This is a genomic window from Kitasatospora sp. NPDC023118 (assembly GCF_055560875.1).
This window is the reverse complement of record NZ_JBVHHW010000016.1, coordinates 1-109,894: the sequence shown is the minus strand read 5'-3', so window position 1 is coordinate 109,894 and position 109,894 is coordinate 1. Positions and strand designations below refer to the sequence as shown.

113 protein-coding genes, 1 tRNA gene and 2 pseudogenes (1 of these 116 cut by a window edge) are annotated in these 109,894 nt (G+C 72.6%); 52 read left to right on the top strand and 64 right to left on the bottom strand.

Going from position 1 to position 109,894, the window contains the following annotated elements:
• The 13 genes from ACZ3UD_RS21985 to ACZ3UD_RS21925 form a co-directional block, all read right to left on the bottom strand.
• On the bottom strand, positions 1–630 hold the 5' end (the start) of the coding sequence (locus tag ACZ3UD_RS21985) for an ATP-binding protein (protein WP_465590107.1). Its footprint begins 846 nt before the window's first position; only the first 630 of its 1,476 coding nucleotides appear in the window; the start codon lies at positions 628–630; its stop codon lies beyond the left edge, outside the window.
• 2 nt (positions 631–632) lie between these two features.
• Entirely contained in the window at positions 633–1,487 is an 855-nt protein-coding gene (locus ACZ3UD_RS21980) for a bifunctional DNA primase/polymerase (RefSeq protein WP_465590101.1), read from the bottom strand.
• Between the two features lie 84 nt (positions 1,488–1,571).
• Entirely contained in the window at positions 1,572–1,853 is a 282-nt protein-coding gene (locus tag ACZ3UD_RS21975; RefSeq protein ID WP_465590098.1) for a hypothetical protein, read from the bottom strand.
• Complete coding sequence (locus ACZ3UD_RS21970) at positions 1,850–2,062, bottom strand: hypothetical protein (protein WP_465590095.1); 213 nt, start codon at positions 2,060–2,062, stop codon at positions 1,850–1,852. The genes ACZ3UD_RS21975 and ACZ3UD_RS21970 overlap by 4 nt, the downstream gene beginning before the upstream one ends.
• Positions 2,063–2,075: 13 nt before the next feature.
• On the bottom strand, positions 2,076–2,261 hold the full coding sequence (locus tag ACZ3UD_RS21965) for a hypothetical protein (RefSeq protein ID WP_465590092.1): 186 nt from the start codon (positions 2,259–2,261) through the stop codon (positions 2,076–2,078).
• 246 nt (positions 2,262–2,507) lie between these two features.
• Positions 2,508–4,721: a hypothetical protein gene (locus tag ACZ3UD_RS21960; RefSeq protein WP_465590090.1), complete on the bottom strand. Its 2,214-nt coding sequence runs from the start codon at positions 4,719–4,721 to the stop codon at positions 2,508–2,510.
• A gap of 94 nt (positions 4,722–4,815) precedes the next feature.
• A complete protein-coding gene (locus ACZ3UD_RS21955) occupies positions 4,816–6,537 on the bottom strand; it encodes a hypothetical protein (RefSeq protein ID WP_465590087.1) in 1,722 nt (573 codons plus the stop codon).
• Positions 6,538–6,635: 98 nt separating this feature from the next.
• Positions 6,636–6,899 carry a hypothetical protein gene (locus ACZ3UD_RS21950; RefSeq protein ID WP_465590085.1) on the bottom strand — a complete coding sequence of 88 codons (264 nt, stop codon included), beginning with the start codon at positions 6,897–6,899 and terminating at the stop codon, positions 6,636–6,638.
• Between the two features lie 22 nt (positions 6,900–6,921).
• Complete coding sequence (locus tag ACZ3UD_RS21945; protein ID WP_465590083.1) at positions 6,922–7,353, bottom strand: hypothetical protein; 432 nt, start codon at positions 7,351–7,353, stop codon at positions 6,922–6,924.
• 48 nt (positions 7,354–7,401) lie between these two features.
• Positions 7,402–7,776, bottom strand: coding sequence for an RRQRL motif-containing zinc-binding protein (locus ACZ3UD_RS21940; protein ID WP_465590081.1), 375 nt, complete (start codon positions 7,774–7,776; stop codon positions 7,402–7,404).
• On the bottom strand, positions 7,773–8,135 hold the full coding sequence (locus ACZ3UD_RS21935) for a hypothetical protein (RefSeq protein WP_465590078.1): 363 nt from the start codon (positions 8,133–8,135) through the stop codon (positions 7,773–7,775). The genes ACZ3UD_RS21940 and ACZ3UD_RS21935 overlap by 4 nt, the downstream gene beginning before the upstream one ends.
• Positions 8,132–9,148, bottom strand: coding sequence for a DUF2637 domain-containing protein (locus ACZ3UD_RS21930; protein WP_465590075.1), 1,017 nt, complete (start codon positions 9,146–9,148; stop codon positions 8,132–8,134). Before ACZ3UD_RS21930 ends, ACZ3UD_RS21935 begins: the two co-directional genes overlap by 4 nt.
• Before the next feature lie 94 nt (positions 9,149–9,242).
• On the bottom strand, positions 9,243–9,521 hold the full coding sequence (locus ACZ3UD_RS21925; protein WP_465590073.1) for a hypothetical protein: 279 nt from the start codon (positions 9,519–9,521) through the stop codon (positions 9,243–9,245).
• A gap of 467 nt (positions 9,522–9,988) precedes the next feature.
• Between ACZ3UD_RS21925 and ACZ3UD_RS21920 the strand changes: the two genes are divergently transcribed.
• The 3 genes from ACZ3UD_RS21920 (at position 9,989) to ACZ3UD_RS21910 (ending at position 12,170) form a co-directional block, all read left to right on the top strand.
• Positions 9,989–10,339, top strand: coding sequence for a winged helix-turn-helix domain-containing protein (locus ACZ3UD_RS21920; protein WP_465590070.1), 351 nt, complete (start codon positions 9,989–9,991; stop codon positions 10,337–10,339).
• A 260-nt stretch (positions 10,340–10,599) separates the two neighbouring features.
• The gene (locus ACZ3UD_RS21915) at positions 10,600–11,607 is read left to right on the top strand and encodes a P-loop nucleotide/nucleoside kinase family protein (RefSeq protein ID WP_465590067.1); all 1,008 of its coding nucleotides are present in this window, start codon (positions 10,600–10,602) and stop codon (positions 11,605–11,607) included.
• On the top strand, positions 11,604–12,170 hold the full coding sequence (locus ACZ3UD_RS21910; protein WP_465590065.1) for a phosphotransferase-like protein: 567 nt from the start codon (positions 11,604–11,606) through the stop codon (positions 12,168–12,170). The genes ACZ3UD_RS21915 and ACZ3UD_RS21910 overlap by 4 nt, the downstream gene beginning before the upstream one ends.
• A 10-nt stretch (positions 12,171–12,180) precedes the next feature.
• Here ACZ3UD_RS21910 and ACZ3UD_RS21905 read toward each other — a convergent pair whose 3' ends face one another.
• The 12 genes and pseudogenes from ACZ3UD_RS21905 to ACZ3UD_RS21850 form a co-directional block, all read right to left on the bottom strand.
• Positions 12,181–13,038, bottom strand: a complete 858-nt coding sequence (locus tag ACZ3UD_RS21905; protein ID WP_465590062.1) for an NAD(P)-dependent oxidoreductase — start codon at positions 13,036–13,038, stop codon at positions 12,181–12,183.
• 347 nt (positions 13,039–13,385) lie between these two features.
• The gene (locus ACZ3UD_RS21900; RefSeq protein WP_465590060.1) at positions 13,386–14,237 is read right to left on the bottom strand and encodes an IS5 family transposase; all 852 of its coding nucleotides are present in this window, start codon (positions 14,235–14,237) and stop codon (positions 13,386–13,388) included.
• Between the two features lie 111 nt (positions 14,238–14,348).
• Positions 14,349–17,498 (bottom strand): type I restriction endonuclease subunit R, encoded by a 3,150-nt coding sequence (locus tag ACZ3UD_RS21895; protein WP_465590057.1) that lies wholly within the window; start codon positions 17,496–17,498, stop codon positions 14,349–14,351.
• A complete protein-coding gene (locus tag ACZ3UD_RS21890) occupies positions 17,498–18,676 on the bottom strand; it encodes a restriction endonuclease subunit S (protein WP_465590054.1) in 1,179 nt (392 codons plus the stop codon). The genes ACZ3UD_RS21895 and ACZ3UD_RS21890 overlap by 1 nt, the downstream gene beginning before the upstream one ends.
• Before the next feature lie 17 nt (positions 18,677–18,693).
• A complete protein-coding gene (locus ACZ3UD_RS21885; RefSeq protein WP_465590051.1) occupies positions 18,694–20,439 on the bottom strand; it encodes an N-6 DNA methylase in 1,746 nt (581 codons plus the stop codon).
• 348 nt (positions 20,440–20,787) lie between these two features.
• A pseudogene (locus tag ACZ3UD_RS21880) lies at positions 20,788–20,889 on the bottom strand (DNA-binding response regulator); the annotation flags it as partial.
• 18 nt (positions 20,890–20,907) lie between these two features.
• Positions 20,908–21,459: a hypothetical protein gene (locus tag ACZ3UD_RS21875; RefSeq protein ID WP_465590048.1), complete on the bottom strand. Its 552-nt coding sequence runs from the start codon at positions 21,457–21,459 to the stop codon at positions 20,908–20,910.
• Positions 21,460–21,598: 139 nt separating this feature from the next.
• Positions 21,599–23,170, bottom strand: coding sequence for an ABC transporter permease (locus ACZ3UD_RS21870; RefSeq protein ID WP_465590045.1), 1,572 nt, complete (start codon positions 23,168–23,170; stop codon positions 21,599–21,601).
• A complete protein-coding gene (locus tag ACZ3UD_RS21865) occupies positions 23,164–24,051 on the bottom strand; it encodes an ABC transporter ATP-binding protein (RefSeq protein WP_465590042.1) in 888 nt (295 codons plus the stop codon). The genes ACZ3UD_RS21870 and ACZ3UD_RS21865 overlap by 7 nt, the downstream gene beginning before the upstream one ends.
• A 172-nt stretch (positions 24,052–24,223) precedes the next feature.
• Positions 24,224–24,802: a TrmH family RNA methyltransferase gene (locus ACZ3UD_RS21860; protein ID WP_380608578.1), complete on the bottom strand. Its 579-nt coding sequence runs from the start codon at positions 24,800–24,802 to the stop codon at positions 24,224–24,226.
• Positions 24,799–25,443 (bottom strand): class I SAM-dependent methyltransferase, encoded by a 645-nt coding sequence (locus tag ACZ3UD_RS21855; protein ID WP_465590039.1) that lies wholly within the window; start codon positions 25,441–25,443, stop codon positions 24,799–24,801. Before ACZ3UD_RS21855 ends, ACZ3UD_RS21860 begins: the two co-directional genes overlap by 4 nt.
• A 195-nt stretch (positions 25,444–25,638) precedes the next feature.
• A complete protein-coding gene (locus tag ACZ3UD_RS21850) occupies positions 25,639–26,106 on the bottom strand; it encodes a carboxymuconolactone decarboxylase family protein (RefSeq protein WP_465590037.1) in 468 nt (155 codons plus the stop codon).
• Positions 26,107–26,287: 181 nt separating this feature from the next.
• On the opposite strand from ACZ3UD_RS21850, the gene ACZ3UD_RS21845 reads away from it, so the two are divergent.
• Positions 26,288–26,485, top strand: a complete 198-nt coding sequence (locus tag ACZ3UD_RS21845) for a hypothetical protein (protein ID WP_465590034.1) — start codon at positions 26,288–26,290, stop codon at positions 26,483–26,485.
• 11 nt (positions 26,486–26,496) lie between these two features.
• On the opposite strand, the gene ACZ3UD_RS21840 is transcribed toward ACZ3UD_RS21845, so the two are convergent.
• A complete protein-coding gene (locus ACZ3UD_RS21840) occupies positions 26,497–29,406 on the bottom strand; it encodes a lysylphosphatidylglycerol synthase transmembrane domain-containing protein (protein ID WP_465590032.1) in 2,910 nt (969 codons plus the stop codon).
• Between the two features lie 250 nt (positions 29,407–29,656).
• On the opposite strand from ACZ3UD_RS21840, the gene ACZ3UD_RS21835 reads away from it, so the two are divergent.
• From ACZ3UD_RS21835 to ACZ3UD_RS21820, 4 genes are all read left to right on the top strand, one after another.
• Positions 29,657–29,923 (top strand): UBP-type zinc finger domain-containing protein, encoded by a 267-nt coding sequence (locus ACZ3UD_RS21835; RefSeq protein WP_465590029.1) that lies wholly within the window; start codon positions 29,657–29,659, stop codon positions 29,921–29,923.
• A gap of 119 nt (positions 29,924–30,042) precedes the next feature.
• Positions 30,043–30,315 (top strand): hypothetical protein, encoded by a 273-nt coding sequence (locus ACZ3UD_RS21830; protein WP_465590026.1) that lies wholly within the window; start codon positions 30,043–30,045, stop codon positions 30,313–30,315.
• Between the two features lie 211 nt (positions 30,316–30,526).
• A complete protein-coding gene (locus tag ACZ3UD_RS21825; protein WP_465590024.1) occupies positions 30,527–31,774 on the top strand; it encodes a serine hydrolase domain-containing protein in 1,248 nt (415 codons plus the stop codon).
• A 73-nt stretch (positions 31,775–31,847) separates the two neighbouring features.
• Entirely contained in the window at positions 31,848–32,825 is a 978-nt protein-coding gene (locus ACZ3UD_RS21820; protein ID WP_465590021.1) for a sigma-70 family RNA polymerase sigma factor, read from the top strand.
• Here ACZ3UD_RS21820 and ACZ3UD_RS21815 read toward each other — a convergent pair.
• A complete protein-coding gene (locus ACZ3UD_RS21815; RefSeq protein ID WP_465590018.1) occupies positions 32,733–33,140 on the bottom strand; it encodes a hypothetical protein in 408 nt (135 codons plus the stop codon). The two genes, ACZ3UD_RS21820 and ACZ3UD_RS21815, sit on opposite strands and share 93 nt — an antisense overlap.
• A gap of 115 nt (positions 33,141–33,255) precedes the next feature.
• Between ACZ3UD_RS21815 and ACZ3UD_RS21810 the strand changes: the two genes are divergently transcribed.
• Entirely contained in the window at positions 33,256–33,747 is a 492-nt protein-coding gene (locus ACZ3UD_RS21810) for an NUDIX domain-containing protein (protein WP_465590015.1), read from the top strand.
• 75 nt (positions 33,748–33,822) lie between these two features.
• Here the strand turns inward: ACZ3UD_RS21810 and ACZ3UD_RS21805 are convergent, their stop codons facing one another.
• From ACZ3UD_RS21805 to ACZ3UD_RS21795, 3 genes are all read right to left on the bottom strand, one after another.
• The gene (locus ACZ3UD_RS21805) at positions 33,823–34,584 is read right to left on the bottom strand and encodes a Clp protease N-terminal domain-containing protein (protein ID WP_465590012.1); all 762 of its coding nucleotides are present in this window, start codon (positions 34,582–34,584) and stop codon (positions 33,823–33,825) included.
• A 144-nt stretch (positions 34,585–34,728) separates the two neighbouring features.
• Positions 34,729–35,466: a tyrosine-protein phosphatase gene (locus tag ACZ3UD_RS21800; protein ID WP_465590009.1), complete on the bottom strand. Its 738-nt coding sequence runs from the start codon at positions 35,464–35,466 to the stop codon at positions 34,729–34,731.
• Positions 35,467–35,651: 185 nt separating this feature from the next.
• Positions 35,652–36,389 (bottom strand): VC0807 family protein, encoded by a 738-nt coding sequence (locus ACZ3UD_RS21795; RefSeq protein ID WP_465590006.1) that lies wholly within the window; start codon positions 36,387–36,389, stop codon positions 35,652–35,654.
• A 301-nt stretch (positions 36,390–36,690) separates the two neighbouring features.
• Between ACZ3UD_RS21795 and ACZ3UD_RS21790 the strand changes: the two genes are divergently transcribed.
• The 3 genes from ACZ3UD_RS21790 to ACZ3UD_RS21780 all read left to right on the top strand — a co-directional run bounded on the left by ACZ3UD_RS21790 (position 36,691) and on the right by ACZ3UD_RS21780 (position 40,710).
• Entirely contained in the window at positions 36,691–37,536 is an 846-nt protein-coding gene (locus ACZ3UD_RS21790) for an RNA polymerase sigma factor (RefSeq protein ID WP_465590317.1), read from the top strand.
• Positions 37,533–38,612, top strand: a complete 1,080-nt coding sequence (locus ACZ3UD_RS21785; protein WP_465590003.1) for a hypothetical protein — start codon at positions 37,533–37,535, stop codon at positions 38,610–38,612. The genes ACZ3UD_RS21790 and ACZ3UD_RS21785 overlap by 4 nt, the downstream gene beginning before the upstream one ends.
• A 499-nt stretch (positions 38,613–39,111) precedes the next feature.
• Positions 39,112–40,710, top strand: a complete 1,599-nt coding sequence (locus ACZ3UD_RS21780) for a protein kinase domain-containing protein (RefSeq protein ID WP_465590000.1) — start codon at positions 39,112–39,114, stop codon at positions 40,708–40,710.
• A gap of 194 nt (positions 40,711–40,904) precedes the next feature.
• Here the strand turns inward: ACZ3UD_RS21780 and tatA are convergent, their stop codons facing one another.
• The 3 genes from tatA to ACZ3UD_RS21765 all read right to left on the bottom strand — a co-directional run bounded on the left by tatA (position 40,905) and on the right by ACZ3UD_RS21765 (position 42,715).
• The gene (gene tatA / locus ACZ3UD_RS21775; RefSeq protein WP_380608557.1) at positions 40,905–41,186 is read right to left on the bottom strand and encodes a Sec-independent protein translocase subunit TatA; all 282 of its coding nucleotides are present in this window, start codon (positions 41,184–41,186) and stop codon (positions 40,905–40,907) included.
• A gap of 208 nt (positions 41,187–41,394) precedes the next feature.
• Positions 41,395–41,964 carry a methyltransferase family protein gene (locus tag ACZ3UD_RS21770; protein WP_465589998.1) on the bottom strand — a complete coding sequence of 190 codons (570 nt, stop codon included), beginning with the start codon at positions 41,962–41,964 and terminating at the stop codon, positions 41,395–41,397.
• 115 nt (positions 41,965–42,079) lie between these two features.
• Positions 42,080–42,715 carry a class I SAM-dependent DNA methyltransferase gene (locus tag ACZ3UD_RS21765; RefSeq protein ID WP_465589995.1) on the bottom strand — a complete coding sequence of 212 codons (636 nt, stop codon included), beginning with the start codon at positions 42,713–42,715 and terminating at the stop codon, positions 42,080–42,082.
• A 222-nt stretch (positions 42,716–42,937) separates the two neighbouring features.
• On the opposite strand from ACZ3UD_RS21765, the gene ACZ3UD_RS21760 reads away from it, so the two are divergent.
• Both ACZ3UD_RS21760 and ACZ3UD_RS21755 read left to right on the top strand, forming a co-directional pair.
• The gene (locus tag ACZ3UD_RS21760; RefSeq protein ID WP_465589992.1) at positions 42,938–43,219 is read left to right on the top strand and encodes a type II toxin-antitoxin system Phd/YefM family antitoxin; all 282 of its coding nucleotides are present in this window, start codon (positions 42,938–42,940) and stop codon (positions 43,217–43,219) included.
• A gap of 5 nt (positions 43,220–43,224) precedes the next feature.
• Positions 43,225–43,503 carry a type II toxin-antitoxin system RelE family toxin gene (locus tag ACZ3UD_RS21755; RefSeq protein ID WP_465589989.1) on the top strand — a complete coding sequence of 93 codons (279 nt, stop codon included), beginning with the start codon at positions 43,225–43,227 and terminating at the stop codon, positions 43,501–43,503.
• 82 nt (positions 43,504–43,585) lie between these two features.
• Here the strand turns inward: ACZ3UD_RS21755 and ACZ3UD_RS21750 are convergent, their stop codons facing one another.
• Positions 43,586–45,136, bottom strand: a complete 1,551-nt coding sequence (locus ACZ3UD_RS21750; protein ID WP_465589986.1) for an MFS transporter — start codon at positions 45,134–45,136, stop codon at positions 43,586–43,588.
• A gap of 110 nt (positions 45,137–45,246) precedes the next feature.
• Between ACZ3UD_RS21750 and ACZ3UD_RS21745 the strand changes: the two genes are divergently transcribed.
• On the top strand, positions 45,247–45,837 hold the full coding sequence (locus ACZ3UD_RS21745) for a TetR/AcrR family transcriptional regulator (protein ID WP_465589983.1): 591 nt from the start codon (positions 45,247–45,249) through the stop codon (positions 45,835–45,837).
• A gap of 12 nt (positions 45,838–45,849) precedes the next feature.
• Here ACZ3UD_RS21745 and ACZ3UD_RS21740 read toward each other — a convergent pair whose 3' ends face one another.
• The gene (locus ACZ3UD_RS21740) at positions 45,850–46,167 is read right to left on the bottom strand and encodes a cupin domain-containing protein (protein WP_465589980.1); all 318 of its coding nucleotides are present in this window, start codon (positions 46,165–46,167) and stop codon (positions 45,850–45,852) included.
• A 115-nt stretch (positions 46,168–46,282) separates the two neighbouring features.
• Here ACZ3UD_RS21740 and ACZ3UD_RS21735 point away from each other — a divergent pair, with 115 nt between their 5' ends.
• Positions 46,283–46,549: a hypothetical protein gene (locus ACZ3UD_RS21735; protein ID WP_465589978.1), complete on the top strand. Its 267-nt coding sequence runs from the start codon at positions 46,283–46,285 to the stop codon at positions 46,547–46,549.
• A 132-nt stretch (positions 46,550–46,681) separates the two neighbouring features.
• Here ACZ3UD_RS21735 and ACZ3UD_RS21730 read toward each other — a convergent pair whose 3' ends face one another.
• Positions 46,682–47,839: an acyl-CoA dehydrogenase family protein gene (locus ACZ3UD_RS21730; RefSeq protein ID WP_465589975.1), complete on the bottom strand. Its 1,158-nt coding sequence runs from the start codon at positions 47,837–47,839 to the stop codon at positions 46,682–46,684.
• A gap of 198 nt (positions 47,840–48,037) precedes the next feature.
• Here ACZ3UD_RS21730 and ACZ3UD_RS21725 point away from each other — a divergent pair, with 198 nt between their 5' ends.
• Positions 48,038–49,246 (top strand): TetR/AcrR family transcriptional regulator, encoded by a 1,209-nt coding sequence (locus ACZ3UD_RS21725; protein WP_465589972.1) that lies wholly within the window; start codon positions 48,038–48,040, stop codon positions 49,244–49,246.
• 109 nt (positions 49,247–49,355) lie between these two features.
• Here ACZ3UD_RS21725 and ACZ3UD_RS21720 read toward each other — a convergent pair whose 3' ends face one another.
• Positions 49,356–49,679, bottom strand: coding sequence for a hypothetical protein (locus ACZ3UD_RS21720; RefSeq protein ID WP_465589969.1), 324 nt, complete (start codon positions 49,677–49,679; stop codon positions 49,356–49,358).
• Positions 49,680–49,934: 255 nt separating this feature from the next.
• Between ACZ3UD_RS21720 and ACZ3UD_RS21715 the strand changes: the two genes are divergently transcribed.
• The 6 genes from ACZ3UD_RS21715 (at position 49,935) to ACZ3UD_RS21690 (ending at position 59,207) form a co-directional block, all read left to right on the top strand.
• Complete coding sequence (locus ACZ3UD_RS21715; RefSeq protein WP_465589966.1) at positions 49,935–51,908, top strand: ATP-binding protein; 1,974 nt, start codon at positions 49,935–49,937, stop codon at positions 51,906–51,908.
• Between the two features lie 69 nt (positions 51,909–51,977).
• The gene (locus ACZ3UD_RS21710) at positions 51,978–54,341 is read left to right on the top strand and encodes a hypothetical protein (protein ID WP_465589963.1); all 2,364 of its coding nucleotides are present in this window, start codon (positions 51,978–51,980) and stop codon (positions 54,339–54,341) included.
• A 17-nt stretch (positions 54,342–54,358) separates the two neighbouring features.
• The gene (locus tag ACZ3UD_RS21705) at positions 54,359–54,553 is read left to right on the top strand and encodes a hypothetical protein (protein ID WP_465589960.1); all 195 of its coding nucleotides are present in this window, start codon (positions 54,359–54,361) and stop codon (positions 54,551–54,553) included.
• 206 nt (positions 54,554–54,759) lie between these two features.
• Positions 54,760–56,520, top strand: a complete 1,761-nt coding sequence (locus tag ACZ3UD_RS21700; RefSeq protein WP_465589957.1) for a threonine/serine exporter family protein — start codon at positions 54,760–54,762, stop codon at positions 56,518–56,520.
• Between the two features lie 88 nt (positions 56,521–56,608).
• A complete protein-coding gene (locus ACZ3UD_RS21695; RefSeq protein WP_465589954.1) occupies positions 56,609–57,694 on the top strand; it encodes a hypothetical protein in 1,086 nt (361 codons plus the stop codon).
• A gap of 235 nt (positions 57,695–57,929) precedes the next feature.
• On the top strand, positions 57,930–59,207 hold the full coding sequence (locus ACZ3UD_RS21690) for a C40 family peptidase (RefSeq protein WP_465589951.1): 1,278 nt from the start codon (positions 57,930–57,932) through the stop codon (positions 59,205–59,207).
• Between the two features lie 82 nt (positions 59,208–59,289).
• Here ACZ3UD_RS21690 and ACZ3UD_RS21685 read toward each other — a convergent pair whose 3' ends face one another.
• On the bottom strand, positions 59,290–59,442 hold the full coding sequence (locus ACZ3UD_RS21685) for a hypothetical protein (protein ID WP_465589948.1): 153 nt from the start codon (positions 59,440–59,442) through the stop codon (positions 59,290–59,292).
• A gap of 22 nt (positions 59,443–59,464) precedes the next feature.
• On the opposite strand from ACZ3UD_RS21685, the gene ACZ3UD_RS21680 reads away from it, so the two are divergent.
• Together ACZ3UD_RS21680 and ACZ3UD_RS21675 are read left to right on the top strand one after the other, a co-directional pair.
• Positions 59,465–59,986: a GNAT family N-acetyltransferase gene (locus ACZ3UD_RS21680; RefSeq protein WP_465589945.1), complete on the top strand. Its 522-nt coding sequence runs from the start codon at positions 59,465–59,467 to the stop codon at positions 59,984–59,986.
• A 41-nt stretch (positions 59,987–60,027) separates the two neighbouring features.
• Positions 60,028–61,308, top strand: a complete 1,281-nt coding sequence (locus tag ACZ3UD_RS21675; RefSeq protein ID WP_465589942.1) for a GNAT family N-acetyltransferase — start codon at positions 60,028–60,030, stop codon at positions 61,306–61,308.
• A gap of 76 nt (positions 61,309–61,384) precedes the next feature.
• Here the strand turns inward: ACZ3UD_RS21675 and ACZ3UD_RS21670 are convergent, their stop codons facing one another.
• Together ACZ3UD_RS21670 and ACZ3UD_RS21665 are read right to left on the bottom strand one after the other, a co-directional pair.
• A complete protein-coding gene (locus tag ACZ3UD_RS21670) occupies positions 61,385–62,185 on the bottom strand; it encodes a TetR/AcrR family transcriptional regulator (RefSeq protein WP_465589939.1) in 801 nt (266 codons plus the stop codon).
• A 10-nt stretch (positions 62,186–62,195) separates the two neighbouring features.
• The gene (locus ACZ3UD_RS21665) at positions 62,196–62,345 is read right to left on the bottom strand and encodes a hypothetical protein (protein WP_387619729.1); all 150 of its coding nucleotides are present in this window, start codon (positions 62,343–62,345) and stop codon (positions 62,196–62,198) included.
• A 32-nt stretch (positions 62,346–62,377) separates the two neighbouring features.
• On the opposite strand from ACZ3UD_RS21665, the gene ACZ3UD_RS21660 reads away from it, so the two are divergent.
• The gene (locus ACZ3UD_RS21660; RefSeq protein WP_465589935.1) at positions 62,378–62,956 is read left to right on the top strand and encodes a GNAT family N-acetyltransferase; all 579 of its coding nucleotides are present in this window, start codon (positions 62,378–62,380) and stop codon (positions 62,954–62,956) included.
• Here the strand turns inward: ACZ3UD_RS21660 and ACZ3UD_RS21655 are convergent.
• Complete coding sequence (locus ACZ3UD_RS21655) at positions 62,941–63,420, bottom strand: macro domain-containing protein (protein ID WP_465589932.1); 480 nt, start codon at positions 63,418–63,420, stop codon at positions 62,941–62,943. The two genes, ACZ3UD_RS21660 and ACZ3UD_RS21655, sit on opposite strands and share 16 nt — an antisense overlap.
• Before the next feature lie 9 nt (positions 63,421–63,429).
• On the bottom strand, positions 63,430–64,713 hold the full coding sequence (locus ACZ3UD_RS21650; RefSeq protein ID WP_465589929.1) for an MFS transporter: 1,284 nt from the start codon (positions 64,711–64,713) through the stop codon (positions 63,430–63,432).
• 117 nt (positions 64,714–64,830) lie between these two features.
• Between ACZ3UD_RS21650 and ACZ3UD_RS21645 the strand changes: the two genes are divergently transcribed.
• On the top strand, positions 64,831–65,808 hold the full coding sequence (locus ACZ3UD_RS21645) for a LysR family transcriptional regulator (RefSeq protein ID WP_465589926.1): 978 nt from the start codon (positions 64,831–64,833) through the stop codon (positions 65,806–65,808).
• A gap of 108 nt (positions 65,809–65,916) precedes the next feature.
• Here the strand turns inward: ACZ3UD_RS21645 and ACZ3UD_RS21640 are convergent, their stop codons facing one another.
• Positions 65,917–66,537, bottom strand: a complete 621-nt coding sequence (locus tag ACZ3UD_RS21640; RefSeq protein WP_465589923.1) for a YceI family protein — start codon at positions 66,535–66,537, stop codon at positions 65,917–65,919.
• 202 nt (positions 66,538–66,739) lie between these two features.
• Here ACZ3UD_RS21640 and ACZ3UD_RS21635 point away from each other — a divergent pair, with 202 nt between their 5' ends.
• From ACZ3UD_RS21635 to ACZ3UD_RS21600, 8 genes are all read left to right on the top strand, one after another.
• Complete coding sequence (locus ACZ3UD_RS21635; protein ID WP_465589920.1) at positions 66,740–69,886, top strand: DEAD/DEAH box helicase; 3,147 nt, start codon at positions 66,740–66,742, stop codon at positions 69,884–69,886.
• Positions 69,883–70,095, top strand: a complete 213-nt coding sequence (locus ACZ3UD_RS21630) for a hypothetical protein (RefSeq protein ID WP_465589917.1) — start codon at positions 69,883–69,885, stop codon at positions 70,093–70,095. The genes ACZ3UD_RS21635 and ACZ3UD_RS21630 overlap by 4 nt, the downstream gene beginning before the upstream one ends.
• A 34-nt stretch (positions 70,096–70,129) precedes the next feature.
• Positions 70,130–71,011: an RNA polymerase sigma-70 factor gene (locus tag ACZ3UD_RS21625; RefSeq protein WP_465589914.1), complete on the top strand. Its 882-nt coding sequence runs from the start codon at positions 70,130–70,132 to the stop codon at positions 71,009–71,011.
• 34 nt (positions 71,012–71,045) lie between these two features.
• On the top strand, positions 71,046–72,167 hold the full coding sequence (locus tag ACZ3UD_RS21620; protein ID WP_465589911.1) for a DNA polymerase III subunit beta family protein: 1,122 nt from the start codon (positions 71,046–71,048) through the stop codon (positions 72,165–72,167).
• 139 nt (positions 72,168–72,306) lie between these two features.
• On the top strand, positions 72,307–73,089 hold the full coding sequence (locus tag ACZ3UD_RS21615; protein ID WP_465589909.1) for an alpha/beta fold hydrolase: 783 nt from the start codon (positions 72,307–72,309) through the stop codon (positions 73,087–73,089).
• 169 nt (positions 73,090–73,258) lie between these two features.
• Positions 73,259–73,666, top strand: coding sequence for a helix-turn-helix domain-containing protein (locus ACZ3UD_RS21610; protein ID WP_465589906.1), 408 nt, complete (start codon positions 73,259–73,261; stop codon positions 73,664–73,666).
• Positions 73,667–73,668: 2 nt separating this feature from the next.
• Positions 73,669–74,187, top strand: coding sequence for a hypothetical protein (locus tag ACZ3UD_RS21605; RefSeq protein ID WP_465589903.1), 519 nt, complete (start codon positions 73,669–73,671; stop codon positions 74,185–74,187).
• 122 nt (positions 74,188–74,309) lie between these two features.
• Entirely contained in the window at positions 74,310–74,660 is a 351-nt protein-coding gene (locus ACZ3UD_RS21600) for a DUF2516 family protein (RefSeq protein ID WP_465589900.1), read from the top strand.
• Positions 74,661–74,777: 117 nt separating this feature from the next.
• Here ACZ3UD_RS21600 and ACZ3UD_RS21595 read toward each other — a convergent pair whose 3' ends face one another.
• Positions 74,778–76,172: a PP2C family protein-serine/threonine phosphatase gene (locus ACZ3UD_RS21595; protein ID WP_465589897.1), complete on the bottom strand. Its 1,395-nt coding sequence runs from the start codon at positions 76,170–76,172 to the stop codon at positions 74,778–74,780.
• A 359-nt stretch (positions 76,173–76,531) separates the two neighbouring features.
• Between ACZ3UD_RS21595 and ACZ3UD_RS21590 the strand changes: the two genes are divergently transcribed.
• Entirely contained in the window at positions 76,532–77,098 is a 567-nt protein-coding gene (locus ACZ3UD_RS21590) for an O-acetyl-ADP-ribose deacetylase (RefSeq protein WP_465589894.1), read from the top strand.
• Positions 77,099–77,328: 230 nt separating this feature from the next.
• On the opposite strand, the gene ACZ3UD_RS21585 is transcribed toward ACZ3UD_RS21590, so the two are convergent.
• Positions 77,329–78,162 (bottom strand): methyltransferase domain-containing protein, encoded by an 834-nt coding sequence (locus tag ACZ3UD_RS21585; protein ID WP_465589891.1) that lies wholly within the window; start codon positions 78,160–78,162, stop codon positions 77,329–77,331.
• A 230-nt stretch (positions 78,163–78,392) separates the two neighbouring features.
• Here ACZ3UD_RS21585 and mshA point away from each other — a divergent pair, with 230 nt between their 5' ends.
• Positions 78,393–79,766: a D-inositol-3-phosphate glycosyltransferase gene (gene mshA, locus ACZ3UD_RS21580; protein WP_465589889.1), complete on the top strand. Its 1,374-nt coding sequence runs from the start codon at positions 78,393–78,395 to the stop codon at positions 79,764–79,766.
• Between the two features lie 94 nt (positions 79,767–79,860).
• Positions 79,861–80,373 (top strand): type III secretion system chaperone family protein, encoded by a 513-nt coding sequence (locus tag ACZ3UD_RS21575; protein WP_465589885.1) that lies wholly within the window; start codon positions 79,861–79,863, stop codon positions 80,371–80,373.
• Between the two features lie 70 nt (positions 80,374–80,443).
• On the opposite strand, the gene ACZ3UD_RS21570 is transcribed toward ACZ3UD_RS21575, so the two are convergent.
• On the bottom strand, positions 80,444–81,745 hold the full coding sequence (locus ACZ3UD_RS21570; protein WP_465589882.1) for an MDR family MFS transporter: 1,302 nt from the start codon (positions 81,743–81,745) through the stop codon (positions 80,444–80,446).
• A gap of 149 nt (positions 81,746–81,894) precedes the next feature.
• Between ACZ3UD_RS21570 and ACZ3UD_RS21565 the strand changes: the two genes are divergently transcribed.
• Entirely contained in the window at positions 81,895–82,653 is a 759-nt protein-coding gene (locus ACZ3UD_RS21565; protein WP_387631476.1) for a phosphoglyceromutase, read from the top strand.
• Positions 82,654–82,782: 129 nt separating this feature from the next.
• Positions 82,783–82,959, top strand: a pseudogene (locus ACZ3UD_RS21560) (lytic polysaccharide monooxygenase); the annotation flags it as partial.
• Positions 82,960–83,044: 85 nt separating this feature from the next.
• Here ACZ3UD_RS21560 and ACZ3UD_RS21555 read toward each other — a convergent pair.
• Both ACZ3UD_RS21555 and phoU read right to left on the bottom strand, forming a co-directional pair.
• On the bottom strand, positions 83,045–83,224 hold the full coding sequence (locus ACZ3UD_RS21555; RefSeq protein ID WP_380608515.1) for a hypothetical protein: 180 nt from the start codon (positions 83,222–83,224) through the stop codon (positions 83,045–83,047).
• A gap of 170 nt (positions 83,225–83,394) precedes the next feature.
• Entirely contained in the window at positions 83,395–84,084 is a 690-nt protein-coding gene (gene phoU / locus ACZ3UD_RS21550; RefSeq protein ID WP_465589878.1) for a phosphate signaling complex protein PhoU, read from the bottom strand.
• Between the two features lie 306 nt (positions 84,085–84,390).
• On the opposite strand from phoU, the gene ACZ3UD_RS21545 reads away from it, so the two are divergent.
• Both ACZ3UD_RS21545 and phoP read left to right on the top strand, forming a co-directional pair.
• The gene (locus ACZ3UD_RS21545; protein ID WP_465589875.1) at positions 84,391–85,854 is read left to right on the top strand and encodes a sensor histidine kinase; all 1,464 of its coding nucleotides are present in this window, start codon (positions 84,391–84,393) and stop codon (positions 85,852–85,854) included.
• Positions 85,851–86,546 carry a two-component system response regulator PhoP gene (phoP, locus tag ACZ3UD_RS21540; protein WP_030061050.1) on the top strand — a complete coding sequence of 232 codons (696 nt, stop codon included), beginning with the start codon at positions 85,851–85,853 and terminating at the stop codon, positions 86,544–86,546. Before ACZ3UD_RS21545 ends, phoP begins: the two co-directional genes overlap by 4 nt.
• Positions 86,547–86,672: 126 nt before the next feature.
• Here phoP and ACZ3UD_RS21535 read toward each other — a convergent pair whose 3' ends face one another.
• The gene (locus ACZ3UD_RS21535) at positions 86,673–87,332 is read right to left on the bottom strand and encodes a DUF461 domain-containing protein (protein WP_465589872.1); all 660 of its coding nucleotides are present in this window, start codon (positions 87,330–87,332) and stop codon (positions 86,673–86,675) included.
• 438 nt (positions 87,333–87,770) lie between these two features.
• Between ACZ3UD_RS21535 and ACZ3UD_RS21530 the strand changes: the two genes are divergently transcribed.
• From ACZ3UD_RS21530 to ACZ3UD_RS21500, 7 genes are all read left to right on the top strand, one after another.
• Entirely contained in the window at positions 87,771–88,253 is a 483-nt protein-coding gene (locus ACZ3UD_RS21530) for a CarD family transcriptional regulator (protein WP_030244332.1), read from the top strand.
• A 258-nt stretch (positions 88,254–88,511) separates the two neighbouring features.
• The gene (ispD, locus tag ACZ3UD_RS21525; protein WP_465590313.1) at positions 88,512–89,267 is read left to right on the top strand and encodes a 2-C-methyl-D-erythritol 4-phosphate cytidylyltransferase; all 756 of its coding nucleotides are present in this window, start codon (positions 88,512–88,514) and stop codon (positions 89,265–89,267) included.
• The gene (ispF, locus tag ACZ3UD_RS21520) at positions 89,257–89,748 is read left to right on the top strand and encodes a 2-C-methyl-D-erythritol 2,4-cyclodiphosphate synthase (RefSeq protein WP_465589868.1); all 492 of its coding nucleotides are present in this window, start codon (positions 89,257–89,259) and stop codon (positions 89,746–89,748) included. The genes ispD and ispF overlap by 11 nt, the downstream gene beginning before the upstream one ends.
• A 147-nt stretch (positions 89,749–89,895) precedes the next feature.
• The gene (locus ACZ3UD_RS21515; RefSeq protein WP_465589865.1) at positions 89,896–90,291 is read left to right on the top strand and encodes a PPOX class F420-dependent oxidoreductase; all 396 of its coding nucleotides are present in this window, start codon (positions 89,896–89,898) and stop codon (positions 90,289–90,291) included.
• A gap of 94 nt (positions 90,292–90,385) precedes the next feature.
• Positions 90,386–91,780 carry a cysteine--tRNA ligase gene (gene cysS, locus ACZ3UD_RS21510; protein WP_465589862.1) on the top strand — a complete coding sequence of 465 codons (1,395 nt, stop codon included), beginning with the start codon at positions 90,386–90,388 and terminating at the stop codon, positions 91,778–91,780.
• Positions 91,781–91,916: 136 nt separating this feature from the next.
• On the top strand, positions 91,917–92,909 hold the full coding sequence (gene rlmB, locus ACZ3UD_RS21505) for a 23S rRNA (guanosine(2251)-2'-O)-methyltransferase RlmB (RefSeq protein WP_465589859.1): 993 nt from the start codon (positions 91,917–91,919) through the stop codon (positions 92,907–92,909).
• Positions 92,910–93,161: 252 nt separating this feature from the next.
• The gene (locus ACZ3UD_RS21500) at positions 93,162–94,742 is read left to right on the top strand and encodes a DoxX family membrane protein (RefSeq protein WP_465589856.1); all 1,581 of its coding nucleotides are present in this window, start codon (positions 93,162–93,164) and stop codon (positions 94,740–94,742) included.
• A gap of 169 nt (positions 94,743–94,911) precedes the next feature.
• Here ACZ3UD_RS21500 and ACZ3UD_RS21495 read toward each other — a convergent pair whose 3' ends face one another.
• The 3 genes from ACZ3UD_RS21495 to ACZ3UD_RS21485 all read right to left on the bottom strand — a co-directional run bounded on the left by ACZ3UD_RS21495 (position 94,912) and on the right by ACZ3UD_RS21485 (position 97,554).
• Entirely contained in the window at positions 94,912–95,742 is an 831-nt protein-coding gene (locus tag ACZ3UD_RS21495; protein ID WP_465589854.1) for a nucleotidyltransferase family protein, read from the bottom strand.
• A gap of 54 nt (positions 95,743–95,796) precedes the next feature.
• Positions 95,797–96,237 (bottom strand): hypothetical protein, encoded by a 441-nt coding sequence (locus tag ACZ3UD_RS21490; protein ID WP_465589852.1) that lies wholly within the window; start codon positions 96,235–96,237, stop codon positions 95,797–95,799.
• A 219-nt stretch (positions 96,238–96,456) separates the two neighbouring features.
• Positions 96,457–97,554 (bottom strand): ABC transporter ATP-binding protein, encoded by a 1,098-nt coding sequence (locus ACZ3UD_RS21485; protein ID WP_465589849.1) that lies wholly within the window; start codon positions 97,552–97,554, stop codon positions 96,457–96,459.
• Between the two features lie 279 nt (positions 97,555–97,833).
• Between ACZ3UD_RS21485 and ACZ3UD_RS21480 the strand changes: the two genes are divergently transcribed.
• Positions 97,834–97,907: transfer RNA gene (locus ACZ3UD_RS21480), tRNA-Thr, on the top strand.
• An 88-nt stretch (positions 97,908–97,995) separates the two neighbouring features.
• Here the strand turns inward: ACZ3UD_RS21480 and ACZ3UD_RS21475 are convergent.
• From ACZ3UD_RS21475 to ACZ3UD_RS21420, 12 genes are all read right to left on the bottom strand, one after another.
• The gene (locus ACZ3UD_RS21475) at positions 97,996–99,150 is read right to left on the bottom strand and encodes a site-specific integrase (RefSeq protein ID WP_465589846.1); all 1,155 of its coding nucleotides are present in this window, start codon (positions 99,148–99,150) and stop codon (positions 97,996–97,998) included.
• The gene (locus tag ACZ3UD_RS21470) at positions 99,150–99,338 is read right to left on the bottom strand and encodes a helix-turn-helix domain-containing protein (RefSeq protein WP_465589843.1); all 189 of its coding nucleotides are present in this window, start codon (positions 99,336–99,338) and stop codon (positions 99,150–99,152) included. Before ACZ3UD_RS21470 ends, ACZ3UD_RS21475 begins: the two co-directional genes overlap by 1 nt.
• Positions 99,339–99,777: 439 nt before the next feature.
• Positions 99,778–101,253, bottom strand: coding sequence for an ATP-binding protein (locus ACZ3UD_RS21465; protein ID WP_465589840.1), 1,476 nt, complete (start codon positions 101,251–101,253; stop codon positions 99,778–99,780).
• Between the two features lie 2 nt (positions 101,254–101,255).
• Positions 101,256–102,110, bottom strand: a complete 855-nt coding sequence (locus ACZ3UD_RS21460; RefSeq protein WP_465589837.1) for a bifunctional DNA primase/polymerase — start codon at positions 102,108–102,110, stop codon at positions 101,256–101,258.
• Positions 102,111–102,193: 83 nt separating this feature from the next.
• The gene (locus tag ACZ3UD_RS21455) at positions 102,194–102,628 is read right to left on the bottom strand and encodes a hypothetical protein (RefSeq protein ID WP_465589834.1); all 435 of its coding nucleotides are present in this window, start codon (positions 102,626–102,628) and stop codon (positions 102,194–102,196) included.
• A 127-nt stretch (positions 102,629–102,755) separates the two neighbouring features.
• Positions 102,756–104,807, bottom strand: a complete 2,052-nt coding sequence (traB, locus tag ACZ3UD_RS21450; RefSeq protein WP_465589832.1) for a plasmid transfer protein TraB — start codon at positions 104,805–104,807, stop codon at positions 102,756–102,758.
• Between the two features lie 14 nt (positions 104,808–104,821).
• Positions 104,822–105,361, bottom strand: a complete 540-nt coding sequence (gene traA / locus ACZ3UD_RS21445; RefSeq protein WP_465589829.1) for a plasmid transfer protein TraA — start codon at positions 105,359–105,361, stop codon at positions 104,822–104,824.
• 93 nt (positions 105,362–105,454) lie between these two features.
• Positions 105,455–105,886: a hypothetical protein gene (locus ACZ3UD_RS21440; protein WP_465589826.1), complete on the bottom strand. Its 432-nt coding sequence runs from the start codon at positions 105,884–105,886 to the stop codon at positions 105,455–105,457.
• A gap of 48 nt (positions 105,887–105,934) precedes the next feature.
• Positions 105,935–106,309 carry an RRQRL motif-containing zinc-binding protein gene (locus ACZ3UD_RS21435; protein WP_465589823.1) on the bottom strand — a complete coding sequence of 125 codons (375 nt, stop codon included), beginning with the start codon at positions 106,307–106,309 and terminating at the stop codon, positions 105,935–105,937.
• On the bottom strand, positions 106,306–106,668 hold the full coding sequence (locus tag ACZ3UD_RS21430) for a hypothetical protein (RefSeq protein WP_465589820.1): 363 nt from the start codon (positions 106,666–106,668) through the stop codon (positions 106,306–106,308). The genes ACZ3UD_RS21435 and ACZ3UD_RS21430 overlap by 4 nt, the downstream gene beginning before the upstream one ends.
• On the bottom strand, positions 106,665–107,678 hold the full coding sequence (locus ACZ3UD_RS21425; protein WP_465589817.1) for a DUF2637 domain-containing protein: 1,014 nt from the start codon (positions 107,676–107,678) through the stop codon (positions 106,665–106,667). Before ACZ3UD_RS21425 ends, ACZ3UD_RS21430 begins: the two co-directional genes overlap by 4 nt.
• Before the next feature lie 94 nt (positions 107,679–107,772).
• Positions 107,773–108,021 (bottom strand): hypothetical protein, encoded by a 249-nt coding sequence (locus ACZ3UD_RS21420; protein WP_465589814.1) that lies wholly within the window; start codon positions 108,019–108,021, stop codon positions 107,773–107,775.
• A 457-nt stretch (positions 108,022–108,478) separates the two neighbouring features.
• Here ACZ3UD_RS21420 and ACZ3UD_RS21415 point away from each other — a divergent pair, with 457 nt between their 5' ends.
• Positions 108,479–109,234, top strand: a complete 756-nt coding sequence (locus tag ACZ3UD_RS21415; RefSeq protein WP_465589811.1) for a GntR family transcriptional regulator — start codon at positions 108,479–108,481, stop codon at positions 109,232–109,234.
• Complete coding sequence (locus ACZ3UD_RS21410; RefSeq protein WP_465589808.1) at positions 109,231–109,770, top strand: GNAT family N-acetyltransferase; 540 nt, start codon at positions 109,231–109,233, stop codon at positions 109,768–109,770. The genes ACZ3UD_RS21415 and ACZ3UD_RS21410 overlap by 4 nt, the downstream gene beginning before the upstream one ends.
• Positions 109,771–109,894: the final 124 nt, after the last annotated feature.

Below are 109,894 nucleotides of genomic sequence, written 5' to 3'. Positions count from 1 at the left end.
CACCAGCATCCGCCCGCCGGTGGACTTACCCGCGCCCTGCGGGCCGGTGAGGAACGGCGCGGGCACGGGCACGCCCGGCGAGAGGCAGCCGATGAGCCAGGCGAGGGCCAGGCATTCGGTCTGGGCGTTGGCGAAGTTCGTCAGCCTCAGTAGCAGGTCGATGCCCTTGCCGTCGGTGTCCTTGGCCGGCAGCGGGAGTTCACCGGTGAGCTGGGTGCGCCGCCAGCAGACCTCACGCGGGTCCGGGGTGAGGATGTCCCAGCCGGTGGGGTGGATGCGCACGGACAGGCCGTCGGCGCGGCCGAGGTCGAGCCAGGTGGCCCCGTCGAACCCGGGGGCCACCCGGATATGGACGGCCTGCACGTCCTCGGACAGGGCGAGCGCTTCGATCAGGTCCAGCGCCTCCTTGAGAGCGCTGCCGTTGAAGACGCCGACTTCGTCCCGGTACAGGCCGACCATGAGTTCCTGGCGGTGGCTGCCGGTCGTGCCCTGCGAGCGGATCGGCCGGGCCACCGGGTGGCCCACCTTCTGGGCGTATACGGTGCCGTCGGCGGTGCGGAAGTACCGGAAGTGCGCTTGCGCGTAGTCGGCGATGACCTCGCGTGCGGGGGTCTTCTCGTCCTCGGCCACGGCTACATCCCCAGCCGGGTCAGGGCGTTGGTCCACGCGTCGGCGCAGTGCCGCGCGGATTCGCCCTTGGCCTGCGCGGCGGCGAACAGCCGCGCCGTGTGTGCCTCGGTCAGGCACCCGCACCGGCCATGCGTCGAGAGCACGGCGAGGAACGTCGCGAACACCGTGTTGTGCACGGCGCCGGCCGCCTCGGTGATGCGCTGCTCTGCCATGGCGATGCCACGGGCCAGGTACCTCGGCGTGCGGTGGGGGCACGTGCCGCCCCGGACCGGCGTGGGCACGGCGACGGTGGCGGGCCGGATCGGGGCGGGCGCCTTGGCGACCAGGGCGCGGACGGCGTCCGGCAGGGGCGCGAGGGTGCCGGTGCCGGGGCCGAGCCAGCGGGCGTAGGCCATGGTGGACTTGATGTCCACGTCGGGCCGCACCTTGTTGGCGGAGGGCATGATGCCCTCGTAGAGCCAGTGCTCGCCCCGTGTGGTGCGCACGATCCTGGTGACGGGGAGGTTGGCGCGCGCCCAGGCGATGGCTTCGGCGTTGTCGAGGTCGACGACGGTCACCCCGGCGCCGCCGGGGTGGTAGGCCACCGCTGCCGCCTGGCGCCACGCGTACGCCCAGTGCGGCGAGGTGATGACGTCGGGGTCGGTGGTTGCGGCGGCCCAGCCGTGGCAGGGGGCCGGGCAGTCGCAGGGGCCCGGCGTCTTCATGTTCGGCCGGCCGCCGCACGCGTTGCCGGTGCAGCGGCGGCAGTTGCCGAACGGCACCTTCCCGGCCCGCAACGGCAGCACGGGCACGTCGCAGGCCGCCAGGGAGAGAGCGGTGGGCAGGTGCTCTCCCCGAATCCTGGTCGGTTGGGTCATGCTGGATGTCTCCAGTTCTCTAGACGGTGCTGGATTGGCGGCGGCCCCGGTTCCTGGCGGGAGGGGGCCGCCGTTGTCGTTCGCTCAGGCGGCCCGGCGCGCGTTGGCGCCGGGGAACTGCAGGACGGTGGCGAGGCGGGTGGGCTGATTGGTGGCGGGGGTGGGGGCGCCCTCGCCACCGTCGGGCGGGGCGATGTCCGTGGCAGCGGCGCGGGCGGCGCGTTCGGCGGCGGAGGCGGCCAGGACCTGTCGGACGGCGGCGCTGTCGGTGTGGGCGCCGCGCTGGGAGAGGACGACGGGGACGCTGAGGATCACGCCGGGGGCCATGAGGACGGCGGCGGTGATGAGGTCGCTGGTGGTGCTCACGGGTTACCTCCGGTGCGGGCAGCATGGGCGAGCAGGTCAACCAGGTCCGCGCCGAGCAACGCGGCGCGCTGCTCGATCGCGGTCCAGGACTCGGGGTCGATGTGCATGAGGGCCGCGAGGGCGGCGGCCGGGCGCTGGTCGGCAGCGGCGGTGAGGGCCTCGCGCAGGTGGACGGCGGCGAGCGGGCGGATCGCGGCGGGGGCGGTCATCGCGGGCGCCGGGTCAGTGGTGGAAGAGGTGGGCGACGGCGGCGAGGAAGGTGTTGACCGGGTCGGCGAGGCCGGTACTGGCGGCGGTGAAGCCGGACAGCCAGACGATGACGGCGGTGCCGAGCGTGGTGCGGCGGGCCCGGATGAGGAGGATGGCGATGATGGCGAGCAGGACGGTGACGCTGATCGTGACGGCCATGGCGACCGGTCCTTTCCGTGCATCGTGGTGACGGACAGTCATGGGCGCGTGTGGGGCACACACGGCGACAGGCGTGTGGGCCGGACCCCGATTTCGGGGTCCGGAAGCGGTGCCGTGTGGGGCGCTCTGTGTGCCCCATACGGGCCACACGGGCAGGTCAGGGGCCCACACATGCCCGTGTGCCCCACACGGGCATGTGTGGGGCTGTGTGACCCTTCGCGTGTGGCCCTGTGTGGGCCTGCCGGGTCACTGCCGGTAGCGCTTGATGGCGTCTTCGAGGGTGTGCGCGTAGAAGCCGGCCTTGCTGGCACCGTCGATGCGGACGGTGCCGGCGCCGGGCCGCTCGACGCCGACGGCGCGCAGGAGGGCGTTGAGTTCGGCGCCGAGGGTCTGGGCGTCGGCGCCGAGCGCGGTGGCGAGGTCGGCGATGAACATGCGGTCCCCGCCCTTGGCGGTGATGGCTGCGTGGGCGGCCACGAGCAGCCGCGGCGCGGGGTCGACGGGCGGGGCGTCCTTGCGCAGGGAGGCGAGGTTCAGGCCCTGCGGGCGGGCGCCCGGGAAGGCGATGACCACCGCCGTCCCGTCCCCGTCGTCCCTGTCCCCGGCCGCGTTGTCGCCGGTCTGGTCGCGGAAGGCGGAGAGGTTCAGCCCGCTTCCGGATGGTGCGGGCGCCGGGGCGGTCTGGGCGGCCGGGGCCGGGGCGGTGGTGGTGCCAGTGGTGCCCGCCCAGAGCCATCCGGCGCGCTCCGGGTCCCAGCGGCGGGCGTAGTCGTCGCCGGCGGCCTGAGCGGAGACAGGGTCGAGGCGAGGGCGCCGGGCGTTGGTGGCCAGGACCGCGTCCCGGGCCATACTGGGGCTGGTCTTCCAGCCCTTGAAGCCGGTGGGGGCGAATCCGTCGGCGCCGGCGTCGCCGATGACGCCGCAGCCCTTGGCGCGGAGCTGGCGGGTGTCGACCTTCGCGCCGGGGAACAGCTTGTTCACGTTGTTCCCGGCGGACTCTCCGGAGGTCAGGGCGACGCCGACCGGGGAGAACTTGCGGATCGCGGTGTCGCCGATCGCGCTCACGTTGCCGTCCACGGCGGTGAGGACGAAGCGGATTCCCATGGCGCGGGTGGTCCGCATCGCCTTCTTGACCGCCTCCTGCAGGGCCTTCATCGTGCGGTCGGTGAAGGAGGCGGCGGACAGCAGTTCGGCGCCCTCGTCCACTACGACCTCGATTTGCGGCAGGTTGGCCGAGACGGGCAGCAGCGTCGTGTCCTGCGCGTCCATCAGGTCCTGGTAGCCCTGCTGGCGGGCCGCATTGATCCGCAGCACCGCGTTCATCATCCTCAGGGCCTCCTCCGGGGTGGAGGCCAGCCAGTCCACGCCCGGCCGCGTGTCCGCCGGGGGCTTCTCCGCTCCGGCCTTCGGGGCCTTGAGGCCCTGGGCCTCCAGCCAGGGACGAACCCACGGAATCCCGGCGGCACCAGCCTTCAGGTCGATGACGAAGGTCAGCACGTCCACGCAGCGGGCAAACCCGGCCAGGACCACGTCCACGAAGGTGGACTTGCCGCTCCCGGGCGGGCCCAGGATCAGCGCGCACGCCTCGCGCAGCAGCACCTGGGCCTGGTCGGAGTTGGGCAGCAGGCCCCACGGGATGCCGGTGAGGATCGACAGGGCCGAGTAGTCGTCCGGGTAGGGGTACTCGGCGGCCATGACGTTGACGGTGGCGATGTCGAGGACGACGCGGCCCTGCCGGTCTCCCTCCTCGACCCACACGGTGCAGCCGAGCGGCAGCCGGGCGTCGGTGGCCAGGCCCCGGGCGGCAGCGGCGATCCGGTCCCACGTGGCGGGCCCGGCGGGCAGTTCGGCGGCGAGGGAGAACCCGGCGCCGGTCTTCCAGAACTCGACCGCGAACACCGCGACCTGGACGCCGGTGACACGGTGGATCCGCTCGGCCCACTCCTTCGCGAGGGCCTCGCGCTTCCCGTTCAGGCCCCGGGCGGCGGTGCGGGCTTCGTCGCTCATGCGCTCCAGCTCCACGGCTTCCTCGCGGATCGCGGAGTTGGCGGCCATGGCGCCGATGCCGACGCCGAGCCCGGCCAGGGTGCCGGCCGCCGCCCAGGTGAGCGGGCCGGTGGTGATGGCCCAGGTGGTCCAGCCTCCGGCGAGCAGCCAGGACGCGGCCCGCCCGGCCATGGTGCGGCCGGTCAGACGGCGCCGGATGCTCGCGCCGATGCCGTGGCCGAGGGCTCCGGCCGCGCCGACGGCGAGTGGGATGCCGGGCGGCATGTGGGTGGCCGCACCGAGCAGGGCCATGGCGCCTGCGCCGGTCGCGGCCGAGATAGCGCCGGAGACGGGGCCGTGGGTGGCGGCCCAGTCCAGCGGCGGCACCCACGTGGTCTTCGGGTTGGGGGTCTTGCGGGTCTTCGGCTTGGGGACGTTGGTCAGATTCAGGGTGTGCTCGGGCGGCTGGTTCACGGCAACTCCAGGCAGCAACGCGGGTGGGTGAGGGATGAGGCGGGCCGCCCTGCTCGGGTGGCGGGGCGGCCCGGGGGTGGTGTGGTGCCAGGGGTTACTGGTTGTTGACGATGTCCCACTTCTCCTCGCCGTTGCGGGGGTTCTCGTGGCGGGAGATGTCCTCCTCGTGGGCGCCGCGGAAGGCCTTGCCGACCTCCTCGGAGGCACTGACGGCCGTCATCAGCAGCGTGTAGACCTCGTTCAGGGCCTCGCCCACGACCTTGTCGAGGGGGAACTCCTCGTCGGAGCGCTCCGCGAGGACGCGGAAGGTGTTGGCGATGGACTCCAGGCCCTCCGGCATGGCCTCGAACGCGGCCAGGACGTGCATCATCCCGTCGGGGTTGTAGTTCATCGCCGAGCCGTACATCTCGGATGCGACCTCGGAGAAGTCGAAGCCGGAACTCTTGGCCATGTCGCCTCCCAGGGCGGTAGGGCTGGTGTGTGCGGGCTGGTGGTGCTTGGGGGCACGCGGCACGGTGTCGGCCACCGCCTGCTCGCCGGTCGGGTCTTCGTTGTCGATGGCCTCGTCCACGGCCTGCTCGGCGTCGGCGAGTTCCTGGCGGATCGCGGCGTCGCGCTCGGCACGCTGCTGGGCGGCCTTGCCGGCCAGGCGGCGGTAGAGGCGGCGGCCGGGGTACATCAGCCAGGACCAGCCGAGCTTGCGGCCGATCGGCGTGGTCACCATGCCGATCAGACCGACCGGCAGGGCCAGCAGCGCGGCCAGCACGCGCCGGCCGTGGAAGCGGGCGGCGGAGCGGCGAAGCCGGTTACGGGCCTCGCGACGGGCCGGGGCCTTGCGGGCCTCCCGGCGGGCGTCGGTCACCTTGCGCTCGGCGCTCTGGTCGGCGGCGGTGCGGGCCTTCGTACGGGCCCTGTCCAGAGTGGCCCGCACGGCGGCGGCAGGCTTGGCCAGCGTCCGGCCGACCGGGCCGCGCTGGCCGGCCGTGCGCTCGCGCTCGGCGGCCTTGGCGGCACGGCGATCATCGGCGACCTGCCGCCGGGCCGCGTTCTGCTGGGTGCGGCGCTCGGACCTGGTCGGCGCCGCCTGCCGGTCGGCGGCCCGGACCGCCTTCACCTCACCGGCCCGTGTGGCCAGACGGCCCAGCGCCGCCTTGCCCGCGCCCGGCGACTTCCTCAGCACCGACCCGGCGCCCCCGCTCCGACCCGTGTCGGAGCTGCGGGGCCCGGACGACACCGACCCGACACCGTTTCGCCCAGCCGTGCTGCCCGGCGACCGCAGCGAGGCCGACCCGGCGCGGGCGGGCGAACCCGAGGCGGCGGTGGACTGGCGCGGCACCGCCACCGGACCGGCGCCTGTGCGGCTGGCAGTCCCGGCGGCGGTGCGGGACCGCCCGGGGCTGGTGGCCAGGGCCGAACCGCGCTGCGAGGTGGGCGTTTTGACGAGAGACAGGTGCGGGGCCCGCTGGTTGGCGGCGGCGCCCCGGGTGGTTGCGGCGGCGCGCTGGGCGGCCTTCGCGGCAGCCCGGCGGGCCACCCGGGTGGCGATCGCGCTGGTCGCGACCGTCCCGGCGGTGGCCGCGAGGGCGACCATCGGGCCGGAGGTCAGCGCGGCGGCCGAGGCCAGACCGACCACGCTGTTCGCCGTGGTCACCGCGAGCGGAACGGCCGGCAGACCGCCCCGGGTGTGCTCCAACCGAGGCTCCGTACGCCGCTTGCTGGCGCCCGGCGCGGGGGCCGGGGCAACCGGCGCGGCGGGCGGCTGGATCTGGGCGTCGACAGCCGCACTGGCCTGCGCCGACGCGAGGGTGTCGGACATGATGGGCTTCCTTCCTCACTTCGATGTGGTGTGGAAAGGGCCCGGGACGGTCGAACTCGTCGGCAAGCTGTGCGGCAGTCCCGGAACCGAGAAGCGGGTCAGACCAGGTCGGCCTGCGGCCACGGGATCGCCCGGCACTCGGCGGCGTGGTCGTTGGCCTCGATGCGGCTGGCGCCCAGCTCCTTGGCGATGTAGCCGCGCTTGCCGCAGCCCAGGCAGAGCCAGCTGGCCTTGGGGCTGCCGTACTGGTCGGTGCCGTCGGTGTAGAGGGCGACCAGGGCGGAGCTGAGGTTGAGGAACGCGGCGACGGTGCCGACCGGCAGGCCGGTGGCGCGGTCCTTGTGGATGATGTGCTCGGACATGGCGGGTGCTCCCGGGTGTGAGTCAGGCGGAGGCGATGAGGGCGGCGCAGGTCTCGAAGGCGTGGTGCCACGCCTGATCGAGCAGGTAGCCGCCGTTCATGCCGTGGTCGGCGAGCCGCACGAAGTTGCCCTTGCCGGTGGCGTTGGCCAAGCGGCGCAGGGGCTCACGCCGGTCGGCGACGTAGTGGCTGGCCGCGCTGAGCACGAGGGCGGCGGCCACCGGGACGGGCCGCAGCCGCATGCCCAGCAGGCGGGCGCCGCCGAGCAGGACGGCGGCCTGGACGGCGGTGTAGGAGGCGACGTGCGCGGCGCAGGCCCGGCGGCCCGGGGCTCCGGGCCCGCCCTTGGTCGTGGCCTGGTGGTCGGACTGGATCCAGTGGTCGGCGACGTCCGCCGCCGACCGCAGCAGGGCGTACGAGGCGGCGAAGCGGGCCGCCCGAACGTTCATGGTCATGACAGGGATCTCCTTGCTCGCATGGCGGAGAGCAGGTCAGGGGTGGGGCTAGGCCGCGAGGGCGGTGCTGTCGGCGCAGGTCAGGCAGGTGCCGAGGTGCGCGGGGAGCACGTAGCCGGCGTCCTGCCCGCAGGCGGGGCAGGTGCGGCGGGCGGCGTTGGCCTTTGCGAGGGCGGCGGTCTTCGCGGGGGTCAGCGGCCGTACGGGCTTGGCCCGGTCGAGCCGGTAGAGGTAGGCGGGGCGGGTGCCGCCGTAGCGGGAGCGCCACATGATCTGCGCGGCGACGTCCTGTCCGCCGGGCCGCAGCCCCTTGGCGCGCAGCTGGCGGCGGGTGAAGAGGCCGCGCGGCGCCATGCGCCACGGGTAGGTGGGGGTGCCGCCGTGGCCGGAGCCGTCGGGGTCCCAGTGGCGGGGGCGGCTCACGGCATCTCCGGCGGCGCGACGTCGAAACGGGGGGCGTAGAAGCCGACCAGCTTCAGCGGAACCCCGCAGTAGGGGCCGGTGAAGGACAGCCAGGCGAGGGTGCCGGACTCGTTGGTGTGGTGGTCGATGGCGGCCGGGTCGATGCCGAGGGCCTGCCGCCACTGCTCGAACTGGTTGAGACCGTTGTGCAGGGCGATGTTCAGCCCCCACCCGAAGTCGTACGTGCCGGGCACCTGCACCTGCTCCAGTTGGACGGCCGGGGCGGGCAGGGTGGCGTGGGCGCTCAGGAGGGAGAGCAGCACGCCGGCGGCCTTGATCTGGGCGTCGGCGCTCGGGCGGGTGTCGGTGCTGGTGGTCACGATGCCTGCTCCTCGGCGGGGTGCGTGGTGGTCTCGTCGGTCGTGGGGACGGCGTGCAGCGCGGGACGCTCCGGGCCGGCCGCGCTGAACTCGCGGTAGCGGTTGGCGACCCACCCGGCCGACCAGCCGGTCAGCTCGGCCGCCCGGCGCTGCGGGATGGTGGCCACAACGCAGGTCTGGATCTTCAGGCGGGCTTGGTCCTCGGGCAGCCGCTCGGTGACGGCGGGCGCGGTGAGGAGTTCCTGCCGCAGCCGCTCGATCTCGCGCTCGGCGTCCTGCTCACGCTCGCGCTCACGGCGCTCACGCTCGCTCACCTCGCGCTCACGGCGCTCACCCTCCCGCCGCTCGGCCTCCTCCTTGCGCTGCCGTTCCTCGCGCTCGGAAGCCTCCCGGCGGGCCCGCTCCTCCCGCTCCTCGCGGGCCATGCGCTCCTCGTGCTCACGCTGCTTGTCGGCCATCCGCTCGTCGTGCTCACGGCGCTCACGCTCGCGCTGCTCGGCCCGCTCGTACTCGGCGATCCGGTCCTCGCGCTCCTGCCGCCGGCGCTCCTCCTGACGGCGGTCGCGCTCGGCCCGCTCATCGCGCTCACGGGCCTCACGAGCAGCCAGCGCAGCGGCGATCGCCCGCCGGTACGCGAGGGAGGTTTCCGCCGTGACGATCAGCAGCAGCGGCGCCACCGCGTGGACCGCCACCCCGACCGCATCCCGGTCCAGGGCGGACAAACCCACGTTGAGCAGCACCGTCATGGCGCCGGTCATCCAGCGCAGCACGACCGGCCACCGGCCGCCGTCGCCCCCGAGGCGGGCGAGCGTGCTGTCCATGCGGATGACGATCACCACCGCTGCGTCCACGACCAGCGGCAGGATCGGGGCCGTCCACTGCCACCCCTTCGGGGTGTGTCCGGACATCAGCGGGGTCACCGTGAGCACGCTGTAGAGGACCGCGCCCAGCGTGATCGTCCACGTGCCAACGGCCAATGCCCGCTCCGCCGAACGGATCTGTTCCTCGCTCATGGGTGCCTTCACCGCGACCACCACCCGGAGAGCGGAGAGCGCTGCGTGAGCGGGGGGTGAGCGGGCGTGAGCGCCGTGAGCGTACGGTTCGTCGTCACGCGGCCACCCGCTTGGTGCTAGCCGTGTGGCGGATGCCAGCCGGGCGCCGCAGCGGCACCGGCGCCATGCTCAGCAGACGCTGGGCGTAGGCGGCCAACTCCGGGTCCTCCCGGCGCAGGTCCGCCAGGACGTCGCTCGCGGCGTCCATCCGGGCCTCGCGCTCGACCTCGCTCTCACCGGGCACCCCGGCGAACAGCTCCTCGTCCACGCCCAACGCCAGCTCCGCGAACTCCTCGGAGCCCACGGCGTACTGGCCTGCAACAATCGACTTCACGGGTCTACCTCTTCCAGTAGGTGAGTAGACCCGTGAGGGGCTGGCGCGCTCCGGCCAAGGTATGCGCGCCAGCCTCGCCCCACGGGCCCAGACCACTCGTCACGTCACGAGCAGCCATGACCCCCGACCCGCCACGGGCGGCGCGGATCGGGGACCAAAGACACTCGTTCTTGATCAGCACACTGTTGAGTTCTCAAGGGACTGTGCTCTGTATGGACAGAGCCCCGGTTCCGCAGACGCCGGGCCTGTCGCGACAGCGGTGCGCGACGGTTCCCGGCCCCGTAACGGCCTTTGACGTGCAGGAATAGCTAGGCCTGAGAGAGCTTTGTTCTCTCTGCCACACAGAACACTGTGGGGCAGAGAAGCAGAGTTGGCAAGTCCATCGGCCGGGCGACATGCGGAAGCATTGGTTCCGGCCGGAGGGTGCGGCACTATGAGGCAGAGACGCAGAGGGATGTGGAGTGGTAATGGTCGAGTGGACCGGCGAGAAGTCCGCCTACCGGCAGGTAGCCGATGACCTTTGCGCACGGATCGCGAAGGGCGAGTTCGCCGCCGACGGGAAGATCCCGTCACTGGCGAAGCTTCAGGCGTACTACGACGTGAGCCCAACCGTTGCGCGCGCCGCCGTCGGGCACCTGCGGGAGACCGGGCTCGTCGTGAGCCACCAGGGCAAGGCGGCCTTCCTGACCGAGGGTGCGGAGTCGAGGGCTGCTGCCGTCGCCGGCAGCGAGGCCGGACAGCTCCGGCGTGAGCTTGCGGAGGTCCGCGGGGAACTTCGCGACCTGCAAGCGCGGGTCGCGGAGCTTGAGGCCCGGTGACGGGCGGATGGGGGGATCAGGGGATCGCGGCTGTGCTGCGGTCCCCTGACTGCATATCGGGGCGGGTGACGCTTCACTGATGCCTCCTGGGGTGGACAGGAATCAGTTCACACCCATCGGCGCGGCATCTGTATCACGGAGCCTTACCGGTATTCGGCACCAGGTCTTTACACGACTACTATCACGACTTCTATCACGATTTTCGGGTGACTCAACGAGCCGCTACACTCGCGGCACGAGCAGTTTCCTAGGAGGGGAATATGGCTCGGCAACGCCCAGGATGGAATCCGGCAATTCTCAAGCAGGTCAGGGAATCCCACGACCTGACCCTTGAGGAAGTCGGCGAGAAGCTTCGGGAAATCGGCGACCGGCACAAGTTCAGCCTTGCTGCCAACTTTCAGACGGTCTGGGCACACGAGGCGGGCTCCTCGTACCCGCGCCCCGACTACCGCCGGGCCTACTGCCTTCTCTACCGCATGAACGAGGCGGAACTGGGCTTTCGCCGACCGCTCCCCGGAGAGGTCAGCACGGTGCCCGACCAGCGTCCAGCAGCAGTAGAAACTGTCCCCAACCTGGACCAGGCGATCCGCGAGGCTCTCGGCAGCATCCGCGAGGGCGCGGACAACGTCGACGTCGAGGCATTCCGCAGCCGGGTTATCGACGAGTGGAAGCGCCGGAATGGCGGCGATAATTCCGGACCGATGGTTCTTCTCATTGGCGGATATGCCGGTTCCGGGAAGAGCGAGTTCGCCAAATTCATCGGCCGTCTCACCGGATGGCCAGTGCTCGACAAGGATTCCTTGACGCGCCCGTTGGTCGATCAGCTCTTGGCGGCGCTCGGCGGAGAGGTGAACGACCGGAGTTCTGTGCTCTACCGCGAGAAGGTCCGGCCGCTCGAATACCGCTGCCTCATGGAGGCCGCGTGGGACAACGTCGACTGCGGCACGTCCGTGATCCTTGACGCGCCGTTCCTGGCGGAGTTCTCGCAGGCCGACTGGATGCAGCGCTTCTACAACCGCTGCAAGGCGAAGCGGGCCACCGTGGCCGCTATCTGGGTCGAGTGCGACCCTGACTCGATGAGGGAGTACATCGAGTTCCGAGGTGCGGCCCGGGACCTCTGGAAGATGGAGTCGTGGGAGGAGTACTTGGCCACGATCGACCTGAAGCTCCGACCCCAAGGCCCGCACTTCGTGGTGGACAACCGCCTCGGAGCGGCAATCGCCGCCGCCGACCAGGCTCGCGACGTGCTGAGTGGAGGCGGGCTGTGACGTCGCGCGGCCTCATCCTGTACGGCCCGCCAGCCGCCGGGAAGGACACCGTCACCCGGGCCCTCCGGGGCATCAGTCCGGAATACCGGCTCTTCTCTCGACTCAAGGTCGGCTCCGGGAAGTCCACCGGCTACCGGATGGGCACTGCTGAGCAACTGGCCGAACTGGAGGCCGCCGGTGATGTTATCTACCTGAACCGCCGTTACGGCAACACGTATGTGATCGACCGTCCGGGGATGGACGAGGCGTTCATGACGGGCATCCCGGTCGTCCACCTGGGCCAGGTCGAGGGCATCAACGCGCTCACCAGGGGCTACCCGGCCGACTGGTCCGTCGTCCTGCTTTGGTGCTCGCGTGAGTCGACGGCGTCCCGATCGGCCGGGCGGGGTGACGCCGACACCGTAGATCGGCTGTCCGCATGGGATGCCACTCAGGCCGATGTCGACGCGCACCCCGGGCAGGTATGGGACCTCACGGTGGATACGGGCAACGTCGAACCGGCCGAAGCAGCACGGCTGATCAACGACCTCTTGTCGCGCGACCATGCCGGCGGAAACCGGTAGCGGCCTGCGCTCACTGCGGCAGGGACAGACGGTCAAGGGCCTCGTCGGGCGTCAGCTCGGCGAGGTCTTTGCTGTTCTCCCACCGAGCGAGGGTTTGCGACACGGCCCGCAGCACCTCGTCGGGCAACCCGACGGCGGACAGCATGTCGGCGGCCTCGTCCATCTCGGGGCCCCAACGCCACGCTCGGGCGGCAGTCTTGGCGATGTACCCGGTCTCCACCAGGTAGCTGCTTTGCCGCTTTCCGGCGACGTCGATCAGCGCATCGTCCACGCCGTGCGCGCGTGCCGCGCCGAAGGCAACCGCCGCGAGCACACGGGACGCCTTCTGATACGAGCTGTACGCCAACTTCAGAGCCGATGCCTGCCCGATCTCCTTTCCTAGCATGGGAGTGGTCACCGCACTGTCGATGAACAGCTGTTCCACCAGCGAGACGGCACTCTCAGCCCCGGACAGGTACAAGCGGGTCCGCTTGGCCCCGACCGGCGGCGAGCCGATGACAGAGCCGTCCACGACACCGCGGGCATCGGAACCCACGAGGTCGGCGATACGCCGCACCCGCTCCGGGTTGATGGCGTTGGCCTCCACGTAGATGCCGCCGAAGTGATGCTCGGCTACGGCGCGGGCCACGTCCTCAGCAGCAGCCGGCGGGCAGAGGCTGAGAACGACATCGGCTTGCGCGAGCAGGTCTCCGAGCGTGCCGACGGGCTCCAAGCCCGCCTCCTCGGCTCGCCCGACCGTGGCCGGGCTCCGGCCCGCCGGACACCAGAGAACGCGCTCGACATTCGGTCGAGTGCAGGCCGCCACGGCGGCGCCCATGCTTCCGGGGTGGAGGATGCCGACGATCGGCTTGGTGCTCATCGTGCCCATGCTGGCGACCCTACCGGCGCAACAATCGGCCGGGCCTTCGGTCTCAGTTCTGGTCTCAGTCCATCCTGTCCGTGGTGGTCCACGGCCGTCCCGTGCCGTCCGCTGACCTGCGATGCGGACGAGCATGGACGGTTACGGACGGTGATTGGGCAAACTCGTAATGCGTAGGTCGCGGGTTCGAATCCCGCAGGCGGCTCAGTGAAGGCCCAGGTCGCATAGCCCGTGACCTGGGCCTTTTGTCGTTCCTTAGTGTGTGGGCAGGCGTCGGCGCCGCGCTACAAGATCGCTTGCGTGAGCGATGCGTGAGCGCGGGTGTTGATCTTGGTTTAGACCGACCGGCAAATGGATCACTTGAGGCGTCGGGTGGTGGGTCGGCTGTCCCAGCGGTAGCGGCTCGTTGCTCGGCGGATCAGCATACGGAGGGTGACGAGGGCGGCGGCGAGGTAGAGATAGAAGTCCACAATGCTGCCACTCCTCTCCGTGCAGCGCCGCAGCTTGCCGTAGTCGTTCATCCACGAGTGGGTGCGCTCGATCACCCAGCGCTTGCCGGCCTGGATTGGGGCGGGCACTCCTTTGCGCGCGATCTCCGCAGTGAATCCCAACTCGGCTATCAGGGCACGGGACTTGGCGCTGTCGTAGCCACGGTCGAGGTTGACGTTGACCGTCTCCGGCATCTCGCCGACCTGCGCTTTCGCCGCGTCCAGGGTGGGGCCGAGCAGGGGTGAGTCGTGCCGGTTGGCCCCGTCGGAGACGATCCCGAGCGGGACACCGCAGCCATCGGACGCGACCGAGCGTTTCAGTCCCTGCTTGCCCCGGTCCACCGGCGATCGCCCGGCCTTGTCGCCGCCGGACGGGGCCTTGGTGATGCAGCCGTCGACCGAGATCTCGCTCAGCCCGAGGCCGATCATGCGGTCGTACGCTTCGAGCGCCAAGGCGTGGACCTTCTCGGATATCCCCAGTTCAGCCCATTGTCTGACACGGCGTCGGATGGTCCGGTCGGAGCATCCGGGGCCGGCGATCCGTTCGTAGCCGGAGCCGTGGACCAGGGCGAGCACGATGTACTCGAAGACGGTGCGGTCCGGCACCCGTCGCCGGTGACAGCCCAGCGGATGGCTCTCGGCGTATCCGCTCCGTACGGGCAGGAGGGCGGCGAATTGGTCCCACAAGGGTTCCAGAAGGCATGATGGGACCGCAGGCATGAGCCCTCCGGGCGATCACTGAGCGTCAAGAACTCCATGATCACTCAAGGCTTGTGCCTGCCTTGCGTTCGGGCCCGTCTCGGCAGCCCCGCCCACCATTTGCCGGTCGGTCTAAGAATCGACCTGCTGATCAACCGCTGCTTCGTAGAAGGCATCCGCGAGGGCGACGATGATCGAGTTGATAGCCGGCCCGTCGGTGAAGAAGTAGTCAGCCATCGTGTTGTGGGCGTCCTGGTTGTCTGCGACCGCCTCCGTAACGGCTGCTTGGAAGTCTTGTGACTCCATGAACTGCTTCTTGGAGTTCACCTTGGTCTGGTCGACCAGGTTCCGGTCGGCGAGCAACCGCTGGATGAGCCCCTGCACGAACTCCCGGACCTGGGACTCGGCGAACGATTCGGCGCCGAAGAGGTCGTTCATCTTGTTTATGACGACCTGGAGTGCGACGTACTTCGGATCCTTCTTCGTGCCCGTGCCGGCGGCGCTGATGCCCTTCAGCTGCCCATCGCCCACGAGCGATATGTCGACCGGGATCGCCTTGTTGTGCTTGACCCCGACCAACACCACGTCGGAGAGGTCGACGTCGGCGGCCCAGGCGGACTCGGCGATGACCTTCTCCAGGAGACGCAGGAAGATTGAGAGCATCTCCATGTAGGGGTCGCCATAGTCGACGATCTGGGACATGAAGTCATAGAGGCGTACGTAGCTGGAGACATCCTTGCGGAACAGGTCGAGCGTGTTGAGCGTGACCTTGTCTTCTTCCTCGATCGCCCTCGTGTAGCGGCGCCGGAAGTCGTGCTGCGCCGGGCTGATCGCTGCCGAGAGTGCGTTGTTGCCCTTCCGGGTAACCCACAGCTCGGCGACCTTGCGGACTTCGTCCTCGGTGTAGATCCCGGCCTGGGCGAGCTTGTTAGCCAGGTGAACGACGACGTACGGATCGGTTTCGGTCTCCAGGGTCGCGTTCTTGAAGTACGGCTCGAAGGCCGCCTTGATGTCCTCGGGCTTGTTGGCGAAGTCGATGACGAACGTCTTGCGCTTCTGTTCCCCACCGGGGGTGCGGTAAGTGCGGTTGAGCCGCGAGAGCGTCTGCACCGCGGTGACCCCCGACAGCTTCTTGTCGATGTACATCGCCGAGAGTAAGGGCTGATCGAAGCCGGTCTGGAACTTGTTGGCGACCAGCATGATCTTGTACGTATCGCCCTTGAACCCGGCTGCCAGATCAGCCCCGGCACCGGGGTTCATGTTGGCCTCGGTGAACTCGTCGTCCTTCGACGGCTGTGGGCCCCAGTCGCTGTGCCAGGTCTCGTCCTCTGGCATCGTCACCCCGCCAGAGAAGGCGACCAGGGTGCGGTAGTTGTATGAGGCGTCCTCGGCGCGACGCTTGGCGATGTAGGCGTCTATGGCCAGCTTGTACTTCACCGCGGACTTGCGCGAGTCGGTCACTACCATCGCCTTCGCCTTGCCTTCGAGGAGGTAGGCGACGTTGGTGTGGAAGTGCTCGACGATGATCTGCACCTTCTGGCTGATGTTCGTCGGGTGGAGCTGCACCCACCGCATCAGACCCTTGCGGGCGGTGGCCTCCTCGACCTCGTCCCCGTCTCCATCGCTGCTCCCAGCCTTGCCCGCGATTTTCAGCGCGGTGTCGTAGTGCTGATAGCCCTTGAGCACGTCGAGGATGTAGCCCTCTTCGATCGCCTGCTTCATCGAGTACAGGTGGAACTCGTGTGGCTTCCCGTCAGCGCCCTTGCGGCCGAACAGGTCAAGGGTCTTGTTCTTCGGCGTCGCGGTGAAGGCGAAGTAGGAGACGTTCTCCGACTCGGCTCGCTCCGTCATCTCCGACGCGAGGATCGACTCCACATCGACCTCGCCGCCGTCCTCGATCTCCTTGACTTCCTCAGCGGTCAGCACCTGCTTCAGCTTCGCGGAGATCTGACCCGACTGGGAGGAGTGCGCCTCATCGGCGATGACGGCGAACCGCTTGCCCTTCAGGCCGGCGTCAGTGCGGATCTCGTCCAGCGCGTGCGGGAACGTCTGCAGCGTTACCACGATGATCAGCTCACCGTTCTTCAGCGCCTGCGCCAGCAGACCCGACTTCGATTTCGCGCCGGCCTTGCGGACGTCCTCGGGGCTGATAGTGGCGACGATCTTGCCGGTGCCGTCGATCTGCCGGATCGCATCCTGCAACTGGGAGTCGAGCACGGTGCGGTCCACCACCACGATGACCGAGTCGAAGACCTTCCGATCATCGACATGCAGCCGCGCCAGCCTGTGGGCCGTCCAGGCAATGGTGTTCGTCTTCCCCGACCCGGCCGAGTGCTCAATCAGATACCGCTGCCCGACACCCTCCTCCTTCACCGCGTCGACAATGTTCGTGACGGCCTCCCACTGGTGGAACCGCGGGAAGAGCATGCTCGTACGCCGCACCGAGGTGCCGGTAGTGACGTCCCATTCCTCCTTGGTCTGCACGATCATCAGCCGCCCGATGATGTTCAGCCAAGCGTGTTTCTCCCAGACGCGTTCCCATAGGTACGCCGTCGACGACCGTCCGTCCGCGCCTGGAGGGTTGCCGGCGCCGCTGTCGAAGCCGATGTTGAATGGCAAAAAGTGGGTCTTTTCCCCCTCCAGCCTCGTGGCCATCGCCGCCAGGTCGTTCGAAACCGCGAAGTGCACCAGCGCCCGGTGACCGAACGACAGCAACGGCTCCGGCCGCCCGTTCGTCAACGGGTTGCGCTTCTGCTTGTACTGGTTGACTGCTTCGTCCAGCGACTGGGTGAAGTCGGTCTTCAGCTCCACCGTGGCCACCGGGAGCCCGTTGACGAAAAACACCAGATCGATGCTGCGCTGGTCGGCAGTCGAGAAGTGCACCTGCCGCATCACCCGCACCCGCATCGCCTCGTAGCGAGTCGCCGTGGTCTCGTTGAGCGACGTATCCGGGCGGAACTGCGCCATCTTCAGCCGACCACCGCCGATGTACTGCACCCCGTTACGCAGGACGTTCAGTGTCCCGCCGCCGTGCTCCAGCGGCCGGTCGAGCGCTGCGGTCAGCACGTCGAGGAACTTCGCCTGCGACCCCGCCGCCTTCAACGCTTTCTTGAACGCGGCCTTCTGCGTCCCCTCCAGCCATGCGAACAGATCAGCCGGGAACAGCGCTCGCTCCCGGTCGTACTCACCACCGTCACGGTCGTTCTCCGAGTACAGCCAACCATGAGCCCCGAGGTGCTCACAGATCTCCGTCTCGAAGACCACCTCGTTATGGTCGGCCATCACGCCACCACTCGTACGTTGATCTGCCCCGTTACCGCCGCCGTGATCAATGCCAGCCTCCGCTCCCTGGAGAGCTCAATGAACCGCTCAGTCTCGGCGATCAGAGAGTCAATCTTGGCTGTCCGCTCATCAAGATCCGCAACGATCCGACGCTGCTCGTCCAACGGTGGCAACTGCATAATGAGATCCCTGATGTCTCGCTGTGAGATCTTCTGCATCGATGGACTGGTCCCCTTGGAAGCAAGGCTGATTTGGTATCTGACGTGACCAGATCGGAGAGCATAGGAAACGAACTCAGGATCCACTCCTCTGGCAACCGTCAGCCCGTAGTTGAGATCGCTGAGCATCAAGCGTGGGTAGGAGCGGTCCACTACAGCAGATGCCCCAACCAATTCCTTGGAGTTCGCCCTAGACATGACGATCTCTCCAGGCTCGACCACAAACTCTGGCCTCGGCGTCATCTCATCTGGTAGCCGCTTGCTCTCCATCGGGTTGAACTTCCCACTGTTTGAGCATCCGACCTTCAGTACCCCCCACTCCATCACCCCATTCGGGGGCCAGGGCTCGCAGTTGGGACTCCACCCTTGGCGGATCCGGGTGACGAGACGCCTAAGCGCGACGGGTTCCCCGCTGGCAGTGGCCGTTGCCATCACAGCAGCCTTCCGCTCGCTGAGCATCTCGATCAGCCGCTGCTGCTCCTCGATGAGTGTGTCGATTCTGGCCGTCTCGCGGTCGAGGTAGTCGGCGATGGCCCGCTGCTCGGCGTGATCGGGAATGTAGGCGTCGATCGTCTTCAGGACTGAGAACGGCACCTCCGTGGTCCGAACGTTGGCTTGGTCGCCTGCACCAATTCCCCGCTCGCGCTTGATGAGCTCCTTGGTGAACCACGAAGATTTCATCAGGTACGCGACAAAGTGGGGATCAGTCCCCTCGCAGGGGCGCATGACCTCGTAGTGGTAGGTGACCAACCCGTCCTCTGCTGCGACGCCCATAGCGCCGGAGCGGATGCTCATCTTGTTGAAGACGATGTCGTTGGCTCGGCACACCTTGTAGTTGTCGAGGGATTCAGCCCGCTGGGGGGCGTCCGTCAACTCGCTTCGCCGGATGACACCTCGTGTCTGGGACACCGACATGAGTGGAAGATCAACACCTGGGATCCGCTCGTCGATCTTCTCCATCGCGTGGCCGAAGCGCGTCACTGCTCTACCTCCCGCAGCAGCTCGAGGATTTTGCCAACCTGCTTATCCAGATCGGCGTCGATCTCGGCAAGCGGACGGGGCGGAATGTACTTGTAGAAGTGGCGGGTGAAGGGGATCTCGTAGCCGGTCTTGGTTTTGGTCCAGTCGATCCAGGCGTCAGGAACGTGTGGCTTTACCTCCTCGTCGAAATACGTCTGGATGACTTCGCGCTCCCCTGCCGCGCCGATGGTTGAGCCGCCGTAGGTGAAGGGCACGTTTTCGGTGTCACGCTTTTTCGAGTCGGGCTTCGGATTACCCTTGCGGTCCACGACAGGGTTCCCGTCCTCATCGAACAGGGGGCGTTCGACGGTGATGGTCCAGTAGCCGAACTCGTCGTTGCGCAGGACCTTGGAGAGGTCGGGGTCAGCGTCCTCGAAGTCGGCGTACAGCCGCACGACCTTGGCGCGGTCATCGTCGCTGATCTCGCGTCCCTTGGACCCGAGGTTCTTGCGCATCTTGGTCCAGAACGATGTGCCATCGATGAGCTGGACCTTGCCCTGGCGGTCGGGGTGCTTGGTGTTGTCGAGGATCCAGACGTAGGTAGCGATGCCGGTGTTGAAGAACATGTTGGTCGGCATGGCGATGATCGCCTCGACGAGGTCGTTCTCCAGCAGCCATCTGCGGATGTTGGAGGGGCCGGATTCGGCGGCGCCGCTGAAGAGCGGCGAGCCGTTCATGACGATGCCGACGCGGCCGCCGCCGTCCTCGGGTGCGCGCATCTTGTGGGCCAGGTGGAGCAGGAAGAGCATCTGGCCGTCCGAGGTCGCGGGGAGTCCCGGCGCGAAGCGGCCGTAGGGGCCGGCGGAGTCGCGCTCCTTCGTGACTGCCTTGGCGTACTGCTTCCAGTCCACCCCGTATGGCGGGTTGGACATGCAGTAGTCGAACTGGCGGCCCTTGAAGGCGTCATCCGTAAGCGTGTTGCCGAACGCGATGTTGGTCGCGTCGTGGCCCTTTGCGAGCAGGTCGGACTTGCAGATGGCGTACGACTGCGGGTTGTACTCCTGGCCGTACAGGCTCAGCTTGGCGTCGGGGTTCTGGTCGAGCAGGTGCTCCTCTGCCAGGGAAAGCATGCCGCCGGTGCCGGCGGTGGGGTCGTACAGCGAGCGGATGATGCTGCCTTCAGTGAGGTCGACGTCCTTCTCTGCGAAGAGCAGGTCGACCAGCAGCCGGATCGCATCGCGCGGCGTGTAGTGGTCTCCGGAGGTCTCGTTCGCGGCCTCGTTGAACCTGCGGATGATGTACTCAAACGCATCCCCCATGTCCGCATTGGACACCACGTCGGGATGCAGGTCGACAGCGCCGAAGGACTTGACGATCTCGCGCAGGAGCCCGGCCTTCTCCAGGGCCAGGATCTCCTTCTTGAAGTCGAAGTACTCGAACACGTCCACGTCGGCGGAGAACCGGTCGATGTAGTCAGCGAGGTTGTCCGCCAGCCCGTCCGCATCGGCCAGCAGGTTCGCGAACTCGTAGTTGGAGGTGTTGTAGAACGTCCGCCCCGTGACCTTCTTGACCTCGACCTTGAGCCGGTTCGGGTTCTCATACCTCGCAGCCAGCTCCCGTACCACCGCGCGGTCCGGCTCGAGTACGCAGTCGAGCCGTCTCAGGATCGTGAACGGGAGGATCACTGTCCCGTACTGGTTGGGACGGTAGGGGCCTCGAAGCTGGTCAGCGATTGACCAGATGAAGCTACCGAGCGCGCTCACAAGGTTCCTCACGAGAATCGTCTAGCAGAGACGACCACTCTGCCAGAGGCAGCCACCAGCGTCCCAGGGTTCATCTTTTGGTGACCTCGGCCAGGGCTGATCTGCGTGAGCGATGCGTGAGCGGACGGGGCAACATGTGCCGGTTCGGGCGGGATCGTGGATCACAGCGCAACGCTCTGACCTGCGGGTTCATCACTAGGTGATCGATGCTGGCAGCAGCCAGCATGATCACTTTCGGGCTCGTAATGCGTAGGTCGCGGGTTCGAATCCCGCAGGCGGCTCAGGGAAGGCCCGGTCAGATGTTCTGACCGGGCCTCTTGTGTTGGGCGGGGCGGGGCGGTTGGGCGGGTCGAGGTAGGCGAGGACGCCGAGGACGCGGCGGTTGTCGGCGTCGGTGGGGAGGAGGTTGAGCTTGGTGAAGATGTCGCTGATGTGCTTGGCGACGGCTCGACCGTCTCCGGGGCGCTGCTACCGGTGCAGGACGGTCCCGCCTTCGATGACCCAGAGGCCGGCCGGGACCGGGGTGCACTTGGTTACTTTGGCTGGTGCGTTCGGGTTCCGGTAGTCGGAGGCGGCCCAGCCGACCCGGCGTTCGCCGTGTTCGTCGGCCGGGTAGTAGGTCAGCCCGGCCTCGGGGTGCCAGCCGGGCCGTGAGGTGGTCGGCCGGCCGCCGACCGGGGTGACGGTGACGAGATCGATCGGCCCGGTGACGGTGACCGCACCGCTGCCGTCGACCGTCAGGCAGTCGATGTCGAACTCGACCCGGACGGTGCCGTCCTTGGTGAAGACGTGCTGGGCCACGGCGTGCCCCCGGGCGCGGCCGTCGACCGTCCGGGCGTCGACGCGGGCGGTGAGCCGCTCGCCCGGGTTGGGGCCCGGGCCGTGCTCGTTGAGCAGGGTCCAGCTGTGCAGGGCGAGGTGCCCGGCCGGTACGGGCGCGGCCGCGGCGGTGCCCGCCGTTCCGGCGGCGAGGGCCGTGACGGCGGTGGCGAGCGCGACGGCGGCGGTGGTCTTGCGCATGATCGATCCTCTACGGGAAGAAGGGAGTCGGGCTGCTGCCCGGCTGCCTCCAAGCTCCCAGCCGACCCCCGGCCGCGGCCTCCACCGTACGAACGGACCGGCTCCCCCCGGTGGGGGAACCGGTCCTCCTCCGGGGGGCTCAGCGGGTGGCGTGCCGCACCGCGTCCAGCGCGAGCGCGGCCGCCGCCAGCGCCGCGGCGACACCCGCGACCGCCGCCGGGGCCGGGGCCCGCTCCCCGGAGACGCCGAGGAAGTCCAGCCCGGCGACGTGGTTGACCATTCCGTACCAGAGCAGCGGGTAGACGGTCTGGAACAGCCGGGGGCCACGGGTGAGGCCGCCGAGCAGCAGCGCCAGCGCCGGGACCAGCAGCGCCCCCGCCAGCGCCCCCGCCGCGGCCCGGGACTGCCCGGCGCCGAGCAGGCGCGCGGCCGGCACGGCCGTCACCGCCAGCGCGGGGAGGATCCCGGCGAGCAGCCCGGCCAGCCCCCGGCGCAGCGGGGACGGGCAGGCGCCGAGCAACTCGCCGACGCTGCCGCCGCCCGCCCGGTGGCCCAGCCGGGACCAGAGCGGCACCGGCCAGAGCATCGCGAACGGCAGCACCTGGTGGCTCGGCCTGTCCGGGGCGACGCCCGCCGCGGCCACGGCCAGCACGCCCGCCCCGGCCCACCACCACAGCCGTCGGCCCGGCTCCAGGATCCGCAGCTCCCCGAGCACGGCGGCGAGGCCGCTGCGGCCCTCCCGGGCCGGGGTCAGCCGGGCCGGGTCGGGGGCGAAGCCGGCCGGGGCGGTCTCGGCCCCGGCCGCGGGTGCCTGCGCCTCCGAGGCCGTGGCGGGGCGGGCGCTTCGACCGGCCCCGGCACCGTCGAAGCGGCCGAACCAGAGCGCCCCGACCAGCGCGATCCCCACCGCCATGCCGACCAGCAGCAACCCCGTGGCTGCCGGTCCGACCGCCTCGCCCGGCCCGAGGCCGGGCCAGTCGAAGCTGCCGGTCACCCGGTTGTCCGCGGTCAGGCCGACCGCGAACTCCACCCCGTCCACCGGCCGCCCGCCCGCCGCGAGCACCTCCCGGATCGACGCGGTGATCCGCCGCATGCCCAGCAGGTCCGGCCCGCCGCCGGCCTGCGCGCCCAGCACCAGGACAAGCCAGACCGCGAACCAGACCATCGCCCCCAGCCCGCCGCGCAGCCCGCGTACGGTGTCGAAGAGCACCGCGCACCCGGCCACCGCCGCCAGCAGCGGCAGCGCGATCAGGACGTACGGCAGCAGCAGCCGCACCACGTCCACCCGGTCCGAGTCCCCCTTGACCAGCTGCACCCCGAGCGCCGTCCCGGCCAGCGCGAGCAGCATCGAGCCGAACAGCAGCAGGTTGCTGCCGAACTTGCCCGCCAGATAGCCGATCCGGCTCAGCGGGGTGGCGGCGAGCAGCTGGCCGACGCCGCTCTCCTCGTCCCGGACGACCGTGCCCCGGGCGATCCCGAAGCCCGCCAGCGACAGCCAGACCGCCCCGCCGAGCGCCGTGACCGTCCCCACGTAGCCGCTGGTGTAGCGGCCGTGCAGGTCGGTCACTTGGAACACCTCCCAGCGGGAGTCGCCCACCGGTGCGGCCAGCAGCCCCAGCGCGAGCGTGCCGAGCAGCACCACCGGATAGCCCGGCCGCCGCCGGCGCTCCCGGAAGTCGGCCAGCGCGAGCGCCCCGATCCTGGTCAGCACGCCGGCACCCGCTCGGGCCCGGCGGTGAGCAGCAGGTACGCGTCCTCCAGCCGGGGCGGTACGGGCTGCGCCCCGGGTGCCGGCGGGTGTCCGGACAGCACCCGGGCCCGGACCCCCTGTGGGGTGCGGGTGGTGCCGCCGAGCAGGAACCGCGAACGCAGCGGCGGGAGTTGATCGGCCGTCACGGTCAGTTCCCAGACCGAGCCCTCGGCGCCGCGCAGCAGCTCCTCCGGGCTGCCGTGGTGCAGCAGCCGGCCGTCGCCCATCACGGCGATCCGGTCGGCGGCGGCGGCCACGTCCGGGACGATGTGGGTGGACAGTACGACGATCCGCTCGGCGCCGAGCCCGCTCAGCAGGCTGCTGAAACGCAGCCGCTCCTCCGGGTCCAGCCCGACCGTGGGCTCGTCCACGATCAGCAGCGCCGGGTCGTTGAGCAGCGCCTGGGCGATGCCGACCCGCTGGCGCATCCCGCCGGACATCGCGCCCAGCCGCTGCCCGGCCGCCCCGGACAGGTTCACCAGCTGGAGCAGCTCCTCGATCCGGGCCCTGGCCGAGCGCCGCCGCAGCCCCTTGGCGGCGGCCAGGTAGCCGAGGAACTCGCGGGCGGTGAGCTGCGGGTAGACGCCGAAGTCCTGCGGCAGGTAGCCGACGGTGCGGCGCAACGGTCCGGGCCGGCGGGCGATGTCGACGCCCTCCCACAGCACCCGGCCCGAGGTGGGCCGGGTGACCGTGGCCAGGATGCGCATCAGGCTCGACTTGCCGGCGCCGTTGGCCCCCAGCAGGCCGAGCACCCCGGGCCGGAGCGTCAGTGAGAAGGAGTCCACCGCGCGCCGGCCGCCGCGGTACTCCTTGGTCAGGTCGAGGATCTGCAGTTCGGTCACCCCCGGAATGCTTCCGGTCGGGGCGGCTGCCGACATCTGCCATATGGCAGAGATCCGCGGTGTGCGGAATACGGCGGCGGGGCGTGCGGAAAACAGCGGCGGGGTGTGCGGAAAACGGCGGCGGGGCGGGCCGTGGGGCCCACCCCGCCACCGTTGTCGCCGTCGTACGGACCTACTCCTCGTCGCCGCCGAGGTCGCCGCCGAGGTCGCTGCCGTCCGGGGTGCCGCTGATCGCGTACCCCTGGCGGCGCGCCTCGTAGCAGGCCACCGTCGCGGCCGCCGAGACGTTCAGCGAGCCGACCCGGCCCAGCTGCGGCACGAACACCACCTGGTCGCAGAGCGCCAGCGCCTCGGGGGTGATCCCGCGGTCCTCGTGCCCGAGCACGAAGGCCACCGCCGGAGTCAGCTCGGCGGCGAACATCGGCACCGCCTCGTCCGCCAGCTCCAGCCCGACCACCTTGAAGCCGTCCGCCTTCGCGGCCGCCACCGCCTCGGCGACGGTCGGGAAGTGCTCGACCTTCAGGTACTTGTCGGTGCCCATCGCGGCCTTCTGCGCGCCGGACGAGCGCACCGACGGGGTGTCCCCGGTCAGGTACAGCTTCTCGGCGCCCATCGCCGCCCCGGTCCTGACCACCGAGCCGACGTTGAACGGCGACTGCAGGTTCTCCAGGATCATCGCGAGTCGGAACTCGTTGCTGCGCCGCCACGAGCGGTGCAGACGCTTCAGTTCGGTCCCGCGCAACTGCTTCACGACGTGGTACCCCGTCCACTCTCGGAGCCCTCGCCCGTATCCGGGCGGGGGCGCGCTTCCAGAATCCGGAACCCGTTGACCGACGTGACCCGGGAGGTCGGGTAGCCCTGCTCGTTGAGCCACTTCTGCAGCGAGTCCGAGCCCAGGTGCTTCTGCACCACGAGGAACGCCGAGCCGTCCGGGGTCAGCCGGCCGAGCCAGTGCGTCAGCAGCCCGCGCAGCGCGGCCTTGCCGATCCGGATCGGCGGGTTGGAGTAGATGGTGGCGAAGCGGACGTCCTCCGGGACGTCGTCCGGCAGCGCGGCCTGGACGTTGCCCAGCCGCAGTGCCTCGGCGTTCAGCCGCACCAGTTCGAGCGCCCGCTCGTTGACGTCCACCGCCCACACCGGCAGCCGTCGGCGCCGGGTCGCCCAGGTCAGCGCGATCGGGCCGTAGCCGCAGCCGACGTCCAGGATCGGGCCGCGCACCCGCGGCTGCGGGGCGTGCTCCAGCAGGATCCGGGTGCCCGGGTCGAGTCGGCTGCGGGAGAACACCCCGGCGTCGGTTGTCAGTTCCAGGGTGACGTCCGGGAGGGAGACCGTGATCGGCCGGCGCTCGCTGGCGACCTCGGGTGCACCGGTGAAGTAGTGCGAGCCGGACATGGACTTCCCGTCGTTCGTTGCGGCCGTCGTTCGCGGGGGCCGTCGTTCGTAAGGGCCTCGGGGCCACCGGGTGGGTGCGGGTAAGCCCTGGGTACGGCACCGATCGTACCCCCGGTGGCCTGCGGCGCGTTCCGCGCGGCCGCGGGGCCCGTCCTCGGACTCCCGCCCGCGGGGCGACGCCGGTGCGGGCGGCCGCTACAGCGTGCCGGGGGTCTTGCGGGTGGCCACGTTGATCCGGTTCCAGGCGTTGATGGTGAAGCAGACCGAGATCAGCTGCGCCAGCTCCGCCTCCCCGAAGTGCTCGGCGGCCCGGGCGTACACCGGGTCCGAGACCCCGCCGTCGATCCGCGCGACCTCCTCGGCCAGTGCCAGCGCGGCCCGCTCGCGCTCGCTGTACACCCCGGCCGGGGCCTCGCGCCAGACCGGCAGCAGGTAGATCCGCTCGTCGGTCTCGCCGGCCTTTCGGGCGTCCTTGGCGTGCATGTCCAGGCAGTACGCGCAGCCGTTCAGCTGCGAGGTGCGCATCTGCACCAGCTCGACCAGCGCCGGGTCCAGGCCCTCACGGGCGGCGGCGTCCAGGGCGATCATCGCGCGGAACACCTTCGGGGCGGTGCGGGCGTAGTCGAGGCGGGCGGGGGCGGCGGTGGTGTCGTTCGTCGTCATGGCTACGACCCTAGGCACGGAATGAACCTGTTCCTTGGGTCATTGGGACACCTGTTTCGTGGGTCAATTCCGCTCCGGGCAACACGCCGGAGCGGCCCCGGCGCATCGCGTCCGGCCGCCCGGCGGCGGATACTGCCAGTACCGCCACCCGTGAAGCCTCCGAACAGCGAGGACGGACGCCATGCCGCAGAATCACGAGGACTACCTGATCGACGAGGCCGTCGAAACCGTCGAACCCGACGACGAGGAAACCGCCGGCGGCGAGTACGACGAGGTCGCCGAACGCCGGGCCCTCGGTGCGGACCCGGCCACCGACGTCGCGGACGCCGCCGAACAGAGCCGGGTGGTCCAGCTCGACGAGGACGACTACCGGGAGTAGGACCCGCCGTCCTACAGCGCCTTGCGGCGCTGCAGCCAGGTCATCGCCGCCCAACCCGGCAGCACCGGCAGGATCAGCGTCAGCAGCCGGAACAGCGCCACCGCCGCCAGCGCCCCGCCCTTCTCCATCGACGCGCTCTGCTGCAGCCCCAGCGTCAGCGCCGTGTCCACCGCGCCGGCCCCGCCCGGGGTCGGCGCGGCATTGCCCGCCGCATTGCCCACCAGGAACACCACCGCCACCGAGGCGAAGGACGGCTCGCGGCCGATCGCCCGCACGCAGCAGTACAGACAGGCGATCAGGCAGATCGACACCAGCAGCTGCCCGGCCACCCCCACCGCCAGCCGCCCCGGATTGCGCAGCAGATCCAGCAGCCGCGGCAGCACCTCGGCCGTCAACGGCCGCAGCCGCGCCGCCAGCCAGCGCCGCGCCGACGGGATCGCCCACACCAGCGCCAGCAGCACCGCCGCCACCGCCAGCCCGCCCACCACCGCGGGCAGTGCGTCCAGCTCCGAACCGCCGGGCTGCAGGTCCAGGAGGTAGACGAAGGCCCCCAGCTGCAACAGGTGCAGCACCAGCCCGATCAACTGCCCCACCCCGACGCTGGACAGCGCCTGCGCGGTCGGGATGTTCGCCTGCTGCAACAACCGGGTGTTCAAGGCGATCCCGCCGACGCCCCCGGGCGACACCAGCTTCACGAACGCCCCGGCCAACTGCGCCAGCACCGCGTTGCGGAAGTCCAGCCTCTCCGGCACGAACCCGACGAACCCCATCGCCGACGCCACGTGGCTCGACCCCGCCGCCACCAGCGCCAACACCAGCCACCACGGATCGGCGTCGGCCAACGCCGCGACCGGATTGTCCTCCGCCGCGAAGAACTGCGGAATCAGCAGCCACCCGGCCACCACGGCGAGCAAGGTCCGCGGCCGCAACCGCTCCAGCCGCACCGGCCGCCCGACCACCTCCGGCCGTCCCCGCACCACCTCCGCCCGGATCTCCTCCAACAACCCCCCGGACGGAACCTCGGCGCTGCGGGGGCCCCGGGGCTGCCCGTCGACGGCTGTGGCGGACCCGTTCCTGGAGGCGGTCACCAGCGCCGGAGCCGACAGGTCGGTTCCGGCGCCCGGCTGCGCCTCGTGCGCGCTCTCGGCCGGCGCCGCGGCTCGGGGCGCGGGTACGGGGGCGTGTTCGCCGCCGCCGTGACTCCGCTGCGGCTCGGAGCCTGCCGCGCCGACTTCGGCGCCCGGCTGGATCGCAGGTCGCAGATCGGCACACCTTTCGGTCTCCTCGCCCCGCCGTCCCGGCGCCGCAGCGGTCGCGCCCCTGCTCAGCCCTTCTTCCGACTCCACGGCGGCCGGGGGCGTGCTCGGCCCGTTGTCCTGCGCGGTGGCGGCATTCGGCTTCGCGTGCTGTTTGAGGGCCTGGCGGGTGGTGCGGGCGAGGGCGATGGGTTGGAGGAGGGGGAGGGCGGCGGCGACCGGGTCGGGGCCGAGGACGGTGGTGGCGGTGTGGACGGAGCGGGCGGCGCCGGCGCGCAGGGCGAGGGTGGTGAGGAGCTGGGCGATGTCGCAGCGGAGCACGAGTTCGCTGGCCGCGATGTCGCCGTCGGCGAAGTCGACCAGGTGGACGGCGCCGGTGTCGTCGATCAGCACGGAGGTGGGGACCAGGGCGCGGTGGGCGATCTCGCGGCGCTGGAGGAGGGCGAGTTGGCGCCAGGTGTCGGCGAGGAGGCCGTCGGTGATCTCCTCGTCGGCGAGCTGGTCCAGGGTGCGGCCGGCCAGGTGCTCGTACGCGATGAGGGCGGTGTCGTGGCCGAGGCCGGCCGTGGCGGCGATGCGGCGGGTGCGGACGCCGGCGGCGAGGGCCGCGTAGGTGACCAGGGCCTCGTGTTCCAGCCCGGTGCGCGGGGAGCGCAGTGCGCGAGGGTGCGGGGCGGTGCGCAGCCGCAGTCGGCGCCAGGCACGCCGGACGGCGGCGGCGGTGACGGCCTGCCGGTCGAGCAGCTGGACGTCGAGTTCGGGCCACCCGTCGGCCTGCCGGACCCGGTAGCGGTCCGGCCCGACGGGGAGGGCCTCGACCGGCCGCTGCCCGCTGTCCCGCAGGGCCCGCAGCACCTCGCCGGGCCGTGGCCGGGGGTCCGGGGTGCCGACGGCGTACAGGGCGCCGTGGGCGCCGGTCCAGCCGATGAGCAGGCCGAGCAGCAGTGCGGTGGGGGTGGCGTAGCCGCCGGCCAGTCCGGCGAGGCCGGAGAGGGCGAGGACGGCCCAGGGCAGGCGCCGTTCACGGCTGCCGGAGGCGGTCATGAAGGCGAGGACGGGCGCGAGGTAGCCGTAGACGGGTTCGGTGTGCGCGAGTACGTCGGCGGGCAGCCGCTGGGTGAGCGCGGCGACCAGCGAGGTCGGGGCGAGGTCGTCCGCCCACAGGCCGAGGGCGAGGGTGGCGCCGTACGCGAGGACGGCGGCGAGCAGCCCGTCGGAGACCTGTTGGAGGGCGCGCCGCCGGTCCGGGCCGAGCAGCCGGCGGACGGCGAGTCCGAACGGCAGCAGCAGGACGGCGGCCGTGGTGAGCCCGCCGGCGAGGCCGGCCAGGGGGCGCGGCACCAGTGCGGCGGCTTCGGCGACGTCGGCGGCGAAGCCCCCGGTGGTGGCGCGGGCGTAGCCGGCGAGCAGCAGGGTGATCGCGATCGCGAGCAGGCCGGTGAGCAGCCTGATCAGGGCGACGGGCTGCCGGATCCGGCCGGTGTCGGTGAGCGGCCGCATCCGGGGCGGCCGGGCCCCGGGCTGGCCGTCTCCGGGCTGCCCGGCCCCGGGCGCCCGGGGCCCAGGCTGCCGGGGTATGCCCCCGCCGGTATCCGCCCGCCCGGTGGAGGAGGCGCCGCCGCCCCCGCCGGTGCCCCCGTTCGTTCTCCCCGTCACGATCGCCACGGGTGGCATGCTCCCATGCCACCCGTGACCCCGGAGCGGGGATCCCGCGCGGCCGCTACACCTGCCGGGTCGCCAGCACCCGCCGGTCGGCGACCTCGGCTTCGGCCACGAGGCCCTGGACGTCGACGGCTCACCGGCCCAGGTGCGTGGACGGCCGCCGACACCAGACCCGGTACGACCCCTGGTACAACCCCCGGAGCCCGGGGCGTGTCCTGAGGCGGCCCGGCCCGGGCCGTCATAGCCTTCGACCATGAGTGCCTGCGAAGACCTCGCTATGGCCCCCCGGGACATCAAGCCCCTCCCGCCCACCGACGGCTGCGCCGACTGCCTGGCCCAGGGCCGCCGGGACTGGGTGCACCTGCGGGTCTGCCTGGACTGCGGCCACATCGGCTGCTGCGACTTCTCGCCGCAGCGGCACGCCACCGCGCACTTCCACGACACCTCCCACCCGGTGATCCGCTCCTACGAGCCGGGGGAGGACTGGCGCTGGTGCTTCGTCCACGAGGTCATGGGCTGACCGGGGCAGGGGCCGCCCCGGTGGCACCGGCCCGCAACCCGGATAAAATCCGGACATAACGCCCGTGCGGCCCTCCGGTCGGCATCCGTCCGGCCGTGGCCGCCGAAGGGAGGCCGACGATGACCAAGCGAACTCCGGGCAGCACCGCCAAGCTCCGCCAGGGCGCCCAGGACCTGCTGGAACGCCGGGGCATGGCGAGCACGCCCAGCAGCCTCGGGCCGAAGCCGCGCACCGCGGCCATATCCTCCTACGGCGCCGGGTACCTCTCCGGCGACGCCTTCCGCCACGGCGGGCGCGACGCGGCGACCTCGGCGATGCACGCCGCACCGTCGATGCACGCGGAGCTCAAGGGGCACCGGCACCGCGGCGCGGAGAAGCACTCCGCCCACTGACCGGCGGCGCCCGACGCCGCCCGACGGCCCCGCGGGGGCGGATGCCGCGACCCAGGCGTCCGCCCCTGACGCATGATCAGGGGCGGTGTCCGGGGCGTCTCCGGGGCGTCTCCGGGCGTTCCCCGATGTCGCGAGCGGCCGCTCTCCCGAAGACTCGGTCCCGTCCGAGCCGCCGCCCCCTCCGGGCGCACCGCCGTTGGAGAGTCCCCGCATGAACGCCCCCATCCCCAGCCGCAGTTGGACTACCCTTGTGGCGGCTGGCGCGCTGCTCACCACCGTCACGGTCGGCGCCGCGTCCCCCGCCCTGGCCGCCGACGCCCCGCCGGCCGCCACCACCACCGCCATCGCCACCGCCACCGCGACGTCCCGACCCGGCCCGCTCGACCGGGACGCCCTCGACGCCGCCGTCCACGCCCTCCCCGGCGACATCACCGGCGCCCTGGTGCGCACCGCCGGCCCGGACGCCCGCTGGCACGGCACCTCCGGGGATGACGTCCCGGCCGACGCGAGGTTCCGGATCGGCAGCATCACCAAGGTGTTCACCGCGACGGTGATGCTCCAACTCGTCGCCGAGGGCAAGGTCGACCTGAACGGCACCGTCCAGCAGTACCTGCCCGGTCTGCTCCCGGCCGACTACCCGCCGGTCACCGTCGGCCAGTTGCTCGACCACACCAGCGGCCTGCCCGGGGGCGGCGGCATGACCTCCGGCGACGGCAGCACGGGGTGGTTCGCCGCGCACAAGGCGGACGGGTTCACCCCCGAGCAGGTGGTGGCCGACATGCTCACCCAGCCGATGAGCTTCCCGCCCGGCACCGCCCAGCAGTACAACGGCAACAACTACTTCATCGCCGGCATGGTGATCGAGAAGGTCACCGGCGACAGCTACGCGGATCAGGTGCGGCAGCGGATCACCCGCCCGCTCGGCCTGCACGCCACCTACGTCCCGGACGCCGGCGACCTCGACATCCGCGGCCCGCGCGCCACCGGCTACCTGGACGTCAAGGCCGCCGACGGCAGCGCCGACCGGGTGGACGTCACCGAGCAGAGCCCGTACCCGTGGGCCGAGGGCGGCATGATCTCCTCCGCCGCCGACCTGGAGCACTTCCTCGGTGCCCTCTTCCGCGGCCGGCTGCTGCCGCCCGCCCAGCAGACCGAGCTGTTCGACGTCCCGGACCTGCCGAACCACCACAACAAGAACTGCGACATCGGCCCGACCGCCGGGCACGCCTGCTTCAGCACGGGCGGCCTGCTGCGCGCCGTCCTGCCCAACGGCGTCGAGGTCTGGGGCAAGACCGGCTCCCGCCCCGGCTACACCAGTGCGGTCTTCGCCACCCGCGACCTCTCCCGCACCGTGGTGGTCAGCCTCAACCCGACCGGCATCGACGGCCAGGAGGCCCCCACCCAGTGGAAGTTGCTGACCACCGGCTTCGGTTCCGGTCAGGCGTACGGCAAGAAGTGACCCGACTGATGTCAGTGCCGTGCGCTAGGTTCCTGTCGGCACATCAGAACGCGGCAGGACGACGGGGGCGACCATGGCCGAGGTGATCACGGAGGAGCCGGTCGAGCTCCAGTTGGAGAGATACCGCACGGAGTTGACGGGCTACTGCTACCGCATGCTCGGCTCGGTCTTCGAGGCCGAGGACGCGGTGCAGGAGACCATGGTCCGGGCCTGGCGCGGGCACAAGGGTTTCGAGGGCCGGGCCGCGCTGCGCTCCTGGCTGTACCGAATAGCCACCAACGTCTGCCTGGACGCGCTGAACGGCCGGGGCGCCCGGGCCCGTCCGATGGACCTGGCCGGGCCGGTGACGGTGGCCACCGCGAGCGGCACCCAGCTGCCCGAGGTGACCTGGATCGGCCCCGCGCCGGACGGCCGGGTGCTCCCGGAGACGGGGGACCCGGCCGAGGTGGCCGCCCAGCGCGAGTCGGTGAAGCTGGCCTTCGTCGCCGTGCTGCAGCGCCTCGCGCCCCGGCAGCGGGCGGTGCTGATCCTGCGCGAGGTGCTCGGCTGGAAGGCCGCCGAGGTGGCCGAACTGCTCGGCGTCACGGTCGCCTCGGTCAACAGCGCGCTGCAGCGAGCCCGCGCGGTGCTCGCCGCGGACGCCTCGGCCGTCCGCCCGGCCCCGGCACTGGACGCGGACCACCGCGCGCTGCTGGACCGCTACGTCCGCGCCTTCGAGGCGTACGACATGGACGGCCTGGCCGCGCTGCTGCACGAGGACGTCACGCTCAACATGCCGCCGTTCGCGATGTGGTTGCAGGGGCAGGACGAGATCCGGGCCTGGATGCTGGGCCCGGGGCACGGCTGCCGGGGCTCCCGGCTGCTGCCGGTGACGGCCAACGGCGGCCCGGCCTTCGCCCAGTACCGGCCGAGCCCGGCGGGCGGGCACGAGCCGTGGGCGCTGGTCGTCCTGGAGGTGTCAGGGGGCCGGATCACCGGCTTCACCAACTTCCTGGACACCGACGTGCTCTTCCCGCTCTTCGGCCTCCCGCCCCGGCTGGACGCCGAGTAGCCCCGCCGGCTCCGCGAGCTCGGTCAGTGCCGCGAGTTCCGTCAGGGCCGCCGGCTCTGCGAGCTCGGTCAGGGCCGCCGACTCCGTGAGTTCCGCGAGGTCCAGCGGATCCGCCGCTCCCGGCAGCAGCGCCGAGAGCCCGCTGAACGCGAGCAGCTCCCGCAGCGGGCCGTCCGCGTTCAGCAGCACCAGGCCGACCCCGTGCCGGGCTGCGGTCAGCCGCAGCCGGGCGAGGGCGTCGACGACGGCCAGGTCGGGGGCGGTCAGCGCGCCCAGGTCACAGGTCAGTACGGCTTCGTCCGGTGTGGTCCTCATACCGGTTGGACCCTCGGGAGGGCGCGGACTCATCGGTCCGGGGCGGATCCGTTGTCGGATCGTCCGATGGCAGAGTGGGGGGCGACCGCACCCACCCTGCCCGAGGAGGAGCACAGTGACGGCCGAACCCTTGAGGTCCCGCGAGGAATGGTTGGCCTCGCTGCCCCGGATCTACGCGGCGGCGGGCTGCCTGCTGCGCGACGAGTCCGGCCGGATCCTGATCGTGAAGGCGGGGTACCGCGAGCACTGGCAGTTCCCGGGCGGGACGATCGACCTGGGCGAGGGCCCGGTCGAGTGCGCCGTGCGGGAGTTGGAGGAGGAGACCGGCATCGTGAGGGAGGCCGGCGAGCTGCTGGCCATCTCCTGGACCCACCCCTCGGGCGAACTGGACCACCCGGCCGAGCACTTCATGTTCGACTTCGGCACCGTCCCGGACGGCACCCCCGTGACCGTCCCGGCCGGCGAGCTGGACACCTACCGCTGGGCCCCCGTCGAGGAGGCCCTGGAACTGCTCGGCCCGGCCCGTTCGGCCCGACTGCGGGCGGCGCTGGAGGCGGCCGTCGACGGTCGGGTCCGGATCGTCACCACCCACATCTCCGGGTTCTAGCGCGCGGTTGACCGCAAGCGTACGGAAGCGCCCTGCCCCGGAGGGGAGTTCCGTCCGGGGCAGGGCGCCGGTTCCTCACTGCTGCTGCTCGGCCTCCGCGTCGCGGGCGGCGATGATGGCGGCGATGGCCTCCGAGATGAAGGTCTCCGCCTCGGACTTGTCCACCTTCAGCCCGGCGAGCACGCCCTGCCCGTTCTCCCACTCCAGCAGCGCGAGCAGGATGTGCTCGGTGCCGACGTAGTTGTGTCCGAGCTTGAGCGCCTCGCGGAAGGTCAGCTCCACCACCTTCTTGCCCTGGGCGTCGTACGGGATCAGCGCGGGCACCGCCTGCTCGACGGCGGCCGGCAGGACGGCGGTGGCCGCCGCCCGGACGGCCTCCGGGGTGACGCCCTGGGCGGCGAGCGCCTTGAGCCCGATGCCCTCGGGCTGGGCGAGCAGGCCGAGCAGGATGTGCTCGGCGGTGATCTCGGCGTTGCCCGCCTGTCGGGCCTCCTCCTGCGAGGCCACCATGACCTTGCGGGCCCGGGGCGTGAACCGGGAGAAGCCCTGGCTGGGGTCGAGGTCGGCCAGGGTGCCCGGGTCCTTGGGGACGAAGCGCTTCTGGGCGGCCTGCTTGCTGACGCCCATGCTGCGGCCGATGTCGGTCCAGGAGGCGCCGGAGCGGCGGGCCTGGTCCACGAAGTGGCCGATCAGGTGGTCGGCGAGGTCGCCGAGGTGGTCGGCGGCGATGACCGCGTCGGAGAGCTGGTCGAGCGCGTCGACGTGGACCTTCTTGATCGCGGCGATCAGGTCGTCGAGGCGCAGCGGAGTGGTGGTGGGAACAACGGGATTCTCCATGCGTCAACCATAGGTTGTCGATCCATGATCGTCAACCATCGGTTGACGCTACCCGTGAGTAGCGTTCCCGCGGCCAGGCCAGGCCAGGCCAGGCCAGGCCAGGCCGCGCTCCGAGCCGGGTCCCGTAAGGTCCTCGGACAGGCCTTAGGCGGCGGGCAGCAGCCGGTCCCGGACGGCGGCGATCTGGGCCGGCGTGGCCCCCGCCGCCAGCAGGTAGCCCGCCGGGTCGAGCCCGTCGAGCGTGGACTCCAGGACGGCCTCGGCGGTGGTCCCGGCCTCGGCCAGCACCGCGTCGATCCGCTGGTACGGGTCCGACAGGCCGAGCATCCCGTAGAGCGGGCGGACGTTGGGGCCGCTCAGCAGGTAGTCCTCGGCGATCGCGGCCCGGTCGACCCCGGCCAGGGCGAGCAGCAGCAGCGCTGCCAGGCCGGTGCGGTCACGGCCGGCGCCGCAGTGCACCACCAGGCCGCCGGGGCGGGCGCCCGCGATCGCGGAGATCAGCGCGACGGCGGCGTGCGGGCAGTGGTCCAGGTAGGGGCGCAGGGCCAGCGGGGTGCCGTCCAGCCGGCCGTAGGTGTCCCACCAGGCGGAGCCGGCCAGTTCGTCCAGCGGGACGCGGATCAGCTCGACGCCCTCGGGGAGCGGGAGGAGCGGCTGGTACTCCTCGGTGTCGCGCAGGTCGACCACGGTGCGGACACCGTGGTCGAGGAGGGCGTCCCAGCCCTCGCGGGTGAGGCGGTCCAGGTTGTCGGCCCGGGCTATCGCCCCGCGGGCGGTCAGCCGACCGGAGGCGGTGGGCAGTCCGCCCAGGTCGCGGACGTTCAGGCAGCCGTCCCAGGCGAGGGTGCGGTCCTCGGTGGTGGTCAGCGCGTTCGTCCGCATGGTGGGCTCCCCGGTTCGTCGTTTCGGGGGGTCCCGTTACCCCCTCGTTATAAGGACTCCCGGAGGATTCCGATGGTTCCTGACTGTTCGAATCGTCGGAACCGGCAATTCAGGCGGTTGTCGATGCCTGGCCGGTCTGGCTGCTCGGGCGGCAGGCGGCTCGGGTGGCAGACGGCTCAGGCGGCTCAGGCGGCGGTCGGGTGCTCGGCCTCGGCGCTGACCAGCTTCTCGATCGGCTCGACCGCGATCTGACCGAGCATCGAACCGCCCACGATCGCGCCGATCAGGAACACGGTGGACAGCCAGGCCATGGTCGAGACCGGCAGGGTGAAGGCGCCGATCACCCGGGCCGCGCACTCGGTCAGCAGCGCGGTGCCCCAGATCCCGGCGAACACCCGCTCGTGGCGGCGGAAGGCCCGCGAGGCGGCCGCCCGGCCCTCGACCAGCCGCTGCCAGGCGCCGGCGCGCTCCCGGTTTCCCTTGGTGACGAACGGCATCAGCATCGGGGTCATCACCGGCCGGCCGACCAGCGCCGAGACCAGGATCGCCAGTGCCACGGTGCCGCTCAGCCCGCCGTCCTTGGCGATCATCATGCGGGCGTCGCCGGTGACGAAGGTGAGCGCCAGGCCCGCCAGGTTGACCACCAGCATCAGAGTGGCCCACAGGTTGAGCTTGCGCTCGCTCAGCAGCCCGAGGACGGTCCGGCCGGCCGGGAAGGCGCTGCTCCAGGCCAGCGCGGCGAACTCGCTCAGACCGCAGACCGAGTGCAGCACGTAGTAGCCGACCAGCGGGGCGACCACGTCGAGGGCGAGCGGGCGGAGCCCGGAGACCAGCGGGTTCGGCGCCTTGGCGTGCGCGGCGCCCTGGGCCGGAGAGGCGGCGGGGGCGGTGGTGCCGGCGGCGCTGACGGTCTGGCTGCTCATGGTGGGTTCCTCCCCGACTGGTGGCCGCGGGCTCCGGCCCGCGTCGTGCCTCCAGTTTTTCCGGCCGACCCCCCGTCAGAGCAGTGCCGTCCGTTGCCGGATCCGCATGACAGTTGTCACGGTGCGCTCCATGACATGCCCTCCGACCTGCACGTTCCCAAGGGGCTGACGCACAGCTCGCGGCCCAGCGTGCCCAGCGGCGGACGGCGGCGACGGCGTCGTCCAGGACGAGCAGCACCCGGCGGGTGCCGTCCGGCGGGCTGAAGGTCCGGCGCCGACCCGTTCGCCCGGATGGCGCATGATGTGGCGGGTGCAGAGTGCAGAACACCCCGGAGCGGGCGCCGGCAGCCCCCTCGGCCGGTCCGGACCAGTCCCTCCCGCCGACCCACCGCGGGGCCCGGCCCCCGCTCCCCCCGACCTGACCGAGGCGGTCCGCGCCGCACAGGACGGGGACGAGGAGGCTTTCCGGCTGCTGTTCCGGACCGTCCAGCCGGGCCTGCTGCGCTACCTGCGGGTGCTGGTCGGCGGACGGCCCGAGGACATGCAGGACGCCGAGGACATCGCCTCCGAGGCCTGGCTGCAGATCGCCCGCGACCTGCGCGGCTTCTCCGGCGACGGGGACGGCTTCCGCGGCTGGGCCGCCACCATCGCCCGCAACCGGGCCATGGACCACCTGCGCGCCCGGCGCCGCCGCCCGGTCGCCGACCTGCCCTTCGAGTACCTGGTCGAGCTCGCGGCCGGGGACGACACCGCGGGCGCCGCGCTGACCGCCGTCGGCACCGCCGACGCGCTGGCGCTGATCTCCCGGCTACCGCGCGACCAGGCCGAGGCGGTGCTGCTGAGAGTGGTCATGGAGCTGGACGCCGAGAGCGCCGCCCGGGTGCTCGGCAAGCGGGCCGGCAGCGTCCGGATGGCCGCCCACCGGGGGCTGCGGCGGCTGGCCAAGCTGCTGGAGCAGCCGTTCGCGTCCGGGGCCGGCATCCCGGCCGCCCGCCGGGCCGAACCGGGGGCCGGAAACCAGCCGTCGGGCCCGGTGAAGGAATCGGCGGGCGAGTCCACCGAGGAACCCACGAGGAGACTCGCGAAAAAAAGTTCTCCGCAGGGTGTGACAGAACGCCGGGCCGCGACGCTGAAGGACATGAGATGAGCACCAACCGATCCCGTCGGATCGACCGTGATGCCGCCGAGCAACTGCTCGGCGGTGCCGTGGGCGGCCCGTCGGCCGGGCAGGACGCCTCGCTCACCGGACCGGACGGTCCCGGGCACGTCGCCCGGGTGCTGGCCGCGGCCGCCGCCCCGGCGACGGCGGCGGAACTGGCCGGGGAGGAGGCCGCACTGGCCGCGTTCCGGGAGGCGAGTCTCACGCCCGACCCCGTAGTGACCCCCGTCCGGAGACGATCGATGGCAACCGCCGCGCTGGCCAGGGCCTTCAGCACGAAGGCCGCTGCCGCCGTGCTCGGAGCCACCGCGCTGTGCGGGGTCGCGGTCGCCGCAGGCACCGGTAACCTGCCGTCCTCCCTGGGCGGCGGCCCGTCCGAACCGGAGCACACGGTGACCGTCCCGGGCGGCTCGACCGGCACCTCGTCGGGCGCGTCCGCCTCCGGCACGGCCGGCACGGGCTCCGCCTCCTCGACCCCGTCCGGGGCCGCCCGGCCGTCCGTCGGCGCCTCCGGCGGGCCGCAGGCGGCGGTCCCCTCCGACACCGCCGCGCCCGGTACCCCCACGACCGACGGACACGGCGCCCGCCCTGTCCTGCCGTCCGCACTGGTCCCGCTCTGCCAGGGCTTCGCGGACCGCACGGGCAAGGGCGAGCGCCCGCACCAGCTGGCCGCCGACCCGCTCTTCGGCCCGCTGATCGCGGCGGCCGGCGGGGCGGACAGCGTGACGGACTACTGCGAGGGGGGCCGACCGGGCGGCGACCACCAGGGCGCCACCGGACAGCCGAGCACCCCCGGCCGTACCGGCTCCGGTACGGGCAGCGGCCCCGGCTCCGGGGCCGACGGCGGCAGGAACGGCGCGGACCCCGGCAAGGCCAACGCCAACGGAGGCCCGAACGCCAACGCCAACGGCGGCGGCACCAACGGCCAGGACAGCGGCGGTAGCGGCGCCAAACCCGGCAAGGGCGGCGTGACCGTCCCGACCCCACCGGTCGCACCCACCCCGCCGGACATCCGTCCGAGCAGGACCGTCCCCTCCGAGGACGACCAGTCGGCCCGGAGATGACCCCCAGAACTCCGGGTGGGCGGCGAGCGACTCCCCCCGGGCTCGTCGCCCACCCGGACTGAACCACCCGCACCACCCGCAGGACGCACAACCACCCGAAGACCCCGGGTGGCCGGTCGGCTCCCCCGTGCCCGCCGTCCACCCGGCCGGCCCCGGCCGGCCCGGCAGGCGCTCACCCCGGATGCGCCCCCGGCCAGGCGGGCCCGGAACGTGCGGCCCGCCCGCCCGCAGTCAGGGCGGGCCGCACCCCCGCGCCGGCGGTCGGGGGACCGCTGCCCGGTCCCCCGGCCGCCACCCCCGGCGCGAAGCCCCTCCGGGGCCCTCGGCGGCCCCTGTCCGCCCGCGCCCACCCTCCCGAGGGCCACCCCCCACAACATCCCCCCGTCCCGCCCGGAACCCCGCCCCCACCCCCGGCCATCCCCGACGACGAGGCGGCTATCGTGCACAGGTGCACGACGCGGCCCGGGACCCCGGGCGCCGCACGTGAGGGGAGCTGCAGGTGATCGGACGGGCGCTGAACGGGCGTTACGAACTCGTCGAGATACTCGGCGTCGGCGGCATGGCCACCGTTTGGCGCGGCGTCGACCACGTGCTGGGCCGCCAGGTGGCCGTCAAGGTCCTCAACGGCGGCCTGGCGGACGATCCCCGCTTCGCCGAGCGCTTCAGCCGGGAGGCGCAGCACGCCGCGATGCTGGTGCACCCGAGGATCGTCATGGTCTTCGACTCCGGCGTGGACCAGGGCACCCCGTTCATCGTCATGGAACTGGTCCAGGGCCGTTCGCTGGCCGCCGTCCTGGCCCAGCAACCGCAGCTGCCGGTGGAGCGGGCGGTGGGGATCGCGGCGGCGGTCTGCGAGGCGCTGGCGGTGGCGCACGCGGCTGAGCTGGTGCACCGGGACATCAAGCCCGGGAACATCATGATCACCGACGACGGCGGCGTGAAGGTCGTGGACTTCGGCATCGCCAGAGCGGGCTCCTCCAGCAACCTGACCCAGACCGCGAGCGTGCTCGGTACGGCCGCCTACCTCTCGCCCGAGCAGGCCACCGCCTCCGCCCTGGACGGCCGCACCGACCTGTACGCGGTCGGCTGCGTGCTGACCGAGATGCTCACCGGCGAGACCCCGTTCACCGCCGAGACCCCGGTGGCGATCGCCTTCAAACACGTCAGCGAGCAGCCCCTGCCCCCGTCCGTACGGCGCCCCGGTCTGTCGCCGGCCCTGGACGCGGCCGTGCTGCGCCTGCTCGCCAAGAACCCGGCGGAGCGGCCCGCCGACGCCGCCGCGGCGCGTGCCGAGCTGCTGGGCACCGTCCCGGGCCTGGCCGTCGGCGACCCGACGGCGGAGCTGCTCGCCACCACCGCAGCCGCCACCCAGGTGCTCCCACCGGTCGCCCCGCCGCACCCGGACCAGCAGCACACCACCCTGCTGCCGCCCCACCTGCCCCACCTGCCCCACCCGTCCCAGTCGCCCCCGCCGCTCCGGCCCGCAGCCGCCGCCACCTCGGTGATGGCCTCGATCCCGACCGCGCCACCCGTGCCCGCCGCCCCGTCGGCCCCCGCCCGGAGCCGCCGCAGCAAGCCCCTGGTTCTCGGCGCCCTCGGCATCGCGGGCCTGGCCGGGGTCACCGCCCTGGCCCTCACCGCCTTCGACGAGCCGGCCGGCAACGCGGCCGGCGCCAAGGCGCCCCCCGCCGCCACCGCCCCCACCACCGCGGCGGCCGCGGCCCCGACGCCGACGACGCCCCCCAGCGCCGCCCCCACCACGCCCGCGGGTCTCCCTGCCCCCACCCAGGCCGTACCGCGCAACCAGCCCGCCGCGCTGCAGCTCCAGTCGTTCCGTCAGGCCGTCGCCCAGGCGCAGATCACCAAGGAACACGACCGCCAGACGGAGCTGCTGCGGATCCTCGACGACACCGCCGCCCGCCTCAACGAGGGCAACCCCGACGACGCGGCCCAGCAGCTCAAGGGCGCCCAGAAGGTGATCAGGGACCTGGGCAAGAAGCACGCCGTCGACGCCCCCACCTACGCCAACTGGAACGCCCGCCTCTCGGCTCTCTTCGTCACCCTCCACGCCACCGCCGCCGACCCGCAGGACGACTGACGCCGCGCCGCAACGGCCCCGTGCTGACGATCGGTCCCTTCGTCCTGGGTGTCTCCGGCATGCCGCGCGCGGTCGCCTTCCGGACGGCCCCTGCTGGATCGCCGGCACCGCCGACCGGACCCGGTTCGGACTCCCGGACAAGCGTCGAGCCCCTGGTGGGGGTCCACCAGGGGCTCGACGGGAGCTTGTGCGACTCAGGCGGTCGTCTCGGGGCGCTTCGCCTCGGTGGCCTTGGTCACGTTGGTCGGCGTGACGGCCGGACGGTCGGCGGGCTGCTGCGGGGCGGCCGTGCTCTGGGCGGTGCCGGCCTCCGCCGAGGGGTCCTCCTCGCGCATCGCCTTGGTCTCCGCCTTCAGGATGCGCATCGACTTGCCGAGGCCGCGCGCCATCTCCGGCAGCTTCTTCGACCCGAACAGCAGGATGACGACCGCCAGCACCACGAAGATGTGCCAGGGCTCAAGACCGTTCCGCAGCATCCCTGGCCACCGGTCCCTTCTTGTCTAGAGTCACGGGGGGCGCTAGCGCCCATGCTCGCCAGTATGCCTGGACCTGACGGCGAACGGATACACCGGCCGGGAAACGCTGGCCAAAAACCGGGTGCCGTCCAAGCGGATCACGAGTGCGGGCGGTCGCGTTCCCGGGGGGTCGGTGTGCTGTCTCACATCCGTACCGACGCCAGTGTGATCAGTAGACGAACGGCACCAGTCGCTTCGAGGTCGTACGGTACTCCGCGTACGCCGGGCCGAAGGCCGACAGCAGCAGCCGCTCCTCGGCGGCGATCCGCCATCCGTACGCGCCGAGCAGCAGTGTGACGACCATCAGGGCCGCCGCCCAGTCGGCCGTACCGAGCGCGTAGCCGCCCCAGACCAGCAGGCTGCCGGCGTAGCCGGGGTGGCGGATCAACCGGTACGGGCCGGTGCGGACGACGTGCTGGGTGTCCACGGTGCACAGGGTGCGGGTGTAGAAGCGGCCCAGGGTGCGCATGCCCCAGGCCCGCAGCGCCAGCCCGGCGGCGACCAGGGCGACCCCGAACCAGCCTGCCCAGGAGGGCAGTTCGCCGATCGAGGCGCGGCTGAACAGCACCACGACCAGGGCCGACGCGAGGTAGCAGCCGATCAGCAGCCGGGTCGAGCCGCGGTCGCGGTCGTCCGCGCGCCAGCTACCGGTGGCGACGTCCTCGCGGCGGCGCAGCAACAGCTCGTAGCCGATCCAGCAGGCGAGGCCGAGCAGGGAGAGGAGGGACGGCAGGGACATGACGGCTCCTGACGGTCGTGGTCACCCCTTCACGGTCCTGCGGCCGGCCCGCCGCGACACGCACCCGGGGGTGGAAGCTCCGCCGTCCACCCCCGGGTGGACGGTCATCGGCCGGTCACCGCGGGCGCCGCGCCAACAGGTAGCCGCGCCGGGTGGGCGCCTCCTCGGGCAGGCTCTCCCGCTCCAGTCGCGCCTCGACGGCGAACCCGGCCTCGGCGAGGCGGGCGGCGACGGCGTCGGTCCCCCGGAAGTGGAAGTCCACGTCGACCCGGTGCCCCCACCACTCCTCCATCCGCCGCACCTCGTCGCCCAGGTGGAAGGAGACCAGCAGCACCCCGCCGGGCCGCAGCACTCGCCGCATCTCGACGAAGGCGGGCAGCAGTTCCTCCGGCTCCAGGTGGATCACCGAGTACAGCGCCACCGCGGCCGCGAACTCCCCGTCGGCGGCGGGCAGCGCCAGCAGGTCGCCGGTGCGGAACTCCGCCTTCGGCTGCTCCCGCCGGGCCAGCTCGACCATCCGCGGCGACAGGTCGACGCCCACCACCCCGGCCCCCTGCTCGGCCAGCCACCCCGTCACGTGCCCCGGCCCGCACCCCAGGTCGGCGACCACCCCGCCGGCCGCCTCCTCCACGACCACCCCGAGCAGCGCCCGATCCACCACCTTGTACGCCAGCTCACCCCCGATCCGCCCCAGGTACTCCTCCGCCACCGCGTCGTAACTCCCGCGCACCCGCCCGTGACCAGTCGCCATGACCCCACCCTGACACGCCCACCCACCCCGGCGCCGGGCCTTTCCCCACCCCACCCCAAGGCGATCCCGAACCCACCCGCCCCGGCTCCTGCCGTCACCACCGCCCCGGTTCCAGCCCTCGCCCCGGCCGTGCCCCCGCTCAGGCGGCGGGGGAGTCCTGCCCGCTAGCCCGGTGATGCCATCCACTCCATGCAACAGATGTACAACTGCTACATTTGCGTCATGAGTGAGCCAGTGATCGAGTCGATGGCCGAGGTGCGGAGCCATCTGGCGGATGTGATCGACCGGGCGCGACGTGACGAAACTCCGACGATCATCACGAGGCGGGGGCGGCAGGAGGCGGTGGTGATCGACATCGCCGAGTACCAGCGCCTCAAGGAGGTCGCCGAGCGAGCCGAGGACGAGTGGCTGAACCGGCTCGCGGATGAGGCCGAGGCCGAGGGCCTGGAGGGTTCCGTCTCCCTCGAGGAGATGGCCGCGATCCTCCGCAACCGGCACGGCTGACCGCGGTGGGGTGCGTCACGCGGTTCAGCCCGCGCGCGCAACGAGAGCTCCTCAAAGTGCCCCGCCCGGATGCGGTTCGGATCCTCCATCGACTCACCGAACTGCAGCAGGCCCTGGACGGCGGCGACACGTCGATGCTCGACGTCAAGGCCCTTCAGGGGCACCACGCCCGATGGCGCTTGAGGGTGGGGGACTACCGGGTGGTGTACACCGTCGAAGACGGGGTGCTGATCGTCTGGGTCATGACGGTCGGCCACCGGCGCGAGATCTACCGGAACCTCTAGATCCAGCCCCCGGACGGCGGAGAGCCCCCGCCGGTGGGCGGGGGCTCTCGATGACTCGCGTGGATCGGGGCCGTCGGGTGGGTCAGGCGGCAACCGCTTCGGGGGCGGGGGCCGGGGTGGCGGCCGGCAGGTGGCGGAGGAGGCGGTAGGCGAGGAGGGCGGCGCCGAGGGCGAAGAGGAGGCCGACGACGGCGGCGACGTGCAGGCCGTCGGTGAAGGCGTTGCGGGCGGTTTCCAGCAGGTCCGCGCCGAGCTGTCCGGGCAGGTGGGCCGCGACGGCGACCGCGCCGCCGAGGGTGTCCTGGGCCGTGTCGGCGGCCCGGCCGCCGACGCCCGCCGGGAGAGCGCCGTCCAGCTGGTGGTGGTAGACCGCGGCGCCCGCCGCGCCGAGCAGGGCGATGCCGAGCGAGCTGCCGAGTTCGACGGCGGTCTCGGAGGTGGCGGAGGCGGCGCCGGCCTGCTCGACGGGGGCGGCGGAGACGACCATCTCGGCGGTCATCGTCATGGTCCCGACCGTGCCCGCGGCCAGCACGCCCGCCGCGGTGAGGATGAGCGCCAGCGGCGAGTGCGCGCCGACCTGGGTCATCATCGCGAAGCCGGCCGCGCCGATCAGGAAGCCGCCGCCCATCAGCGCCGCCGGGCGGACCTTGCCGGCCAGCGCGGAGCTGATCCCGATCGCCGCGCCGACGCCGACGCTCGGCACCAGCGACCAGAGCGAGGCGGTGAACGGGCTCATGCCCTTGACCAGTTGCAGGTACTGCGAGGTGAAGAGGGCGAAGCCCATCATCGCGAACATCGCGACGGTGTTGACGCTGATCGCCCCGCTGAAGGTGCGGATCCGGAACAGGCCCAGGTCGATCAGCGGGCTGGCGGCGGTGCGCTGGCGCTGGACGAACGCGGCGGCGACCAGCAGCCCGGCGACGACGGCGAGCGCGGGCGGCAGGCTCCAGCCGTCCACGGCGAGGGTCTTGATCCCGTAGACCAGCGGCAGGATCGCGGCGAGGGAGAGCGCGGCGCCGGGCAGGTCGAAGCGGCCGGTGCGGGCGGCGGTGCGGTACTCGGGGAGCAGGACGGGTGCGGTCAGCAGGACCAGGACCATGACCGGGACTGCGAGCAGGAAGGCCGAGCCCCACCAGAAGTGGTCGAGCAGCAGGCCGCCCGCGACCGGGCCGAGGGTGGCTCCGGCGGTGAGCATGCCGCCCCAGGCGCCGAGGGCGATCTGCCGCTGCTTGGGGTCGTGGAACATGTTGCGGATCAGCGCGAGGGTCGAGGGCATCACGGTGGCCCCGGCGGCGCCGAGCACGGCGCGGGCGGCGATCAGCTGTTCGGCGCTGCCGGACCAGGCGGCCAGCAGCGAGGCGCCGGTGAAGCCGGCGGCGCCGATCATCAGCAGCCGACGGCGGCCGATCCGGTCGCCCAGCGCGCCCATCGTGATGAGCAGCCCGGCCAGCAGGAACGAGTACATGTCCATGATCCACAGCTGTTGGGTGCCGCTGGGCGCCAGCGTGGTGGAGATGTACGGGACGGCGAAGAACAGCACGCCCATGTCCATGGACAGGACGAGCGTGGGGAGCAGGAGGACGGCCAGGCCGATCCATTCGCGGCGGCCTGCGCGGCCGGTGGTTGCGGTCATGGGGAAGACAGTACGGACGTGTCAGACGATTGTCTAGTACGTATGTGTAAATCAAGCGTCCTAGACTTTCGTGCAAGACATCTGTGCAGTCCTTCCGTAGGATCAAGGGCATGGGAAACCGCGAAGACCTGATGGCCGGCGCCAAGCGCTGCCTGTACGAGAAGGGCTACGGGCGCACCACGGCCCGCGACATCGCGACCGCCTCGGGCGTCAGCCTGGCCGCGATCGGCTACCACTTCGGATCGAAGGACGCCCTGCTCAACGCCGCGATGATCGAGGCGATCGGTGAACTGGGGCAGGGCCTGGGGGCGGTGGTCGCCGCCGCCAACGAGACCTCCGACGACCCGGGGGAGCGCTTCGCCGCCGCCTGGGAGGGGCTCAAGGGCGTCTTCGCCGAGCACCGCGGGCTCTGGGCGGCCCAGTTCGAGGCGCTCGCCCAGGCCGGTCACGAGCCCGAGCTCGCGCAGGCCTTCGCGGAGGCGCAGAAGGAGGGCCGGCTCGGGCTCGCCGCGCTGTTCCAGGGGCTGCCCGAGGTGCCGGACACCGAGGAGGAGCTCGCCCGCGGCACCTTCTACCAGATCCTGCTGGCCGGGTACGTCGCACAGTGGCTGGCCGCACCCGAACTGGTACCCAGCGGGCAGGAGTTCCTGCGCGGGCTGCGGCTGGTCAGCGGCAGCGTACTGGGCGCCACCGCGGGCTGACGGCGGCCGCCGTCACGCGGTGACGGCCGTCAGCAGCACCACCGAGTCGACGTGGGCGAGCAGCCCGTGCCGCTCCTGCGGGACGGGTTCCAGCTCGCCGACGGACAGTTCCGTCCGCCGCCCGGCGATGGTCAGCGAGACCCGGCCGCGCAGCACCTGGACGCTTCCGGCGGTGGGCGGGGTGTGCTCGTCCAGTGCGGTGCCGGCGGTCAGCGCGATCACGGTCTGCCGCAGCACGCCGTCGTGCAGCACCAGGTGGGCGCTGCGGCCGTGCGGGCTCTCGGCCGCCAGGACCGCGTGTTCCACGGCGAGCTGTTCGAGATCGGGCATCGCTCCTCCTCACCCCGTGCCCAGGGTCGCGGACGCGCTGTCGAACCGCACCCGGAGGGGCCCGGAGCGGGTCACCCGAGGTGCAGTCCCCGCCGACTGCCCCCATCGTGGAGGCATGGCGACCAACCAGAGAATCCTCAGCGAGGTCCAGGTCAGCCGCTCGATGCTGGCCGGCGGCCTGGTGCTCACGGGCATCGGCTCGCTGCTCGGCGCGGCCGGGGCGGCGATGGTGTGCGCGGCACTGCTCACCGCGGGCCGCAACTGGGTGCGCAGCCTGGAGACCCCGCCGACCGCGCTCGCCCAGCGGGCCCTGCACGAGGCCAAGGTGGCCTCCGTGGCCGGCTGGGAGGCCTGGCGCGCGGAGCACGGCTCGCCCAACTGAGCCGGCTCGCCCAACCGAGCCAGCTCGCTCGACTGGGTGCGTCCGCCCGCCCGTACGGGCGGGCGCGGCGGGCCGTCATGGGGGTACGGCCCGCCGCAGCTTCGGAAATCCTCCAGCGCTCCTGCGGCGCGCCTACAGTCCCAGCGACTTGGCGACGATGCTGCGCATGACCTCGCTGGTGCCGCCGTAGATCCGGAACACCCGGTTGTCGGTGTAGAGCCGGGCGATCGGGTACTCCAGGATGTAGCCGTAACCGCCGTGCAGCTGAAGGCACTTGTCGATGACCACGGAGGCCGACTCGGTGCAGAACAGCTTCGTGGCGGCCGCGTCCGCGACGCTCAACTCGCCGTTCTGGTACAGCTCCAGCGCGCGGTCCACCATCGACTGCTGCGCCATCACCTGGGACTCGCAGTCGGCCAGGGTGAACTTGGTGTTCTGAAACTCGGCCACCGCCTTGCCGAACACCTTGCGCTCCTTGACGTACTGCAGCGCGAACCGCACCGCCGCCGCGGCCGCCGCGTACGCGCTGACGGCGATCGCGAGGCGCTCCTGCACCAGGTTGTGGGTCAGGTAGGAGAACGCCCTGCCCTCCTCGCCGAGCAGGTTCTCCACCGGCACCTTGACGTCGCTGAACGCCAGCTCGGCGGTGTCCGAGGTGCGCAGACCGATCTTCTGTAGCTTGCGGCCGACGGTGTAGCCCGGCGACGTGGTGTCCACGCACAGGATGGACAGACCGGCCCGGCGGTTCTCCGGGTCGTACGGCGAGGTGCGGCAGACCACCAGGACCAGGTCGGCCAGCACGCCGCCGGTGATGAAGGTCTTGGCGCCGTTCAGGACGTAGTGGGTGCCGTCCTCGGAGAGCCTCGCGGTGGTGGTGATGCCCGCGAGGTCGGAGCCGGCGCCCGGCTCGGTCATCGCGATCGCGGTCATGATGTCGCCGGAGACGAAGCCGGGCAGCCAGCGCTGCTTCTGCTCCTCGTTCGCGTACTCCAGCAGGTACGGCAGCACTAGCCCGGTGTGCACGCCGGAGGAGCCGAAGCTCACGCCCGCCCGGGCGGTCTCCTCGGCGATCACCGCCTGGTACTTGAAGCCGCTCTCGCCCGCGCCGCCGTACTCCTCCGGCACCTCGATGCCGTAGATGCCGAGTTCGCCGAGCTGGCGGTAGAAGTCGCGCGGCGGGTGGCCGTCGGCCTCCCAGCTCTCGTAGACCGGGACGACCTCGTTGGCGATGAAGTCCCGGATGGTCTCCCGGAAGGCCTCGTGGTCCTCGTTGAACACGGTGCGGCGCACGGCGGCGCTCCCTTCGACGGTGCCGGCCGGAGTACCGGCCACGGCGGAACGGCCCAGGTGGTGGCCCCACAAGTTAATCCCCGGTAGCTTCGACTGTCCAGAGTCGTCCGGCCCGGAATTCCGGGCGGACGGGGGCTCCAAGTGAATCCTTGCTAGCCTTTGGACGGCGTTCAAAGAAGTCCCCGGAGGAGGTGCGTCATGGTGGTCCGACGGCCGCCCGGCCGGCGCGCCCAGATCCTCGCGGTGGCCGCCGACCGCTTCCACCGCAGCGGTTACCACCAGGTCTCGATGACCGAGGTCGCCGCCGGGGTCGGCATCACCGCGCCCGCGCTCTACCGGCACTTCCGCGGCAAGCCCGAACTGCTGGACCGCGCCGTCCGGTTGGGCCTGGACGCGCTCGCCGACGGCCTGCGCGCGGCCGCCACCACCGCCGAACTCGGCGCCGCGCTGGCCGCCGTGGCGGTCGGCCACCGCCCGCTCGGCACCCTGGTGCAGCGCGACGCCCGACTGCTGCCGCCGGCCCGTCGGGCGGCCCTGCGGCGCGAACTCCGTGCCGACGCCGCCCTGATGACCGCCGTGCTGCGCGCCGAGCGGCCCGAACTGTCCGAGGCGGACGCCGAGTTGCTCTGCTGGTCGGCGCTCTCGGCCTGCTCCGGACTGTCCTACCAGTCGGCCGCACCGCAGCCCCGCCGGGCCGAGGCCCTGCTGCGCGAGATGGTCGTGGCCGTCCTCGCGGTGTCCCTGGACGGAACGGCCGCCGACCCCCAGGCGGCCCCCGCGGCCACCCCCGCGGCCGCTTCCGCCCCGGCCCCCGCACCCGCATCCGCACCCGCATCCGCGCCGGAGGCCAGGCCGCGGGCGCGCCGGGAGGAACTGCTCGCGGCGGCCGTCCGGCTGTTCCACCAGCACGGCTTCGACAACGTCAGCACCGACCAACTCGGCGCCGCCGTCGGCATATCCGGCCCCAGCGTGTACCGGCACTTCGACAGCAAGGCGCAGCTGCTCGCCGCCTCCCTGGTGCGCAGCCGCGAGCGGCTCTGGCACGAGGTGGACGGCGCGATCGCGGCCGCCGCCGGGCCGGAGACGGCGCTGGCGGCCGGGCTCGGCGCGTACGTCGACTTCGCGCTGCGCAACGGCGACTACCTGGGCGTGATGCTCAGCGAGACCGAGCGGCTGGCCCCGCCGGACCGTCGGGCCGCGGTGGACTTCCGGCGGGACTTCCTGCGCACCTGGGTCGAGCTGCTGCGGCAGGTACGCCCCACGGTCGACGCGGTGGACGCCCGGATCCGGGTGCACGCGCTGTTCGCGCTGGTCAACGACGGGGTGCGGAACCGTCCGCACAGCACTCGGCCGGACCTCGGGGACTGCCTGCTGCGCCTCGGCCGGGCGGTGCTGGGGCTGTCCTGACCCGCCGGGGCCGACCCGACGCGGCCCGACCCGACGCACGGGTCGGGCCGGGTGCCCGCCCCGTCAGCGCGGGGCGGGCACCCGGCCCGTTCGGCGCCTACCGGCCGGCCTAGTGGAGGACGTGCGGGTAGTAGACCCGGGCGTCGAAGTTCCCGTTGCCCTGCACGGCGCCGACGTTCCCGCCGTTGCCGGCCACGGCGAGGCCGTTGTTCTGGTTGCTCGCACCAGAACCGATGGCCGTCTGCTGGGTGTTGACCACGTTGCCGTGGACGTTGCCGATGACGTTGCCGGAGCCGACGTTGCTCACGACGCTGCCGTCGGAGTGGTCGGTCGCGCCGGCGCCGTTGTCGGCGTGCGCGGTGGCGGCGCCGACGCCGACGAGGAGGAAGGCCCCGAGGGCGGTGACGGCGGCGGCTGCGCGAATACGGGACACGCTGGTCTCCCTGAACTGGAAGTGCGAGGGTGGCGCGCTCCGGAGTGGCCGCTCCGTGGCGCCGTTGCCTGACGTCGCGCGATCAGCATTCCCCGGCAACGTGGACGAACTCCACCAAACGGGTGGCAGTTCCCTCGATGGTGGAGGATCGGTCAATTCAGAGTTGACCGCAATGCGTCGTCCACTCGTTGTCCGTCATTCCCACAGGAAGAAAGAAATGGTCGCCGGATTGTCGCACTGGCACACTGGGGACCCATGTCTGAAGGTGCCCCGACCGAGCCCACCCCCGCCGAGGACCTGCGCACCACCGAGGTCGATCTCGGCGGTCTGGTGAACGTCCTCGCCACCCACCTCTACTCCACCCCGCTGGTCGCGCTGCGCGAACTCGTCCAGAACGCCCACGACTCGCACACCCGCCGGCTCCTGGAGGACCCGGACGGCGACCACCGCCCGCTGATCCGGGTGCGTGCCGACGCCACCCGGCGGACCGTCGCCATCGAGGACACCGGGGCCGGCCTCACCGAGCCCGAGATCCACTCCTACCTCGCCACCGTCGGCACCGGCTACACCCGGATGCTGCGCGAACTGACCGGCAACCAGGAGCTGATCGGCGCCTTCGGCCTGGGCTTCCTGTCCGCTTTCTCGGTCGCCGACGAGGTCACCGTCACCACCACCTCGCACCGTGAGCCGCGGCTCGGCCACCGTTACCGCAGCCGCGGCGGCGAGCAGTACCAGGTCGAGCCGGTCCCCGCCCGGCCGCAGCCGGGCACTGTGGTCGAGCTGGCGCTCAAGGCCGGGCACGCCCACCTCGCCGACGAACACGCGCTGCGTGAAGTCCTCGGCCGTTACTGCGTGTTGCTGCCGATACCGGTCTACGTCGGCGACGACACCGAGCCCGTCAACTCCGTCCAGGTGCCCTGGCGGCAGACGGCCCACCAGTCGCCCGCCACCACCCTTGCCGGAGACGCTTCGCGTCGCACCTCCGACGGCGACCAGTACGCCGCCCGGATGCGCTTCGCCACCGCCTTCGGCCGCCGGTTCGAGCCGCTCACCGCCTTCCCCGTGCCGCCCGTCCGGGAAGAGGGGGCCGTCGAGGGCGGCACCGACGCGATCGGCCTGCTCTGGGTCCAGGACGGCGGCACCTACGGCAGCAGCGACAACCGCGACCTCGCCGTCTACCTGCGCGGCATGCTGCTCGCCGAGGACGCCCGCGACCTGCTGCCCAGCTGGGCCGGGTTCATCGGCGGCGTGGTCGAGTCCAGCCGGCTCACCCCCACCGCCAGCCGCGAGGACCTCCAGCGCGACGAGCACTACCGCGCGCTGCAGAAGGTCCTCGCCGACGCCATCGTGGACGGCCTGTACGAGACGGCCCGGCTGCGGCCCGCCGCCTGGCGCCGCATCCTCACCCGGCACGGCCAGGACCTGCTCGGCGCCGCGCTCTGCGACGAGCGGCTGTTCACCCTGCTCGCCGACGACGTCCCGGTGCCCACCTCGCAGGGCGACCTCACCGCCGGCGGCCTGCGCGCGGCCGGAGGGGGAGCGGTGCACGTCGCGCTCGGCAGCGGAGGCGGCTTCGAGGAGATGCTCTACCGGGCGATGCAGGTGCCGATCGCCCGCGGCGACCGCTACGCCGTCCTGCCGTTCCTGCGCCGCTACGCCCAGCTGCGCGGCTGTCGGCTGGTCGAGCTGGGCAGCGAGCAGGGCAACCGCGAACTCTTCCGCGACCCGGAGCGCCCCCTACCGCCCGAGGAGTCGGCCTGGCTGGCCGGCGCGCTCGCCGAGCCGGGCGAGCAGCTCGTCCCGGCCCGCTTCGACCCGCCCGGCCTGCCGCTGGTCCTGGTGCCGGACCGCGAGGCCGAGCTGAAGGCCCGGATCGAGGACGACCAGGCCGACGCCCGGATCCCGTCCGCCGCGCTGCGGCTGGCCCGGGCGTTCACCGCCCGCACCGACGGCGGGGCCAAGGCCCGGCTCTACCTCAACCTGGCCTGCCCGGCCGTCCAGGACCTGCTCGCCGCTTACCGCACCGGGCACACCGGCAGCGCCACCGCGGCCGGGCTGCTCCGCTCGCTCAAGGTGATCATGGCCTCCGCCTCGGCCGGCCCCGCCGAGGGGGACCTCGGCGCCGCGCTTGCCGGCATCGGCACCGCGGTCGCCGCACTGACAGCCGCCGTCCCGGCCGGCCTGCCGTCCGTCCCGGACAGCCCCGGGGCGCTCTCGGAGGAGGCGTGACGGGCGTGGCCGACGAATGTCAGTGGCTCGCGGTAGACAACTGATCAGCACGACGTAGGGGGAGCAAGCATGACGACCGACATCTGGGCCTGGGTCCACGACACCCACCGGCAGCTCGCCGAGGCCGGCCACCGGCGGCTGGCCGACGCCATCTACGAGCTCCCCGGCCACGCCAACGAGGGCCGCAACGAGCAACTGGACGCGGTCTACCCGGAGGCGGTGGCCGCCGCCCGGGCGCTCGGCCTGCCCTGGGTCGAGGTCTACCTGCGGCACTGGCGGATGCAGAACCTGCTGAACAAGCGCCACCAGGGCGAGCAGGCCCTGCCCGAGGCGGTCGAGCTGCTGGAGTTCGCCCACCGCGAGGAGACGGCCGGCTGCCCGCAGTCGGTCTGCGTGGTGCAGGACTTCGCGATCTGCCACGCCCGGGTCGACGGCCCCGGCTACGTACCGCAGCGGCTGGAGGTGCTCGCCGAGACGCTGGAGCGGATCGAGCCCGCCCGCGCCTGCTTCGACTGCCTCTCCCGCGAGTACGCCGACGCGCTGGAGGACGACGGTCGCCCGGCCGAGGCGCTCAGCCACCTGGACACCGCGGCCGCCCGAATACAGGCCGCCGGCGAGCGCCTCTCGCTGCACTTCCACCACGCCCGGGCCGGCACCCTGCACCGGCTGGGCCGGCACGAGGAGGTGCTCGCGCTGGTCGACACCGCCGAACAGGCCGAGCGCGCCCGGGGCCGCGAGCTGGACGGGAGCGACCGGCTCTGGGGCGGCCTGCTGCGGGCCCGCGCGCTGGCCTCGCTCGGCCGGACGGCGCAGGCGCTCCCGCTGCTGCCCTCCCGCGAGGCCGCCGGGCGCCACGCCGACCTGCGCCAGGCGTGGGCGGAGACGGTCGCCCTGCTGGTCGCGGCCGGCGCCTGGGAGAACGACGCCGAGCTGGGCGCCGTGCTGGCCGACTGGGTCGGGTACCTGGACGCCACCGGCTCGCACCGCCCGTGCGTGGACCTGCTGCTGGTGGCGGGTCGGCTGGCCGTCGCCCGCGGCGCCCGTACGGTGGCGCTCACGCTCGCCGCGACGGGGGAGCGTAAGCTCACCCGGTTGCTTCGCACCGACGGCGTGGCCGAGGAGGTCGCCGCCCTGCGCGCGGCCGCCGAGGCGCTGCCGGTGCCCGAGCTGCCGGTTCCGCCTGGCGAACTGACGGCGTACCTGGCCGAGGCCCGGGTGCCCTACGAGACCGGCGCCGACCTGCTCTCCGTCGCCCTGGACCGGTACCAGGGTGAGCAGGCCGGCGCCACCGAACTGGCCCTCCTGCTGGCCAACGTGCTCGGCGGCCTCGGCCACGCCCGGGCCGCCGCCGACCTGCTGTGGCGGCGGCTGGAGGCCGACCCGGGCAGCGAGGAGCTGACCGGCACCCTCGGCCAGGCCCTGATCGAGGCCGCGGACGCCGAGGGGGTGCGCCGCCTCGCCGACCGGCTGGCCGTGACCAGCCCGTCCGACGGGCACTGGATTCGCGCCCGCTGGGCCGCCGCCGAGGGCCGCTGGGCCGAGGTGCTGGAGCAGTGCGAGGCGATCCTCGCGCTGGACGACAGCCGGATCAACACCCGTCGGCTGGCCGCGACCGCCGCCACCCGGCTGGGCGACCACGCCACCGCGCAGCGGCTCTACCAGGACCTGCTGGAGCACGCCCTGCCGGCCGAGGAGGCCGGGGAGGAGCAGCTGCACCGAACGGTCCAGGAGCCCGACCTCTGGCACCTGATCACCGCGGCCACCGCCAACCGGGACTGGGCCGTGGTCCGCTCCACCGGCGCGCGGATCGGCATCGAGTTCGACGAGCCCGAGGGGCCGGTGGACGAGGAGTGGCAGCTCGTCACGGTCCGCGCCACCCGTACCAACGGCGCGACGGCCGACCTGCCCGCCGTCCGGACCGGCCCGGCCACCGCCCGCATCCTGCCGGTGCTGGGCGACGACCTGACGCTCAACCACGGCGACGTGGTGGTGTTCGCCCCGGCCCTGCTGGAGCAGCCGCCGGGAGAGGACGTCCCCGAGGCGGAGCGGGTGCGCTGGCGCCCGGTGTTCGAGCTGCTGACCCCGCTCGACCCGGCCGGCTACACCACCTACTGGATCGACGGCGCCTGGCCCGGTGACGAGGCCTGGGCCGCGCTGCGCGACGACCTGCAGGAGAGCGGCTACGCGGTCTGGGCGTACAGCGGGGAGCAGTACAGCGTCCACGACCCGGCGGACGAGGACGAGGAGGCGCTGCTGCCCGGCATCTACGCCGCGCTCGGGGTGCCCCCGACCGCCTCGGCCGCCGAGGCCGACGCGCTGATGCACCGGCTCACCGCCGGCTGGGAGCACCCGCTCGCCTGGCTCGACCTGGCCAAGGCGGCGGAGGCGGACCTCGGCCGGCACGCGGAGATCATCGAGCGCTACGGGCTCTGAACCCCCGGGTCTTCAACGTGGTCGGCGGCGTGCTCTGGGGCGGGGGCGTCACCGTGCTCGGCTGCTTCCTCGGGCAGATCCCCTTCGTCCGGGACAACATCGAGGCCATCCTGGGCGGCATCGTGCTGGTCTCGGTGATCCCGGTGGCGATCGAACTGCTCCGGGCCCGCCGTTGCGGCACGGCGTCCGCCGCCCGCCACCACGCCGGGTAGGCGATCGCGGCGCAGGTCACGGGACGTCGCGTACATGTGCGTCACGCTGTTCGATCAGGCAAGGTGTAACCCGAGATCGAGCGGTGGCCGGCGGCCACCAGGGGCGGCGAGGAGTGGAAGTGCCTAAGCGGGGCCGACCGGGTGCGGGCAAGCGGGCGAGGGGAGGCCGGGCGGTCCGTCAGACGCGGCAGGCGCCGCCGAAGCCGGTGCGCCCCGCTGACGCACCGCCCACCGAGGGCCTGCTCGGCCACCCCGCCCCGCCCGTCGAGCCGACCGTCGTCGTCCCGCTCGCCCCGCCCGCCCCCGAGACCAAGGGCCTGCTGACGCCGGAACCGACCCCGGAACCGGCTCCGCCGCCACGCGCCGAGCCGCACCCCGAGCTCACCGTCGACGTGCGCCCCCGGGACGCCCGCCCAGGGGCGGAGCGCCCGGCCCGCCGCCGCTCGGTCGCCGAGGACACCCTCACCCCCGAGGAGTGGCGCGCGGCCGGCTACACCCCGCCCACCGGCATCCCGATCCCCGAGCTCACCCCGGGCGCCCCCGGCGAGGCGCCCTGGCCGGACCGGATGCGCACCCTGCTGCGCACCCCGATGTCCGAGCGCCCCGCCTTCGAGCGGACCGCCCGCGAGCTGCACCCCTCCGCCGGCACCACCCGCAACGTCCCCCGCATCCTCGACCTGACCCTGCGCATCGGCGAGCTGCTGCTGGCCAGCGGCGAGGCCGCCGAGGACGTCGAGGCGGCGATGCTCGGCATCGCGCACGCCTACCGGCTGGACCGCTGTGAGCCGCAGGTGACCTTCACCCTGATCGGCATCTCCCATCAGCCCTCGCTGGTCGAGCCGCCCGTCACCGCCGACCGCGTGGTGCGCCGCCGTACCTCCGACTACACCCGGCTGAACGCGGTGTACAAGCTGGTCGCCGACATCACCGCGGAGAAGGTGACGGTCAACGACGCCTACCGCCGGCTGGCGCTGATCCGCCGCAACCGGCACCCGTACCCGGCCTGGCTGCTCGCCCTGACCAGCGGTCTGCTGGCCGGCGCGGCGACCTTCCTGGTCGGCGGGCGGATCGACGACAAGGCCTGGCTGGTCTTCGCCAGCGCCTTCGTCGCGGCCGTGCTCGGCGATCGGCTGGCCTCCGCGCTGGCCCGGCGCCGGCTGCCGGAGTTCTACCAGTTCGTGGCGGCCGCGATGCCGGCCGCGGCCTCGGGCATCATCCTGTCCTTCAACGACTGGGGCCTGCGCGGTTCGGTCGTGATCACCGGTGGCCTGTTCGCCCTGCTGCCCGGGCGCGCCCTGGTGGCCGCCGTCCAGGACGGCCTGACCGGCTTCTACATCACCGCCGCGGCCCGCCTGCTGGAAGTGATCTACCTGGTCGCGGGCATCGTGATCGGCGTGATGGTGATCCTCTACCTGGGGGTCGGCTTCGAGGCGAGGCTGAAGCCGGACGAGAGCCTGGCCGGCATCAGCTACCCGCCGGTCCAGATGGTCGCCGCGATGCTGCTGACCCTGGCCTTCGCGATGCTGCTGCAGACCGACCGCCGCACCCTCGCCCTGGTCACCGTCAACAGCGGCATCGGCTGGGCCAGCTACGGCGCGCTGGTCTACAACGCGGGTATCAACCCGATCGCCGCGACGGGCGTGGCGGCCGGCCTGGTCGGCCTCTTCGGCCAGCTGATGGCCCGCTACCGCAACGGCTCGGCGCTGCCGTACGTGACCGCCGCGATCGGCCCGCTGATGCCGGGTTCGGCGCTCTACCTCGGGATGCTGGCCTTCGCCCAGGGGCACTCCAGCACCGGCCTGGTGTCGGTCTTCCGGGCGGCGGCGATCGCGATGGCGCTGGCGGTCGGGGTGAACCTCGGTGGGGAGATCGCCCGGCTGTTCCTGAAGCTGCCGGTCGGCGCCGAGCTCCCGTCGCTCTACCCGGCGGTGCCGCGCCGAGCGGCGAAGCGCACACGGGGGTTCTGATCGCACGTTGACCGGTGTTGGAGGCGTGTTGGGTCCCGGGCCATGTCACGGCGGGCAGGACGCAGGACCAGGAACGAAGGTAAGACCCATGACCACACTGCTGGACGGCTACCGCGAGCACATCGTCAACGCGCACAAGCAACCGCTGTTCCTGCTGCTGGTCGGCTTCATCACCTCCTTCGTCTTCATCCGGTTCAGCGTGCGGATGATCCGCGCCCAGGTGCGCTGGTGGCCCGGCAACGTCACCCCGGGCGGCCTGCACATCCACCACATGGTGTTCGGCCTGGGCTTCCTGCTGGTCGGCGGCATCGGGGTGTTCGCGACCTACGGCGGGACCCCGTGGATCGACTGGTTCGGGTTGCTCTTCGGCATCGGCTGCGGCCTGGTGCTGGACGAGTTCGCGCTGATCCTGCACCTGGACGACGTGTACTGGAGCGAGCAGGGCCGCAAGTCGGTGGACGCGGTGATCTTCGGGATCCTGTTCACCGCCCTGCTGCTGATCGGGTACGTGCCGTTCGGCGCCCTGCCCGGCGAGGAGACCCGGTGGGGCCTGATCACGGTGATCTCGGTGAACGCGCTGGCCTCGGTGATCTCCCTGCTCAAGGGCAAGATGTGGACCGGCCTGCTTGGGATCATGATCCCCGGCCTGTCCTGGATCGGCGCGATCCGGCTGGCCCGTCCGAGCAGCCCGTGGGCCCGCTGGCGGTACAAGCCGCGCTCCCGGCGCCGGGCGCGTGCGCTTCGGCGTGAGCGCCTGCTGCACCGGCGCGCCGACCGGGCCCGCACCTGGCTCTTCGACCTGATCGCTGGTGCCCCCGACAAGGTGCCCGCCAACCACCCGGCCGCCCACCGGGTCGCCGAGCGGATGGCCGCCCGGGCCTCCGCCCACCTCGACGCGCACGCCGCCCGGGCGCTGGCCCGCCGCCAGGCCCGGCTGGTCGACCGGCGCTCGGCGGCCGCCGCCGGGGCGGCGGCGCACCCGCCCACGGCGCAGGCACAGCCGGTGGAGGGCGCCCCCGGCAGCGGTCCGGGCCGCTCCCGAGGGGCGAAGCAGCGCCGCCGTACGGTCCGGGCCGGGCGCAATCGGACGTACGCGCTCGGCCCGGCCGGGCAGGAGCGCCGGCCCGAGCGACACCCCCACCTGCGGACGCGAACCCGCCGGATCCACCGGTAGTTCGTATGCCTTGTGCGCCCGACTGGAGTTGACGCCTGGTCGGATCATCGGATTGTCACCCGGCTGGCGGGCACGTTCGAGGTGTGAAAAGCGCCGGAGTTGAGAACATGGTCGGCGAGTGACCGTTCTGTCATGTGATGGGACGATTCGTCGGACTCCCGCCACCCTGCCGCCCGCCCGCGCGCCGCTCGGCGTCCGCCGCCGTCCCCTCCGGACCCCTGAGAAGGGATGTCTCGTGGTGCGCAGGCTCCTGCCGACCCTCCTGTTGTCCCTCACCGCCCTGCTCGGGCTGCTCCCCGCCGCCCAGGCCGTCCCCGCCGACCCCGAACCGGCGACCGGCCAGGCCCGGGGAGAGGCCGGGGGAGCGGACCCGTACCCGAGCAGTGAGGAGATCGACCGGGCCCGCGCCGAGGCCGACGGCAAGGCCGCCACGGTCGCCGCCCTGGAGGCCGCGCTCACCGCCGCCCGGACCGAACTCGACCGGGCCGGACGCGGCGCCGAACAGGCCGTCGAGGCCTACAACGGCGCCCAGCTCGCCCTCACCCGGGCCCGCGCCGAGGAGACCGCCGCCGCCCGGCACGCGGCCGCCGCCGAGGCCGAGCGCTCCGAGGCCGTCGAGGCCGCCGCCGGACTGGCCGCCGAAACGTACCGCCAGGGCGCGGGCGCCGAACTGTCCGCGCTCAACGCCCTGCTCGGCGCCCGCGGTCCGCGCGAGGCCGGCGACCGGGCGGCCGCGGTCGGCGTGGCCAGCGAGCGCACCCGGCAGATCCTGGACGCCGCCACCTCCACGGCCGCCGCCGCCAAGGCCGCCTCCGCCGCCGCCCGCACCGCCACCGCGGCCGCCGAGAAGGCCGCGACCGAGGTCGGCGCCGCCAAGGCGCGGGCCGGGCAGCGGCTGGCCGCCCAGCAGGGCGAGGTCGCCGCCGCCACCCAGCGCCGGGAACACCTGCTCGCCGAACTGGCCGCCGCCCGCCACACCACCGTCGAGCTGGAGCGCAAGCGCCGCGAGGCCCTGGAGGCGATCGCCGCCCGCGAGGCGGAGGCGGCCGCCCGTGCCGCCGCCGAACGGGCCGCCCGCGACGCCGAGGCGGCAGCCGCCGCCGCGGCCAAGACCCCGGCGGTACCGCCGGTCGCCCGCCCCTGGTCCGCCGAGGGCGCGGCCGCCGCCGTGGCCTTCGCCCGTTCCAAGATCGGCCTGCCGTACATCTGGGGCGGCGAGGGCCCGGACGGCTACGACTGCTCGGGGCTGACCATGATGGCCTGGCGCACCGGCGGCAAGGAGCTCAACCACTTCGCCGCCGACCAGTACGCCCAGTCCACCCCGATCACCTACCGCCAACTGCGGCCCGGCGACCTGGTCTTCTGGACCGACACCGGCCGCGCCGCCGACATCCACCACGTCGGCCTCTACATCGGCGACGACCAGATGATCGAGGCCCCCCGCGTCGGCATGCCGGTCAAACAGGCCAGCCTCTGGATCATGGGCACCCCGGACTTCTACGCCCGCCCGTAGCTTCGAGGCCGGCCCGGTCGGGGTCGATCGGCTCCGCCCCGGCCGGCTCCCGCCGCTGTCCGTCGACGGTGTGCCCCGCGGGCTACCGGCCGGTCACGGCACTCAGGTCCGCCCGGCTCTCGCGCAGCCGTACGATGCTCCAGGCCCACACGGCACCCACCGGGAGCGTCACGAGGATGCCGGGCCCGGCCGACACCGAGTCGAGTGTCAGCGGCCGACGGTAGCGTGGCCGCACCGACCACTCCTGAGGAGGCGACATGCGGCTGCGGAACGTCGAAGCGGGCGACGTCGAGGCGTACGTCCGGATGCGGTGCGACGCCGGGATGATGGCCGAGCTGGGCGGGCCGCTGGCGCGGGAGAAGGTGGAGGCGCGGCTGCGCAAGGACCTCGAACTGGCGGCGGCGGACAGCGCCTGGATCAAGGTGATCGTCCCGGACGGCGCCGACGACGGCGAGGCGGCCGGCACGATCGTGCTCTGGCAGGACGAGGAGGACGGCGCCGCCGTCACCGAGATCGGCTGGATGGTGCTGCCGGAGCACCAGGGCCGGGGCCTTGCCAAGGCGGCGGTGCGTGAACTGCTGGACGCCGCGGCCAAGGACGGCCGCTGGGGCGAGGTGCACGCCAACCCGGGGGTCACCAACGGCCCGTCCAACGGGATCTGCCGCGCGCTCGGCTTCCGGCTGCTCGGCGAGCGCGACCTCGACTTCGCGGACCGGATCCTGCGTACCAACCACTGGGTCGTGACACCGGGGGAGCACGTCGGGTCGGGCACGGAATAAATCGGATGCCGCCCGTCGGGCCACCGCCGTACGGTGGCTCGATGGGCAACACCATCGATGACACCTTCGTTGACACCGTGAACGGGCTCCAGGTCCGAGCCGTCTCCGTGGACGAGGTGGAGGCCTGGAACCGGGCGCTCAACTTCGGCTTCCTGCGCCCGCACGCGGGCGTCGCGCCGGAGCTGCGCCGCATGCAGTGGGAGCCGGGTCGGATGCTGGCCGGGTTCGACGGGGACCGCCAGATCGCCACCTTCCGCAGCTTCGACGTGGAGCTGACCGTTCCCGGTGGCGCCGTCGTCCAGGCCGACGCGATCACCAACGCCACGGTCAGCTCGACGCACCGCCGCCGGGGCCTGCTCAGCGCGATGATGCGGCGCGACCTCGCCTCCGCCGCCGAGCGCGGCTGCGCGGTCGCCATCCTGATGGCCGCCGAGTACAACATCTACGGCCGGTTCGGCTTCGGCCCGGCCACCTGGGGCTGCGGCTGGAACATCGACCTGGGGCGCGCCCGCGGTCTGCGCGAGGGCCTGCCGGGCGTGCCCGGCGGCCGGATCGACTTTGTGACCCTGGCGGAGCAGCGCGAGTTCGGTGCCGAGCTGTACGACCGCTGGCGGCTCACCCAGCCGGGCGCGATCGCCCGCGACGAGATCTGGTGGCAGCGCAACACCAACGAGATCCGGGTGCCGGGCAACGACTTCAAGGAGCCGTTCACCGCCGTCCACCGGGATGCCGGCGGAGAGGTCACCGGCCTGGTGGTCTACCGGGTGGAGAACAAGTGGGACGGCGCCTACCCCGACTCGGTGCTCACCGTGGACGACTTCCTTGCCCTCGACCTGCCCACCGCGGTCGAGCTGTGGCGGCTGGTCCTGTCCGTCGACTGGGTGCGCAAGGTCACGGTGGAGAACCTCTCGCCGGACGACCCGCTGCCCCTGCTGCTCCAGGACCCGCGCGCGGCCACCCCGCACGAGGAGAACTCCGACTTCATGTGGCTGCGGCTGCTGGACGTCGAGGCCGCCTTCAACGCCCGGGCGTACGGCGCCCCCGGCCGGGTGGTGCTGGAGGTCGAGGACCGACTCGGCTACGCCTCCGGCCGCTTCGCGATCGAGGTCGCCGAGGACGGCACCGGCCGCTGCGCCCAGACCACCGACGACGCCGATATCGCCCTGGGTGCCTCCGAGTTGGGCTCGCTCTACCTGGGATCCGAGACGGCCCCGCGGCTGGCCGCGGCCGCGCTGCTCACCGAACTGCGCCCGGGTGCGGCGGCCGCCGCCGACCTGCTGCTGCGCGCCCCGCTGCAGGCCTGGACGCCGACCGAGTTCTGAGCCGCCGGCACACCCTGGGCCGGCCCGCGCACCGCGGGTCGGCCTCCGGCGTGTCACAGGGTCCGTGGTGGAAAGGCTACTTGACGGCCGTCTTGCCAATCGTGGGCAGGATGAAATCCTGGATCAGCCCCTTGGCGTCGCGGACGATCGGCCGGAACACCCGGTAGCGCGAGAGGTTGATAACCCGGGCAGCCATCGGAGTTGACCGCCGGACGAATTCCCGGGTCCGTTCGGTGTCCTCGGTTCGGTCGAAGACCCAATAGAGGACCACGATCATCAGGTACAGCCAGAGCACGTCGGGCAGAAGCTCAACCAGCTCCGCGTCCAGCTTGGGCGCCAGCTCCGAGCCTTGCAACACGTCCCTGAACAGCTCCACGGCCGTCGCCCGCGCCGGGTGGGACTCGTTGGAGAATGGGCTCAGCGAGCTGGTCGGGTCGGCCGCGGTGCGGAAGAACTGCGCGGCGAACTCGTGGTACGGCGCGGCCGTGTCGAGCCAGGAGGTCAGTGCGATTTCCAGGCGCTCGGCGAAGTCCCGGGTGTGGGCCATGCGGCGCCTGGCGTCGGCCGCGTGGTCGTAGGTCATGCGGTCATAGAATCCTTGAATCAAGAATTCCTTCGCCGCAAAATAGTAATAAGCATTTCCGACCGAGACTCCCGCTTCGGTGGCAATGGCTCGCATCGTGGTCTTCTCGTAGCCCCGCTCCTGGAACAGCCGCATGGCCGTTTCCAGGATCAGGGCCCGGGTCGCCTCGCTCTTGTCGGTCTTCGGCTGTGCCCGGCCGCCGGCCATGGGCCCGGTGTCCGTGCCGGGTGCGGCCGCGAGCTCGGCCGCACCCTTCTCGCCGTCCGTTCGGTTCGTTGCTGCCAGGTCGTCCACGTGCACGAGCCTAGCCGGAGACGACGTTCCATCCGGTGTCGGTGTTGTCGGTGCTCGCGGCACCGGATGCCCCCTCCGCATCCGGTACCGCGACCACCGCCCCCGTAATTTCGAACGCGTTCAAAAGCTGGTGGGAACTGTAGCGGGTTCGATTGAACATGTTCAACTCCATTGTTGTGGGAGGCTCGTCACATGATCGGTTCAGGGCAGACCACCATCCGGCACGGCCGAGCGCAGGACGCCGCGCACGTCGCCGAGCTGCATGCCGCCAGCTGGCGCACCACGTACCGGGGGATGGTCCCCGACGAGGCGATCGGGGACGGACTGGCCGCCCAGCGGCGCGAGCTGTGGGAGCTGCGCCTGGCGGCGGACTACGGTGAGCCGGAGAACACTCCGGTCCTGCTGATCGCCGAACAGGCCGGTGAGACGGCCGGGTTCGTCTATCTGGTGCCCCAGCCCGACGGCCGGGTGCTGGTGGACAACCTGCACGTACGCCCCGGCCGCACCGGCGGCGGGATCGGCCGCGAACTGCTGGCCGCGGCCCGCGCCGAGGTCGCCGAGCGGCACCCCGGGGCCGAGCTGTACCTGGAGGTGCTGAGCGGCAACACCCGCGCGGTCGCCTTCTACGAGCGAGAGGGCGGGGTGCGGATCAGGGCGCAGGAAGGCGTCTTCCCGGGCGGTTACCTGCTGCCCGAGTACGTGTACGCCTGGTCTGCCGCGCCCGGGCCGGCCTCCGGCCGGACGTCGACCAGCGGTCAGTCGACGTCGTAGACCGTCACCGGTATGCCGCGCGCCGTCAGCCGAGCCGCCACCAGCGGCTCGACCTTGGCCCAGCGCCCGCCCGCCAGTCCGCAGCCGATCCGCGGCATGTGGACGGAGGCGCCGAGTTCGCGCGCGCGCTCACCCAGGGCGGTCAGTGCGGTGTCGATGGCCTCGTACCGCACCGGCACTCCGGTGGAGCGCCCGGTCCGGATGCCGCGCTGGCCGACCAGGTTGGCCACCCAGACGTACGGCTCGACCCGCACCAGCTGCAGGGCGCCGAGGCCGAAGTCGTTCTTCGCCCGCTCCCGGTGCCAGCGTCGGAACGCCGCCTCGGGCTCGGGCCAGCGTCTGGAGAGCGCGAGCACGAAGCCCTTGCCCCAGCCGCCGAGGTCGTTGCAGACATGCGCGATCACCTTCACGCCCTTGCCCCGGGGCGTGGTGGCATCGCCTTGGACGTAGGTGATTTCCGCCATGCCTCGAAGTTAAACGGAGGCACTGACAACCCGCTCGGGATTTTCCGGCGCCTGCTCCTTTCGCGCCGTGGCCGGCCCCTTTCGCGCCATCAGGTGCCGCCGCCCGGCCAGCGCGATCAGCAGAGCGAGTGCGGCGGCCGAGGCCGGCAGGGCGTAGCCGGTGCCGGGGGCGGCGTGCTCGGCGACCGTCCCGGCGAGCGCCGCGCCGGCCGAGATGCCGACCACGATGCCGGACACCGCCACCGCCATCCCCTCGTTGAACTGCCGCTGCGGCAGCAGCTCCTGGACCAGCGTCATCCCGGTCACCATGGTCGGCGCGGTGGCCGTGCCCGCCGCGAACAGCACCACCCCGAGCACCCCGAGCCCGGCCCCGCCCAGCCCGGCCGCGAGCGGCAGCAGCAGCACCCCGGCCATCGCGGCCGCCCCGGCCAGGAAGCGCGTGCCGGGTGCCCGACGCGGGGTCAGCAGACCGAACAGCAGCCCGGCCACGCAGGAGCCGGCCGCGACCAGGGCGAGCAGTCCGCCGGCCGCCGCCTCGTGGCCGAGCGCGTCGGCGTAGGCCACCGTGGTGATCTCGGTCGCGCCGAAGACCATGCCGGTGGCCAGGAAGGTCAGCACCAGCACCCGCAGCCCGGGCACCCGCAGCGGGGAGCCGTGCCGTTGCCCGGGCGAAGCCCGTACGGGAAGGGGCGGTTCGGTGCGCCGCTGGGCGGCGAACAGCAGGGCGCCGGTGGAGCCGAGGGTGCCGGCGGTGAGCAGTCCGGCCTCCGGGGCGAGCGTCGTGCAGAGCAGCATCGCGAGCACCGGCCCGGCCATGAAGCACAGCTCGTCCAGGGCCTGTTCGAGGGAGTTGGCCAGGTGCCGGGCGGCCGGGTCGTCCCGGTACAGGTGCGCCCAGCGGGCCCGGGCCATGCCGCCGAGGTTGGGCGCGGCCGCGCAGGCCGCCCAGCAGGCGTACAGCGTCCAGTCGGGTGTGCCGAGCCGGACGCAGAGCAGTAGGGCGAGCAGTGGGACGGCGTTGTACAGCGCGGCCGGTACGGCCACCCGCGACTGCCCGTGGCGGTCCACCAGCCGTCCGAGCAGCGGCATCCCGATCGCGCCGGTGACCAGCCCGGCCGCCGAGACCGTCCCGGCCAGCGCGTACGAACCGCGCCGCTCGGCGAGCAGTACGACCAGCGAGACGCCGTTCATCGACAGCGCGAGCCGGCCGAGCAGCCCGGCCAGGGTGAAGGCGGCGGCGCCGGGGGCCGAGAACAGCCGGCGGTAGGAGGCGAGGAGGGCGGGCGAGGGCAAGCGGGCTCCTGGGAATCAGGACGGAAGGGGATTGCGCCAAGCCTGGCGGTGGTGGCGGCCGGGCGTCCAACACCTGTTTCGTCGTACTCACAACACGGTGTTGTTAATCTGCCGGGCATGCCCCGTGACCTGCACCCCCGACTGCTCCGCGGCTTCCTCGCGACCGCCGAGACACTGCACTTCGGCCGGGCCGCCGAGCGGCTGCACGTCGCCCAGCAGGCGCTCAGCCGGGACGTCCGCTCGCTGGAGGGGCTGCTCGGCGAGGCGCTGTTCACCCGCACCACCCGCAGCGTCGAGCTCACCCCGGTCGGGCGGCTGCTGCTGCCCCGGGTGCGCCGACTCCTCGCCCTGCACGACGAGATCCTTGCCGAGGCCGGAACCGGGGCCGCCGCCCGGCCGCTGCTGCTCGACCTCAACAGCGATGTCACCGGCCCCGACCTGACCGCCGACCGGGTGCTCGAACGGGCCCGCGCCGACTGGCCGGAGGGCGAGCTGCTGGCCCGATTCCATGGCGGCCTGGCCGCGGCCGCCGCCGAATTGCTGGCGCACCGGCTGGACGCCTCCTTCGGCCGCTTCGCCGGGCTGCCCGCCTCGGTGCGCGGCCAACTCGCCCAGCTGCCGGTGCGGTTGGAGCGGATCTCGGTGATGATGGCGGACACCCACCCGCTGGCCGGCCGTCCGGTGCTGCGGCTGGCGGAGCTGGCCGGGCACCCCGTCGACATCTGCGCGGGCAACCCGGCCACCACCGAGTGGACCGACCTCGGCGAGCGGCTGCTGCGCGAGCACGGCCTCACCGCCGCCGCGCCGTACGTCCCGCCGGTGGGCCTGGACGAGACCGCCCGCTACCTGGCCCGGCACGGCGACCCGATGCTGACCACGGTCGGCGGGCCGAGGATCCCGGGGGCGGTGAACGTGCCGTTGGTGGAGCCGGTGCCGCTGAGCCTGGTCAGCCTGGTGCACCGGCCCGGCGAACGCCATCCGGGCCTGCGGGCGCTTGCCGGGGCGGCGGCTGAACTCGGTACGGCCGAGGGCTGGTTGCGCCGCCCGCAGGGCAGCTGGCTGCCGTCGGCGGACGCGGCGCTGGTCGGCGGGTAGGGAGCGGCGCTGGTAGGAGCGCAGGAAGCCGCCCCTGCCCCGGGGGGATGGGCAGGGGCGGCGGTCGGTGGGCGGCGGCCGGGGCCGCCGCGGTCGTGGACGGCCGGGTCAGGCCGCCTTGACGGCAGAGATGTCGAAGCTGAGCTTGACCTTCTCGCCGATCAGCACGCCGCCGGTCTCCAGGGCCGCGTTGTAGGTCAGGCCGAAGGCGGTGCGGTCCACGACCGTGTTGCCCTCGAAGCCGACCCGCTCGGCGCCGTAGGCGTCGGTGGCGCTGCCGGTGTACTCGAGCTCCAGGACCACCGGGCGGGTGATGTCCTTGATGGTGAGCTCGCCGGTCATCCGGTAGGAGCCGTCGCCGAGCTGTTCGGTGGCGGTGCTGCGGAAGCGGATCTCCGGGTAGGTGTCGGCGGCGAAGAAGTCGCCGGTACGCAGGTGCTCGTCGCGCTGGGCCTGGTTGGTGTCGATGCTGGCGACCTTGATCACCAGGTCGGCCGAGGAGTTGCCCGGCGTGGCGCCGTCGAGGTGGAGCTTGCCGTCGTACTCGGTGAAGCGGCCCTTGACGTTGGTGACCATCGCGTGGCGGACCGAGAAGCCGATCTCGCTGTGCATGGCGTCGATCGTCCAGTCGCCGGTCAGGTGCGACAGGTCCGGGCCGGCCGGGTTCTGGGCGGCGACGGGGGCGACGGGGGTGGCGGTGGCGGTCTTGGTGCGGTTGAACAGGCCCATGGCTCCTCCTCGGGTTCGAAGCCATTTGTTTAGGCTTCAACTTCTTGCCTCCAGCGTACGGCGATGTCGTTCAATTTTCAACCATAGATCTGGGGCTTTCTTCCTGATTCACCCGATCGGCCCCACAGCCCGGCCCGACGACCGTTGTCGGACCACGCGGCTAGGCTGCGAAGAACCGGTTCCCCGCCCCGAGAGGCCCCTCATGTTCGTCCTGAACGCACTCTGGCGGGCGGACGGACGGCTCGCGCTCTGGGCCGAGGACGCCCGCACCCACCCCGGCGCCGCCGAACCGCAGCCCGACCGGCCCGCCCCGCGCGCCCACCCCTACGCCTGCCCGGCCGACGAACTGGCCGCCGTGCTCGGCGGCATCGGACCCGGCCTCGGCTGGCTGGCCGGCCAGGCCCCCGAACGCTGGGCCACCCTGCTGCTGCCCACCGTCGGCACCCTGCCCGCCCCCTCGCCCGACCTGCCGGTCACCCCACCGCGCGGCGGCGCTGTCCTCACTCCCTGGCGGGTCCCGGCACTGCTCTTCGACGCCGCGGCCGCCGCCCAACTGCTCGGCGAGGTGCACGACCCGCACTGGGCCGTCACCGGCACCGACCTGCCCGGCGCCGGCCGGGTCGAGGTGGTGTACGGCCCCTCGCTGCGCTGGCTCACCGGGGTGCACGACCTCGCCTGGCGCGCGGTCGGCCGGGGCCGGGTGCTGCCGCTGCCCGTGTCGGCCGACGGCCGCCCGCAGGCCCGCTGGCGGCCCGACCCCACCCCGGCCGGGCGCCGCGAGGCCGCCGCGCTGGCGGCGGGCTGCCCGCCGGTGCTGCTGGGGGAGTGGCCCACCGGCGCCGGAACGGGGGAGGCCCTGCTGGACGCCGCCCTCGGCGCCCTGGTGGACGCCGAGGCCCGCGCCGCACTCACTGACCAGCCCCTCCCCGCGGCCGGCGCAGCCACCGCCGACCGCTGGCTGCACGCCCTCGCCACTCCCTCCGGCGAACTCGGCGACGTCCCGGCCGAGGACTTCGCCGAGCTGCGCCACCGGATCGACGCCTGGTACGCCGCCGCCGAACCCGCGGACCCCGCGCTGCGGCTCTGCCTCCGCCTGCTCGAACCGCTCGGCCCCGACCCGGACGACCCCGAGGGCCGCCCCTCCGACGACGCCTGGCAGCTGGAGTTCCTGCTCCAGGCCGTCGACGAACCCTCCCTGCTGGTCCGCGCCGCCGACCTGCACGAGGGCGGCGCCGCGCACGCCGCACTCGCCCGCAGGGCCGCGGACGGCCGGGAACCCGCCGACGTCCTGGTCGCCGAACTCGCCCGCGCCGCCCACCGCTGGCCCGCCCTGGACGGGCTGCGCCACCGCCCCCGCCCGTCCGCCCTCCCGCTCGACCGGGCCGGCGCACTCGACTTCCTGCGCACCGCCGCGCCCGCGCTCGCCGAGAACGGCTTCGGCGTGCTGCTGCCCGCCTGGTGGCGCCGCCGCCCCCGGCTCGGGCTCGCCCTGCGCGCCGTCACCCCGCCCGCGCCCGGCACCATCGCCGTCACCAGCCAGGTCGACCGGGACGCCGTGGTCGCCTTCCGCTGGCAGGCCGCGCTCGGCCCGGACGGCACCCCGCTCACCGAACAGGAACTCGCCGAACTCGCCGCCGCCAAACAGGGCCTGGTGCGGGTCCGGGGCACCTGGCTGGAGGCCGACCCGGCACAGATCGCCGCCGCCCTCGCCTTCCTCACCGAGCAGCGCGACGGCCTGCTGGCCGCCGCCGACCTGCTGCGGCTCGCCCTCGACCCCGAGGCGACCGTCGCCGGACTGCCGGTCGCCGGCGTCCGCGTCGACGGCCCGCTCGGCGACCTGCTGGCCGGCCGCGCCGCCGACCCGGCCGACCCCGACGCCCTCGCGCTGCCGCCGGACTTCCGCGCCGAGCTGCGCCCGTACCAGCGGCGCGGCCTGGCCTGGCTGCGCACGATGTCCGGGCTCGGCCTCGGCGCCGTGCTGGCCGACGACATGGGCCTCGGCAAGACCGTCCAGACCCTCGCCCTGCTGGCCGCCGAACGGGCCGAGGGCGCCACCGGCCCCACTCTGCTGGTCTGCCCGATGTCCTTGGTCGGCAACTGGCAGCGCGAGGCCGAGCGCTTCGCCCCCGGCCTGCGGCGCCACGTCCACCACGGAACCGACCGGCTCGGCGCGGAGCAACTCGCCGAAGCCGTACGGGGCGTGGATCTGGTTATCACCACCTACGGGCTGGTCCAGCGCGACCTCGCCGCCCTGCGCGCGATCCGCTGGCGCCGGGTGGTCGCCGACGAGGCGCAGTACATCAAGAACACCGGCACCGCGCAGTCCCGGGCGATCCGCGCACTGCCCGTCACCCGCCACCGGATCGCCCTGACCGGCACCCCGGTGGAGAACCGGCTCGCCGAACTCCACGCCGTCCTGGACTTCGCCAACCCCGGCCTGCTCGGCCCGGCCGAGCGTTTCAAGGAGCGCTACGCGATCCCGGTCGAACTGCACCGCAGCCCCGAGCGCACCGCCGAACTCCGGCGCCGCACCGGCCCGTTCGTGCTGCGGCGGCTCAAGTCCGACCCGGCGGTAGCGGTCGAACTGCCCGCCAAGCAGGAGATGACCGTCTGGTGCAACCTCACCGCCGAGCAGGCCGGCCTCTACCAGGCCGTGGTCGCCGACCTGCTGCAGCGGGTCGAGGGCATCCGGGGCGTGGAGCGGCGCGGCACCGTGCTGGCCGCGATCGGCAAGCTCAAGCAGGTGTGCAACCACCCGGCCCAACTGCTGCACGACGGGTCACCGTTGGGCGAGCGCTCGGGCAAGGTCGCCCGACTCGCCGAACTGCTGGAGGAGGCGCTGGCCGAGGGCGACCGGACGCTGGTCTTCACCCAGTACGCCGAGTTCGGCACCATGCTGCGCCCGTACCTGGAGCGCCGGCTCGGCGAGGAGGTGCTCTTCCTACACGGCGGCGTCCCCCGGGGCCGCCGTGAGGAGCTGGTCCGCCGCTTCCAATCCCCGGACGGGCCGAGGGTTTTCCTGCTCTCGCTGCGGGCCGGCGGCACCGGACTCAACCTGACCGCCGCCAACCAGGTGATCCACCTCGACCGCTGGTGGAACCCGGCGGTCGAGGAGCAGGCCACCGACCGCGCCTTCCGGATCGGCCAGCGCCGGGACGTCCAGGTCCGCCGCCTGGTCTGCGTCGGCACCGTCGAGGAGCGGATCGACGAACTCCTCACCGCCAAACGCTCGTTGGCCGACACCGTGGTGGGTGAGGGGGAGCACTGGCTGACCGACCTGCCGGTCGGGGCCCTGCGCGAACTCGTCGCCCTCACCCGCGAGGACGCCGTCGCCGAGGAGGACGCGTGACCGGCCGGCCGCAGCACCCGATCGCTTCGAAGGCGCCCGTGGTCAACATCGCCGCCTACTGGCGCGGCGACTTCACCCTGCGCCCGGACCAGCCCGACGAGGAGCCGGACGAACCTTCGCTGCGCCGCCTCGGCCGCTCCGGCATCACCGTGCACGGTTGCGACCTCGCCACCCTGCTCGCCCCCGCCTACGACGCCTTCCGCAGCTGAACCCCGCCGTCTACCGTGCGGTAACGTCCCGAAGGTGACCGACACTTCAGAGACCCGTCTGGCCGACTTCGAAGAGCACCGGCGGATGGTCTTCGGCATCGCCTACCGGATGCTCGGTAGCGTCGCCGACGCCGAGGACCTGGTCCAGGACACCTGGCTGCGCTGGAGCCAGGTCACCGGCCCGGTCGCCAGCCCGGGCGGCTACCTGGCCCGCACGGTCACCAACCTCGCCCTCAACCGGCTCGACTCGGCCGCCGTCCGCCGCGAGTCCTACGTCGGCCCCTGGCTGCCCGAGCCGCTGGTCACCGAGCCGGACGCGGCCGACGGCGTCGAGCGCGCCGAGGCCGTCTCGTTCGCCCTGCTGGTGGTGCTGGAAAGCCTTTCCCCGCTGGAACGGGCGGTGTTCGTCCTCAAGGAGGCCTTCGGCTTCTCCTACCCGGAGATCGCCGAGGCCCTGGACCGCACCGAGGCCGCCTGCCGCCAGGTCGGCAGCCGGGCCCGGGCACACGTGCGCGCCCGCCGACCCCGCTACGACGCCCCGCCGGAGCTGCGCCGCCGGGCCACCGACGAGTTCCTGGCCGCCTGCGTCGGCGGCGACCTCAGCCGGATGCTCGAGCTGCTCGCCCCCGACGTCACCTCCTGGAACGACGGCGGCGGCGTGATCACCGCCGCGCTGCGGCCAATCACCGGCGCCGAGAACGTCGCCCGCTTCATCCTCGGCCTGCTCCGCAAGCTGGGCGAGGGCACGGACGCCCGCCCGGTGCTGGTCAACGGCGAGCCCGGAGTGCTGATCACCGTGCACGGCGCCGTCGACTCCGTCTCGGTCTTCGACTTCACCCAGGGGCCGGACGGCGAGCCGCTGATCTCCGCGATCCACGCCGTCCGCAACCCGCAGAAGCTCGCCCACCTCGCTTGACCCTCGACCAGGTCGAGCCCGGAGAGTCATCGGAATGGAGAGCGAGCTGCACAGCATCGGCGAGCTGGCCCGCAACAGCGGCCTGGGCGTCGGCACCCTGCGCTACTACGACGGCGCCGAGGTGCTCACCCCCGCCTGGGTCGACCCGCACACCGGCTACCGCTGGTACCGGCCCGCCCAACTCGCCGACGCCCGGCTGCTGGCCCGGCTTCGCCGGGTCGGCCTGCCGCTGGCCGGCATCCGCACCGTGCTCGGCGCCGGCCCCGGCAGCGGCGAGGCCCGGCGTGTCCTCGACGCGCACCTGCGCCGGCTGGAGGACGGTCTGGCCGACGCCCGCCGCGAGCTCTCCCTGATCCGCACGATGATCGACCAGAGGGAGCAACCGATGACCGCCACCCCCGCCGAGACCCTCCCCCAGCCTTCGGCCGGGGGGACCCCCATCGCCGTCCCCGCCGACGCCCTGGCCGCCGCCCTGGACGCAGTCCGCTTCGCGGTCTGCGGCGACCCGGAACTGCCCTCCCTCGCCGGAGTGCTGTTCGAACCGGACGGCCCGGTGCTGCGCCTGGTCGCCACCGACCGCTACCGGCTGGCCCTCGCCGAGGTCCCCGCCACCGGCGCGCCCGAGCAGCCGACCGCCGGCACCATCGTCCCGACCCCGCTGGCGGACGCCCTGCGCGCCCTGCTCCCCACCGCCCCGGCCGAGGTCACGCTCACCCTGGGCGCCGATACCTTCCGCGCCGAGACGGGCGGCCACCGCATCGAGGGCGCCGCGCTCGACTTCGACTACCCCGACCACCGCGTCCTCACCCGGCTCGACCCGCAGCACCGGATCACCCTGCCCGCCGCCGACCTGCGCGCCGCCGTCGAGGCCGGCGCCACCCGCACCCTCCCCTCCGGCCCCCAGGGCGCCGACTGTGCCGTCACCGTCCTGACCCTCACCCAGGACGGTCGCCTCACCGTCGCCTCCACCCCCGCGGCCGGGGACTTCCAGGTCGCCGTCAACCGCGACTTCCTTCTCGACGCCCTCCGCGCCGGCCACCCCGAACAGCTCCTGCTCGAACTCGGCGGCCCGATCGCCCCGCTCGCCATCCGCACCCCGGGCCGGGCAGGCACCTTCTCCGTCCTGATGCCCGTCCGCCTCCCCGACACCGCGTGACTCCCGGCCCATCGACGCCCCCGTGAGGTGATCGGACCGAAGGCCGGGGCGCGCCCGCGGTCCTCGCCCGCAACCCGCCACCGTCAACGCCGCCCTACGCGAACTCTGCTCCTGAAGCGGCTCTGCAAGGATCCTCCGCATGAGTACCGACTCCGAAGTCCAGACCTCCGACGGCGGCCACCTGTGGGCCGAACGCCGCGGCGCCGGCACCCCGGTGGTGCTGCTGCACGGCTCCGGCATGGACTCCCGACTGTGGGACGCCGTCGTCCCCGAACTGTCCCGCCATCACGACGTGATCCGCTACGACGCCCGCGGCCTCGGCCGGTCCACGCCCCCGGAACGGGCGTTCGACGACGTCCAGGACCTGCGCGCCGTCCTGGACCACTTCGGCCTCGACCGCGCCGCCCTGGTCGGCCTGAGCATGGGTGGCGAGACCGCCCTGGACTTCACCCTCGCCCACCCCGAGCGGGTCACCGCCCTGGCCCTGATCGGTGCCTCGGTCAGCGGCCACGACTGGCCACCGTCCCCCGACACCTCCGCCTACACCGAGGCCCGCTGCCGCGGCGACGCGGCGACACTCGCCGACCTGGAACTGTCCGTCTGGGCCGCCCTCGGCCGCACCGCCCCCGGCGGAGCACTGATCGAAACGATGGTCCGGGAGAACGCGACCCGCCGCATCACCAGCGAGCACCACCTCGCCGGCGCCCCGGCCCGCGACGCCGAATCCCACCTCACCCGCATCACCGCCCCCACCCTGGTCGTCCACGGAGCCCACGACCACCCCGAGATCGCGGCCATCGCCCAACGCCTCACCACCGACATCCCCGGCGCCCACCACCACCTGCTCCCCGACGCCGACCACTACCTCCCCCTGCGCACCCCCCACCACCTCACCGCCCTCCTCCTGCCCCACCTGGCCTAACCACCCGCCAACCCCCGCACCCGCACCCGCACCCGCACCCCCCTCCAGCGAGAGGACGCGCCCCCGGCCACCCGCCCTCCCGAAAGCCACCCCCCACAACAGACACCCCCGCTTGCCTCCCGCTAGCAGCCTGCTTGCAATTGCAAGCACCCTGCCGCACCCTGTCCATATGGCCTCACTCAACGTCGCTTCCCTAGGCGAGTACATCCGCGAGCAGCGCCGCAGCGCGCAGTACTCGCTGCGCCAACTGGCGGAGGCCGCCGGCGTGTCCAACCCGTACCTGAGCCAGATCGAGCGAGGGTTGCGCAAGCCGAGCGCGGAGATCCTGCAGCAGATCGCGAAGGCGCTGCGGATCTCGGCGGAGACGCTCTACGTCCAGGCCGGGATCCTGGAGGAACGGCGGGGTGAGGGGCTGGAGCTGCGGGTCTCGATCCTGGCCGATCCGCTGATCAACGAGCAGCAGAAGCAGGCGCTGCTCGCGGTCTACGACGCCTTCCTCAAGGAGAACGCCGCTTCGACCTCCGGTCCCACGACCGACGGCGCAGCCACCCAGAACACCCACCGGGAGGACCGGTAACCATGCCGATCACTGACGACATCAAGAAGACCCTCACCGACCCGACCCCGCTGTACGCCCTGGCCGGCGCCGGGGACCTCGCCTACGAGAAGCTGCGCGAGGTGCCTGGCAAGGTCGAGGCGCTGGCGGCGGACCGCAAGTCCGCACAGGAGAAGGCGACCGCCAAGCTGCACGAGGCACAGGAGCTGCTGACCGGGGCGCCCGCCAAGGTCACCGAGGCCGTCACCACCCTCCCCGCCGACCTGAAGGCGTTGCAGGAGCGGGCCCAGGGCTTCGCCCTCCAGCAGGTGGCCCGCGCGGTCGAGCTGGCGGTGAAGGCCAAGGAGACGTACGACGAGCTGGCCGAGCGCGGCAAGGTCGTGGTCGACAAGGCCCGCCCGCAGGACGACACCACCGATACCACCGCCACCACCGAGACCGCCGAACTGGTCGAGGCCGAACAGGTCGAGGACGGTGCTCCCGCCCCCACGCCGAAGAAGTCCGCCAAGGCCCGGAAGAGCACTCCCGACAGCACGGAGTGATCGGGGCCCGCGGCCACGGGCACATCCGGTGACGGCCGGACGTTGACAGCATTGCGGACGGTCGCCGTGCCAGGATGGGCGAGGGCCGGGGCGTGGGAAGCCGAGAGACGTAGGAGATCGCGATGACCGGAGTGTTCCAGATCCTGGCCTTTTCCTACCTGAACCCGTTCTGGTGGATGGCCGTGGCCATCCTCGGCTACAAGCTCTTCGCGCTGCTCGACGCGGCCACCCGCCGGGAGGACGCCTACCGGGCGGCGGACAAGAAGACCAAGGGGTTCTGGCTGGCCATCCTCGGGATCAGCTTCGGGTGGGACCTGCTGTTCGGGGCGAACTTCCTCGGCAGCATCGGCACCCTGGTCGGCCTGGTCGCCTCGATCGTCTACGTGGTGGACGTCCGCCCGGCGATCCGGGCGCTGACCGGCGGTAGCGGCCGTGGCGGCCAGAGCAACACCGGCCCGTACGGCCCCTGGTAGGCCGACGACAAAAAACGCCGCAGCCCGGGCGGGATCTCACCCGCCCGGGCTGCGGCGTTTCCTGGAGGGGCCGCCCGGCGCGCACCCCTCAGCGCGGACCCCTCAGCGCGGAACCCCTCAGCCGAGGATCAACTGCACCGGATTGCGCTCCAGCAGCAGCACCGCGACGTCGTCGGTCAGCGCGCCGCCGTTCAGCTCCTCCACCTCGGCGATCGCGCTGTCGACCAGCCGCCCCCGGGTCAGCCCGGCGGACTGGTGGTCGGCGATCAGGTCGGCCAGCCCGTCCTGGCCGAGGCGGCGCGACCCGGCCCCGACCCGGCCCTCGATCAGTCCGTCGGTGTAGAGCAACAGCCGCCAGCCGGGCCGGAGGTCGAGCTCGTGCGCGGGCCAGGCGGCCTGCCCGTCGTGGCAGGGCAGCAGTCCGAGCGCGGGCCCGGCGAGGTCGGCGGGCAGGGGGACGGGGGCGTGGTCGCGGCCGAGCAGCAATGGCGCCGGGTGTCCGGCGAGGTAGAGCCGGGCCCGCTCGCCGGTGCCGAGCGAGTCGAGGCCGGTGTCGGCGCCGCCGGGCTCGATGACCAGCATGCAGAGCGTCGCGAAGATCTCGTCGCTGCGCCGCTCGTGCTCCAGCACGTGCTGGAGGGTGGTGAGCAGGGCTTCGCCGGTGAGGCCGGCGAAGACCAGGGTGCGCCACGCTATCCGGAGCGCAACGCCGAGCGCGGCCTCGTCCGGGCCGTGGCCGCAGACGTCGCCGATCACGACGTGAACGGTGCCGTCGTCGGTGCGCACGGCGTCGTAGAAGTCGCCGCCGAGCAGGGCGCGGCGCCGCCCGGGGCGGTAGCGCCGGGTGAAGGAGAGCCCGGCGCCTTCCAGCAGCGGGGTGGGCAGCAGGTGGCGCTGGAGGCGGGCGTTCTCCTGGCCGCGCAGTTCGGCCTCGACCAGGCGGCGCTGGGACTCGTCGGCGCGTTTGCGTTCGACGGCGTAGCGCAGGGCGCGGGCCAGCAGCGGGCCGTCCGTGTCGTGCTTGAGCAGGAAGTCCTGGGCGCCGGCGGCGACGGCGGCCGCGCCGAGTTCGGCTCCGGCGGCGTCGGTGAGCACCACGACGGGGATGTGCGGGGCGCGCCGGAGCAGCTCGCGCAGGCCCTCCAGGCCGTCCGAGGCGTCGGACGGGTGGGGCAGGTCGGCCGGGGAGGCCAGGTCGAGCAGCACACAGCCGAATTCGGGGCCGCGGGTGCGCCCGCGCCGGGCGGCGGAGGCGGCCTGGGCCAGCAGTTGGGTGGCCTGGTCGAGGCCGCGGGCCCAGTGGATCTCGATCGAGGTGCCGCTGTCGGCGACCGCGGCCTTGATCAGCTGGGCGTCCGAGGCGTCGTCCTCGATGACCAGCAGCCGCAGCGGTGCGGCGCCGCCGTCGGCGGGCCCGTCACCCGGTGCCGGAACGTTTCCCACCTCGGCCAGGTGCGACGGGTGCCGCCCGCCGTGCGCGGTCCGGACCGGCTGTGACCGGGGGTGAGGCATCGGGGGAGCTGCCGTCGCCGGGCCGGTCGTTGCCGGGCGCTTACGGGCATGGCCGACGGGGGCGCCGTCATGGGCGCCCGGCAGGTCCGCGGCACCAGGTGCCCGCCCGTCTCCCGTTGCGGGCATCGGTGGTTCCTCCCTTTCCCCGACTGCGTAACGGCCGGCGTCCGTCCGCGGTGCCCGCCTGGCACCTCGCGTCGGGGAACTTCTCGCGACCATAACGTGATCTCCGGGGATTTCTTCGGCCGACCGGCGCCGTTGTGGTTATTGCCACGCCGGTGGCGGTGTGGTGATCAGACTCGGATGACGGCTCGGATCCCGTCCCGGCGGCTGCCGGGCGGGCCCGGGAAAGGGGGCAGATGATGGTGATGCGGATCACCCTGGTCGAGGGTGACATCACGGAACAGCGGGTGGACGCGGTGGTGAACGCCGCCAACTCGTCCTTGCTGGGCGGCGGCGGGGTGGACGGCGCGATCCACCGCAAGGGCGGACCGCAGATCCTGGAGGAGTGCCGTCGGCTGCGGGCCTCGCACTGGGGCAAGGGGCTGCCCACCGGGCGCGCGGTGGCGACCACGGCCGGACGGCTCCCGGCCCGGTGGGTGGTGCACACCGTCGGGCCGGTGTATCTGGCGGAGGAGTACGAGGAGCGGGCTGAGCTGCTGGCCTCCTGCTATCGCGAGTCGCTGCGCGTGGCGGCGGAGTTGGGGGCGGGCACGGTGGCCTTCCCGGCGGTGTCGGCCGGGATCTTCGGCTGGCCGCCGGTGGATGCGGCCCGGATCGCGCTCGGCACCGTCGCCCGGGTGCTGGACGGCGGTGACACGCGCGCGGGCGCGGGGCTGGCGGAGGTGCGGTTCGTGCTGTTCGGGTCGGAGATGTACGGGGTGTTCGAACGGGCCCTGGGGGAGCTGCTCGGCCAGGACGGCTGACGGCTGGGCGCGGTTGAGCGTGGCTGTGTACGGCTGGGCGTGGTGGGCGCCGAGCGGCGTGTGGTGTGGTCGCTCGGCGGCCTCCATCGTCGCCTGATGAGGCGTCAACACGCCAGAGATATTCGATAACTCGTTCGAGTGAATGCGGTGCGTCGCTCACCAGAACTGGGAGCAGGTCGCCCACCAGCCCTGAGGCACGTCGCCCGTCGGCCCTGAGGCGCGGGCCCCGGCTAGGGCGCGAGCGCCGTCCAGGGCACCGTGACCTCGCCCTGCCGCCACCGCCCGCGCGCGTCCACCAGCGGCCAGCTGCCCGCCAGCGCTGTGCACGCCGCCACCCAGCGCTGCCGCGCCCCGAACGCCCCGTACGGCGCGGCCGCCGCCCAGGCCCGGTCGAAGTCGGCCAGGAAGGCGTGCACCGGCCGCCCCGGCACGTTGTGGTGGATCAGCGCCTTCGGCAGCCGTTCGGCCAGGTCGGAGGGCTGCTCCAGGCCGCCCAGCCGGGCCGCGAAGGTCACCGTCCGGGGCCCCTCCGGGCCGAGCGCGACCCAGACGTGCCGCCGTCCGATCTCGTCGCAGGTGCCCTCGACCAGCAACCCGTCCGGGGCGAGCCGGGCGCACAGCCGCTCCCACACCCCGGCCACCGCCGACTCCTCGTACTGCCGCAGCACGTTGGCCGCCCGGATCAGCTGGGCCGGCGCGCCGCCGTCCAGCGGCACCTCGAAGCCGCCGCGCCGGAAGGTGAGCAGCGGCGCCTCGGCGTACGGCAGCGCGGCCGCGACCCGCTCCGGCTCGATCTCGATCCCGACCACCCGGACGTCCGGCCGCACCGTGCGCAGCCGCCCGGCCAGCTCCACGGCCGTCCAGGGCGCCGCGCCGTAGCCGAGGTCGACCGCCACCGGCGGCCGCTCGGCGGCGCGCAGCGTGCGGCCCAGGGTGTGCGCGATCCAGCGGTCCATCCGGCGCAGCCGGTTGGTGTTGGTGGTGCCCCGGGTGACGGTCCCCACCGGACGGCCGGCCCGCCCGCGGGCGGGCGCGGTGGGCGCGGGGTCGAAGGAGGCAGCCATGTCCAGAAGGGTAGTCGGCCCGTGCCATGACCTGGCCGGATGTCGGCCCGGCCGCGGGCGCTGGCCGGTCCCTGTCAGCTCACCGCCCGGACCGGGAATGCCGGACGACCGCCGTGTGGTTGGCACACTGGCGGTGATGTGTGCCCGGACGGGGCAGCGCACACCGGACATGCGGCGGCCCGTTCACGCGGACCGCCGAGACGGGCCGCACACGAGGAGGCTTCAGCCAGGTGATTCAGCACCCCGTCCGTTCGGTACGCCGTGCCCAGTCCGCCGCGCCCGCGCGCGGCCGGCTCCAGTCGCTCGTCCCGGGCCGCCGCCGTCCGCGCCGAATAGCCATGCTGAGCGTGCATACCTCGCCGCTGCACCAGCCCGGCACCGGGGACGCCGGCGGGATGAACGTCTACATCGTCGAGCTGGCCAAGCGCCTGGCCGAGCTCAACATCGAGGTCGAGGTGTTCACCCGGTCGATCTGCTCGGACGACGCGCCGACCGTCGAGCTGGCCCCGGGCGTGCTGGTGCGGCACGTCACCGCCGGGCCGTACGAGGGCCTGGTCAAGGAGGACCTGCCGGCCCAGCTGTGCGCCTTCACCCACGGGGTGCTGCGCACCGAGGCCGGCCACCGCCCCGGCCACTACGACCTGGTGCACTCGCACTACTGGCTCTCCGGGCAGGTCGGCTGGCTGGCCGCGCAGCGCTGGGGGGTGCCGCTGGTGCACACCATGCACACCATGGCGAAGGTGAAGAACGCCGCGCTGGCCGAGGGCGACACGCCCGAGCCCGCGGCCCGGGTGATCGGCGAGACCCAGGTGGTCGAGGCCGCCGACCGGCTGATCGCCAACACCACCGAGGAGGCCGCCGAGCTGGCGCTGCACTACGGCGCCCGGCCGGACCAGCTGGCAGTCGTCCACCCCGGGGTGAACCTGGACGTCTTCCGCCCCGGCGGCCCGTCGGCCGCGGCCGACGCCCGGGCCCGGCTGGGCCTGCCGCAGGACGCCGCCGTGCTGCTGTTCGCCGGCCGGATCCAGCCGCTGAAGGCGCCGGACGTGCTGCTGCGGGCGGTCGCCGCGCTGCTGGAGCGCCGTCCGGAGCTGCGCGAGCGCCTGGTGGTGCCGGTGGTCGGCGGCCCGTCCGGCACCGGACTGGCCCGGCCGGAGAGCCTGCACAAGCTGGCCGCCCAGCTGGGCATCGGCGATGTGGTGCGCTTCCACCCGCCGGTCGGCCAGGCGAGCCTCGCGGAGTGGTACCGCGCGGCGACGGCCCTGGTGATGCCCTCGTACAGCGAGTCCTTCGGGCTGGTCGCGCTGGAGGCGCAGGCCTGCGGCACCCCGGTGGTGGCGGCCGCGGTCGGTGGACTGCCGGTCGCGGTGCGGGACGGCGACTCCGGCTCCCTGGTGAACGGCCACGACCCGCTGCAGTGGGCCAGTGCGCTGGAGCCGTACGTGACCGACCGGGCGCTGGTGGCCCGGCGGGGCGCGGCGGCGGCCCGGCACGCGGGCGCCTTCGGCTGGGACACCGCCGCGGCGACCACCGCCGAGGTGTACGCCGGCAGCCTGGCCCGCCCGGCCGGCCGCCTGGCCGGGGCTCGCCGCCGCCCGGCCTGACACCGGGGCGCCCGGTGCGCGGGGGGCGGCTGCGCCCCGCGGGCCGCGCTCCACGGGCTGCGCTGCACGGGTACTGGCGAGTAACGTCACCCCCATGGCAATCCGCACCAAGGACGAGGCCCTGACCCTCCTGCGCACCGCCCTGGACGACGCCGGGGTGGCCTGGGAGCCGGCCGCCGCCGACCCGTACACGCTGGTGGCGACCCTCCCGGGCACCCGCAAGCTGTCCACCACCTGCGCCCTTCGGGTCGGCGACCACACCCTGTCGGTGAACGCCTTCGTGGTCCGCCGCCCGGACGAGAACCACGAGGCCGTCTACCGCTGGCTGCTGGAGCGCAACACCCGGATGTACGGCGTCGCGTACGCCGTCGACCAGCTCGGCGACGTCTACCTGGCCGGCCGCCTGCCGCTGGAGGCGCTCACCCCGCAGGCCGTGGACCGGCTGCTCGGGACGGTGCTGGAGAACGCCGACGAGCCCTTCAACACCCTGCTGGAGCTGGGCTTCGCCTCGGCGATCCGGCGCGAGTGGGAGTGGCGGACCAAGCGCGGGGAGTCCACCCGCAACCTGGCCGCCTTCGCCCACCTGGCCGCCCCGAAGGCCGACTGACCTCGGGCGCGTCCTGCGGATCCCTGCCGGGTCCTGATCCGACGAGATCCACGAGACGCGGGCCAGGCCCTCAGGCGCCCGTCGGAGCCTTCTCGGCCTCCGCCGCGGGCGCCGCCACCTCGGTCACGGCCTCGGTACGGCGCCCGGCCGCGCCCGTCCGGCGGGCCAGCGCCACGTACCCGAGCGCCGCGACCGTGCCGACCGCCCCGCAGGCCAGCCAGAGCGCCGCCGGCCCCGCGTACTGCAGCAGCAGCCCGCCGCCCGCCGGGCCGAGCAGCGAGGCGAGCGACCAGGACAGCGAGTAGACGCCCTGGTAGCGGCCACGCGCGTGGGTGGGCGCCAGCTCGGCGATCAGGCCCATCATCACCGGGGTGTGGAGGATCTCCCCGACGGTCCAGACGCCCACCGAGAGCGCGAACAGCCACGCCGAGGAGCCGGCCAGCGCGGCCAGCCCGAAGCCCCAGCCGGTGAGCAGGCAGCTGGCGATCAGCAGCCCGGTCCGCGAGCGGCCCTCCATCCACCGGGTGAGCGGGATCTGCAGCACCACGATCAGCAGCCCGTTCAGGCCGATGACCAGCCCGTACTCGGTGGACGTGATGCCCGAGGCGCCCATGTCCACGGCCAGCGTGGTGGAGCCCTGCTGGAAGAGCAGGGCGACCAGCAGGGTCAGCCCGACCAGCGCCATGAACGGGGCGTCCCGGAGCACCGTGAGCAGGCTGGTCTTCGGCTCGGCGGCGCCGGCCGCCTGCTCGGGCGAGGCCTGCGGCTTGGTCTCCGGGATCCGGATGAAGATCACCACCGCGCAGACCAGGGTGGTGAGCGCGTCCAGCAGGAAGAGCGTGAGGTAGCCGTGGGTGGCGATCAGACCGGCCGCGGCGGCCGAGAGGCCGAAGCCGATGTTGATCGCCCAGTAGTTCAGCGAGTACGCCCGGACCCGGTCCTCGGCCGGGACGAGGTCCGCGATGATGGCCGAGGTGGGCGGCCTGGTCGCGTTGTTGCACAGGCCCACCAGGAAGGCCACCGCGGCGATCGCCACCTGGCCGTCCACGAAGCCGAGCACGGCGGTAGACGCCGCGGTGCCGAGCTGGGCGGCGACCAGCGTCGGCCGGCGTCCGATCCGGTCGGTCAGCACGCCCGCGCCGACCGCCGAGATCGCCGAGCCGAGGCCGAACAGCGAGGCCACCAGGCCCGCGTAGGAGGGTGAGTACCCGCGCTCGGCGGTCAAGTAGAGCGCCAGGAACGTGACGACGAAGGATCCGAGGCGGTTCACCAGTGTGCTCACCCAGAGCCACCAGAACTGCCGTGGCAACCCGCCCACCGTCTCCCGTACCAGTCTTCGGATCCGGGGGTTGCTGACCAGGCTGACGAGCATGTGGGGGCTCCCGAGGGCAGGCGTCCGCTGAGCGGCGCGGGCAGGCCCGTCAGCCGACGCATGTAAGCGGCAGATGTGCGGCGCACACATTACCCACCGGACCAAGGTCCCCACCAGGGGTTTTCCGGCCCTCCACTAAGCTGGGGGCCATGGCTGACACGACGTACCGACTCATCCTGCTCCGTCACGGCGAGAGCCAGTGGAACCAGAAGAACCTGTTCACCGGTTGGGTCGACGTCGACCTCAACGAGAAGGGCGAGAAGGAGGCCGCCCGCGGCGGCGAGCTCCTGTCCGCCGAGGGCCTGCTCCCCGACGTGGTGCACACCTCGCTGCTGCGCCGCGCCATCCGCACCTCGCAGATCGCCCTGGACAAGGCCGACCGTCACTGGATCCCGGTCAGCCGCAGCTGGCGCCTGAACGAGCGGCACTACGGCGCGCTGCAGGGCAAGGACAAGGCCCAGACCCTGGCCGAGTTCGGCGAGGAGCAGTTCCAGCTGTGGCGCCGCTCCTACGACACCCCGCCGCCGGTCCTGGCCGACGACAACGAGTACTCGCAGGCCGGTGACGCCCGCTACGCCGAGATCCCGAGCGAGCTGCGTCCGCGCACCGAGTGCCTGAAGGACGTCGTCGAGCGGATGCTCCCGTACTGGTACGACGCCATCGTCCCGGACCTCGCCGCCGGCAAGACCGTCCTGGTCACCGCCCACGGCAACAGCCTGCGCGCGCTGGTCAAGCACCTCGACGGCATCTCCGACGCCGACATCGCGGGCCTGAACATCCCGACCGGCATCCCGCTGGTCTACGAGCTCGACGCCGACTTCAAGCCGGTCGTCGCCGGCGGCCGCTACCTCGACGCCGACGCCGCTGCCGCCGCCATCGAGGCGGTCAAGAACCAGGGCAAGAAGTAAGCCCGAAAGCTGATCGGCCCCGCTGCCCCGGCAAGCCGGGGAGCGGGGCCGATCAAGTTGATGGGCCTGGCGCCACAGCGCGGTATTGACCAAGCCGGGCTACGACGCGAGCCGGCCGGTCACCCTGACAGCCTGGACCGGACGCCCTTCCTGACCGTCCCGTACAACGGTCGGCAGGTGCCGAGCGCGCTCAGCCACACCGCGACCGCCCCGAGCGGGCGCACCGGCCACCAGGTGATCGTCGCGGTCCGGACGATCGCCGACACCGGGAACGCCTTCTACTCCTGCACCGACGTCCAGTTCTGAGATACGGGACAGGGCGGAACGGAAAGGATGAGGTGCACGGCCGCCCGGCGGCCGTGCACCTCATGGCTCCTCGGTGGCGGATGCCTCAGTGGCCGCCGCAGCAGCCGCCGTCCGCGCCGCCGCACTGGCAGGGCGCACCGGACTGGCAGCCGCAGCCGCAGCCCGGTCCGCAGCCGCAGCCGGCCGCGAGGACGGGCAGCAGCTTCGGGGCGGGTGGCTCGACGGTGTTGTGGGCGGGTGCCGGTCGGGTCGGGTTGGCCTTCATCGAGCGCTTCCCTCCTTGTGACGGGCGCACTCCTGTGCCCCCAACTATCGAGTGAAGCCGCCAATCGGAGGGAGCGTCAACAGGCGTGCAGTGGCAGGACGGACGGAAGACCGTGCGTCCACACCACCCTCGCCGCAGGTTTACCCACCCCCCGGGGGGGTGGGAGCCGGTCACTTCGCCCCGGGGGCCTCTGCCGCCTCGGTGGCGGCCACGAACTCGGCCACGTGCTCGCCCGTCACCAGGTACACCACGCGCTTGGCGACCGACACCGCGTGGTCCGCAAAGCGCTCGTAGTAGCGGCCGACCAGGGTGAGGTCGACGGCGGTCTCGATGCCGTGGTGCCAGCGCTCGTCGATCAGGTGGGACAGCAGCTCGCGGTGCAGGCTGTCGATGGCGTCGTCGTCCTGCTCCAGCTCCAGGGCCTTGTGGACGTCCTTGGTGGCGATCACCAGACCCGCCTTGGCGACCAGTCGCTGGGCGAGCTGGCCCATCTCCAGGACGGTGGAGTGCAGGTCGGAGGGCACGGCCGACTCCGGGTAGCGCATCCGCGCGACCTTGGCGACGTGCCGGGCGAGGTCCCCGCAGCGCTCCAGGTCGGCGCTCATCCGCAGCGAGGTGACCACGATGCGCAGGTCCGTGGCGACGGGCTGCTGCCGCGCGAGCAGATCGATGGCGCGGTTCTCCAGCTCGTGGTGGAGGTCGTTGACCTTCTCGTCGGCGGCGATGACGCTCTCCGCCAGCGCCAGGTCCGCGTCGAGGAGTGCGGTGGTGGCCCGGCCCATGGCCGAGCCCACCAGCCGGGCCATCTCGACCAGGCTGTCGCCGATCGAATCCAGTTCCTCGTGGTACGCGTCGCGCATGTTCTCTCCTCACTAGCTGTGTCGGTGGCGGTGCCGACCGGTCAGCCCGTCCGACCACCGTTCCGGCGTTCGGGCGACCGCTGCTGGTGGCGCGAATGGTACGCGCACACCTGAGACGACGGCCGCTGTTCGGCACGCCGTTCTCTCCCACACGGGCTGCATGGCCAACTCTGTGCCGTTCGGGCGACGGTGCACGGCCGGTGCGGTGAATCGGCAGCTACGTGAAGGTGAATTCTCGGCAACGCGTGGTCGATGCCTTGATCCAGCCCTTGGGGAGTGGCCTGGTCGTGCGCTTACGCTGGCCACATGGACGTGAACGTGGCCGCTGCCGCCGCCTGTGCCATAGCCGGGCTCGGCGTCGGCCTCACCGCCTCCATCGCCTTCCGCTGGAGCGAGCGCGAGCAGGCCAGGGGCAGGCACCTCAGCGGCAGGCACTACGGCCGGACCCAGGCACTGGGAACCGGCAACCCGGAACCCCCGCTGCCGCCGGGGGTCGACACCGTACTCTCCGTGCTCCGTTCCTGCGCGATCGTGCTGGGCGAGGGCGACGAGGTGGTCAAGGCCAGCTCGGCGGCGTACGCGATGGGCCTGGTGCGCGGCGGCGCGGTCGCGGTGGACCAGATGCTCGCGCTGGCCCGCGCCACCCGCCGGGACGGCGAGATCCGGCAGGTCGAGCTGGAGGTGCCCCGCCCCGGCGCGGCCCGCGCGGTCGAGCCGCTCGCGGTGTCCGTCCGGGTCGCCCCGCTGGGCTCCCGGCTGGTGCTGGTGCTGGTCGAGGACCAGACCGAGCGCCGCCGGGTGGAGGCCGTCCGCCGGGACTTCGTGGCCAACGTCAGCCATGAGCTCAAGACCCCGGTCGGCGCCCTGTCGCTCCTCTCCGAGGCGGTCGCCGACGCGGCCGACGACCCGGAGGCGGTGCAGCGCTTCGCCGGCCGGATGCAGGTCGAGGCGACCCGCCTGGCCAGCCTGGTGCAGGAGATCATCGACCTCTCCCGGGTCCAGGACGACCGGCTGATGGTCGACCCGGAGCCGGTCGCGGTGGACGAGCTGATCGCCGAGGCGATCGACCGCTGCCGCCAGCAGGCCGCCGCCAAACAGATCCTGATCGCGGCCGGCGGCATCGCCGGGCTCTACCTGCACGGCAACCGCGGCCAGCTCGCCGCCGCGCTCGGCAACCTGGTGGAGAACGCCGTCAACTACAGCCCGCCCCGCACCCGGGTGGCGATCGCCACCCGCCGGATCTCCAGCGCCGCGGCGCTCGGCGAGGCGGACGGCGAGCTGATCGAGATATCGGTGACCGACCAGGGCATCGGCATCTCCGAGAAGGACCGCGAGCGGGTCTTCGAACGCTTCTACCGGGTCGACCCGGCCCGCTCCCGGCAGACCGGCGGCACCGGCCTCGGCCTGTCCATCGTCAAGCACGTCGCCGCATCGCACGGCGGCACCGTCTCGGTGTGGAGCGTCGAGGGCCAGGGTTCGACCTTCACCATCCGCCTGCCCGCCGGACAGGTGCCCGTCGCCGACGACCTCGACGACGACCTGCTCGACGACGCGCTCGGAGACGACCTGGACGACGAGGCGATCGCCGACGCCCCCGACGCCGCCGACGACTTCGACGACGAGCCCGGCGGCCACACCGCCGGGCCCGCCGCCGCACCCCGAACCCTCACCACGGACCGTTCGCACGGCACGGCCCGTTCGCTCCCCGCCGGGGAGCGGGAAGAACCCCTGACAACCGCAACCAAGCTTGCCCCGGAGGCCCGATCGTGACCCGAGTACTGGTGGTCGAGGACGAGGAGTCGTTCAGCGACGCCCTCTCGTACATGCTCCGCAAGGAGGGCTTCGAGGTGGCCGTCGCCGCCACCGGCCCCGACGCCCTGGAGCAGTTCGAACGCAACGGCGCGGACCTCGTCCTGCTCGACCTGATGCTGCCGGGCCTGCCGGGCACCGAGGTCTGCCGCCAGCTCCGGGTGCGCTCCAACGTCCCGGTGATCATGGTGACCGCCAAGGACAGCGAGATCGACAAGGTCGTCGGGCTGGAGATAGGCGCTGACGACTACGTCACGAAGCCGTACTCCACCCGTGAGCTGGTCGCCCGGATCCGCGCGGTGCTGCGCCGCCGCGGCGAGGACGGCGGCGCGGGCGAGAACGGCGGCGGCCCGGGCGCCCTGGAGGCGGGCCCGGTCCGGATGGACGTGGACCGGCACGTGGTGACCGTGGACGGCGCCAAGGTCGACCTGCCGCTCAAGGAGTTCGACCTGCTGGAGATGCTGCTGCGCAACGCGGGCCGGGTGCTCACCCGCATGCAGCTGATCGACCGGGTCTGGGGCGCGGACTACGTCGGCGACACCAAGACCCTGGACGTCCACGTGAAGCGCCTGCGGGCCAAGATCGAGCCCGACCCGGGCGCGCCGCGCTACCTGGTCACCGTCCGCGGCCTGGGCTACAAGTTCGAGCCGTAAGCCGTAGACCGCGGCAACGCCCGTACGCGGAAGGCCCCCTGGAAACCGCCACCAGCCGGAGGGGGCCTTCCGCGTAGCGGGCCTCCCGTGGGCCCGGGAAGGGCTCGCGGGAGGCGGTGTACCGCGTCAGTGGGCGGCCGGAGCGGTCGCCGACGAGGTGGCACCGGCGACCGGCGTGGTCGGAGCGCCCGGGGTGGTGGCGCCGGCCGACGGGGTGCCGGTGGCGCCCGGGGTGGCGCTCTTGGTGGGCACGGCCGCCGGGGTCGGGCCGAAGCCCTTGTACAGGCCGCGGCCGTTCTCGCCCGAGTCCGGGCTCACGCCGGCCTGGGCGTCGACCTTCTGGCCGTCCTTGAAGGTGAAGGTGGTGGGGGCGAAGCCGCCGACGTGCACGGAGGCCGCGGCGAGGGAGGCGGACGGGTTGCCCTGGCCGCCGATCAACACCGAGCCGCCGGCCGGGACGACGATGCTGGACAGCGGGGCGCCCGCGGCGTCCGCGAAGGTGGCGCTGTTGGTGCCGACGGTGATCGACTGCAGCTCGGCCGGGGTGTCGGCCGTGTTGGAGATGTTGACGACCACGTTGGCAGGGCCCGTGTAGTCACCCGAGGTACCCACCCCGGTGACGACCACGATGTCGTTCAGCCGGAGGTTCGTCCCGATGGTCGCTGCCGCGTTGTCGGGCTTGATCTGCAGCGTGTCCGGCGTGTTGCCGGCGGCGCAGGACGACAGCGAGGCGATGGCGATGGCGGCGATGGCGGCGATGCTGCCGCGTCGAAGGCTGCGGCTCACGGCGGCGGCTTCTCCCTAGGTCACGTGTCGACAGGTCAGGTCTCAGATTATCGACCTCACTTATGCGCTCCTCACGGGGTGGTCCCCGTGTCGCACTCCCGGGGTCTCCCCGGGGCCGACCGGGCGTACGAGTGCCATGACCGAGTCACACAGAGTCACGCGGGGGACAAGCTTCGACCAAGATCGAATAACGATTGGGTCACGGCCGGGAAAGAGGCGAAAGCTCAAGATCCAATCACGGCTGCGGGGGTGTTGCGCAAGGGTTTCGCCGAGCGCCGGAACCGCCTCCGACCTGCGGGAAGCCCCTCTCGAACATCGGTCGCAGCACGTCATGGGGGTGCTTGTCAAGCCCCGAGACCGGCCCTGACCTGCGAAAACGCCCTTCGGGTGCGCCGCGAGGCGTGTTATTCTGGAAAGCCACGGAAGGGGTCCTGTCACATGACGTTCAAGGTTGGCGACACGGTGGTCTACCCCCATCACGGGGCCGCGCTGATCGAGGCCATCGAAATTCGCCAGATCAAAGGTGTGGACAAGACCTACCTGGTGCTCAAGGTGCAGCAGGGAGACCTGACGCTCCGCGTGCCCGCCGAGAACGCGGAGTTCGTCGGCGTTCGCGACGTGGTCGGCCAGGAGGGTCTGGACCGGGTCTTCGAGGTGCTGCGCGCGCCGTACACCGAAGAGCCGACCAACTGGTCCCGTCGCTATAAGGCGAACCTGGAGAAGCTCGCCTCGGGCGACGTTATCAAGGTCGCCGAGGTTGTGCGCGACCTCTGGCGTCGCGAGCGCGAGCGCGGCCTCTCGGCCGGCGAGAAGCGGATGCTCGCGAAGGCGCGCCAGATCCTCGTCAGCGAGCTCGCGCTGGCGGAGAACACCAACGAGGACAAGGCGGAGACGCTGCTCGACGAGGTCCTCGCCTCGTAGTGCAGTCGGGCTGCCGCCCACCGCTCACAGCGCCCGGTGCTGGCGCGCCGCTCCCAGGACGAAGTGTCCAGGGGTGGTGCAGTGGCACTTCGGGCGCTGAGGCGTGTCCGGACGACGCCCCCCGCCCGAGCCGGTCCAGGCCTGCAAGACCGTTTCTGCGGAGTTGTGCGGCGGGCAGTGGACCGTGGATCTTCGGAAGGGGCCCGGGCGCCCGCCGGGCACGCCAAGGCCATACCCACTTCGCCGAAGGAGTGAAACCTGAACGCCTCAGCAGCAGTCGCAGCAGCAGTGGTGCCCGCCGCCGGACGCGGTGAGCGGCTGGGGCCCGGCGCCCCGAAGGCCCTGCGGGAACTGGGCGGCGTGCCGCTCCTGGTGCACGCCGTACGGGCCCTGGCGCGCAGCCGGGCGGTCGGGCTGGTCGTGGTCGCCGCGCCCGCCGACGGGGTGGCCGAGGTGGTCGCCCTGCTGGACAGCCACGGGCTGGACGGCAAGGACATCCGGGTGGTGCCCGGCGGCGCGACCCGCCAGGAGTCGGTCCGGCTCGGCCTGGCCGCGATCCCGGAGGACGTCGGGATCGTCCTGGTGCACGACGCGGCCCGCCCGCTCGTCCCGGTTGAGGTGGTGGACGCCGTCGCGGCCGCCGTCCGGGCCGGGGCCGAGGCGGTGGTGCCCGCGGTGCCGCTGGCCGACACCGTGAAGCGGGTCGAGCCGAACCCGGGCCGCCCCGAGCCGGTCATCGACACGCCCGAGCGGGCCACCCTGCGCGCCGTGCAGACCCCGCAGGGGTTCGACCGGGCCGCCCTGGTCGAGGTGCACGCCAAGGCGCTGGCCGAGGAGGCCGAGGGCGGCGCCGACGCGCCGGCGGTCACCGACGACGCCGGCCTGGTGGAGCGCTACGGCGGCCGGGTCGTCGTGGTGCCCGGCCACGAGGAGGCGTTCAAGGTCACCCGTCCGTTGGACCTCGTGCTCGCCGAGGCCGTACTCGCCCGCCGGAGGGCCGCCGATGCCTACTGAACCGTTGATCCCCCGGGTGGGGATCGGTACCGATGTGCACGCCTTCGAGGCCGGCCGGCCGCTCCGGGTGGCCGGACTGGAGTGGCCGGACGCCGAGTTCGGGCTCTCCGGGCACTCGGACGCGGACGTCGCCGCGCACGCCGCCTGCGACGCGCTGTTCTCGGCCGCCGGAATCGGCGACCTGGGCGCCCACTTCGGCACCGACCGCCCCGAGTGGGCCGGTGCCTCCGGGGTCAAACTGCTCGGCGAGGCGGCCCGGCTGGTCCGCGAGGCGGGATTCGAGATCGGGAACGTCGCGGTCCAGGTGATCGGCGTCCGGCCGAAGATCGGCAAGCGGCGGGCGGAGGCGCAGGCCGCGCTGTCCGAGGCGGCCGGCGCGCCGGTCTCGGTCTCCGGCACCACCACCGACGGTCTGGGTCTGACCGGCCGGGCCGAGGGCCTGGCCGCGATCGCCACCGCCCTGGTGTACGAACGGCGTTGAGCGGGGTGCCGGTCGCGGCAACGGAAATAGACCTCCGCTGACGGGTGTTCACCAGGTGCTGCGGGGGCCCGAATCGATAGTGTGCGGTACGGGCCCGCGCGGAGCTCGCCTCGGGTCCGTACCGCCGCCGACGAGAAGAGGTTTCCGATGGGCGTTGAACTCTCCGACAAGGCCAAGGCGTTGATCGACGGCAAGAGCTTCGCCGTGGTCTCCACGATCCAGCCCGACGGCAGTCCCCAGTCCTCCGTGGTCTGGGTCAAGCGGGACGGCGACGACATCCTGTTCTCCACCGTCGAAGGCCGCCGCAAGCACCTCAACCTGGTGAAGGACGCGCGCGTCTCGCTGGTGATCAACCCGCCGGAGAGCCCGTACGAGTACCTGGAGGCGCGCGGCTCGGTGACGATGACCACCGAGGGCGGCCGGGAGCTGATCAACGAGCTGGCCGCCAAGTACCGCGGGGTGGACACCTACACCTGGGACGGCCCGGAGGACGTCCGGGTGGTCATCCGGCTCTCCCCGCGCAAGGTGGTCGGCAACATCTGACCGGTGTACTGGACGGGCGTTTCCCCGGGGGTGCGGCCTGTCATTCCCGGGGAATGTCGCGGGGCACCCCCCGCCGCCCACTACGCTTGACGCTGTGAGCATTCGTCTGTACGACACCAGCACCCGCCAGGTACGCGACTTCGTCCCGCTCGTACCGGGTTGTGTCTCGATCTACCTGTGCGGCGCTACCGTCCAGTCGGCGCCACACATCGGGCACGTCCGGTCCTACCTCAACTTCGACATCATGCAGCGGTGGTTCGCCTACCGCGGCTACCAGGTGACCTTCGCCCGCAACGTCACCGACATCGACGACAAGATCATCGCCAAGGAGCGCGAGCTCGGCACGCCGTGGTGGCAGATCGGCTACGAGAACGAGCGCGCCTTCAACGACGGTTACAACGCGCTCGGCTGCCTGCCGCCGACCGTCGAGCCCCGGGCCACCGGGCACATCCCCGAGATGGTCGAGATGATGCAGGCACTCATTGCGAAGGGCCACGCCTACGCGGTCGACGGCAACGTCTACTTCGACGTGAAGTCGTACCCCGACTACCTCGCGCTCTCCAACCAGAAGCTGGACGACCTGCGCCAGCCCGAGGGCGAGGGCGAGACCGGCAAGCGCGACCAGCGCGACTTCGCGATGTGGAAGGCCGCCAAGCCGGGCGAGCCGAGCTGGGAGACCCCGTGGGGCCGCGGTCGGCCGGGCTGGCACCTGGAGTGCTCGGCGATGGCCCACAAGTACCTGGGCCCGGCCTTCGACATCCACGGCGGCGGGCTGGACCTGATCTTCCCGCACCACGAGAACGAGATCGCCCAGTCCAAGGCCTACGGCGACGACTTCGCCAACTTCTGGGCGCACAACGCCTGGGTCACCATGGCCGGCGAGAAGATGAGCAAGTCGCTGGGCAACTCGGTGCTGGTCTCCGAGATGGTCCAGCGCTGGCGGCCGATCGTGCTCCGCTACTACCTGGGCTCCCCGCACTACCGCTCGATGATCGAGTACAGCGAGGAGTCGCTGCGCGAGGCCGAGGCCGGCTTCGGCCGGATCGAGGGCTTCGTCCAGCGCGCCGTCGAGCGCTGCGGCACGGTCGACGCGGCGCCCGAGGTGCCGCCGGCCTTCGCCGAGGCGATGGACGACGACTTCGGTGTGCCGCAGGCGCTGGCCGTCGTGCACACCGCCGTCCGCCAGGGCAACAGCGCCCTGAACGCGGACGACAAGGAGACCGTGGTGGCGCGACTGGCCGAGGTCCGTGCGATGCTCGGTGTACTGGGCCTCGACCCGCTCGACCGGCACTGGGCCGGGACGGAGCGCGGCGAGGACCTCCACGGCGTGGTCGACTCGCTGGTCCGTCTGGTCCTGGACCAGCGGCAGGCGGCGCGCGAGCGCAAGGACTTCGCCACCGCGGATGCCATCCGCGACCAGCTCGGCCTGGCCGGGCTGGCCATCGAGGACACCCCGTCCGGCCCGCGCTGGACGATCAACAGCCAGTAACCCCATCTGACGATCGGGGTGATGGGTGGGCCGTACCGGACCGGTGCGGCCCTCCCGCATGACGTAGCGCATGCCGTCGGCCGCCGCCGCACCGAGCGGGGCGGCCGGGCATGCCGGACAGACAGGAAGTACAGCCATGGCCGGCAACAGCCAGCGCAGGAACCGCCGCAACCCCGGATCGAAGAAGGGCGCGTCTGTCGGTACCGGCGGGCACAGCCGGAAGGCGCTGCAGGGCAAGGGCCCGACCCCGCCCGGTGAGGAGCGCAAGGGCCACCCCAAGCAGCGGGCCGCCAATGCCGCGCTGAAGCGTGAGCGGGACGCCAAGGCCCGGGCCGGCATGCGCCGGGCCGGCGGCGGCGGTCGCGGCGGTCGCGGCGGCGCGGGCAGCGCCGAGCTGGTCTTCGGCCGCAACTCGGTGGTCGAGGCCCTGCAGGGCGGCGTCCCGGCCAACGCGCTGTACGTCCAGCAGTTCATCGACACCGACGACCGCGTGCGCGAGGCCTTCCAGGCCGCCAACGACCGCGGCATCCCGCTGATGGAGGCCCCGCGCCCGCAGCTGGACCAGATGACCGGCGGCCTCAACCACCAGGGCCTGGTGCTGCAGGTCCCGCCGTACGAGTACGCGCACCCCGAGGACCTGCTGGAGGAGGCCGCCGACGCCGGCCAGGACGCGCTGATCATCGCCCTGGACGGGGTCACCGACTCGCGCAACCTGGGCGCCGTGGTCCGCTCCGCCGCCGCCTTCGGCGCGCACGGTGTGGTCATCCCCGAGCGCCGCGCGGCCGGCATGACCGCCGGTGCCTGGAAGACCTCCTCCGGCGCCGCGGCCCGGCTGCCCGTGGCCCGCGCCACCAACCTGACCCGCGCCCTGGAGGCCTACCAGAAGGCCGGTTTGATGGTGGTCGGCCTGGCCGCCGACGGCGAGGCCGAGCTGGGCGACCTGGAGCTGCTGACCGGCCCGGTCGTGATCGTCGCGGGCAGCGAGGGCAAGGGCCTGTCCCGGCTGGTCTCGGAGACCTGCGACATGCGGGTGCGGATCCCGATGTCGGGGCTGACCGAGTCGCTGAACGCCGGTGTCGCGGCGGGCATCGTGCTGTACGAGGCCGCGCGGCTGCGCGCCAAGCGCTGAGCACACCCGCTGCTCTTGCCGCAGGCGATTTTCTGAATTCTCCGCGATCCGAGTGAAAGGCGATCGGGCCCGACCGGGTCCGATCGCCTTTTTCGTGATCACTTCAAGTATGCGCCGGACATCCACCCGGGAGAGTGTCCTAAGCGGCCGTCACCCGGTTAGACGGGTGTGGACACCAGAACACCTCGGCGCCCCCTGTTCGGCGGTGGCAGTACCGGGATAGACGCGGGCCCCGGGCTCGACACCGTCAAGGTGCCGTCGGACCCGGCGCGCCTCAGCAGCACCCAGGCGAGCTTTCGGCTCCGGCTCGGCGCCCCGGTGGCGCCGCTGATCGAGGCCCCGGCCGGACTGCTGTCCTCCGGCGCCGCGTTCGGCGACCCGTACGCCGACCAGGGCCTGATCCGCCGGCCGCTGGTCACCCCGCAGGTCGTCGTGCCCGCCTCCGCCGTCCCGGCGCTGGCAGGGGCCGGGGCCGGCGGCGCGCCGCGCCGCAAGGGCCGGGTCACCGCCGTCACCTGGACCGGCCGGACGGCCCCCGGGGACCTCGCGGCCACCCGGCTGCTGGAGGCGGTGCGCCAGACCGGATCCCCGGCCGGCGGCGTCGGCCTGGCCGAGGCGGACACCCAGGTGCTCCCGGCCTACGCGGGCGCCCGGAGCGTCCCGCGCCAGCCGCGCGAGGGCACTGGCAGCGCCACCGACGCGGGCATCGGCCCGGTCGGCGAGCCGCACGGCTGGACCCCGAGCGGTGAGCTGCCCGAGGTCTCCGCCGCCGAGGGCAAGCAGCCCTGGTACCCGGGCCGCCGGGTCGACCTCGGCCTGGTGCTGCTGCCGCTGCGCGCGGTGCTCGGCTCGCTCTCGGTCTACGCCGGGTTCAGCAAACTCTGCGACCCGGTGTACTTCGACGGCGGCGAGCGCGGCTCGATGATGCGCTGGCTCTCCTCGCTGCACCCGTGGAAGGTCGCAGAGCCGCTGCTCGCCTTCGCGATGGCGCACCCGGTGGGCTCCGGCCTGGCGGTGTCCTTCACCGAGATCGTGGTCGGCGTGCTGACCATCCTCGGCCTCTGGCAGCGGCTCGCGGCCGGGGCGGCGATGCTGCTCTCGGCGGCGCTGCTGTTCACCGTCAGCTGGCGGGCCGTGCCGGTCTACGACACCCCGGACCTGATCTTCCTCGCGGCGTGGAGCCCGCTGCTGATCGCCGGGGCACCGTTCGCCTCGCTGGACGGGCGGCTCAACCTGGAGGCCTGGCGCCGGGTCGGCGCGGGCGCGCCGGGCACGCTGCGCCGCCGGGTGCTGCGCCGGGGCACGGTGGTCACCACCGTCGTGGTCGGCCTGACCCTGCTGCTCGGCTCGATGCTGGGCGCGGCCGTCCGGACCGGCGCCCGGCCGCACGAGACGCCGGCCCGCCCGGCCACCGACTACGGCACCCCGGTCTGGCCGTCGGGCGGCCCGTCCGGCGCCCCGGGCGGCCAGGGCACGTCCACCTCGCCCTCGCCCGCCGCCCCGCGCCCGGCCACCCCGACGCCGAGCGCGACCTCCCCGTCCAGCGCCCCCGCCGCCAAGCCCACCGGTGCCACGCCGAGCGGCAAGCACTCCGGCAGGGCGGAGACCGGGGCCGGCGGCTCCGCCCCGGCGCCGGCGGCCCCGTCCGCCGCCGCGGGCGGCTCCGCAGCGGCCCCGCGCGGCACCCCGGCCCCCGGCGGCTCGGGTACCGCGCCCAAGCCGAGCCCGAGCAACGGCTCCGGGCTGCTCGGCGGGGTGCTGGGCAGCGGTCCGCTGGCCGACCTGTCCGGCGGCGGGCGCTCCTCCCGCCCGGGGACGCCGATGGCGACCTGACGTCCCGTCCCCGTCCCCCGGCACGCCTCTGGCTGGGTGCTCCGTGGGGGAGCACCCGGCCGTTGCGTTGCCGTCGGGGGCTGCGTCGCCGTCGGGGGCTGTGTTGCTGCCGGGGTCGCTGCATCGCCGTCAGCGCCGGTGTGCTGCCGCCGACGTCGCCGCGTGGCCCTCAGCGGGAGCTGTCGCGGTGCGCGGCGAGCTCCTTGGCCGCCTCGGTGAGGTCCTTGGCCGTGTCGATGGCCCGCCAGTACACGCCCTGCGGCAGCTGGTAGCCCGCCAGCCGCTTGCCGCGGGCGAGTTGGGGGAAGGTGGTGCGCTCGTGGTCGCCCACGTCCGGCAGCAGCTCGGCGAACTCCGGGCTGAACACGTACAGGCCGGCGTTGATCAGGAACGGCGAGGGCGGGGCCTCGATGAAGTCCAGCACGTTGCCGAACTGGTCGGTCTCCACGGCGCCCCAGGGGATCCGCGGCCGGGCCAGCGCGAGCGTCGCGACGGCGTCCCGCTCGTGGTGGAAGGCGGCCATGTCGCGCAGGCTGAAGCGGGTCCAGATGTCGCCGTTGGTGGCGTACCAGGGCTCGTCCGGGCGGGGCAGCGCCTTGGCCGCGTGCTTGAGGCCGCCGCCGCGCCCGAGCGGCTCGGCCTCGACCACCGTACGGACGCGCAGCGGCAGGTCCGCCGTGCTGAGCCACTCCTCCAGCACGGCGGCCAGGTGCCCGCAGGACACCACGACGTCGGTGACGCCCTCGGCGGCCAGCCAGGCCAGCTGGTGGCCGAGGATCGGCGTGCCCGTCCCCGGGATCTCGACCAGCGGCTTGGGGCGGTCGTCGGTGTAGGGGCGCAGCCGGGAGCCCTGGCCGCCGGCCAGGATGACGGCCTGGGTGACGGCCTGGGTGACGGCCTGGGTGACGGCCTGGGTGACGGGCGTCGTGGTCGGCCGGGGCTGGTGGGACTGGGACTGCGGGGACGCGAGGTCGGCGGTGGGGCCGGAGTCAGCGGTCATGGCTGAACGATAGGGCGCCCGCGGCGGGCTTCGTCAGCCCACCGTCGTCGACCGTCAGCCGATGACGCCCGCCGCGAAGGAGCCGTCGCAGACCGGGCGGGCGAAGGAACGGGCTCGCTGGACGTCGCCCTGGTACTTGCGCACCGCGGCCTTGCCCAGCTCGGTCGCCAGCGAGGTGCAGTACGGCGTGAGCGAGGGCTGCTCGCGCATCGAGCGCTCCAGCAGGTCCAGCGCGGCGGACGGGTTCTTGGCGCGCAGCTCGTCCAGCAGCGCCACCCGCAGCGCCTCCTGCGGGGCGAGCCCGTCCGTCTTGGTGGTGGCGGCGGAGCGCCCGATCCCGGCGCCGTCGCCGCTGGACGCCGCCACCACCTGCTGGTCGAGCCCGGTCGGCGGGGCCCACGGGACCCGGGTCACGGCGAGGGTGCCGGTGGTCACCAGGACGACCGGCAGGGTCAGGGCGACGGTCTGGCCGATACGGCGCACAAGCTGCTTCACCCTCAGGAGAGTAGCGGTGGGTACGGGCCGAATAGCTCTCCGTTACACCATTGAGTGACGTGGTGTCCGGGTTTGTCCCTGCGCCGTGTTGACGTGGGGGTGTACGGACGGAGCCCGCCGGACCGGGGAGGGTCCGACGGGCTCCGTCGCGTCGGTCAGCTGCCGTGCCTGCGGCGCCTGCCGCACCTGCCGCGCCTGCCGTGTGCCGTGCCTGTCGCGTCAGTCGCAGACGCTCAGGCGCACGCCGGTGCTGGTGGCGAAGACGTGGGTCTCCTGCGCGATCGGCACGACGTGGATGGTCTCGCCGCGGGTCGGGATCTGCCGGCCGGGGACGCGGACGACCAGGTCCTTGTCCACGCCGCCGATCTGGGTGGTGCCGTAGACGAAGCCGTCCGAGCCGAGCTCCTCGACCACGTTCACGGTCACCGCGACGCCCTCGATGCCGCCGGCCGGGACGATCTGGAAGTGCTCGGGGCGGACACCGACGATCACCGTCTTGTCGGTGCCGGCGCCGGCCAGGTTCTCGCGCGAGATGTTGACGACCGAGCCGCCGAACTTCACGCCGCCGTCCACCAGCGGCACCTCGACCAGGTTCATGGCCGGCGAGCCGATGAAGCCGGCCACGAAGAGGTTGGCGGGCTTGTCGTACATGTTGCGCGGGGTGTCGACCTGCTGCAGCAGACCGTCCTTGAGCACCGCGACCCGGTCGCCCATGGTGAGCGCCTCGGTCTGGTCGTGGGTGACGTACACGGTGGTGATGCCCAGGCGGCGCTGCAGGCCGGCGATCTGGGTACGGGTCGAGACGCGGAGCTTGGCGTCCAGGTTCGACAGCGGCTCGTCCATCAGGAAGACCTGAGGCTGGCGGACGATCGCGCGGCCCATCGCGACGCGCTGGCGCTGACCGCCGGAGAGCGCCTTCGGCTTGCGGTCCAGGTACTCGGTGAGGTCGAGGATCTTCGCCGCCTCCTCGACCTTGGTGCGGATGTCCGCCTTGTTCACGCCGGCGATCTTGAGCGCGAAGCCCATGTTCTCGGCGACGGTCATGTGCGGGTAGAGCGCGTAGTTCTGGAACACCATCGCGATGTCCCGGTCCTTCGGCGGCAGGTGGGTGACGTCCCGGTCGCCGATCCGGATGGCGCCGCTGTTGACGTCCTCCAGGCCGGCCAGCATGCGCAGGCTGGTCGACTTGCCGCAGCCCGACGGGCCGACCAGGACGAGGAACTCGCCGTCCGCGATCTCCAGGTCCAGCGCGTCCACCGAGGGCTTGGTGGCCCCGGGGTAGATGCGGGTCGCCTGGTCGTACGTGACAGAAGCCATGGTTGTGCTCTCCTTCACCGGCAGGAACGTGCCGGACGATCCGAGTAAAGGGGGGTGGTTCGTCTCCGTCGGTCCGTCAGTGGTCTGAACCACTGCGCAAACCGGCTCCCGGCGACGCTACCTGCGCTCCCGCCGCTTGTCAGCCCCTCTCCGCCCGTTTTCGGCATCGGTTCCATCACGCCCACCCACCCCGCCAACCCCGGATATCCCCCCACCCCGCCACCCCGGCCCGGTAGACTGCCCCCGGTGCCGCCGTGATCCATCGCGGACGGCCACCGTGCCTCCTTAGCTCAGCTGGCCAGAGCACCGCTCTTGTAAAGCGGGGGTCGTCGGTTCGAACCCGACAGGGGGCTCAGCTTCCGGCCCAGGTCAGAGGGCCGAAGAACGCGGAAAGCCCCGGGCCGTGATCGGCCCGGGGCTTTCTGACATCTCCAGATGACATCAGTCGGTCTTGCGGCGCCGCTTCAACAGGCGGTCCATGTGCCTCATCGCCTCGCGCTGCTTCTCCTGCACCACGTGCGTGTAGACCTCCATCGTGATGGCGATCTGGCTGTGCCCGAGGATGGCCATCAGGTCCCGGGGCGCCACGCCGGCGGCGGAGAGGAGCGTCGCGCATCCGTGCCGGGTGTCGTGCAGCCGGATCGGCGGCAGGGCCTCAGCCTTGGCCACCCGCGTGAACGAGCGGGTGAGGTTTCGCGGCTCGATCGGCTGGCCGGTCGCCGTGGTGAAGACGGAGCCGGGCTCCGGCCAGTCCTTCCCCGCCTCCAACCGCTGGCGGCGCTGCTCGGCCTGCCGGAGTCGCTGCCAGCGAAGGGGGGCGACGCACATCATCGGCAGCGGGATGACTCGCTGGCGGCGCGACTTCGGAGTGTCCTCGTACAGCTCGCCGTCCCGGCGCTGGAGCTGGCGCCGGACGGTCAGGGTTCGGTTCTCCAGGTCGATGTCGGACCAGTGCAGCCCGAGGATCTCCCCTCGCCGCAGGCCGAGCGCCACGGCGAGGACGAACGCGGCGTACAGCGGGTCACGCCGGGCCCCCTCCAGGAAGATCAGCGTGTCATCGAGGCTCCAGGGCTTGGTCACTCGGTACTCCACTCGGGGGGCTTGAACGAGCTTGGCGACGTTGCGGGTGATCAGTTCGTCCCGCACGGCGGCGGACAGGGCCGTGCGGAGCACCAGGTGGGACTCCTTGGCGGTGGCCGCCGACACCTTCTTGGTCACGGTGCTGATGAGCCGGCGGACATCGGCAGTGCCGAGCTTCTCCAGGCTCTTCGAGCCGAGCACCGGCACCAGGTGGAGCCGAATGTGCATCTCGTACTTGTCGTAGGTCGTCCGCTTGCGGTGCGGCGCGATGAAGTGCTCCAACCAGTACGGCAGCCACTCGGCGAGCTTGGCCGACCGGGTGGGGGTCGGGACGCCCTGCCGGTCGCGCCGGACGAGTTCCTGGCGCTTCTCATCGCATTCCGTCCAGGTCTTGCCGTAGACGAACTTGCGGGCCCGGGTGCCGTCGGGCTGGGGCACGTAGACAGCAGCCTGGTACCGGCCGTCCTTGCGCAGGGTCACGGTGCCGGCGCCGTTGGGGTTGCGCTTCTTCGCCATCAGGCGGCTTCCTCCATCTTGGCGTTCAGGTAGTCGTGCAGGGCGGTGACGGGGATGCGGCGGAGGTTGCCCTCCTTGAAGCTGGCGAGCTTCTTCGTGCGGATGAGGTCGTAGACCTTGCTGCGGCTCATCCGCAGGGCCGCCATGACTTCGGGCACTTCCAGAGCGAGGGGCGAGATGGTGGTCACGTGTGCTCCCAGGGCGGTGGCGGGGGCTTGTCGCGATGCGTGGTTGTCCTAGGTGGGGATTTCTGCGTCACGGCGTCATCAGCGTCATTCAGGTCGTTGACCTGCGGTTTTGGGTGAAGCGGTAGTCGGGGTCTGCGTCATCGCTGCGTCGCGGGCTGCGTCATCGGGTGACGCAGGTGACGCAGGATGACGCAGCAGCCGTCGTCTGCGTCACCGCCTTCGGCGCAGGTCAGGGGCCGTTTTCCGGGTCTGGTGACGCAGGTGACGCAGCGTCTTCCCTCTTAGGACGAAAGAGGGGCTGTTTGCTTGTAGTTCGGTGCGCCTCAGAGCGTGAAGAAGGAGCCGCTTCGCGGCGCGACCTTTGGGCGGCTTCGCCGAACAGCAAGAAGAGCACCCGGCCGCCGGTGCTCTTCTTGCTTGTTGTGCGGTGAGGTGCGGGTCAGACCAGCCGGGGCTGTTCGTGCGAGGGCGGCCCGGCCGGGCGGGCCATTTCGAGGTAGCGGCCCTCTCGCGTGCGGCCGGTGTCGATGAGGACACCCCGGGCCGCAAGCGTCGGCTGGAGACGCTTGAGCCGGTCGGAGAGGACCTTCCCGGTGGTCGGCCACCCCTTGGGCAGGGAGCGCAGGTCATCGCCGCTGTAGAGGCGGCTGAGGTGGCTCAGCCACTCGGTGGAGGTCATGCGCTGCGCGCCGCCTAGATCGATGGTCTCGGCGTGCTTGAGAACGGTCTGCGCCAACAGGTCGCCCTCGATGACGTCGTCGTTCAGGTCGTCCAGGCTGGCCCGGTAGGCGGCCAGCGCCCCGAAGCCGGTCGCCGCGTCGAGCTGCGCGCACAAGTGGGCGAAGTCCGCCATACGCAGATCGGTCGGTGTCTCCGCCTCGGCCGCGCGGACCTTGACCGTGAGGTCCAGCAGCGACCCGAGCACGACGGGCAGCACCTCCGCGTACTCCGCCCACAGCTCCGCCTCGGTGCGCCGGACGCGCGGGCGCTCCAGCCGCAGGGGCAGGAGCCGTTCGGCAAGGTCGGGGCGGATGACGCCCACGTCGATGCCGGTCAGGAGCAGGGGGCGGCGGTAGCTGGCGCGGTGAACGTCGCCGTCGGTGAACAGGGCGCGCTTGACGCTCTCGGCGCCGGTCACGATGCAGCACATGGCGTCGGACAGGTCCGGGGTCATGTGGGAGAGGTTGTCCAGGGCGGTGACCCATCCGGCCGCGACCGCCGCGATCAGGTTCTCCTCGTCCTTCGGCGCCCGGCGCAGGTCACCGCTCATGCCCTCGATGATTCTCACCAGCATCCGACCGCCGGTGGACTTGCCCGCGCCCTGCGGGCCGGTGAGGAACGGGGCGGGCACGGGCACGCCCGGCGAGAGGCAGCCGATGAGCCAGGCGAGGGCCAGGCATTCGGTCTGGGCGTTGGCGAAGTTCGTCAGCCGCAAGAGCAGGTCGATGCCCTTGCCGTCGGTGTCCTTGGCCGGCAGCGGCAGCTCACCCGTGAGCTGGGTCCGACGCCAGCAGACCTCACGCGGGTCCGGGGTCAGGATGTCCCAGCCGGTGGGGTGAATGCGCACGGACAGCCCGTCCGCGCGGCCCAGGTCGAGCCAGGTAGCCCCGTCGAAGCCCGGGGCCACCCGGATGTGGACGGCCTGCACGTCCTCGGACAGGGCGAGCGCTTCGATCAGGTCCAGCGCCTCCTTGAGAGCGCTGCCGTTGAACACGCCGACGCCGTCCCGGTACAGGCCGACCATGAGTTCCTGGCGGTGGCTGCCGGTCGTGCCCTGGGAGCGGATGGGCCGGGCCACGGGGTGGCCCACCTTCTGGGCGTAGACGGTGCCGTCGGCGGTGCGGAAGTACCGGAAGTGCGCTTGCGCGTAGTCGGCGATGATCTCGCGCGCGGGGGTCTTCTCGTCCTCGGCCACGGCTACATCCCCAGCCGGGTCAGGGCGTTGGCCCACGCGTCGGCGCAGTGCCGCGCGGATTCGCCCTTGGCCTGCGCAGCGGCGAACAGGCGCGCCGTGTGCGCCTCGGTCAGGCACCCGCACCGGCCGTGGGTGGACAGCACGGCGAGGAACGTCGCGAAGACCGTGTTGTGCACGGCGCTGGACGCCTCGGTGATGCGCTGCTCGGCCATGGCGATGCCACGGGCCAGATACGTCGGCGTGCGGTGGGGGCACGTCCCGCCCCCGCCCGGTGCCGGCACCGTGACGGCCGTCGACCGGACCGGGGCGGGCACCTTGACGACCAGGGCGCGGACGACGTCCGGCAGGGCGGCGAGGGGGCCGGTCCCGGGGCCGAGCCACCGGGCGTAGGCCATGGACGACTTGATGTCCACGCCGGGCCGCACCTTGTTGGTGGAGGGCATGGCGCCCTGGTAGAGCCAGTGCTCACCCCGGGTGGTGGCCACGGTCCGGGTGGCGGGCAGGTTCGTGCGCGCCCAGGTGATGGCGTCCGGGTTGTCGAGGTCGACGACGGTCAGCCCGGCGCCGCCGGGGTGGTAGGCCACCGCCGCCGCGTGGCGCCACGCTCGCGCCCATGCGGGCGAGTTGATGATGTCGGGGTCGGTGGTGGCGGCGGCCCAGCCGTGGCAGGGGGCCGGGCAGTCGCAGGGGCCGGGGGTCTTCATGTTCGGCCGGCCGCCGCACGCGTTGCGGTCGCAGCGCGGGCAGTTGCCGAACGGCACCTTCCCGGCCCGCAACGGCAGTACGGGCACGTTGCGGGCCGCCACGGCGAGGGCGGTGGACAGATGCTCTCCCCGGATGCGGGTCAGTTGGGTCATGCTGGATGCCTCCAGTTCTTGGGCTGGACTGGCGGCGGCCCCGGTTCTTGGCGGAAGGGGGCCGCCGTTGCCGTTCGAGCAGGTCAGCGGTTGCGGTTGGTGACGTTGACGCTCACGTTCACGGCGCCCTGTCCGCCTCGGCCCCCGCCGCCGCTGTTCTTGAGCAGGTAGAGGACTCCGAGGGCGCCGACGAGCAGGCCGAGACCGGTGGTCGCGGCGGCGAGGGTCTGGAGCAGGAAGCCGAGGCCGAGTCCGCCGGCGCCGACGCCGATGCCTCCGGCGAGCAGGCGGGCGGGCCACGGGTCCCGCGCGGGCACCGCGACCGGGAGGGGCGCGGGGGTGTGCGGGGCGGGCAGGTACGCGGGCCCGGGGTGCTGGACCGCAAGCGGGGCCTGAGTCGGCGGCTGGTAGAGGACCAGGGGCGCCGGGGCGGGCGGGGTCTGGTGGGCGTAGTAGGGGGTGCCGTCCGGGGTGTAGAGCACCGAAGGGACGGTGGGTTGCGGGGTGGCGTGGTCCACGATTCTTCTCCCGTCAGGGGACGTGGCGCGAGGTGTCAGGAGCGGGGTGTCAGACGGTGTCAGCGACCGTCTGACACCCCGTCTGCCTAGGGGAATGGGTGTCAGCGGGTGTCAGGTGTCAGAGGTGTCAGACCAGCGCCGGGGCGGGCACGATCCGGTACCGGCCGGCCTTCGCGGAGGGGACCAAGCGGCCCTCGTCTACGAGACGGCGGAACTCCCCGGAGACCCACGGGCGGGAGCGGCCGAACTGGGCGGCCTGCGCCATGACGTCCTTCGGGCCGATCACCATCATGCCGGCCTGCTCGAAGGCGGACACGATGGCGTCCATGGCGGCGCGGGCTTCCTCGGGGGTGAAGTCCGGGGCGGCCGGGGCGGGGCCGAACGTCATGCCGGCCACGGTGTCGGGGACCGGGGGGAGTTCCGCCTGCGGGTCCAGGTCGGCGTCCTCGGGGTCCACCCGCCGCTCGGCGCCGCCGTCGGTCTCGTCCGCGTCGGTGTACACGCTGTCCTCGTCCTCGTCGGTGGCGCCGTGGTTGTGGCGTTCGGTGTAGGCCTTGCCTGCGGTGGCGGCGGCGGCCTTCGCGGTGACGGGGTCGACCTTGGCGCCGTTGCGCACCGACCACGCGGCGAGCTGTTCCATGACGCGGGCGGCCCGGCCGGTGAAGCGGAAGGTGCGGCCCGGGGAGCTGTAGCGCTGCTCGGGGACGCCGGGGGTGACCAGGTAGCAGTAGCCGGGGCGGCGGTTGGCCCAGGCACCGGGGTGGGCACCGGCGTCCAGGACCGGGCCGGGCAGGGCCATGCCCTCGTCCCGGGCGTCCAGGCCGAACACCAGCGCGCTGGGCAGGCTGGCCCGGGTGCTGGTGCTGATCTGGTCGTGGCTGGGCCGCTGCAGGCTGATGACCAGGGCGGCGCCGGCGGCGCGGGCGAGCTGGGCGATCTCGGTGAAGCCCTCGTCGCCCATGAAGCGGATGGTGGCGGCGGCCTCCTCGAACCAGCCGACCAGGAACGGCATTCCGGGGCAGTTGCAGGCGCGGCCCTTCTGGCACGAGTGCCCGGGGTCGCTCTGCTGCTCGGCGGCGGCGGGGACCCACTGGCGGTAGCCGTGGGCGCCGAGCCAGCGGGTGCGGGCGGGAATGACGGCCTGGAGGGCGGTGACCATGGTCTCGGTCTCGGCCCCGCCCTCCACGGCCCAGTCCAGGCCCGGCCGCAGCGGGCCGAAGTCCTGGAAGGCCTTGGGGTCGGACAGCCAGACGATGACGTCGCGCCGCCCCATGATCTCGGTGAGCACGTTGAGCGCGCCGTCGCCCTTGCCGGAGCCGGTCATGCCGCAGATCAGCAGGTGGGTGCCGTTGCGGCCCGCCTCCGGGTCGCCGGGCAGCCACAGCATGAGCGGGGAGCCGTCGTCGTAGCGGCCGATGATCAGCGGATCGGCGATCGAGCCGCCGACGTTGGTGGGCATCTCCCACTCGACCACTTCGGCGAGCATGTCCCGGGGTACCACGACCAGTTCGCCCCGCCGGGCGGAGTCGGGGTCGGGCAGGTAGCGCACGGCGGTGGGGGCGACGTCCAGGCCGGAGGCGATGTTCGGCAGCGCTCGGGTGACGTCGTCGTTGGTCATCTCCCCGGCCGGCAGGACCACTTCGGCGGTGACGCGGTTCGGCTCCACCTCGGCCTTGCGGATCTTGGCTCCGGCGAGCTTGACCTTCTCCAGGAGCGAGCCGTCGGCGTTGTCGGCGGCCTGGACGGCGTCGGGGTTGCGGCGCATGACCTGGCGGATGTTCCAGGACAGGGCCACGACCGGGCCGCCCATCAGGAAGGCGTCCGGGAGGGGGCCTGCCATCGGCCCGGCGAGCGCGGCCCCGGTGATCCATGCCGAAGCCGCGGCAACGGTGACGGCCGAGTGCAGGCGCCGCTGCGGGCTGGTCGTGCGGCCGGCCCACCAGGTCATGCCGGTCAGGGCGACGGAACTCAGGGTGAGGCCGACGCCGGCCGCCGCCGATCCCTGCCACTCCAGGGACGCGGCGGACCCGGCGACCCCTACTCCGGCCGCCATGATCCACGGCGGGGTGTAGGGCTTGGCCCGGTGGGCGATCCACGCGGCGATGCCCTTGCCGGTGCTGGCACCCTCCAGGTTCTCCCGGTGCTGGACCTCGGGGTCCACGTTGTCCTTCTTCGGCATGGCCGGTACTCCTCTCAGAACTGGAACGGGCGGCGCTGCTGCTGGGCCGGACGGGGCGTCATGACGTCGGCGTACTCGCGCTGGAAGGCGGCCCACGCGGCGGCGGCGTCCTTCGCCGCATCCGTCATGGCGTCGGCGGCCTTGGCGAGCTTCTTGGCCACCGAGCGGGCGCGCATCTTCGCCTGGAAGGCGTGGTCACCGGGGACGCCGGGCGCCTGCTCCAGGGCGGCCTTGAGGATTTCGGCCGCCACCTCCACCTCGATCGCGGAGTAGGAGGCGAACGCCCGCAGCGCCTCGCAGTAGGAGCGCACGTCGGCGGCCGAGTAGAACGCGGGCTCGGGCAGGGCCAGCGCGGAGGTGCGGTCCACGCCGGTGCCGGGGTTGGCGGCCGCGCCCATCTGCGGGGCGCCGGCGGTGGTGTTCTTGTTGACGTTGATGCTGATCCCGGGGGCGAACGTCGCCCCGGAGCCGAAGCCATTGCGGGTGCTGTTGCTGTTGGTGGAGCCGTTGGTGCTGTTCGCGCCGCTGTTCGGCGACGTCGTGTTCACGGTCATCGCGGTGCCTCCCCTGCGGGCCGGGACTGTCCCGGCTCCCCGCCCCCGCCCGACCCGCGTGGGGCCGGGCGAGGACAGGCAGCCGTCAGCCCGTCAGGCGCAGGCGATGAGGGCGGCGCAGGTCTCGAAGGCGTGGTGCCACGCCTGATCGAGCAGGTAGCCGCCGTTCATGCCGTGGTCGGCGAGCCGCACGAACCGCCCCTTGCCGGTGGCATCCGCCAGGCGCCGCAGGGGCTGGCGCCGGTCGGCGGCGTAGTGGCTGGCCGCGCTGAGCACGAGCGCGGCCACCACCGGGACGGGCCGCAGCCGCATGCCCAGCAGGCGGGCGCCACCGAGCAGGACGGCGGCCTGGACGGCGGTGTACGAGGCGACGTGCGCGGCGCAGGCCCGGCGCCCGGCCGCCCCGGGGCCGCCCTTGGTGGTGGCCTGGTGGTCGGACTGGACCCAGTGGTCCGCGACGTCCGCCGCCGACCGCAGCAGGGCGTAGGAGGCGGCGAAGCGGGCCGCCTGAGTGTTCATGGTCATGACAGGGGTCTCCTTGCGCAGGTGGCGGGAGAGCAGGTGAGGGGTGGGTTAGGCCGCGAGGGCGGCGTGGTCGGCGCAGGTCAGGCAGGTGCCGAGGTGCGTGGGGAGCACGTAGCCGGCGTCCCGCCTGCAGGTGGGGCAGGTGCGGCGTGCGGCGTTGGCCTTGGCGAGAGCGGCGGCCTTCGCGGGGGTCATGGGCCGTACGGGCTTGGCGCGGTCGAGCCGGTAGAGGTAGGCGGGGCGGGTGCCGCCGTAGCGGGAGCGCCACATGATCTGCGCGGCGACGTCCTGTCCGCCGGGCCGCAGGCCCTTGGCGCGGAGCTGGCGGCGGGTGAAGAGGCCACGCGGCGCCATGCGCCACGGATACGTGGGCGTGCCACCGTGGTGGGAGCCGTCGGGGTCCCAGTGCCGGGGGCGGCTCACGGCATCTCCGGCGGCGCGACGTCGAAGCGGGGGGCGTAGAAGCCGATCAGTTTCAGCGGGACACCGCAGTAGCTGGTGATGACGGACAGCCAGGCGAGCGTGCCGGAGGCGTTGGAGTCGTGGTTGAGGGTGGTCGGGTCGACACCGAGGGCCTGGCGCCAGTGCTCGAAGTGGTCGAGGCCGCTGTGCAGGGCGACGTTCAGCCCCCACGCGAAGTCGTACGTGCCGGGCAGCTGCAGGTACTCCAGCTGGACGGCCGGGGCGGGCAGGGCGGCGTGGGCGCTCAGGAGGGACAGCAGCGTGCCGGCGGCCTTGATCTGGGCGTCGGCGCTCGGGCGGGTGTCGGTGCTGGTGGTCACGATGCCTGCTCCTCTGCGGGGTGGGTGGTCTCTTCGGTGGCGGGGACGGCGTGCAGGGCGGGACGCTCCGTACCGGCCGCGCTGAACTCGCGGTAGCGGTTGGCGACCCATCCGGCCGACCAGCCGGTCAGCTCGGCCGCCCGCCGCTGCGGGACGCCAGCCACCACACAGGCCTGAACCTTCAGTCGGGCTTGGTCCTCGGGCAGCCTCTCGTCCACGGCGGGCGCGGTGAGGAGTTCATGCCGCAGCCGCTCGATCTCGCGCCCGGCGTCCTGCTCACGCTCACGCTCACGGCGCTCACGCTCGCTCACCTCGCGCTCACGACGCTCACGCTCCCGCCGATCGGCCTCCTCCTTGCGCTGCCGTTCCTCGCGCTCGGCAGCCTCTCGACGGGCCTGCTCCTGCCGCGCCTCGCGGGCCATGCGCTCCTCATGCTCACGCTGCTTGTCGGCCATCCGCTCCTCGTGCTCACGGCGCTCACGCTCGCGCTGCTCGGCCCGGGCGTACTCGGCCAAGCGGTCCTCGCGTTCCTGCCGGCGGCGCTCCTCCTGGCGACGCTCGCGCTCGGCCCGCTCATCGCGCTCACGGGCCTCACGGGCGGCCAACGCGGCGGCGATCGCCCGCCGGTAGGCAAGGGAGGTCTCCGCCGTGACGATCAGCAGCAGCGGCGCCACCGCGTGGACCGCCACCCCGACCGCATCGCGGTCCAGGGCGGACAGACCTACGTTGAGCAGCACCGTCATGACGCCGGTCATCCAGCGCAGCACGACCGGCCACCGGCCACCGTCGCCGCCGAGACGGGCGAGCGTGCTGTCCATGCGGATCACGATCACCACCGCCGCGTCCACGACCAGCGGCAGGATCGGAGCTGTCCACTGCCACCCCCTCGGGGTGTGTCCGGACATCAGCGGGGTCACCGTGAGCACGCTGTAGAGGACCGCGCCCAGCGTGATCGTCCACGTGCCCACGGCCAACGCCCGCTCCGCCGACCGGATCTGTTCCTGGCTCATCGACGCCCTCACCGCGACCACCGCCCGGCGATCGGAGCACGGTGCGTGAGCGCGCCGTGAGCGGACATGAGCGCCGTGAGCGGGAGTCGGGCCATCACGCCGCCGCCTTCCAGGCCTGGACCCGGCGGCGCTCGGCGGTGCGCATCAGCGAGGACGCGAACCGGGCCGCCGGCCCGTCCAGGTCCCGCAGGATCTCCCGCGCCACGTCGAGACGGGCCAGCCTGTCCTCGGCGGACTCGTCCTCGCTGCCGGTGAACAGCTCGGCGTCGATGCCGAAGCCGAAGGCGAGCTCCGTGAACTCGGCCCGGGTCATGGCCTCCTGGCCTGCGACAATCAGTTTCATGGGTTCACCTCGTCCAGTTGGGTGGTGAGCCCGCAGGGCCGCCGCGCACCCGGCCAAGGAAAGCGCGGCGGCCCGACGCGTCCGGGCTCAGCTACTCGTCACATCACGAGCAGCCATGACCCCCGACCCGCCACAGGCGGCACGGATCGGGGACCAAAGACACTCGTTCTTGATCAGCACACTGTTGAGTTCTCAAGGAACTGCGATCCGCGCAGCTCGCAGGGCGTGCGGCTCAGCCGCCTTCCCCCGACAACTGCGGGTCGCATTTGCGCAGGTCAGAGCAGCCCAAAGAAGGGCCTCTCGTCATGGTCTGCATTGTCCGAACAATGCTGCCGGTGAAGAGATTGGCACGCTCGGCTACCCGTGGTCAAGCTCATCGTCCGCATTGACTGGACAATGCGTCGTGAGCTGCGGTTTCATGGGTTGCATGTCAGCGATGCGATCTGGGCGAGCGCCCATGTACCAGCAGATCCGCGACGCACTGAGGCAGCAGATCGCGGATGGAACGCTCTCGGCCGGCGCGCAGCTACCGACCGAAGCGGCCCTCACGGCCCAGTACGGCGTTGGTCGAGCCACGGTGCGCCAGGCGCTGGGCGAGTTGGTCAACGAAGGCCTGGTCGTGCCGATGAGGCCCCGGGGCTACTTCGTGAAAGAGCGCAGGCCAATGGTCTTTCGCCCGCAGGCCGAGTTCCGCAAGCGCCCATACTCGGCGGAGATGGACGCCTTCGTCACGGAGCACTCGGCAGATGGACGGGAGCCGCGCCAGCTCATCGAGGTGGCCATCGTGGAGCCAGCCCCGGACATTGCGAAGCGCCTGCACCTGGAGCCGGGGGAGCTTGCTGCGGTGCGTCGCCGAATCCGCTGGCTCGACGGCGAGCCGTTCAACGTGAACGACAGCTACTTCCCGCTGGACATCGTCCGAGACTCCGAGATCATGCGGCCCGAGGACATCACCCGGGGCGCCAACGAAGTGCTGGCCGAGCTGGGCTACCGGCAGGTCCGGGCGCTAGATGAGCTGTACGTGCGGATGCCGACCCCGGATGAGGCGCGCCGTCTTGAGCTGGGCCCCGGGACCCCTGTCGCGTACCACGTCTGCACCGGGTACACGGCCGACGCGCGGCCGGTGCGGGTCGCGGTGAGCGTGCTGCCGGGTGACCGGCACGTCATCTCGTACGAGCGGCAGTGGGAGCAGCCGCAGGACGGGGCCGAGTGACAGTGCTGGAGATGCGTACAGCTACGCCGGACGAACTGCCCCTGGTCGAAGGGCTGCTGATCGGCGCGGGGGAGTGGCTCGCGTCGCTCGGGAGCGACCAGTGGCAGTTCCCGCCGCGCCGGGCTCGACTACTTGAATCGATGGGGCGCGGGGAGTGCTTCCTCGCATTCCAGGACGGTCGGCCGGTTGGCACGCTGACCGTGGACGAGCAAGCCGACCCGGAGTTCTGGCGCGCCGACGACGATCCGGAGACGGCCCTGTACGTGCACCGGATGGCCATCGCTCGGGAGGTAGCCGGCCAGGCGGTTGGCGCGCGGATGCTGGACTGGGCAGCCACCCGGGCGGTGGCTGCGGGGAAGTCCAGGCTCCGGCTTGATGCGTGGAAGACGAATCCGGCGCTCCACCGGTACTACCTCGGGCGGGGCTTCACGCTGGTGCGAACTGTAGATCTGCCTCACCGGCAGTCAGGCGCCCTCTTTGAGAGAGAGGTCAGCTTGGCGGCTTGTGGGCCAGCTGCGGGGCCAGTGCAGACGTGATGCTGACAGCGTCTCCTGACATCAACACGATCGGACGCTGACACATCTGCCCGCCCCCGTGAACACTCGTTCCTGGCGGGCGGGATGCGTTCGGGCCGGTCGCCGATCACCGCGTTTGATCTTG

Coding starts and splice junctions, on each gene's coding strand:
- ACZ3UD_RS21980 (WP_465590101.1), bottom strand. CDS start 1,487: ATGACCCAACCGACCAGGATTCGGGGAGAGCACCTGCCCACCGCTCTC.
- ACZ3UD_RS21970 (WP_465590095.1), bottom strand. CDS start 2,062: ATGACCGCCCCCGCCGCGATCCGCCCGCTCGCCGCCGTCCACCTGCGC.
- ACZ3UD_RS21965 (WP_465590092.1), bottom strand. CDS start 2,261: ATGGCCGTCACGATCAGCGTCACCGTCCTGCTCGCCATCATCGCCATC.
- ACZ3UD_RS21955 (WP_465590087.1), bottom strand. CDS start 6,537: ATGTCCGACACCCTCGCGTCGGCGCAGGCCAGTGCGGCTGTCGACGCC.
- ACZ3UD_RS21950 (WP_465590085.1), bottom strand. CDS start 6,899: ATGTCCGAGCACATCATCCACAAGGACCGCGCCACCGGCCTGCCGGTC.
- ACZ3UD_RS21945 (WP_465590083.1), bottom strand. CDS start 7,353: ATGACCATGAACGTTCGGGCGGCCCGCTTCGCCGCCTCGTACGCCCTG.
- ACZ3UD_RS21930 (WP_465590075.1), bottom strand. CDS start 9,148: ATGAGCGAGGAACAGATCCGTTCGGCGGAGCGGGCATTGGCCGTTGGC.
- ACZ3UD_RS21920 (WP_465590070.1), top strand. CDS start 9,989: ATGGTCGAGTGGACCGGCGAGAAGTCCGCCTACCGGCAGGTAGCCGAT.
- ACZ3UD_RS21915 (WP_465590067.1), top strand. CDS start 10,600: ATGGCTCGGCAACGCCCAGGATGGAATCCGGCAATTCTCAAGCAGGTC.
- ACZ3UD_RS21905 (WP_465590062.1), bottom strand. CDS start 13,038: ATGGGCACGATGAGCACCAAGCCGATCGTCGGCATCCTCCACCCCGGA.
- ACZ3UD_RS21900 (WP_465590060.1), bottom strand. CDS start 14,237: ATGCCTGCGGTCCCATCATGCCTTCTGGAACCCTTGTGGGACCAATTC.
- ACZ3UD_RS21895 (WP_465590057.1), bottom strand. CDS start 17,498: ATGGCCGACCATAACGAGGTGGTCTTCGAGACGGAGATCTGTGAGCAC.
- ACZ3UD_RS21890 (WP_465590054.1), bottom strand. CDS start 18,676: ATGGAGAAGATCGACGAGCGGATCCCAGGTGTTGATCTTCCACTCATG.
- ACZ3UD_RS21875 (WP_465590048.1), bottom strand. CDS start 21,459: ATGCGCAAGACCACCGCCGCCGTCGCGCTCGCCACCGCCGTCACGGCC.
- ACZ3UD_RS21855 (WP_465590039.1), bottom strand. CDS start 25,443: ATGTCCGGCTCGCACTACTTCACCGGTGCACCCGAGGTCGCCAGCGAG.
- ACZ3UD_RS21850 (WP_465590037.1), bottom strand. CDS start 26,106: ATGACGACGAACGACACCACCGCCGCCCCCGCCCGCCTCGACTACGCC.
- ACZ3UD_RS21845 (WP_465590034.1), top strand. CDS start 26,288: ATGCCGCAGAATCACGAGGACTACCTGATCGACGAGGCCGTCGAAACC.
- ACZ3UD_RS21835 (WP_465590029.1), top strand. CDS start 29,657: ATGAGTGCCTGCGAAGACCTCGCTATGGCCCCCCGGGACATCAAGCCC.
- ACZ3UD_RS21830 (WP_465590026.1), top strand. CDS start 30,043: ATGACCAAGCGAACTCCGGGCAGCACCGCCAAGCTCCGCCAGGGCGCC.
- ACZ3UD_RS21825 (WP_465590024.1), top strand. CDS start 30,527: ATGAACGCCCCCATCCCCAGCCGCAGTTGGACTACCCTTGTGGCGGCT.
- ACZ3UD_RS21820 (WP_465590021.1), top strand. CDS start 31,848: ATGGCCGAGGTGATCACGGAGGAGCCGGTCGAGCTCCAGTTGGAGAGA.
- ACZ3UD_RS21815 (WP_465590018.1), bottom strand. CDS start 33,140: ATGAGGACCACACCGGACGAAGCCGTACTGACCTGTGACCTGGGCGCG.
- ACZ3UD_RS21805 (WP_465590012.1), bottom strand. CDS start 34,584: ATGGAGAATCCCGTTGTTCCCACCACCACTCCGCTGCGCCTCGACGAC.
- ACZ3UD_RS21800 (WP_465590009.1), bottom strand. CDS start 35,466: ATGCGGACGAACGCGCTGACCACCACCGAGGACCGCACCCTCGCCTGG.
- ACZ3UD_RS21795 (WP_465590006.1), bottom strand. CDS start 36,389: ATGAGCAGCCAGACCGTCAGCGCCGCCGGCACCACCGCCCCCGCCGCC.
- ACZ3UD_RS21790 (WP_465590317.1), top strand. CDS start 36,691: ATGTGGCGGGTGCAGAGTGCAGAACACCCCGGAGCGGGCGCCGGCAGC.
- ACZ3UD_RS21785 (WP_465590003.1), top strand. CDS start 37,533: ATGAGCACCAACCGATCCCGTCGGATCGACCGTGATGCCGCCGAGCAA.
- tatA (WP_380608557.1), bottom strand. CDS start 41,186: ATGCTGCGGAACGGTCTTGAGCCCTGGCACATCTTCGTGGTGCTGGCG.
- ACZ3UD_RS21770 (WP_465589998.1), bottom strand. CDS start 41,964: ATGTCCCTGCCGTCCCTCCTCTCCCTGCTCGGCCTCGCCTGCTGGATC.
- ACZ3UD_RS21765 (WP_465589995.1), bottom strand. CDS start 42,715: ATGGCGACTGGTCACGGGCGGGTGCGCGGGAGTTACGACGCGGTGGCG.
- ACZ3UD_RS21760 (WP_465589992.1), top strand. CDS start 42,938: ATGAGTGAGCCAGTGATCGAGTCGATGGCCGAGGTGCGGAGCCATCTG.
- ACZ3UD_RS21750 (WP_465589986.1), bottom strand. CDS start 45,136: ATGACCGCAACCACCGGCCGCGCAGGCCGCCGCGAATGGATCGGCCTG.
- ACZ3UD_RS21745 (WP_465589983.1), top strand. CDS start 45,247: ATGGGAAACCGCGAAGACCTGATGGCCGGCGCCAAGCGCTGCCTGTAC.
- ACZ3UD_RS21740 (WP_465589980.1), bottom strand. CDS start 46,167: ATGCCCGATCTCGAACAGCTCGCCGTGGAACACGCGGTCCTGGCGGCC.
- ACZ3UD_RS21735 (WP_465589978.1), top strand. CDS start 46,283: ATGGCGACCAACCAGAGAATCCTCAGCGAGGTCCAGGTCAGCCGCTCG.
- ACZ3UD_RS21725 (WP_465589972.1), top strand. CDS start 48,038: ATGGTGGTCCGACGGCCGCCCGGCCGGCGCGCCCAGATCCTCGCGGTG.
- ACZ3UD_RS21715 (WP_465589966.1), top strand. CDS start 49,935: ATGTCTGAAGGTGCCCCGACCGAGCCCACCCCCGCCGAGGACCTGCGC.
- ACZ3UD_RS21710 (WP_465589963.1), top strand. CDS start 51,978: ATGACGACCGACATCTGGGCCTGGGTCCACGACACCCACCGGCAGCTC.
- ACZ3UD_RS21695 (WP_465589954.1), top strand. CDS start 56,609: ATGACCACACTGCTGGACGGCTACCGCGAGCACATCGTCAACGCGCAC.
- ACZ3UD_RS21680 (WP_465589945.1), top strand. CDS start 59,465: ATGCGGCTGCGGAACGTCGAAGCGGGCGACGTCGAGGCGTACGTCCGG.
- ACZ3UD_RS21675 (WP_465589942.1), top strand. CDS start 60,028: ATGGGCAACACCATCGATGACACCTTCGTTGACACCGTGAACGGGCTC.
- ACZ3UD_RS21665 (WP_387619729.1), bottom strand. CDS start 62,345: ATGTTCAATCGAACCCGCTACAGTTCCCACCAGCTTTTGAACGCGTTC.
- ACZ3UD_RS21660 (WP_465589935.1), top strand. CDS start 62,378: ATGATCGGTTCAGGGCAGACCACCATCCGGCACGGCCGAGCGCAGGAC.
- ACZ3UD_RS21655 (WP_465589932.1), bottom strand. CDS start 63,420: ATGGCGGAAATCACCTACGTCCAAGGCGATGCCACCACGCCCCGGGGC.
- ACZ3UD_RS21645 (WP_465589926.1), top strand. CDS start 64,831: ATGCCCCGTGACCTGCACCCCCGACTGCTCCGCGGCTTCCTCGCGACC.
- ACZ3UD_RS21640 (WP_465589923.1), bottom strand. CDS start 66,537: ATGGGCCTGTTCAACCGCACCAAGACCGCCACCGCCACCCCCGTCGCC.
- ACZ3UD_RS21635 (WP_465589920.1), top strand. CDS start 66,740: ATGTTCGTCCTGAACGCACTCTGGCGGGCGGACGGACGGCTCGCGCTC.
- ACZ3UD_RS21620 (WP_465589911.1), top strand. CDS start 71,046: ATGGAGAGCGAGCTGCACAGCATCGGCGAGCTGGCCCGCAACAGCGGC.
- ACZ3UD_RS21615 (WP_465589909.1), top strand. CDS start 72,307: ATGAGTACCGACTCCGAAGTCCAGACCTCCGACGGCGGCCACCTGTGG.
- ACZ3UD_RS21610 (WP_465589906.1), top strand. CDS start 73,259: ATGGCCTCACTCAACGTCGCTTCCCTAGGCGAGTACATCCGCGAGCAG.
- ACZ3UD_RS21605 (WP_465589903.1), top strand. CDS start 73,669: ATGCCGATCACTGACGACATCAAGAAGACCCTCACCGACCCGACCCCG.
- ACZ3UD_RS21600 (WP_465589900.1), top strand. CDS start 74,310: ATGACCGGAGTGTTCCAGATCCTGGCCTTTTCCTACCTGAACCCGTTC.
- ACZ3UD_RS21595 (WP_465589897.1), bottom strand. CDS start 76,172: ATGCCTCACCCCCGGTCACAGCCGGTCCGGACCGCGCACGGCGGGCGG.
- ACZ3UD_RS21590 (WP_465589894.1), top strand. CDS start 76,532: ATGATGGTGATGCGGATCACCCTGGTCGAGGGTGACATCACGGAACAG.
- ACZ3UD_RS21585 (WP_465589891.1), bottom strand. CDS start 78,162: ATGGCTGCCTCCTTCGACCCCGCGCCCACCGCGCCCGCCCGCGGGCGG.
- ACZ3UD_RS21575 (WP_465589885.1), top strand. CDS start 79,861: ATGGCAATCCGCACCAAGGACGAGGCCCTGACCCTCCTGCGCACCGCC.
- ACZ3UD_RS21570 (WP_465589882.1), bottom strand. CDS start 81,745: ATGCTCGTCAGCCTGGTCAGCAACCCCCGGATCCGAAGACTGGTACGG.
- ACZ3UD_RS21565 (WP_387631476.1), top strand. CDS start 81,895: ATGGCTGACACGACGTACCGACTCATCCTGCTCCGTCACGGCGAGAGC.
- ACZ3UD_RS21555 (WP_380608515.1), bottom strand. CDS start 83,224: ATGAAGGCCAACCCGACCCGACCGGCACCCGCCCACAACACCGTCGAG.
- phoU (WP_465589878.1), bottom strand. CDS start 84,084: ATGCGCGACGCGTACCACGAGGAACTGGATTCGATCGGCGACAGCCTG.
- ACZ3UD_RS21545 (WP_465589875.1), top strand. CDS start 84,391: ATGGACGTGAACGTGGCCGCTGCCGCCGCCTGTGCCATAGCCGGGCTC.
- ACZ3UD_RS21530 (WP_030244332.1), top strand. CDS start 87,771: ATGACGTTCAAGGTTGGCGACACGGTGGTCTACCCCCATCACGGGGCC.
- ispF (WP_465589868.1), top strand. CDS start 89,257: ATGCCTACTGAACCGTTGATCCCCCGGGTGGGGATCGGTACCGATGTG.
- ACZ3UD_RS21515 (WP_465589865.1), top strand. CDS start 89,896: ATGGGCGTTGAACTCTCCGACAAGGCCAAGGCGTTGATCGACGGCAAG.
- rlmB (WP_465589859.1), top strand. CDS start 91,917: ATGGCCGGCAACAGCCAGCGCAGGAACCGCCGCAACCCCGGATCGAAG.
- ACZ3UD_RS21495 (WP_465589854.1), bottom strand. CDS start 95,742: ATGACCGCTGACTCCGGCCCCACCGCCGACCTCGCGTCCCCGCAGTCC.
- ACZ3UD_RS21485 (WP_465589849.1), bottom strand. CDS start 97,554: ATGGCTTCTGTCACGTACGACCAGGCGACCCGCATCTACCCCGGGGCC.
- ACZ3UD_RS21475 (WP_465589846.1), bottom strand. CDS start 99,150: ATGGCGAAGAAGCGCAACCCCAACGGCGCCGGCACCGTGACCCTGCGC.
- ACZ3UD_RS21460 (WP_465589837.1), bottom strand. CDS start 102,110: ATGACCCAACTGACCCGCATCCGGGGAGAGCATCTGTCCACCGCCCTC.
- traB (WP_465589832.1), bottom strand. CDS start 104,807: ATGCCGAAGAAGGACAACGTGGACCCCGAGGTCCAGCACCGGGAGAAC.
- traA (WP_465589829.1), bottom strand. CDS start 105,361: ATGACCGTGAACACGACGTCGCCGAACAGCGGCGCGAACAGCACCAAC.
- ACZ3UD_RS21440 (WP_465589826.1), bottom strand. CDS start 105,886: ATGACCATGAACACTCAGGCGGCCCGCTTCGCCGCCTCCTACGCCCTG.
- ACZ3UD_RS21425 (WP_465589817.1), bottom strand. CDS start 107,678: ATGAGCCAGGAACAGATCCGGTCGGCGGAGCGGGCGTTGGCCGTGGGC.
- ACZ3UD_RS21420 (WP_465589814.1), bottom strand. CDS start 108,021: ATGAAACTGATTGTCGCAGGCCAGGAGGCCATGACCCGGGCCGAGTTC.
- ACZ3UD_RS21415 (WP_465589811.1), top strand. CDS start 108,479: ATGTACCAGCAGATCCGCGACGCACTGAGGCAGCAGATCGCGGATGGA.